Annotated in this window: 96 protein-coding genes (2 of these 96 cut by a window edge); 42 read left to right on the forward strand and 54 right to left on the reverse strand. The window is 72.2% G+C overall.

The genetic code is table 11. The annotated features are described in order from the left end of the window. The 4 genes from ACIB24_RS21135 to ACIB24_RS21150 all read right to left on the reverse strand — a co-directional run. A protein-coding gene (locus ACIB24_RS21135; protein WP_398284183.1) for a DUF4124 domain-containing protein crosses the window boundary here: on the reverse strand, window positions 1–192 show its 5' portion. 873 nt of this gene lie to the left of the window's left edge; the window shows 192 of its 1065 coding nt (coding positions 1–192); its start codon is at window positions 190–192; its stop codon lies off the left edge, out of view. 40 nt (window positions 193–232) lie between these two features. Continuing rightward, window positions 233–817, reverse strand: coding sequence for a hypothetical protein (locus ACIB24_RS21140; protein ID WP_398284184.1), 585 nt, complete (start codon window positions 815–817; stop codon window positions 233–235). A gap of 145 nt (window positions 818–962) precedes the next feature. After that, window positions 963–1862 (reverse strand): NADase-type glycan-binding domain-containing protein, encoded by a 900-nt coding sequence (locus ACIB24_RS21145; RefSeq protein WP_398284185.1) that lies wholly within the window; start codon window positions 1860–1862, stop codon window positions 963–965. 206 nt (window positions 1863–2068) lie between these two features. After that, window positions 2069–2338: a hypothetical protein gene (locus ACIB24_RS21150; RefSeq protein WP_398284186.1), complete on the reverse strand. Its 270-nt coding sequence runs from the start codon at window positions 2336–2338 to the stop codon at window positions 2069–2071. Between the two features lie 111 nt (window positions 2339–2449). On the opposite strand from ACIB24_RS21150, the gene ACIB24_RS21155 reads away from it, so the two are divergent. After that, window positions 2450–2869 carry a protein-tyrosine phosphatase family protein gene (locus ACIB24_RS21155; RefSeq protein WP_398284187.1) on the forward strand — a complete coding sequence of 140 codons (420 nt, stop codon included), beginning with the start codon at window positions 2450–2452 and terminating at the stop codon, window positions 2867–2869. Between the two features lie 5 nt (window positions 2870–2874). Here the strand turns inward: ACIB24_RS21155 and ACIB24_RS21160 are convergent, their stop codons facing one another. Both ACIB24_RS21160 and ACIB24_RS21165 read right to left on the reverse strand, forming a co-directional pair. After that, window positions 2875–4554, reverse strand: a complete 1680-nt coding sequence (locus tag ACIB24_RS21160) for an alpha-amylase family protein (RefSeq protein ID WP_398284188.1) — start codon at window positions 4552–4554, stop codon at window positions 2875–2877. A 50-nt stretch (window positions 4555–4604) separates the two neighbouring features. Next, complete coding sequence (locus ACIB24_RS21165; RefSeq protein WP_398284189.1) at window positions 4605–5024, reverse strand: nitroreductase/quinone reductase family protein; 420 nt, start codon at window positions 5022–5024, stop codon at window positions 4605–4607. Window positions 5025–5120: 96 nt separating this feature from the next. On the opposite strand from ACIB24_RS21165, the gene ACIB24_RS21170 reads away from it, so the two are divergent. The 7 genes from ACIB24_RS21170 to ACIB24_RS21200 all read left to right on the forward strand — a co-directional run bounded on the left by ACIB24_RS21170 (window position 5121) and on the right by ACIB24_RS21200 (window position 14267). Further along, a complete protein-coding gene (locus ACIB24_RS21170; RefSeq protein ID WP_398284190.1) occupies window positions 5121–5363 on the forward strand; it encodes a hypothetical protein in 243 nt (80 codons plus the stop codon). 85 nt (window positions 5364–5448) lie between these two features. Then, window positions 5449–6303 (forward strand): WecB/TagA/CpsF family glycosyltransferase, encoded by an 855-nt coding sequence (locus tag ACIB24_RS21175; protein ID WP_398284191.1) that lies wholly within the window; start codon window positions 5449–5451, stop codon window positions 6301–6303. Next, entirely contained in the window at window positions 6300–7586 is a 1287-nt protein-coding gene (locus ACIB24_RS21180) for an O-antigen ligase family protein (RefSeq protein ID WP_398284192.1), read from the forward strand. The genes ACIB24_RS21175 and ACIB24_RS21180 overlap by 4 nt, the downstream gene beginning before the upstream one ends. After that, entirely contained in the window at window positions 7583–8758 is a 1176-nt protein-coding gene (locus tag ACIB24_RS21185) for an oligosaccharide flippase family protein (protein WP_398284193.1), read from the forward strand. The genes ACIB24_RS21180 and ACIB24_RS21185 overlap by 4 nt, the downstream gene beginning before the upstream one ends. Then, complete coding sequence (locus ACIB24_RS21190; protein WP_398284194.1) at window positions 8755–10983, forward strand: acyltransferase family protein; 2229 nt, start codon at window positions 8755–8757, stop codon at window positions 10981–10983. The genes ACIB24_RS21185 and ACIB24_RS21190 overlap by 4 nt, the downstream gene beginning before the upstream one ends. Then, entirely contained in the window at window positions 10980–12770 is a 1791-nt protein-coding gene (locus tag ACIB24_RS21195; RefSeq protein WP_398284195.1) for a glycosyltransferase, read from the forward strand. The genes ACIB24_RS21190 and ACIB24_RS21195 overlap by 4 nt, the downstream gene beginning before the upstream one ends. A gap of 36 nt (window positions 12771–12806) precedes the next feature. Then, window positions 12807–14267, forward strand: coding sequence for a polysaccharide biosynthesis tyrosine autokinase (locus tag ACIB24_RS21200; RefSeq protein ID WP_398284196.1), 1461 nt, complete (start codon window positions 12807–12809; stop codon window positions 14265–14267). A 3-nt stretch (window positions 14268–14270) separates the two neighbouring features. On the opposite strand, the gene ACIB24_RS21205 is transcribed toward ACIB24_RS21200, so the two are convergent. Next, a complete protein-coding gene (locus tag ACIB24_RS21205; protein ID WP_398284197.1) occupies window positions 14271–15341 on the reverse strand; it encodes a right-handed parallel beta-helix repeat-containing protein in 1071 nt (356 codons plus the stop codon). A 249-nt stretch (window positions 15342–15590) separates the two neighbouring features. Here ACIB24_RS21205 and ACIB24_RS21210 point away from each other — a divergent pair, with 249 nt between their 5' ends. Then, the gene (locus ACIB24_RS21210) at window positions 15591–16979 is read left to right on the forward strand and encodes an HNH endonuclease signature motif containing protein (protein WP_398284198.1); all 1389 of its coding nucleotides are present in this window, start codon (window positions 15591–15593) and stop codon (window positions 16977–16979) included. 48 nt (window positions 16980–17027) lie between these two features. Continuing rightward, complete coding sequence (locus ACIB24_RS21215) at window positions 17028–19919, forward strand: hypothetical protein (RefSeq protein ID WP_398284199.1); 2892 nt, start codon at window positions 17028–17030, stop codon at window positions 19917–19919. Between the two features lie 5 nt (window positions 19920–19924). Here the strand turns inward: ACIB24_RS21215 and ACIB24_RS21220 are convergent, their stop codons facing one another. Then, window positions 19925–20539: an arsenate reductase/protein-tyrosine-phosphatase family protein gene (locus tag ACIB24_RS21220; protein ID WP_398284200.1), complete on the reverse strand. Its 615-nt coding sequence runs from the start codon at window positions 20537–20539 to the stop codon at window positions 19925–19927. A 147-nt stretch (window positions 20540–20686) separates the two neighbouring features. On the opposite strand from ACIB24_RS21220, the gene ACIB24_RS21225 reads away from it, so the two are divergent. After that, complete coding sequence (locus ACIB24_RS21225; RefSeq protein WP_398284201.1) at window positions 20687–21859, forward strand: hypothetical protein; 1173 nt, start codon at window positions 20687–20689, stop codon at window positions 21857–21859. Between the two features lie 19 nt (window positions 21860–21878). Here the strand turns inward: ACIB24_RS21225 and ACIB24_RS21230 are convergent, their stop codons facing one another. Next, a complete protein-coding gene (locus ACIB24_RS21230) occupies window positions 21879–22544 on the reverse strand; it encodes a DNA-binding response regulator (protein ID WP_398284202.1) in 666 nt (221 codons plus the stop codon). 125 nt (window positions 22545–22669) lie between these two features. On the opposite strand from ACIB24_RS21230, the gene ACIB24_RS21235 reads away from it, so the two are divergent. The 3 genes from ACIB24_RS21235 (at window position 22670) to ACIB24_RS21245 (ending at window position 29816) form a co-directional block, all read left to right on the forward strand. Further along, window positions 22670–26590: an nSTAND1 domain-containing NTPase gene (locus ACIB24_RS21235; RefSeq protein ID WP_398284203.1), complete on the forward strand. Its 3921-nt coding sequence runs from the start codon at window positions 22670–22672 to the stop codon at window positions 26588–26590. A gap of 66 nt (window positions 26591–26656) precedes the next feature. Then, the gene (glgB, locus tag ACIB24_RS21240; RefSeq protein ID WP_398284204.1) at window positions 26657–28876 is read left to right on the forward strand and encodes a 1,4-alpha-glucan branching protein GlgB; all 2220 of its coding nucleotides are present in this window, start codon (window positions 26657–26659) and stop codon (window positions 28874–28876) included. A 133-nt stretch (window positions 28877–29009) separates the two neighbouring features. Further along, window positions 29010–29816 (forward strand): ANTAR domain-containing protein, encoded by an 807-nt coding sequence (locus ACIB24_RS21245; RefSeq protein WP_398284205.1) that lies wholly within the window; start codon window positions 29010–29012, stop codon window positions 29814–29816. A gap of 8 nt (window positions 29817–29824) precedes the next feature. Here ACIB24_RS21245 and ACIB24_RS21250 read toward each other — a convergent pair whose 3' ends face one another. Genes ACIB24_RS21250 through ACIB24_RS21265 form a run of 4 tightly spaced genes read right to left on the reverse strand, consistent with a single transcriptional unit; the run spans window position 29825 to window position 33498 of the window. Next, window positions 29825–30817, reverse strand: coding sequence for a tetratricopeptide repeat protein (locus ACIB24_RS21250; protein WP_398284206.1), 993 nt, complete (start codon window positions 30815–30817; stop codon window positions 29825–29827). Between the two features lie 25 nt (window positions 30818–30842). Next, entirely contained in the window at window positions 30843–31817 is a 975-nt protein-coding gene (locus ACIB24_RS21255) for a hypothetical protein (RefSeq protein WP_398284207.1), read from the reverse strand. Further along, window positions 31814–33187 (reverse strand): hypothetical protein, encoded by a 1374-nt coding sequence (locus tag ACIB24_RS21260; RefSeq protein WP_398284208.1) that lies wholly within the window; start codon window positions 33185–33187, stop codon window positions 31814–31816. The genes ACIB24_RS21255 and ACIB24_RS21260 overlap by 4 nt, the downstream gene beginning before the upstream one ends. Beyond that, window positions 33184–33498 (reverse strand): MTH1187 family thiamine-binding protein, encoded by a 315-nt coding sequence (locus ACIB24_RS21265; protein WP_398284209.1) that lies wholly within the window; start codon window positions 33496–33498, stop codon window positions 33184–33186. Before ACIB24_RS21265 ends, ACIB24_RS21260 begins: the two co-directional genes overlap by 4 nt. Window positions 33499–33561: 63 nt before the next feature. Here ACIB24_RS21265 and ACIB24_RS21270 point away from each other — a divergent pair, with 63 nt between their 5' ends. The 3 genes from ACIB24_RS21270 (at window position 33562) to ACIB24_RS21280 (ending at window position 37122) form a co-directional block, all read left to right on the forward strand. After that, entirely contained in the window at window positions 33562–34677 is a 1116-nt protein-coding gene (locus tag ACIB24_RS21270; RefSeq protein WP_398284210.1) for a hypothetical protein, read from the forward strand. Between the two features lie 109 nt (window positions 34678–34786). Continuing rightward, a complete protein-coding gene (locus ACIB24_RS21275; RefSeq protein WP_398284211.1) occupies window positions 34787–36334 on the forward strand; it encodes a polysaccharide biosynthesis tyrosine autokinase in 1548 nt (515 codons plus the stop codon). Window positions 36335–36396: 62 nt separating this feature from the next. Beyond that, window positions 36397–37122, forward strand: coding sequence for an SGNH/GDSL hydrolase family protein (locus ACIB24_RS21280; RefSeq protein ID WP_398284212.1), 726 nt, complete (start codon window positions 36397–36399; stop codon window positions 37120–37122). A 1-nt stretch (window position 37123) separates the two neighbouring features. On the opposite strand, the gene meaB is transcribed toward ACIB24_RS21280, so the two are convergent. Further along, window positions 37124–38125, reverse strand: a complete 1002-nt coding sequence (gene meaB, locus ACIB24_RS21285) for a methylmalonyl Co-A mutase-associated GTPase MeaB (protein ID WP_398284213.1) — start codon at window positions 38123–38125, stop codon at window positions 37124–37126. Window positions 38126–38236: 111 nt separating this feature from the next. Then, entirely contained in the window at window positions 38237–39430 is a 1194-nt protein-coding gene (locus ACIB24_RS21290; protein ID WP_398284214.1) for an acetyl-CoA C-acetyltransferase, read from the reverse strand. A gap of 386 nt (window positions 39431–39816) precedes the next feature. On the opposite strand from ACIB24_RS21290, the gene ACIB24_RS21295 reads away from it, so the two are divergent. Further along, complete coding sequence (locus tag ACIB24_RS21295; RefSeq protein ID WP_398284296.1) at window positions 39817–40968, forward strand: DUF1972 domain-containing protein; 1152 nt, start codon at window positions 39817–39819, stop codon at window positions 40966–40968. 67 nt (window positions 40969–41035) lie between these two features. Here ACIB24_RS21295 and ACIB24_RS21300 read toward each other — a convergent pair whose 3' ends face one another. Then, complete coding sequence (locus ACIB24_RS21300; protein ID WP_398284215.1) at window positions 41036–43453, reverse strand: right-handed parallel beta-helix repeat-containing protein; 2418 nt, start codon at window positions 43451–43453, stop codon at window positions 41036–41038. Window positions 43454–43717: 264 nt separating this feature from the next. Between ACIB24_RS21300 and ACIB24_RS21305 the strand changes: the two genes are divergently transcribed. The 4 genes from ACIB24_RS21305 (at window position 43718) to ACIB24_RS21320 (ending at window position 48854) form a co-directional block, all read left to right on the forward strand. Further along, window positions 43718–45289, forward strand: coding sequence for an O-antigen ligase family protein (locus ACIB24_RS21305; protein WP_398284216.1), 1572 nt, complete (start codon window positions 43718–43720; stop codon window positions 45287–45289). 37 nt (window positions 45290–45326) lie between these two features. Continuing rightward, on the forward strand, window positions 45327–46844 hold the full coding sequence (locus ACIB24_RS21310) for a lipopolysaccharide biosynthesis protein (RefSeq protein WP_398284217.1): 1518 nt from the start codon (window positions 45327–45329) through the stop codon (window positions 46842–46844). Continuing rightward, window positions 46841–47764 carry a glycosyltransferase family 2 protein gene (locus tag ACIB24_RS21315; protein ID WP_398284218.1) on the forward strand — a complete coding sequence of 308 codons (924 nt, stop codon included), beginning with the start codon at window positions 46841–46843 and terminating at the stop codon, window positions 47762–47764. The genes ACIB24_RS21310 and ACIB24_RS21315 overlap by 4 nt, the downstream gene beginning before the upstream one ends. 298 nt (window positions 47765–48062) lie before the next feature. Next, on the forward strand, window positions 48063–48854 hold the full coding sequence (locus ACIB24_RS21320) for a hypothetical protein (RefSeq protein ID WP_398284219.1): 792 nt from the start codon (window positions 48063–48065) through the stop codon (window positions 48852–48854). A gap of 171 nt (window positions 48855–49025) precedes the next feature. On the opposite strand, the gene ACIB24_RS21325 is transcribed toward ACIB24_RS21320, so the two are convergent. The 3 genes from ACIB24_RS21325 to ACIB24_RS21335 form a co-directional block, all read right to left on the reverse strand. Beyond that, window positions 49026–53414: a PKD domain-containing protein gene (locus ACIB24_RS21325; RefSeq protein ID WP_398284220.1), complete on the reverse strand. Its 4389-nt coding sequence runs from the start codon at window positions 53412–53414 to the stop codon at window positions 49026–49028. 348 nt (window positions 53415–53762) lie between these two features. Further along, on the reverse strand, window positions 53763–54395 hold the full coding sequence (locus tag ACIB24_RS21330; protein ID WP_398284221.1) for a hypothetical protein: 633 nt from the start codon (window positions 54393–54395) through the stop codon (window positions 53763–53765). Window positions 54396–54453: 58 nt separating this feature from the next. Beyond that, on the reverse strand, window positions 54454–59409 hold the full coding sequence (locus tag ACIB24_RS21335) for a PKD domain-containing protein (RefSeq protein WP_398284222.1): 4956 nt from the start codon (window positions 59407–59409) through the stop codon (window positions 54454–54456). Window positions 59410–59580: 171 nt separating this feature from the next. Here ACIB24_RS21335 and ACIB24_RS21340 point away from each other — a divergent pair, with 171 nt between their 5' ends. From ACIB24_RS21340 to ACIB24_RS21350, 3 genes are read left to right on the forward strand one after another with little or no spacing between them, the layout of a single operon-like run. After that, entirely contained in the window at window positions 59581–60723 is a 1143-nt protein-coding gene (locus ACIB24_RS21340) for a glycosyltransferase family 4 protein (RefSeq protein ID WP_398284223.1), read from the forward strand. Window positions 60724–60749: 26 nt separating this feature from the next. Continuing rightward, on the forward strand, window positions 60750–61526 hold the full coding sequence (locus ACIB24_RS21345; protein WP_398284224.1) for a CDP-alcohol phosphatidyltransferase family protein: 777 nt from the start codon (window positions 60750–60752) through the stop codon (window positions 61524–61526). Next, window positions 61523–61972 (forward strand): adenylyltransferase/cytidyltransferase family protein, encoded by a 450-nt coding sequence (locus ACIB24_RS21350; RefSeq protein ID WP_398284225.1) that lies wholly within the window; start codon window positions 61523–61525, stop codon window positions 61970–61972. Before ACIB24_RS21345 ends, ACIB24_RS21350 begins: the two co-directional genes overlap by 4 nt. 101 nt (window positions 61973–62073) lie before the next feature. On the opposite strand, the gene ACIB24_RS21355 is transcribed toward ACIB24_RS21350, so the two are convergent. Beyond that, window positions 62074–63771, reverse strand: coding sequence for a hypothetical protein (locus ACIB24_RS21355; RefSeq protein WP_398284226.1), 1698 nt, complete (start codon window positions 63769–63771; stop codon window positions 62074–62076). A 171-nt stretch (window positions 63772–63942) separates the two neighbouring features. Between ACIB24_RS21355 and mce the strand changes: the two genes are divergently transcribed. The 6 genes from mce to ACIB24_RS21385 all read left to right on the forward strand — a co-directional run bounded on the left by mce (window position 63943) and on the right by ACIB24_RS21385 (window position 69197). Then, complete coding sequence (gene mce, locus ACIB24_RS21360) at window positions 63943–64416, forward strand: methylmalonyl-CoA epimerase (RefSeq protein WP_398284227.1); 474 nt, start codon at window positions 63943–63945, stop codon at window positions 64414–64416. A 202-nt stretch (window positions 64417–64618) separates the two neighbouring features. Next, window positions 64619–65956, forward strand: a complete 1338-nt coding sequence (gene ccrA, locus ACIB24_RS21365) for a crotonyl-CoA carboxylase/reductase (protein WP_398284228.1) — start codon at window positions 64619–64621, stop codon at window positions 65954–65956. A gap of 66 nt (window positions 65957–66022) precedes the next feature. Beyond that, window positions 66023–67264 (forward strand): cellulose-binding protein, encoded by a 1242-nt coding sequence (locus ACIB24_RS21370; RefSeq protein WP_398284229.1) that lies wholly within the window; start codon window positions 66023–66025, stop codon window positions 67262–67264. A 117-nt stretch (window positions 67265–67381) separates the two neighbouring features. Beyond that, entirely contained in the window at window positions 67382–68551 is a 1170-nt protein-coding gene (locus ACIB24_RS21375) for an AI-2E family transporter (protein WP_398284230.1), read from the forward strand. A gap of 9 nt (window positions 68552–68560) precedes the next feature. After that, complete coding sequence (locus ACIB24_RS21380; RefSeq protein WP_398284231.1) at window positions 68561–68779, forward strand: zinc ribbon domain-containing protein; 219 nt, start codon at window positions 68561–68563, stop codon at window positions 68777–68779. Next, the gene (locus ACIB24_RS21385; protein WP_398284232.1) at window positions 68772–69197 is read left to right on the forward strand and encodes a DUF952 domain-containing protein; all 426 of its coding nucleotides are present in this window, start codon (window positions 68772–68774) and stop codon (window positions 69195–69197) included. The genes ACIB24_RS21380 and ACIB24_RS21385 overlap by 8 nt, the downstream gene beginning before the upstream one ends. Before the next feature lie 61 nt (window positions 69198–69258). Here the strand turns inward: ACIB24_RS21385 and ACIB24_RS21390 are convergent, their stop codons facing one another. Further along, window positions 69259–70905 (reverse strand): 3-hydroxyacyl-CoA dehydrogenase family protein, encoded by a 1647-nt coding sequence (locus tag ACIB24_RS21390; protein WP_398284233.1) that lies wholly within the window; start codon window positions 70903–70905, stop codon window positions 69259–69261. 202 nt (window positions 70906–71107) lie between these two features. Between ACIB24_RS21390 and ACIB24_RS21395 the strand changes: the two genes are divergently transcribed. Both ACIB24_RS21395 and ACIB24_RS21400 read left to right on the forward strand, forming a co-directional pair. Then, entirely contained in the window at window positions 71108–72787 is a 1680-nt protein-coding gene (locus ACIB24_RS21395; protein ID WP_398284234.1) for a S8 family peptidase, read from the forward strand. Window positions 72788–72830: 43 nt separating this feature from the next. Next, on the forward strand, window positions 72831–73859 hold the full coding sequence (locus tag ACIB24_RS21400) for a methylenetetrahydrofolate reductase (RefSeq protein ID WP_398284235.1): 1029 nt from the start codon (window positions 72831–72833) through the stop codon (window positions 73857–73859). A gap of 109 nt (window positions 73860–73968) precedes the next feature. Here the strand turns inward: ACIB24_RS21400 and ACIB24_RS21405 are convergent, their stop codons facing one another. The 8 genes from ACIB24_RS21405 to ACIB24_RS21440 form a co-directional block, all read right to left on the reverse strand. Beyond that, window positions 73969–74559: a pyridoxamine 5'-phosphate oxidase family protein gene (locus tag ACIB24_RS21405; protein ID WP_398284236.1), complete on the reverse strand. Its 591-nt coding sequence runs from the start codon at window positions 74557–74559 to the stop codon at window positions 73969–73971. After that, window positions 74556–75335 (reverse strand): creatininase family protein, encoded by a 780-nt coding sequence (locus tag ACIB24_RS21410; protein WP_398284297.1) that lies wholly within the window; start codon window positions 75333–75335, stop codon window positions 74556–74558. The genes ACIB24_RS21405 and ACIB24_RS21410 overlap by 4 nt, the downstream gene beginning before the upstream one ends. Further along, complete coding sequence (locus tag ACIB24_RS21415) at window positions 75335–76660, reverse strand: FAD-binding oxidoreductase (protein ID WP_398284237.1); 1326 nt, start codon at window positions 76658–76660, stop codon at window positions 75335–75337. Before ACIB24_RS21415 ends, ACIB24_RS21410 begins: the two co-directional genes overlap by 1 nt. 27 nt (window positions 76661–76687) lie before the next feature. Beyond that, window positions 76688–77428: an SDR family NAD(P)-dependent oxidoreductase gene (locus ACIB24_RS21420; RefSeq protein ID WP_398284238.1), complete on the reverse strand. Its 741-nt coding sequence runs from the start codon at window positions 77426–77428 to the stop codon at window positions 76688–76690. Between the two features lie 5 nt (window positions 77429–77433). Next, window positions 77434–78630 (reverse strand): ABC transporter substrate-binding protein, encoded by a 1197-nt coding sequence (locus ACIB24_RS21425; protein WP_398284239.1) that lies wholly within the window; start codon window positions 78628–78630, stop codon window positions 77434–77436. A gap of 35 nt (window positions 78631–78665) precedes the next feature. Continuing rightward, window positions 78666–79454 (reverse strand): ABC transporter permease, encoded by a 789-nt coding sequence (locus ACIB24_RS21430; RefSeq protein WP_398284240.1) that lies wholly within the window; start codon window positions 79452–79454, stop codon window positions 78666–78668. After that, window positions 79454–80155 (reverse strand): ABC transporter ATP-binding protein, encoded by a 702-nt coding sequence (locus ACIB24_RS21435; RefSeq protein ID WP_398284298.1) that lies wholly within the window; start codon window positions 80153–80155, stop codon window positions 79454–79456. The genes ACIB24_RS21430 and ACIB24_RS21435 overlap by 1 nt, the downstream gene beginning before the upstream one ends. A 68-nt stretch (window positions 80156–80223) precedes the next feature. Continuing rightward, window positions 80224–81417, reverse strand: coding sequence for an amidohydrolase family protein (locus ACIB24_RS21440; protein ID WP_398284241.1), 1194 nt, complete (start codon window positions 81415–81417; stop codon window positions 80224–80226). Between the two features lie 222 nt (window positions 81418–81639). Between ACIB24_RS21440 and ACIB24_RS21445 the strand changes: the two genes are divergently transcribed. Beyond that, window positions 81640–82203 carry a helix-turn-helix domain-containing protein gene (locus ACIB24_RS21445; protein ID WP_398284242.1) on the forward strand — a complete coding sequence of 188 codons (564 nt, stop codon included), beginning with the start codon at window positions 81640–81642 and terminating at the stop codon, window positions 82201–82203. 48 nt (window positions 82204–82251) lie between these two features. Here the strand turns inward: ACIB24_RS21445 and ACIB24_RS21450 are convergent, their stop codons facing one another. Further along, entirely contained in the window at window positions 82252–83559 is a 1308-nt protein-coding gene (locus ACIB24_RS21450) for an amidohydrolase family protein (protein WP_398284243.1), read from the reverse strand. A 43-nt stretch (window positions 83560–83602) separates the two neighbouring features. Here ACIB24_RS21450 and nucS point away from each other — a divergent pair, with 43 nt between their 5' ends. Together nucS and ACIB24_RS21460 are read left to right on the forward strand one after the other, a co-directional pair. After that, window positions 83603–84298 (forward strand): endonuclease NucS, encoded by a 696-nt coding sequence (gene nucS, locus ACIB24_RS21455; RefSeq protein WP_398284244.1) that lies wholly within the window; start codon window positions 83603–83605, stop codon window positions 84296–84298. A 1-nt stretch (window position 84299) separates the two neighbouring features. Next, a complete protein-coding gene (locus tag ACIB24_RS21460; protein ID WP_398284245.1) occupies window positions 84300–85367 on the forward strand; it encodes a quinone-dependent dihydroorotate dehydrogenase in 1068 nt (355 codons plus the stop codon). On the opposite strand, the gene ACIB24_RS21465 is transcribed toward ACIB24_RS21460, so the two are convergent. Further along, a complete protein-coding gene (locus tag ACIB24_RS21465) occupies window positions 85361–86926 on the reverse strand; it encodes a methyl-accepting chemotaxis protein (protein WP_398284246.1) in 1566 nt (521 codons plus the stop codon). The two genes, ACIB24_RS21460 and ACIB24_RS21465, sit on opposite strands and share 7 nt — an antisense overlap. Before the next feature lie 164 nt (window positions 86927–87090). Between ACIB24_RS21465 and ACIB24_RS21470 the strand changes: the two genes are divergently transcribed. Continuing rightward, window positions 87091–88044: an FAD-dependent oxidoreductase gene (locus ACIB24_RS21470; protein ID WP_398284247.1), complete on the forward strand. Its 954-nt coding sequence runs from the start codon at window positions 87091–87093 to the stop codon at window positions 88042–88044. Between the two features lie 436 nt (window positions 88045–88480). Then, window positions 88481–89632, forward strand: coding sequence for a MalY/PatB family protein (locus tag ACIB24_RS21475; protein ID WP_398284248.1), 1152 nt, complete (start codon window positions 88481–88483; stop codon window positions 89630–89632). Here the strand turns inward: ACIB24_RS21475 and ACIB24_RS21480 are convergent. After that, a complete protein-coding gene (locus ACIB24_RS21480) occupies window positions 89622–89987 on the reverse strand; it encodes a hypothetical protein (protein WP_398284249.1) in 366 nt (121 codons plus the stop codon). The genes ACIB24_RS21475 and ACIB24_RS21480 overlap by 11 nt on opposite strands. A gap of 153 nt (window positions 89988–90140) precedes the next feature. Here ACIB24_RS21480 and ACIB24_RS21485 point away from each other — a divergent pair, with 153 nt between their 5' ends. After that, window positions 90141–91040, forward strand: a complete 900-nt coding sequence (locus ACIB24_RS21485) for an alpha/beta hydrolase (protein ID WP_398284250.1) — start codon at window positions 90141–90143, stop codon at window positions 91038–91040. A 5-nt stretch (window positions 91041–91045) separates the two neighbouring features. Here the strand turns inward: ACIB24_RS21485 and ACIB24_RS21490 are convergent, their stop codons facing one another. The 3 genes from ACIB24_RS21490 to ACIB24_RS21500 form a co-directional block, all read right to left on the reverse strand. After that, window positions 91046–93127 carry a protein meaA gene (locus tag ACIB24_RS21490; protein ID WP_398284251.1) on the reverse strand — a complete coding sequence of 694 codons (2082 nt, stop codon included), beginning with the start codon at window positions 93125–93127 and terminating at the stop codon, window positions 91046–91048. Window positions 93128–93196: 69 nt separating this feature from the next. Then, complete coding sequence (locus ACIB24_RS21495) at window positions 93197–93679, reverse strand: SRPBCC family protein (RefSeq protein WP_398284252.1); 483 nt, start codon at window positions 93677–93679, stop codon at window positions 93197–93199. Between the two features lie 9 nt (window positions 93680–93688). Further along, window positions 93689–95770: an MMPL family transporter gene (locus tag ACIB24_RS21500; protein WP_398284253.1), complete on the reverse strand. Its 2082-nt coding sequence runs from the start codon at window positions 95768–95770 to the stop codon at window positions 93689–93691. Window positions 95771–95843: 73 nt separating this feature from the next. Between ACIB24_RS21500 and ACIB24_RS21505 the strand changes: the two genes are divergently transcribed. Together ACIB24_RS21505 and trmB are read left to right on the forward strand one after the other, a co-directional pair. After that, entirely contained in the window at window positions 95844–96323 is a 480-nt protein-coding gene (locus tag ACIB24_RS21505) for a MarR family winged helix-turn-helix transcriptional regulator (protein WP_398284254.1), read from the forward strand. A 36-nt stretch (window positions 96324–96359) separates the two neighbouring features. After that, window positions 96360–97034 (forward strand): tRNA (guanosine(46)-N7)-methyltransferase TrmB, encoded by a 675-nt coding sequence (gene trmB / locus ACIB24_RS21510; protein ID WP_398284255.1) that lies wholly within the window; start codon window positions 96360–96362, stop codon window positions 97032–97034. Between the two features lie 133 nt (window positions 97035–97167). On the opposite strand, the gene ACIB24_RS21515 is transcribed toward trmB, so the two are convergent. The 3 genes from ACIB24_RS21515 to ACIB24_RS21525 form a co-directional block, all read right to left on the reverse strand. Beyond that, on the reverse strand, window positions 97168–99063 hold the full coding sequence (locus ACIB24_RS21515) for a Na+/H+ antiporter (RefSeq protein ID WP_398284256.1): 1896 nt from the start codon (window positions 99061–99063) through the stop codon (window positions 97168–97170). 45 nt (window positions 99064–99108) lie between these two features. Beyond that, entirely contained in the window at window positions 99109–99450 is a 342-nt protein-coding gene (locus ACIB24_RS21520; protein ID WP_398284257.1) for an STAS domain-containing protein, read from the reverse strand. 264 nt (window positions 99451–99714) lie between these two features. Further along, on the reverse strand, window positions 99715–100338 hold the full coding sequence (locus ACIB24_RS21525; RefSeq protein WP_398284258.1) for a cob(I)yrinic acid a,c-diamide adenosyltransferase: 624 nt from the start codon (window positions 100336–100338) through the stop codon (window positions 99715–99717). A gap of 37 nt (window positions 100339–100375) precedes the next feature. Here ACIB24_RS21525 and murA point away from each other — a divergent pair, with 37 nt between their 5' ends. Continuing rightward, complete coding sequence (gene murA / locus ACIB24_RS21530) at window positions 100376–101656, forward strand: UDP-N-acetylglucosamine 1-carboxyvinyltransferase (RefSeq protein ID WP_398284259.1); 1281 nt, start codon at window positions 100376–100378, stop codon at window positions 101654–101656. A 5-nt stretch (window positions 101657–101661) separates the two neighbouring features. On the opposite strand, the gene ACIB24_RS21535 is transcribed toward murA, so the two are convergent. The 16 genes from ACIB24_RS21535 to ACIB24_RS21610 form a co-directional block, all read right to left on the reverse strand. Beyond that, complete coding sequence (locus tag ACIB24_RS21535; RefSeq protein ID WP_398284260.1) at window positions 101662–103215, reverse strand: hypothetical protein; 1554 nt, start codon at window positions 103213–103215, stop codon at window positions 101662–101664. 108 nt (window positions 103216–103323) lie between these two features. After that, window positions 103324–103791, reverse strand: a complete 468-nt coding sequence (locus tag ACIB24_RS21540; RefSeq protein WP_398284261.1) for a DUF2550 domain-containing protein — start codon at window positions 103789–103791, stop codon at window positions 103324–103326. 64 nt (window positions 103792–103855) lie between these two features. Continuing rightward, window positions 103856–104113, reverse strand: a complete 258-nt coding sequence (locus ACIB24_RS21545) for a F0F1 ATP synthase subunit epsilon (RefSeq protein ID WP_398284262.1) — start codon at window positions 104111–104113, stop codon at window positions 103856–103858. Next, window positions 104113–105573 (reverse strand): F0F1 ATP synthase subunit beta, encoded by a 1461-nt coding sequence (gene atpD, locus ACIB24_RS21550; RefSeq protein ID WP_398284263.1) that lies wholly within the window; start codon window positions 105571–105573, stop codon window positions 104113–104115. Before atpD ends, ACIB24_RS21545 begins: the two co-directional genes overlap by 1 nt. Window positions 105574–105651: 78 nt before the next feature. After that, window positions 105652–106548, reverse strand: a complete 897-nt coding sequence (locus ACIB24_RS21555; RefSeq protein ID WP_398284264.1) for a F0F1 ATP synthase subunit gamma — start codon at window positions 106546–106548, stop codon at window positions 105652–105654. Between the two features lie 49 nt (window positions 106549–106597). Further along, entirely contained in the window at window positions 106598–108229 is a 1632-nt protein-coding gene (gene atpA, locus ACIB24_RS21560) for a F0F1 ATP synthase subunit alpha (RefSeq protein WP_398284265.1), read from the reverse strand. An 89-nt stretch (window positions 108230–108318) separates the two neighbouring features. Next, window positions 108319–109149, reverse strand: a complete 831-nt coding sequence (locus tag ACIB24_RS21565) for a F0F1 ATP synthase subunit delta (RefSeq protein WP_398284266.1) — start codon at window positions 109147–109149, stop codon at window positions 108319–108321. Beyond that, window positions 109149–109733, reverse strand: coding sequence for a F0F1 ATP synthase subunit B (locus ACIB24_RS21570; RefSeq protein WP_398284267.1), 585 nt, complete (start codon window positions 109731–109733; stop codon window positions 109149–109151). The genes ACIB24_RS21565 and ACIB24_RS21570 overlap by 1 nt, the downstream gene beginning before the upstream one ends. Window positions 109734–109777: 44 nt before the next feature. Beyond that, a complete protein-coding gene (atpE, locus tag ACIB24_RS21575) occupies window positions 109778–109984 on the reverse strand; it encodes an ATP synthase F0 subunit C (protein WP_398284268.1) in 207 nt (68 codons plus the stop codon). Window positions 109985–110090: 106 nt separating this feature from the next. After that, window positions 110091–110882 carry a F0F1 ATP synthase subunit A gene (gene atpB / locus ACIB24_RS21580; protein WP_398284269.1) on the reverse strand — a complete coding sequence of 264 codons (792 nt, stop codon included), beginning with the start codon at window positions 110880–110882 and terminating at the stop codon, window positions 110091–110093. 29 nt (window positions 110883–110911) lie between these two features. Then, window positions 110912–111208, reverse strand: a complete 297-nt coding sequence (locus ACIB24_RS21585; RefSeq protein ID WP_398284270.1) for a hypothetical protein — start codon at window positions 111206–111208, stop codon at window positions 110912–110914. Window positions 111209–111453: 245 nt separating this feature from the next. Further along, entirely contained in the window at window positions 111454–111897 is a 444-nt protein-coding gene (locus ACIB24_RS21590) for a hypothetical protein (RefSeq protein ID WP_398284271.1), read from the reverse strand. After that, complete coding sequence (locus ACIB24_RS21595) at window positions 111894–113177, reverse strand: MraY family glycosyltransferase (protein WP_398284272.1); 1284 nt, start codon at window positions 113175–113177, stop codon at window positions 111894–111896. The genes ACIB24_RS21590 and ACIB24_RS21595 overlap by 4 nt, the downstream gene beginning before the upstream one ends. After that, the gene (locus ACIB24_RS21600) at window positions 113174–113848 is read right to left on the reverse strand and encodes an L-threonylcarbamoyladenylate synthase (RefSeq protein ID WP_398284273.1); all 675 of its coding nucleotides are present in this window, start codon (window positions 113846–113848) and stop codon (window positions 113174–113176) included. Before ACIB24_RS21600 ends, ACIB24_RS21595 begins: the two co-directional genes overlap by 4 nt. Then, window positions 113849–114853, reverse strand: coding sequence for a tRNA (adenosine(37)-N6)-threonylcarbamoyltransferase complex transferase subunit TsaD (gene tsaD / locus ACIB24_RS21605; RefSeq protein ID WP_398284274.1), 1005 nt, complete (start codon window positions 114851–114853; stop codon window positions 113849–113851). It lies immediately after the preceding gene. Next, window positions 114846–115343 carry the 3' portion of an L-threonylcarbamoyladenylate synthase gene (locus ACIB24_RS21610; protein WP_398284275.1) on the reverse strand. 120 nt of this gene lie beyond the right edge of the window, so the window shows 498 of its 618 coding nt (coding positions 121–618); the start codon falls outside the window, past its right edge; the stop codon is at window positions 114846–114848. The genes tsaD and ACIB24_RS21610 overlap by 8 nt, the downstream gene beginning before the upstream one ends.

Raw genomic sequence — 115343 nt, forward strand, 5'->3', positions numbered from 1 at the left:
GGCGATGTTCTTCTTCCACACGCTGGCCGCCGTGAAGGGGCCGGCGCGCGGGGCGGGCACGGTGACCGGGCCGTCCGGGAGGCGGGCCGCGGAGGTGTGGCGGTCGTCGTCCGGGCCGCACCCGGCCAGCAGCACTGAACCCACGACGAGCAGTGCCAGGACCACCCGCGACGGGCGTCCTCGGGTCGTCACGGTTACCGATGGTACCCGAGTAACTACAGAACGCGAGCGCTCAACAGCCGTGCCGCAGAACGACCTTCGCAAATCCGGCGGTCTGGTACAGGTACTGCCAGGGCCACCAGTAGACCGGGTAGCTCAGTTGCGGGTCGACCATCCGCAACCGGCCCGGGTAGCAGCGCTCGACGATCACCCGCGAGCGCGTGATGTGGAACGTCGGGGCCAGGACGATCACGTCGTCCCAGCCGTTCTCCCGGGCCAGCCGGCCGATCTCCATCGCCTCGCCGCGCGTGGTGCTCGGGTCGGGCGCGAAGCAGGTGACGCCGGCGCCGTCGTTCGCCGCTTGCGGCCGGTTCGGGCGCAGCTCGCGGGCGAGTTCCCGGGCCGGGCAGACGCCGTACATCCCCGGCTCCCACTGCCCGTACGGGTCGGACACCACGAGGTGCCGGGCCAGGCCCTCCCGGAACATGCGCTGCGCGACGTAGGCCGTGCCTACGTTGCCGCCCAGCGCGACCACCGCGTCGGCCGGGTCGCTCGCCGACGCCGAGTCGGTGCGCGGGTGCACGTAGACCGGCCATCCTGCGGCGGCGAGCACCACGAGCGCCGCGAGACCCCCCACGACCAGCCTGCGAATACGCACCCGCGCTAGGCAATCACGACCCGGCCACCCGGCGCGCGACTATCAGCGAGCGCGTCGCGAACGTTGACGGAGTTCACACTGAGGAGGCCGACATCAACGATCGTTGATGTGCGTGGAGTCCGGCAGCGGGTCCGTCCGGCGCAGCTCAGCGCACCACGAGCTCCGTCATGGCCGTGAAGTCCTGGTTGGGGTCGCCCGGGTCGGTCGTGGCCTCGATGTTCAGCTCGAACCGCTTGCCCTGGACGGGCTGGTCGAGCGTGATGGTCTGCACGTCCGGGTCCTCGTTCAGGGTGTACGTGCCGACCTGTTCGCCGTCGACCTCGACGCTGATCCGGGTGATCCGGCGTTCGGCCTGGTAGCGGTCCTGCAGAGCCTCGTCCTCGACCGCATACCCGTTGGTCAGCTGGAGCTCGTGGATCCAGACCGGCTTCGACCAGCGCGCCTCGATGTCCTCCCCCGACGCGTCACCCGGGGTGCGCCACACGCTGTTCCAGTCCCCGTCCCGCAGCTTGTCGATGTCGTACCGGACGATCTTGCCCGGCAACACCTCGAACCCCGACCCCGGCGGGCCGTCGAACCTCCGGGCTGTGTTCAGCAGGTTGGTGCCGCTCGTCCCCGGGTCGGGTTCGGTCGTGGCCTTGGGTGTCTCGGACGGCGTGGCGGACGGCGTGGCGCTCGCGCTGCTGCTCGGCGTCGGGGCCGCGGTGTTCCCGTCGGGCCGGGTGAGCAGGTACGTCAGCAGGACGGCGAGGACGACGGCCAGCACCGCCGCGGCGATGTACAGCGGGGTCTGGTTGTTGCGGTTGTTCCCCGGCGGGCGCCCGCCGGGCGGTGGGTACTGGCCCTGCGGTGGGTACTGGCCGTGCGGTGGGTACTGGCCCTGCGGCGGGTACTGGCCGTACGTGTCCTGCGGCGGATACGCGGTGGGCGGGAGGGCCTGGGTCGGCTGGTAGGTGGCCGCGGGCATCCGCATCGTCGGCTGCTGCTGCCCGGCACCCTCGGGCAGGACGACGGTGGGCTCGTCGTTCCCGACCGACCCTTCCACGGGCGTTCCGCAGCTCCCGCACCGCTTAGCCCCGGGGACGACGTCCGCTCCGCACCGCTTGCACACCATCGCGGGAACATAACCGACCCACCACGCCACCGCAGCACCCGTGACCTCCTCAAGATCACCGGAAAAGCGGCATTCCATCGGCTTTGACCCAGCGAAATGCGCTTCCTGCGGTGATCTTGGTCGATTCCCGGAGGGCTTCAGCGAGCGCGTCCGATCAGGTCCCGCACGAAGGCGCGGGCCTCACGAGGGATCTGCGAGTCGTAGAGGTGCAGCAGCGTCGGCGGGCCGTCGCCGGAGATGGTGATCGTGTAGTGCGGCTGGCTGCGCAGGATCCCCTCGAGCCGGGCCGTGGTGACGGCGGCGAGCACGGCGAGCGCCGAGCGCTCGGCGGGACCCAGCTCGTCGTCGTCCAACTGCACCTCGGTCGGCGGCTCCCAGCCGCTGCGACGCACGAACCGGACCGGCATGGGACCGCCTTCACATGATGCGTTTGCGCATGATCAACGCAGGAGTGATGCGTTTGCGCATGATCAACGGCGGATTGGTGCATCGATCATGCACGAATGCATCATCGATGCATGCGGGAGGACTGGGCGGACGAGACCGGGCTGCTGACGCTGCCCAGCGGGCTGCGCGTACGGGGACGACGCCTGCGGGACGAGCGCTCGCCCGCGGACTTCGCGCTGGTGCTGGCCTCCGGGCCGGTCCCGGCGTGGCCGCACCGGCGGATCGACTGGCCCGACTTCCGGACGCCGCGCGACACCGACGACGCGCTCGACGCCCTGCGGGAGGCGATGGGGCGGGCCCGGGCCGGCGAGCGGGTCGAGGTGGCGTGCATGGGCGGGAAAGGCCGCACCGGAACGGCTCTCGCGGCGCTGGCCGTGCTCGACGGCGTGCCCGCGGGCGAGGCCGTGGCCTACGTGCGCGAGCGGTACCACCCGCGCGCGGTCGAGACCCCGTGGCAGCGACGCTGGCTGCGGCGCGTGACGCCCGGATGATGCGTTCAGATGAGCCGGCGGGAGTCGGGGGCGACGACGCGCAACCAGCGGTAGCCGTAGCCGTCCAGCGCGAGGGTGGCCGAACCGGCGCCGTCGAGCGGTGTCGACCCGTCCTCGAGCAGGTCGACCAGCCGGTGCGACGACCCGCAGCCGTCGAGCGTGACCGGCACCTGCACGCCGTCCGGGCCGAGGTTGTGCAGCGCGACGAGCGTGCCGTCGTCCCACGTGCACCGGTGGGCGAGCACGGCCGCGTGCGGCTGCTCGAGCTCGTGGAATGTCGACCAGCCCAGCTCGGGGCACTGCCGGTACCGGTGGATCAGGTGCGCGACGAAGGCCAGGAACGAGTCGGGGTCGCGGCGTTGGTCGGCCACGTTGATGAACTCCGGCCCGAACGACCCCTCGACCAGGGGCGCCGTCAACGCTGACGCCGGGGCCTCGCTGAACCCGCCGTTCTTCGTGTTCGACCACTGCATCGGCGTGCGCACCGCGGAACGCCCCGGCAGCGAGGGATTCTCGCCCATGCCGATCTCCTCGCCGTAGAACAGCACCGGCGTGCCCGGCAGGGAGAAGAGCAGCGAGTAGACCATCCGCAACCGGCGCGGGTCACCGCCGAGCATCGGCGGCAGCCGGCGCCGCAGACCGCGCCCGTAGACCTGCATCTCCGGCTCGGGGCCGAACGCCGCGAAGACCTCCTCGCGCTCGGCGTCGGACAGCTTGTCGAGCGTGAGTTCGTCGTGGTTGCGCACGAAGGTGGCCCACTGGCAGTCCTTCGGGATCTCCGGCCGCTCCCGCAACGCTTTCGCGAGCGGTCGCGCGTCCTGGCGGGCCAGCGCCAGGTAGAGGTACTGCATGCCGATGAAGTCGAACTGCATGGTCAGCTCACCACCGGCGTCGCCCCCGAAGAACTCCGCCTGCTGGGCGTGCGGCAGGTTCACCTCGCCGAGCAGAATGCCGTCGCCGGTGCGCCGGCCGAGGAACGCGCGCAGGTCGCGCAGGACGACGTGCGGGTCCGGGAGCAGGGCGGCGGCCTCCTCGGACTGCCCGAGGGTCTCGATCAGGAACGGGACGGCGTCCACCCGGAACCCGCTGAGCCCCAGCTGGAGCCAGAAGCCCATGGTCTTGGCGATCTCGTCGCGGACGGCCGGGTTGAGGACGTTGAGGTCGGGCTGCGAGCGGTAGAACCGGTGCAGGTACCACTCGCCGGACCGCTTGTCCGGTTCCCAGATGCTGCTCTCCTGGTCCGGGAAGACCACCTCGGACGACGTGTCCGGCGGCGGGTCGGAACGCCAGACGTAGAAGTCCCGGTACGGCGACCCCTTTCCGGCGCGCGCCGAACGGAACCACGGGTGCTGCGCCGACGTGTGGTTGACGACGAGGTCGGCGATCACCCGGAGGCCGCGGTCGCGGGCCACCCGGATCAGCTCGACGAAATCGCCGAAGGTGCCCAGCCGGGAGTCGACGGCCTGGAAGTCGGTGATGTCGTACCCGTCGTCCACCTCGGCCGTCGGGTAGAAGGGCATCAGCCACAGGCACGTCACGCCGAGCTCGTGCAGGTAGTCGATGCGCTGGGCGAGGCCGGCGAAGTCACCGACGCCGTCGCGGTTCCAGTCGCAGAACGTCTCGACGTCGAGGCAGTAGACGACGGCGTTCTTCCACCACAAGTCGCCCGTGTCGGTGATCTTCACCGACCACGTCTACCGCCGAACCGGGCCCGTCGCCCGTCGGGAGGCAGCCCTCAGGAGGTGGGCTCGAGGACGATCACCGGGATCCTCCGGTCGGTGGACTTCTCGTAGTCCTTGAAACCGGGCGACCAGGCGGTGAACTCGTCCCACAACCGGTCGCGCTCGGCGCCCTCGGGGGCGGTGGCGTGCGCCGTCTGGGTGACCAGCTGCCCGTCGACCCAGCGTTCCACCGTGACCTCGGGATTGGCGACGAGGTTGAAGTACCAGCTGGGGTGCTGCGGGCGGCCCCCGGCGGAGGCGGCGATCAGGAGCCGGCCGCCGTCGTCCTTGTAGGCGACGGGGCTGAGCCGCGGCTCCCCCGACCGCGCCCCCACGGTGTGCAGGAGGAGCAGGTACTCCCGGTCGAAGCGGTCGGCGATGCGCGCCTGCCCCGCCCGGAACTGCTCGATGACCATCTCGTTCCAACCAGCCATGACGGCCCGAACACACTGTGCGCAAAGGCAATTCCCCCGGCGTCCAACGGGTGTAGCTTCACCCTGTTTCGCCATGTCAGACGGGGGTTGAGCCAGATGATCGAGGCCCAGGTCGGGGGCGGCTCGCGCGGCAACGCCGTCCCGTGGCGCTCCACGCAGACGGCGGGCTTCCCGGAGTACGAGCGGCCCGTGGCCGGCCGCAGCACGGGCGCCATCGACGACCAGCTGCAGCGCGACCTCGACCGGGTCGACCGGGAGCACGAGGAGGCCCTGCGGCGGTGGGAGGCGGACCTGCGGGCCCGTGAGGAGAAGCTGAAGCGCCCTGACGACGATGGGTGATTTGGCGCACTCTGCGTGACTCCATGTGAGCGAACATCACTCCCGCGTGTACACAGAGTCATCATAGTTCCGCTCCACTGGTGGCATGTCCACCACCGCACCGGCGAACGGCACCGTCACCCTGGGTCAGATTCCGGGTCAGCTGACGGTCACCCGGCCCCCGCGTTCACGCACCGTGCTGCCGCTGCGGTCGGTGCGCGTCGGCCCGTTCGCGGTCGCCGACAGCTCCGCCGCCGACCTGGTGGAGCGGCTCGGTACCCCCCTCGACCGCCGGGTGGTGGCCTTCGCCCTGCACGTGGGCGGCCTGAACAGCCGGCGTGACCACCGGTTCGTCCGGGCCATGCGCCGGGCCGACGTGGTCTACACCGACGGCAAGAGCGTCGAGCTGCTGGCCCGGGCGGCCGGGGCCCGCTCGGTGCAGCGGGCCGCGACGACCGACATCGGGCTGCCCGTGATCCGCCGGCTCGGCGAGAACCTGGGCCGTCCGGCGCGGGTGGCCGTCGTCGGCGCCCGGCCCGGAGTGGCCGAGCGGGCCGCCGCCACGATCGTGGCCGAGACCGGGGCCGTGGTCGTGCACACCGACCACGGCTACCACGCCGAGTGGGCCGGCCCGCTGGCCGAGATCCGCCGGTCCGACCCCGACGTCGTGGTGATCGGGCTGGGCATGCCGCTGGAGGCGGTCATGGTCGACGCCCGGCGCCAGGAGCTGCCCGAGGCGCTGATCCTGACCTGCGGCGGCTGGCTGGGCTTCCTGGCCGGGCTCGAGCGCCGGGCGCCCGAACTCGCCCAGCGCTCCGGGCTGGAGTGGGCGTTCCGGATGCGGCAGCAGCCGCGCCTGGCCCGCCGCTACGCCCACGGCCTGTTCTCCGTGGCCGGGTTGTACGTGACGACCTCGGTCCGCCGCACGGCCCGCCGGACGACGGGGGTCGCCGGGCGGTGAGCGTTCTCGACGGGGCGCACCTCGGCCGGCGGCCGACAGACGTCCATGATCACGAAGTCCTCCATGATCACGGGGACCAGGGGGGACGGGCCGCCCTGTTCGTGGTCGGCACCTATCCGCTGCTGTGGGTGATCGGTCTGGGCGGCCTGTTCTGGCCGCTGCTGATGGGGGCCCTGCTGTTCCGGCGCACGAGCGCCCCGCGCACGCCGGAGTCGACCGCGCTGATCCTCGTGTCGCAGCTGCTGGTCGCGTCGGTTCCGCTGGGCCTGGTGGCGTTCGGCTTCAACGTGGGGCGCGTCGTGGCGCTGGCCGCGAACGTCACGGTCTGGGTGGCCACCGCGGCGCTGCTGCGCAGGGCCACGGCCGACGGCGCCTTCCGCGAGCACCTGCTGCGCCTGTTCCTGCTGATCGGGGCGGTGCAGGGCGCGGTGGTGGCGCTCGCCTACACCGTCTACCCGGGCAGCCTCGGGCTGCCCCTGCTGCACGGGCTGAGCGCCAAGATGCCCAGCGGCATGGCCAGTTTCGCCTCCGACCTGTTGGTGTACCCGAGCTGGCTGGACGGTTTCGCGATCCGCTCGTCCGGGATGATGGGCAACCCGACCTGGGCCGGGGCCACGGGGGCCGCGGCGCTGCTGATCGCCCTGACGTACCGCTCGACGCAGGCCGGGGACAACGCCCTGCGCCTGGCCGCGGTCGCCGGTGGGGCGGTGGCCGTGCACTTCGCGCTGAGCCGCTCGGTCGAGTTCGCGCTGATGGGTTCTCTCGCGCTGGCTCTCGGCGAGGTGGCCCGGCGCCGGCTGAAGCTCGGCTTCACCCCGATCGTCGTCGGCCTGATGGCCCTGCCGATGGCCGCGTACATCTGGGGCCCGCGGGTCGTCGAGTGGGCCACGCACGTCAACGACGAGCGCGTGGGCTCGGCCGAGTCGCGCGGGGCGATCTACACGTTGACCTGGCACTACATCCAGCAGCTGCCGTTCCCGCTGCTGGGCTACGGGATCAAGCCGCAGTCGAACGGCCTGGTGGCCAGCGTCGCCTCGCACTCGACGTACCTGGGGCTGACCTTCCGGGCGGGCGTCCTGGCCGTCGTCCTGGTACTGGCCGTCGCGGTGATGTTGGCCCGGCGAGCGGCCGCCGACGGCAACGTGATCGGCGTCGCCGTGGTCGTCTTCGTCGCCGTCTGGTGCATCTTCGAGGACTTCGACGGCGGGCACCTGCTGCCGCTGGTCCTGGTCGTGGCCACCACCCCGCAGCACCTCAGAGCACGCCGGGAGGCGGCGGCGTGAACCGTCTGATCTACCTGTCGACCGTCGCGGTGCAGGCGCTGGTCTCGCTCGTCCTGCTGCCGGTGCTGACCCACAACCTGCCCAAGGAGCAGTTCGGCACGATCACGCTGGTCGCCACGTCCCAGCAGCTCGCGACCATGGCCCTCGGCCTCGGCACCCCGCAGCTGATCAGCCGGTTCCAGGTGCTGTCGCGCAGCGTGGCCCACGGCTTCGGCACCTGCATGGCCCTGCTCACGATCGCCGGGCTCGGCCTGGTCGCGCTGCTGCACGACCCCGAGTCGGTGATCGTCCCCCTCGCCACCGGCAACGCGATCATCGCGCTGAGCCTGTCCCGGCTGCGGGCCCAGGACCGGGCCCTGCCCTGGGCGGCGCTGTCGATCGGCGCCGGCCCGGTGGCCCAGTGCACCGGGGCGGCGCTGGTCGTCCTCGGCGCCGGCCTGAGCGGCTACCTCGGCGCCTGGCTGGGCGTCGTCCTCGCCGTCACCCTGCTCAGCCTGGTCTGGGCCGACCGGGCCTGGTTCGTCCGCCCGACCGGGGCCGCCCTGCGCCACCTGGTGCGCCTGGGCGGACCGTTGAGCCTCAGCGCGGTGGCGCTGGTCGCCTTCACCTCCGGCGACCGGATCGTCGTCGCGCAGGTCATCAACCACGAGGCCGCCGGGCAGTACCAGGCCTTCTACACGCTCGGGAACCTGAGCAGCTTCGCCACCACGGCGCTGTTCAGCTACTGGATGCCGCGGCTGCTGATGGGCCGCTCCCCCGCCCGGTTCCGGCTGGAGATCGCCGTCCTGGCGCTCGGGGGCGCGATCGCCTCCGTCGTCGCGAGTTTCGTGCTGCTGCCGGGCAGCTACCACCCGGCCGAGCACTGGCCGATCGCGGTGATCGCGGCGCTGTCGGCGATCCCGTACGGGCTGACCCTGGAGTTCGAGTGCCGCTACGTGCGGGCGCTGGCCACAGCCCGGTTCGGCTCCATCACCACCGTCGGCGCGCTGCTCTCGATCGCCGCGACGGCCCTCGTCGCGCGCACGACCGGCGACCTGCAACTGGTGGCCCTGATGACCCCGGTCACCTACCTGATCCTCGCCGCGGTGCTGCACCTGGCCGCCCGCGGCCTCCCCGTGGAACCTCCCGCGGACCCCACCGAGAGCCTCGCAGAGGAGCTGATCCCGGCATGACCGCGACCACCGTCATCCTCAGCACGATCCGGTGGGACTTCGTGTGGCAGCGGCACCAGGCGCTGGCCGTGGCCGCTGCGGCGCGGGGGCCCGTCACCTTCGTGGAGAGTCAGCCGCGCTCGTGGCGGCAGGTCGCCAACGTGGTGCACGGCCGGCTGAGCGGTCGTCGCTCGGACGCCGGCAGCGACGTGCGCAACGCGCGTCCGGACGCCGTCCGCCTGGTGGCCGCGTCCCTCCTGGCCCTGCTCCTGCCGCGGGTCTGGGCGGCGCGCACGGCGCGCGGGATCCTGCGGGCCCACCCGCACTCCACTTCGAGCGGGCTCACCGTGCTGCTCTACGCGCCGACGCCCGCGTACCTGGCGCTGGCCGCGCGGCTGGAGCGGAAGGTGCCGGACTGCCGCGTGGTCTACGACGCGGTGATCGACTGGACCGAGGTGCCCGCGCACTGGTGGCCGCCGCGCGCGCCCCGCGCCGCCGAGGCGGCCATGCCCGCGCACTGGAAGGTCACGTCCGACAGCCCTTCCCTGGCCACGGTTCTCGAGACGGTGACCCGGCGCCCGGTGGACGTCGTGCTGCCCGCCGCCGACCCGGCGTTCGCGACCTTCGCCTGGCCGGCCGAACGGCCCGAGGGCACGATCGGCTGGTTCGGGGTGGTGCGGGACGAGACGGACGTCGACCTGCTGTGCCGGTGCGCGCAGGCCGGGTTGAGCGTCGAGACGATCGGCCCGGTCGAGGACCCGGCGTTGGGTGACAGGCTCAGGGCCGCCGGGGTTCTCGTGCGGCCCGCCGTCCCGCCGCAGGAGCTGCCGGCCGCGATCCAGCACTGGCGGGGCGTGCTGTGCGCCTACCGCGGGGCGCGGGCCGGCACGATCACGCCGGCCAAGATCTTCAACGCGCTCAGCGGTTTCCGGGTCTTCACCCGCGGGCTCGCCCTGCCCGGCGACCTGAGCGCCCAGGTGGTGGACCTGCCCGAGGACGACCAGGCCGCCGTGGCCCTGATCGGCGCGGAGCTCCAGGTCGGGGCGCGCACGCCTGCGTTGGTGGGGGCCGGGGGTTCCGGCGGCGCACCGGACCGTGCGGGCGTGGGCGGCGACGGGCACAGCTGGGACGACCGGCTCGACCAGCTGACGGCTGACAGGCCGGAAGTAGCTGCTCGGGAATCAGTTCCGACGCCGACGATCGGTTCGGTGGCCGCGGCGCGCGGGCGGGACAACGCCGCGAACCTGCTGCGGCTGGCGCTGGCCGTACAGGTGATCGTCTACCACGGCTTCCTGCTGGGCGGGTTCGCGGAGCGCCCGGAGCTGGCCTTCATGAGCCAGATCGGGGTCGACGGGTTCTTCGTCGTCTCGGGCTTCCTGATCGCCATGAGCTGGGAGCGGGCCGCGTCGTTGCCGCGCTACCTGTGGCACCGGGCGGTGCGCATCCTGCCCGGTTTCTGGACCTGCCTGATCCTCGTGGCCGGCCTGGCCTGCCTGGTCGCGATCCTGGAAGGCACCGCCACGCAGGCGTTCTGGACGTCACCGCACAACCCGCTGGCCTACGTGACCCACAACGCCTTCGTGCAGCTGCAGTTCCTCGACATCGCGGGCGGCCCCTCGGGCGTGCCGCACCCGGGCGAGTGGAACCTGTCGCTGTGGACCCTGGCCTGGGAGGCGAAGGCCTACCTGGCGGTCGCCGTCCTGGGGCTGCTGGCCCGGCGGGTGCCCGTGGCGTGGCGGGTCCTGCCGGTCCTCGCGCTGCTGGGCGCGATGGCCGTCGAGGCGGCCGAGGTCGTCGGCGGGGGCGAGGACCGGGCCCAGGGGGTGCGGTTCGTGGGCGTGTTCGCCGCCGGGATGGTGATGTACGTGCACCGGCACCGGATCCCGCACGACGGCCGGGTGGCCGCGCTGGCTGCGCTGGTCCTGGGGGCCGGGCTCCTGCTGCTGCAGGACGACTACCGGGCCGGAGCCCTGCCCGCACTGGCCTACCTGACGATCTGGGTGGCCTACCGCCTGCGCGAGCCCGGGTTCCTGCGTCACGACCTGTCGTACGGCGTCTACATCTACGCCTTCCCGGTCGGGCAGCTGCTGGCGATCCTCGGCGTCCAGGCGGCGGGGTACCCGGTGTACGTGGCGGCCACGGTCGCGGCCACCCTGCCGGTCGCCGCGCTGAGCTGGTTCGGGGTGGAACGTCCCGCCCTGCGCCTCAAGTCGCTCGAACTGAAGTCGATCAAGGTCGGGAGATGAACACCGTGGAACAGCCCCGGATCAGCGTCGTGATCCCGACCTACGAGCGGCGGGACGTCGTGCTGGAGTCGGTCCGGGCCCTGGGCCGGTGCGCCGCGCCGTGGCCCGTGGAGGTCGTCGTCGTGGTCGACGGCTCGACCGACGGCACCGCCGCCGCGCTGCGGGAGCTGGCCGCGGGCGGCTCCCTGCCGTTCCCCCTGCGGGTCGTCGAGCAGGAGAACGCGGGGGCGGCCGCCGCCCGTAATCACGGCGCCCGCCTCGCCCGGGGGCGCCTGCTGCTCTTCCTGGACGACGACATGGTCGCCGACCGGGACCTGCTCACCGAGCACTGGGCGGCCAGCGAGGCCGGGGCGGACGCCGTGTTCGGGCACATCCCGTTGCACGCCGACTCGCCGCGCACCCTGCTCTCGCTGGGCGTGGGCGCCTGGGCCACGGCCCGGCGCGAGCGGCTGGCCGCGGGCGGCGAGCTGACGGTGGACGACCTGCTCACCGGACAGCTCTCCGTGCGGGCCGAGATGTTCGAGGCGGTGGGCGGTTTCGACGTCGCCTTCACCCGGGACGGGCAGTTCGGGGGCGAGGACACGGACTTCGGCCACCGGCTGACCCGTCAGGGCGCGACCCTGCGCTACGCGGCGCGGGCGATCAGCCACCAGCGCTACGTGGTCACCCCGCAGCAGTACCTGCGCCAGTACCGCGGCGCCGGGCGGGCCGACGCGATGCTGGCCCTGAAGCACCCGGAACTGGCCGGGCACCTGGCCGAGCGCTGCGGTGGGCCACGCTGGGCGGCGACCGGGCGGATGGCCCGGCGCGTCGTGCCTCGGAGGCTGCGGGCCGCGATGGTGCGGGCCGTCGTCCGGCGGGTCGAGGCCGGGCGCACCGACGCTCTCACCCGGATCGCCTTCGGCCGGGTGAAGAACGCCCGCTACTGGGGCGGCTGGTTCGACACCGCCGGCCGGCCCGGCGCCGCTCCCCCGCTGCGGGTCCTGGCCTTCCACGCGGTGGTCGGCGACCGGCAGCGGAGCGACGACCCCTACGCGGTGACCGCCACCCAGCTGGAGCAGCAGCTGAAAGCTCTGTCCCACCAGGGTTTCCAATTCCTCACCCTGCGCCAGTACCTGCGCCACGTGGAGGGCGTGCCGGTCGAGGCGCCCAGCGTCCTGGTCACGTTCGACGACGGGTACACCGGGGTCCTGGAGCACGCCGCCCCGGTGCTGCGCCGGCTCGGGATCCCCGGCGTGGTCTTCGCGGTGACCGGACAGTTCGCCGGGTTCAACGCCTGGGACGCGAACACCCGGGCGGACGGCGTCCCGCTGCTGACCGTGCCGCAGCTGCTGCACCTGCACGACGAGGGCTGGGACGTGCAGTCGCACACCCGCTCCCACACCCACCTGCCCCAGCTGCGGGCCGGGGACCTCTCCCTGGAGCTCGGCCGGGCCAAGGCCGACCTGGCCGCGCACGGCCTGGGCACGCCGCGGGCGATCGCCTACCCGTACGGCGAACACACCTGGCGGGTCCGCCGGGCGGCGAAGAAGGCCGGCTACCGCGCCGCCTTCGCGCTGAGGACGACCCGGGTGACCCCGGGCAACCGGTTCGCGCTGCCGCGGGTCGAGGTGCGCCGCGAGCACACGGCCGGCCAGGTGGTGGAGATGGTGGTCAAGCCGGGCCGGGAGCCGGTCCTGCGGGCCCTGCGCCGCGAGGTGCGCGGCGCCGTCGTCCCGACCCTACGGGCCGGGCTCGCGTTGGGCCGGATGGGTAACAGATCGCTTTCCGTGACTCACGGACAGTAGTTTTGGATCTACGATGACTCTGCGTAACCGCCGAGGATGGGAACCCTTGTGACTCTCGCGCAGTACCTCCAGGCCCTGAAGAAGCACTGGCTGATCGTGCTCGTCCTGACCATGCTCGGGACCGCGGCCGCCGTCGGGGTGGTGGCCACGGCCACGCCCAAGTACGAGGCCACGGCGAAGCTGTTCGTCGCCAGCCGCACCCAGGCCACGAGCATCGACGAGCTGTCCGTCGGCTCCGACTTCACCCAGCAGCGGGTCAAGTCCTACGCCGACGCCGTCACCAGCCCGACGCTGCTCGGCCCGGTGATCGCCGAGCTGAACCTGCCGTACACCGCCCGCGAGCTGGCCAAGAACGTCACGGCCACGAGCGCGGACGGCACCGTCGTCCTCGAGGTGACGGTGTACGACACGGACGCCTCGCGGGCCACCGCCATCGCCAACGCGATCGGCGCCCGGTTCCCGACCTTCGTGGCCGGGCTCGAGGCCCCGGGGGCGTCCAGTGACACCTCCCTGGTCCGGGTCACGCTGATCCAGCCCGCCGTCGTCCCGGACAACCCGATCACGCCCAAGGTGCCGCTCGACATCGCCTTCGGCCTGCTGGCCGGCCTCGGCCTCGGCCTGACCGTCGCGGTCGCCCGCCAGCAGCTGGACAACGCCGTGCGCAGCGCCGCCGACGTCGAGGCGCTGACCGGCGCGGCCCCGCTCGGCCTGGTGCCGCTCACCCGCCGCTCGGGCCGGCAGCCGCTGGCCCAGGTCGGCGAGCACAGCCCGCGCGCCGAGGCGTTCCGGACGCTGCGCACCAACCTGCAGTTCACCAGCGTCGACACCCCGGCCAAGCTGATCGTGGTCAGTTCGGCCCTGCCCAACGAGGGCAAGTCGACGGTGTCGGCCAACCTGGCCGTCGCCCTGGCCGCGGGCGGGGCCAAGGTCGCGCTCGTGGACGGCGACCTGCGCAAGCCGACCGTCGGCCGGCTGTTCGACCTCAGTGACGGCGCCGGCCTGACCAGCGTGCTGGCCGGGCGCGACGCCCTCGACGAGGTGCTCGTGCCGATCGGCGGCGCGCTCACCGAGGGACTGCCGGGCACGGTGACCGCCCTGCCCGCCGGGCCGGTCCCGCCGAACCCGTCGGAGCTGCTGGCCAGCGGCCAGATGAAGACCACCCTGGCCACGCTGCGCGAGACGTTCGACGTCGTGGTGATCGACGCGCCGCCGCTGATGCTGGTGACGGACGCCGCGATCCTCGCCTCCGAGGTGGACGGCGTGATCCTGGTCGGCCGGCACGGCAAGACCCGGCGCGACGAGTTCACCCAGGCCCTGAACGCGGTGCGCAAGGTCGGGGCGACCGTGCTGGGGACGGTGCTCAACTTCGCCCCGAAGCCCAGCCGCAGCGGCTACTACGGCTACACCTCGAAGCAGGTCTCCGAGGCGCTGGCCATGCCCGCGCAGCGCGAGGCCGAGCCGGCCGAGGAGAAGGTCGAGACGAAGGCGAAGGCCTGAACCTCACACCCCGGCGGTGACGGTGACTCCGGAGCCGGCGTTGCGCTGCGTCGCGACGCCGGCGACGGCGTTCCCGGTCGAGGTCACCACGAGCCCGTTCGACCCGCGCTGGTACGACAGACCGGTACCGGAACCGTTGCCCCGCACCGTGTTCCCGGTCACGGCCAGGTTGCCGGTGCCGTACGTGACGCTCCTGACCGCGATGAACGTCCCACCTCCGCCGGTGTACTGGAAGACCTTGTTGCCGGAGATCGTGCTGGCCGAGTCGCCCTGCACGGTCACGCCGATCCCGTTGCCGGCCGCGCCGAAGTCCTCGACGTAGTTGTCCGCCACGGTGGTACCGAAGAGCCGGTCGACACTGATCCCGGACAGGACGATGCCGTACACGTGGTTGCCCGAAACCCGCCATCCGGCGCCGTTCTCGAGCCGGATGCCGTTCTGCCCGCTGCCGGCCACCCACGAGTCGAGCAGGTTCCAGTCGGTCACCGCGTTGCCCGGGTCCTGGACGTAGATCCCGTTCTTGCCCGAGCTCGAGACGAAGACCCCGCGAACCAGTCCGTTGACCTGGCTCCTGCCCGAGCCCAGCCCCGTGCCGTTGCGCGAGGTGGCCGTGATCGTCAGGCCGTTGCCGGCCGCGTTGTAGATCGTCAGGTCCTCGACGCGGGAGTTCCAGGACCGGACGACGACCGCGTCACCCGCGCTCGGGTTCGCCGCCCGGTTCGCGTCGATCGTGAGGTCCCGCAGGGTGATCGGCTCACCCGCGAAGGTCCAGTTGCCGGCCCAGGAGTCCGAGGCGAGCAGCGCGCCCAGGTTGCGGCCGGCCGCCTGGGTCAGCGTGGCCTGACGCCCGTCCCCCCGGTAGCTGCGCCCACCGGCCAGGACGAGGGTGGCGGTCAGGGAGCACGGACCGTCGATGACGATCTCGTCCCCGACCGACGACCCGTCGATCGCGGCCTGCAGGGTCGCCGAGTCGGTGCTGCTGTTCGTGCACAGCGCCGTCACCCGGGCGGCGCCGGCCGGACCGGCCTGGGCGGCGAGAAGCCCCACGACCAGGACGATTCCGGCGCCGAGCACGCCAGACGTACGAATGCCCCGAGAACTGATCATGCTGGCCAGTACACCGAAACAGGGCGTAATGGCCTAGTTCTCGTCACCCCGGTGGGCCTGGTCGGACGCACAGAGAGACTCTGTGCCTACGGTGCGCAAGTGGCAACGCTGGTCTCACTGTTTTGGCGCTTCGTGATCGAGAAGTTCGGACTGAGGCCATGATCTGTATCGCGTATTTCGTTGTGAGATAAGCGCTCTCGTGATAGAATCGAACACATGTCGGAATGCTTCGTGGAGACCGGGAGGGGCGACGAGCGGCCCTTCCCGGAGCCGGAGCTGACTCCCGATGAGCTGGCTCACTGGCATGAGCTGGAGCGCGAGTTCGCGCGTGCGGGTCTGGCGGACGGGCGGGGCTGGGAGTTCGATTCCGCCAGCGGGGAAACGCTTTCGCTGCGGTTGCAGGCGCTGAACGACCGGGCCGTCGTCGCCGATGCAGACGATCGGGTGCTGCTGGCCGGGCTGCGTGCGCTGCAGCGGGCCAAGGCCGCGTTGGCCGCGCAGGAGTTGGAGCTGGTCGCCGAGCTGACCCGCCGCCGGGCTCCGGTCACCGATCGGGTCCCGGAGATGGAACTGCGGGCGGTGGCGGATGAGATCGCGACCGAGACGGGCCTGTCCCGGTACGCGGCGACGAAACTGCAGGACACCTCCTGTCGGTTGATCCACCGTTTCCCCGCCACCCTGGATGCGCTGGCCGCGGGGCGGGTGGATGCGCGAAAGGCCGAGACCATCGCCGATGGGCTGACCAACGTTCGTGACGAGTCGGTCCGGCGGCGGTTGGAGGGTGCGGCGATCGAGGCTGCGTCCGGCCTGACGGTGCCGGGGCTGCGGGAGTTGTTGAAGGGCTGGGTTCTGGCCGCGGAGCCGGAGGTCGCGGAGGAACGCGCCCGAGAAGCCCGGGCGGAACGTCGGGTCGTGTTCACCCCGGTCGACGGCGACATGGTCGAACTGTGGGCGCTGCTGCCGGCCGAGGACGGACTGAAGGTTCGGGCGGTGATCGAGCAGACCGCAGGTCAGCTCAAGGACTCCCGCACGGCAGACCAGCGGCGGGCCGACGTCCTGGTCGACCTGCTCACCGGCGAACGGGCTGGTGTGCAGCCGAAGACTCGGGTCACGATCACCGTGCCGTTGGCGGTGTTGGCCGGGGACAGTGACCAGCCGGCTCACCTGGACAGGTACGGGCCGTCGACCGCCCTCCTGGCTCGACGGTTGGCTGCGGACGCGGTCGAGACCGGGTCGTTCCAGTGTGCGGTTGTGGATGGTGAACACGGGACGTTGTTGGGGTTGGGCAGGAGCACGCGCACGGCGGGATACGTGGCGGGCCAGGTGTTGAAAGAGCATGTGCAGACCCGGGATCGGTATTGCCGGTTCCCTGGCTGCCGCACCCAGGCATCGGCCTGCGACGTCGACCACCGCCACCCCTACGCGGCGGGTGGGGAGACCTGCGCCTGCAACGGCGTCTCGCTGTGCGGGCACCACCACCGGGTCAAGCACGAGACCGGCTGGAGCGTCCGAGACGACGGTCAGACGCTCGTCTGGACCACCCCGACCGGCACCGAGGTGCCGGACCGACCGGCCCGGCTCACGCCGTCCGCGCCGCCGTTCTGAGCGCGCGCCGCGCACCGTGATCGGACAATTCGGGCCTAGAGTCTGCTCATGACCTGGGGGCGGGCCGTCGCGCGACTGGCACAACGGGACAACCCGAAGTGGGAGTCGCTGTCCTGGCTGGCCCTGCGCCCGCTGATCGACTCGCTGAACGACCGGGTCAACGCGCTGACCCCGAGCCTCGTCCCCGAACTGCGGGCGGCGTGGCTGGAGCGCACGGTGGAGCAGCACGGTCCGGCCCCGACCGCGCGCGGGCCGCTGGTGATCGACCGGCGCGGCACCCGGCGGTTCGTGGTGATGGGCGACACCGGCGAGCAGGACGCCTCGCAGTACGTGGTGGGCGACGCCCTGACCGGCGTGGTGCCGGACGTGGCCGACTTCGCCGTGATCTGCAGCGACGTCATCTACCCCTCCGGCGACCTGAACGACTACGTGCACGGCTTCTACCTGCCCTACGAACCGCTGCTGCAGGACCCGGGCACCCGGCCCACCCCCGAGCCGCAACGCCTGTACGGCCTGCCCGGCAACCACGACTGGTACGACGGCCTGACCGGCTTCATGGCGACCTTCTGCGACGTCCCCGCGCTCCCGCCGTCCGCCTACCCCGCCGGCGGCACCGGCGCCCGCGAGCGGATCGGCCGCCTCCTGTGGCGCCGGCCCAGCCGGCCGCAGCCCGCCCGGCTGCACAAGGACGACGACACGCGGTACACGCCGCAGCAACTGCGGGACGCGATGATGCGCCCCGCGACGCCCGAGACCCGGCAGCCCGGGCCGTATTTCGCGATCGAGGTCGACGGTCTGCTGCTGGTCTGCATCGACGGCGGCATCGGGCTGGGCGGCGGGGTCTCGATGATCGACGCCGCGCAGGCCCGCTGGCTGCTGGAGGTCTCGGCCCTGGACCGGCCCAAGGTGCTGCTGACGGGCTACCCGCTGCTGGTCAACGGCGAGTGGAAGGAGTGCCGGTTCGAGTCGGCCTCGGACTCGGACGCCTACCGCACGGTGAACGCCGTCGTGGCCGAACCGGACTTCCGGTACGTGGCCGCGATCGGCGGCGACATCCACAACTTCCAGCACTACACGGTGACCCCGGTGCCGGGCGCGCGCCCCATCGTCTACCTGGTCTCGGGCGGTGGCGGCGCGTACATCAGCGCCACCCACCCGATCGCCTCGGCCGCCCACGTGCGCGAGGAACGCGCCCACAACTTCGCCGACATCGTCGCGTCGAACTCGGAACGCGGCGGCCCGCCGGGCCCGGCGGAGATCGAGCGGCCGCCTCGGTTCGACTCCGCGGCGATGGCCGCCCCCGCCGTCCGCCGGCTGGGCCCGCTGCCCTCGGGCCACGAGGCGTGGGGTGACCCCGACGAGCCGCTGGCCGTGCCGGTCGCCGAGGCCGACTTCCCGCACCGGATGGTCCCGGACGCGGCGGAGTCGCTGGCCCACTTCACCGAGCAGGTCCTGCCGAAGACCTGGCGCTACATGCGGTCGCTGCTGATGTTCGGCCTCGGGGGCGCCCTGGCCGCCGGGTGGCGGGCCCTCTGGGCGAGCTCGTTCACCGAGGCCTGCGTCCTGGGCGGCGGGGTGCTGCTGTTGGCCGTCCAGCTGCACCTGTCGATCGGCGCCCCCGACAGCCGCAGCCGCGAGCGCCGGGTACGGCGGCAGGTGCACGCCTACCGGGCGAGCGTCGCCGCCGGCTACGCACTGGCCGGATTCGTCGCCGTCGCAGCGGGTCTCGTGATGGCCGCCGAATCGGCGGGCCGCTACCTGCAGCTGTGGGTGCTGATCACCCTCTTCACCGGGGCCGTGTCGTACCTGCAGCGGCGCAGCGGCTGGTGGCGGGAGCCGGGCGCGAACGACTGGAGCTGGACGCCGGCCCTGATGGGGGTGCTGCTGGTGGCCGTCGGGTTCGTTGCCGCCTGGCAGATCACCGACGAGACGCACCTGGCTCTGCTGACGCACGCGGCGGGGCTGCTGGTCGTCACGGCTGTCGTCGGCGTGGCGCTTCGGCGTCGGCACTGGTGGCGTTCGGTGTCGCTGAACGTGGCGCTGGTCGGTCAGCTGGCCGCCGCGCTGTTCGTGCTGTCCGCGGCGCACACCCCGACCCCGGGCGGCGAATGGCGGCCCGTCGGGGCGGTGACCGGCGTCGTCCTCGACGCCGTCGTGCTGGTGGCGACCCTGTGGGCGGTGGCCGGACGCCTGCCGCGCCGGATCGCCCTGACCACGGTGGCGTTGGCCGTCCCGGCGACCCTCGCCGCGCTCACCTGGGCGTTCGGGCACTTCGGGGGGTCGTGGGACGCCGGGGCGCGGTCGTTCGCGATGGCCGGCCTGGTCGCGGGCTGGCTGGCCGCGGGGGTCGTGGGCGGGACGTTCGGCGTGGACGCGCTGCGCCGCCGGTGGCCCTCGGGGTACCGGCCGGCGTCCACGGCGGTCCTGGCGGTCGTCGCGGTGGCCGGGCTGTCGCTGTGGCGCTGGTGGCTGGTGCAGGGGCTGGTGATCGCGGGCGTCGTCGTGGCGCTGTCGGTGGTCACGCTGAGCGTCGGGTACCTGGTCTTCCTGGGCGGGCTGTCCCTGGCCCTCGACCACCGCGCGCACCGGGACACCCTGGACCGGGCCGACGACGAACCGCTCCTGACCGTCGAGCAGGCCGCGCTCGGCGTCCGGTGGCGGCGGACGGGGGTCGACGCGGTGGTCGAGCAGCTGCCGTCCCGGCTGCGCAACCGGGTGCGGTTCGTGTTCCCCTCCACCGACCAGCCGCAGGGCGTGATCCAGGAGAAGGTGTCGGAGTTCTTCAGTGCGGACGCGCCGCCGTTCCACCAGCACTACCTCGACCTGGAGGTGGTCGGGCCGGTCGGGCACCCGACCCGGCTGGTGATCACGCCGCACGTGGTGACCGGGGTGGGACCGCAGGCGAGCCACCCGCGCGCGCCGATCGTCGTCCCGCTGTAGCTCTTTCAGCGCGCGAGCAGGGTGTCGCAGATGACGTCGATGGTCTCGATCAGCTGCGGCAGCACCTCGGGGTGCTTACCGCCCTCGTGCGGGTCCATCAGGCTGTCGGACGGTGCGGGCGGCGGCGCCGAGCGGCTGAAGAACCCGCCCGAGCGGGCGGGAGCGACCGCGGCCGGACGCGGGGCGACGCCGCGGTAGGTGTCGAGCTCCTCGGCCAGCCACATCAGCCGATCCTGCAGGCTGACCGGCGGCGGCACCATGCCCTGGGCCGTGCGCCACTGGATGATGCGGGCGGCCTGGCGCAGCGTGTAGGTGCGCACCTGCGCCGAGGGGCGCATGCCGATCACCTTCGCCTTGTGCCGCTCCCCCGCGGTGAGGATCAGGGTGGCGGCCCGGATGTCGGCGACCTCGAGCTGCGTGGAGACGTGGTCCTGCCCCGAGCCGGCCCCCTGCATCAGGGCCCAGTTGGCGGAGACGTCGCACATCGGTGCCCCCGGGATGGCCCGCACCCCCCGGCTGAAGAAGTCGAGCGCGGGCGAGAGCCGGGCGGCGAGCAGCAGCTCCGCGGCGGGCGAGCGGCAGATGTTCGCCGTGCACACCAGCAGTACCCGCGGACTCATCGCCACCACCCTTCACCTGTCTCGTCACCGATGCGGAACCTCGGACCATTGTCCCTCATCCGCTCAGCCGAGCCGTGGCTCGGCCGTCCCGGCCCATTCCTGCGACACAACGTGGCCATCCGGACACCGCAAGTAGTCTCGACGCTCATGGAGCGCGGCGGCAACAACGGCACGCCGGGGGCGACCCCCCGGACCAATCCGGCAGGGATCCGCATCGTCGGCATGCCCGCCCGGCAGGCGGGACCACCCGCCCTCGAGCAGTGGACCATGCGGAACCTGGAGACGCACCAGGAGACCAAGACCGAGCCGGTCGCCGGGGTGACCCGGGACCGGCGGCCGGGCGTCGTCCCCGTGCCCGTCCAGGGCGGATCGCGGGTCGTGGACCTCACCGAGCCGCCGGCGGGGCTGCGCGACACCGAGGCCCCGGCCCCGCGCCGGACCGGACGCCGCCGGTTGCTCGTCGCCCTGCTCGTCTGCCTGGTGCTCGGCGGTCTGGGCGGTTCCGGCCTGGCGCTGGCCGACCGGGCCGCCGCCCGGCAGCAGCGCGCCGTCGTCCCGGTGCTGGACCTGGCGGCCGCGGCCGCCACGGGCGTCGACACCGCCTCGCGCCCGCTCGACCCGACCCGGATGGTCGAGCGGCTCGGCGCGCTCGTGCAGGCGCAGGACCGGGTGGGCCTGCAGACCGGCGGCCCGGCGTGGACGCTGGCCGCCGCCACCACCCGCCGCGACGACCTGGCGGCGACCGGCGACCGGATGCAGGGCGTCGCCTGGCTGGCCGCCGCCGCCGGCCCGCTGCGGGAATCCATGGGCCGGGTCCGCGACCCGGACGCCGGGACGCCGGACCGGCTCGACACCCTGGCCCGCGACCTGAACCGGTACGCCAGCGCCACCGAGCGGGCCCGGCAGGTCGGCGCCTACCCGGGCGCCGCGGCCTCGGCCACGCCGGCGGGGACGACGTTCGAGCAGCTCGCCACGGCGGCCGCGCTGCTGCCGGCCATGGCGGGCGACGAGGCACCGCGCACCTGGACGGTGTGCCGCAGCACCCGCTCCGGGTGCACCCGGTTCACGCTGCAGGACGGCATCGTCGGCGACGTCCGTTCGGTCGGCGCGGCGGGTCACCGGGTGAACCCCGACATCGTGGTGCTGGGCATGTCGGCGGCGGAGATGCTGACCACCGACGGTGGCCGGACCACCTGGTCGGTGCCCGCCGTGCTCGACCTGTTGGTGGCCACCGACGGCGGCGCGCACGACGGCACCCCCCGGGTGAGCAGCGTCGTGCCCGTCGAGCAGCACGGCCTCACCGTGATCGCGGGTCGGTGACGTCACTCGCCGGTGACCCTCACTCGGTGAGGTGCCCGTCCTCCAGGGCCCGGGCCCTCAACTGGGCCTTGGCCCCGGCGGGCCGGCCGATCGCGGCGTACTTGTCGCGCACGCGGTCCAGGTAGGACTTGGCGGTCTCGTAGCTGACGCCCAGCACCCGCGCGACGTTCTTCAGGGGCAGCCCGCTGGCGTACAACGAGAGCGTCCGCGCCTCCTGCGGGCTCAGCGCCGGCGCGGGCACGACGGGCTCGCCGCCCAGCCGGAGGGCGGCGGCCACCCGCGGCGACAGGTACTGCCGGCCGCGCAGCGCGGCCTGCACGGCGCCGGCGACGACGACCGCGTCGTCGGCCGTCGTGACGAAGGCGTGAGCCCCCGCGGCCAGGCAGGCCCGTAACCGGGCCACCTCGACCGAGACCGTCCGCACGACGACCCGGCTGCCCGCGGCCCGCAACGCCCCGATCGACTCCGCCGGGTGGGCTCCGTGCAGCGACGACACCGACAGGACGACGGCCGCCGGCGGGTGGTGCGGGTGGCCGGACAGCAGGCGCCAGTCGGCGACGGCCACGGGCACCGCGAGGCCGGCGGCGACCAGGCCGGCCGCCAGCCGGTCCCGGACGGACGGGTCGGCCTCCACCACGGCCACCACCGTGTCCACGCGTGCGCCCTCCGGATCCCCCGTCGCCATGAGCCGAACATCTTCGGTCACGTGCGACGCAGGTGACAGGGCTTCCGCGGCGAAAGTTGATACTCGAACAACCCCGTACAGCTAGCGTGGTCAGCGCACGATCAGTAACGGGGAGCGGCACGGGGATGAGCACACCGAACGAGCAGGGCCGGCGGGGTTCGGCCCGCACGATCGTCAGCCGCACCGAGTTCGCGGCCCGGCTGACCGACCTGCGCGAGACCGGCGGGCTGTCGGTGCGGGAGGTGGCCCGCCGCAGCGGGATCGCCACGAGCACCCTGGGCGGCTGGTTCAGCGGCCGGCACGTGCCCCCGTTGACGATGCCCGAGGCGTTCCGCGCGCTGCTCGTGGCGCTGGAGGTCACCGAACCCGCCGAGCAGGAGGAATGGGTCGAGGCGCTGCGCCGGGTGCGCCGGGCTCCGGGCCCGCGCCCGTCGTCCGCGGACCTCGTGGGCCCCTACCGCGGGCTGGCCGCGTACGAGCCCGACGACGCCGAGTGGTTCTTCGGCCGCGAGGATCTCGTGGCGCAGCTGCGCGGACGGGTCGACGCCGGGGGCGTGACCGTGGTGGTCGGCGTCTCGGGGGCCGGGAAGTCCTCGGTGCTGCGGGCCGGGCTGGTCGCACAGCTGCGCGCCGACGGCGTCCCGTTCGCCCTGCTGACGCCCGGCGAGCACCCCCTGGAGAACCTCGAGCGCGCCCTGGGACCCGGCGCCCGGGTGCTGGTGGTCGACCAGTTCGAGGAGCTGTTCACCCTCACCACCGACGAGGAGGAGCGGCAGGCGTTCCTGGCCCGGCTCGAGACCGTGGACGGCCCGGTGGTGCTCGGGTTGCGGGCCGACTTCTACGCCCGGGTCCTGGCGTATCCCTGGTTGCAGCGCGCCGCGCAGGCCGGGCAGCTCGTGGTCGGGCCGATGACCGAGGCGCAGCTGCGCCGGGCCGTGCTCGGTCCGGCCACCAAGGCCGGCGTCGAGGTCGAGCCGGCCCTGCTGGAGGTGCTCGTCCGGGACCTGCCGCCCGAGCCGGCCGCGCTGCCGCTGCTGTCGCACGCGCTGCTGGCCATGTGGTCGCGCTCGGGCCACGGCGACCAGCGGCTCGAGCACTACCGCGCGGTGGGTGGCGTCACGCACGCGATCGCGGTGACCGCCGACGAGGTGTTCGACGCCCTCGACGAGGAGCACCGCGAGATCGCCCGGCGGATGTTCCTGCGGCTCGTCACGGTCCCCGAGGAGGGGGCGGCGACCCGCCGCCGGGCCGCACTGAGCGAGCTGGACCAGCTCGGCGACGACGAGGGCCCCGCCGCCGTGCGCGAGCGGTTCGTCACGGCCCGGCTGGTCACCGCGGGCGACGGCACGCTGGAACTGGCCCACGAGGCGCTGGTCTCCGAGTGGCCGCGGCTGGCCGGCTGGATCGCCGCCGACCGCGACGGGCTGCGCCAGCAGCGGGTGCTGACCGAGGCTGCGCAGGAATGGGAGCGCGCGGGGCGCGACCCGGAACTGTTGGCCCGCGGCGGGCGCCTCGAACTCGCCGCGGCCCTGGTCGAGGAACGCACGCCGACCCGGCTCGAACGCGACTTCGTCGACGCGTCGGTGGCCCGGCGCGACTCCGAGGCCCGCGTGGCCCGGCGAGGCACGCTGCGGCTGCGCCGGCTGGCCATCGCCCTCGCCGTCACGCTCGTGGCGACGAGCGCCCTGGCCGGGTACGCCTTCCACCTGCGCGACACCACGGCCGTCGAACGCGACGCCGCGCTCTCCCGTCAGCTGGCACTGGAGGCGCGCCAGGTCGGAGGCAGCGACGGCACGCTGGCGTCGCTGCTGTCGCTGGCCGCGTACCGGATATCGCCCACCCGGCAGGCGTATTCGCAGCTGCTCGACAGCGCGGCGCAGCCGCGCAGCACCCGCCTGGTCGGTGACCAGGTGGCGATGCAGGGGCTCGCCGTGCACCGGCTGGACGACGGGGGCCTGCTGGTCGCCGGGTTCGGCGAGAAGGGCTCGGGCCGGCTGTGGCACCTGGACGACGACCGCCGGGTGCTCGGCGTGACCCCCCTGCCGTCGGGCGACCCCGAGGGCGTGCGCTACGCGGCCGCCTTCTCCCCCGACGCGCGCTGGCTGGCCGTGGCCGGCAGCGGTGGAACGGTGCAGCTGTGGGACATGGGCGACCCCGACCGGCCCCGAACCCGCGTGACCCTGCGGGTGCCGAAGCCGGACGGCGCGGCCGCCGACGCCCCGGCGCCGACCGTCTTCGCCCTGGCCTGGGACGTCAAGGGCGCCTTCCTTGCGGCGGGCGACAGCGGCGGCGGGGTGAACGTGTGGTCGTCGGCCGGGTTCGCCCGGAGGGCGACAGACGGACCGAGCGCCGGCGGCGCGACCGGCGACCTGGACGAGGGGCGGCACCGGCTCAGCGCAGCTGAAGGCGAAGTGCACGCCGTGGCGTTCTCGCCCGGCGGCTACGGCCTGTTCGCCGGGTACGCGCTGCCGGCCGACGCCTCGGGCGCGGCCTCGGGAGCCGTGTTCCGGTGGCCGGTGCAGCCCGAGAACCCCGTCACCGCAGAGCGTTTCGGCCCGCCGCGCCGGTTGTCCGGTGACTTCGACGCGGTGCTGGGCCTGGCCGTCAGCCCCGACGCCCGGCACGTGGCGGCCACCACTCGCGGGGGGAAGGTGGTGCGCTGGACGATGCATGACGCCCGAGCCGACTCGGAGGGGAAACCGCTGGACGGGCCGGCGACCTGGGTGAACGGCGCGGCCTACAGCCCGTACGACCCGAACGGTCCGCGCGGGCACGGCCCGCTCTTGGCCGCGGCCGGTTCCGACAGCAAGATCTGGCTCTGGAACACGACGTTCGAGGGTGGGGCCGCGCCGTTCGGCACCCTGACCCTGCCCAGCCCGGTCACCGCCGTGGCGTTCGCGGACGACCGGACGCTGGTCAGCGCGAGCACCGACGGCGTGGCCCGGGTCTGGGACGTGCCCACCCCCTCCCCGGCCGGGCTGTCCCAGACGGTGTTCGGCACCGCGTGGACGGCGGGCCTCCCCGACGCCGTCGGACCGGCCGGCGCGCCGCGGCTGGCCGCCGGAGGCCGCAACCAGGTGGGGATCTGGGACGTGTCCGACCCGCGCCGGCCCTGGCCGCTCGTCGCCGCGCAGTCCGACCCCGACCCGGCCCGCCGGTTCACCGGGGCGATCGCCTGGCGGCCGGACGGCCGGGTCCTGGCCAGCGGCAACGACGGCGGCGGGGTGCGGCTGTACGACACCGGCGAAGCCGCCGGGCTGCTCGACCAGCTGGTGCCCCTGCCGAGCCTGGACGGGACCAGCCTGGTCGAGTGGCTCGCGTTCCGGCCCGACGGGAAGGTGCTGGTGCAGGTCGGCGACGACGGCGTCGTCCGGCTGTGGAACCTGACGGACGTCGAGCACCCGGTGCAGTACTCGGTGGCGGGCCCCGCGGTGAACGGGGGCGCGCTGGGCGCGGCGTTCAGCCGCGACGGCCGGCTGCTGGCGGTGTGCGGGTTGAACGGTGTGGTCCGGCTGTGGGACGTGCAGGACCCGGGCCACCCGAAGCTGCTCTCCGACGCGCTGCCCGGGCCGACGACGACCGTCGTGTCCGTGCAGTTCTCGCCCGACGGGCGCACCCTGGCGGCCGCTGGGTACGACCGCGTCGTGCACCAGTGGGACGTCTCGGACCCCGCACACGTGCGCCCGCTCGGGAAGCCGCTGAGCGGCCCCACCAACATCGTCTACGCCCTGGCCTACTCCCCCGACGGGCACACCCTCGCGGCGGGCAGCAACGACGGCACGGTGTGGTGGTGGGACGTGACCCGACCCGCGCGGGCGGTGGCCCGCGCGACGCTCACGGGCGGGCCGTCGTCCGTGTTCTCGATCGGGTTCTCGCCCGACGGCGCGTACCTGTCGGCGGGCGGCCTCGACGGCCGGGTCACGACCTGGCCGACCGACGCCGACGCGGTGGCGCGCACGGTCTGCGCCTCCGCCGGCACGCCCCTGTCCAGCACCGAGTGGGCGCAGTACGCACCGGGCACCCCGTACGAGGCGCCCTGCGGGTAGCTCAAGTTGATCACGGACGCCGACGAGCACAGGTGCATGAACCGGGATGCGTGCCAAACTGCCCAGATGGCACAGTCGCAGACCCACGACAGCCTGCCCGAGACCGACGGCCCCGCCCGGTTCCCCGTCGATCCGGCGGTCCTGGCCGCCGTGGCGGGGGGCGCGCACCACGACCCGCACGGCGTGCTGGGCGCCCACCCGCACGACGGCGGGGTGACGGTCCGGACGTTCCGCCCGCTGGCGTCGTCCGTGCAGGTCCGCCTCGAGGACGGCTCGCTGCACCCGCTCACCCACGAGCAGGACGGCGTCTGGGTCGGGGTGCTCTCCCAGCCGTCGGTCGCCGACTACCGGCTCGACGTCGAGTACGCCGACGTCGGCACGTCGACGGTCGACGACCCCTACCGCTTCCTGCCCTCGCTCGGCGAGGTCGACCTGCACCTGATCGGCGAGGGCCGGCACGAGCAGCTGTGGACCGTGCTGGGCGCGCACGTGCGCACGTACCCGGGCGGCGGGCTCGGCGAGGTGCACGGGACGTCGTTCGCGGTCTGGGCCCCCAACGCGCAGGCCGTGCGCCTGGTCAGCGACGCGAACGACTGGGACGGGCGCGGGCACACGCTGCGCAGCCTGGGCGGCTCCGGCGTGTGGGAGCTGTTCGTGCCGGGCCTCGGTGCGGGCACCCGGTACAAGTTCGAGATCCTCGGCCGGGACGGGCAGTGGCGGCAGAAGGCCGACCCGATGGCCTTCGGCACGGAGATCCCGCCGTCGACCGCGTCGGTCGTGGTCACCTCGCAGTACGAGTGGCAGGACGGCGAGTGGCTGGCCGCGCGGGCCGCGAACGACCCGCACACCGGGCCGATGAGCGTCTACGAGGTGCACCTCGGGTCGTGGCGGCAGGGGTTGTCGTACCGCGAACTGGCCGACCAGCTCGTCGGGTACGTCAAGGCGCTGGGGTTCACGCACGTCGAGTTCCTGCCCGTGGCCGAGCACCCGTTCGGCGGCTCGTGGGGCTACCAGGTGACCTCGTACTACGCGCCGACCTCGCGGTTCGGGCACCCCGACGACTTCCGCTTCCTCGTCGACGCGCTGCACGCGGCCGGCATCGGCGTGATCATGGACTGGGTGCCGGCGCACTTCCCGAAGGACGCCTGGGCCCTGGCCCAGTTCGACGGGGCGCCGCTGTACGAGTCGGCCGACCCGCACCGCGGCGAGCACCCCGAGTGGGGCACGCTGATCTTCGACTTCGGCCGCTCCGAGGTCCGCAACTTCCTGGTCGCCAACGCGCTGTACTGGCTGGAGGAGTTCCACATCGACGGCCTGCGGGTCGATGCGGTGGCCTCGATGCTCTACCTGGACTACTCCCGCAAGGAGGGCGAGTGGACCCCCAACCGCTACGGCGGGCGGGAGAACCTGGAGGCCGTCGCGTTCCTGCAGGAGGTCAACGCCACCGCCTACAAGCGGGTCCCGGGGATCGTGACGATCGCCGAGGAGTCGACCGCATGGCCCGGCGTCACCCGGCCCACGCACCTGGGCGGCCTCGGGTTCGGGTTGAAGTGGAACATGGGCTGGATGCACGACTCCCTCGGCTACGTGTCGAAGGACCCGATCCACCGGCAGTACCACCACCACCAGATGACGTTCTCGCTGATGTACGCCTACACCGAGAACTTCATGCTGCCGATCAGCCACGACGAGGTCGTGCACGGCAAGGGGTCGCTGCTGCGCAAGATGCCCGGCGACCGCTGGCAGCAGCTGGCCAACGTGCGGGCGTTCCTGGCCTTCATGTGGAGCCACCCCGGCAAGCAGCTGCTCTTCATGGGCGCCGAGCTCGGCCAGGAGGCGGAGTGGTCGGAGCAGCGCTCGCTGGACTGGTGGCTGGAGGAGACTCCGTGGCACGCCGGGCTGCAGCAGCTCGTGCGCGACCTGAACCACGTCTACACGTCGCACCCGGCCCTGTGGCGGCTGGACAACGACCCGGCCGGCTTCGAGTGGATCGACGCGAACGACTCGGCGTCGAACGTCTTCTCGTTCGTGCGGCGGGACGGCGCGGGCGGGCACGTGGTCGCGGTGATCAACTTCAGCGGGGGGCCGATCGAGGGCTACCGGGTCGGGATGCCGCACGCGGGCACCTGGCGTGAGGTGCTGAACACCGACGCCCAGGCGTACGGCGGCTCGGGGGTGGGCAACCTCGGCGCCGTCGAGGCCGGTGACGAGGGCTGGCACGGCATGCCCGCCTCCGCGACCCTGCGGGTGCCGCCGTTGGGCGCGGCCTTCTTCGCGGACAGCTGAGCCTGGCCCGCGACGGAGGGTCGTGAGTCGTACGCGGCGGGTGTGGCTACTGCTGTGTACTTGAGCGTGACTTAACTACGGAAAGTCGTACTACGGGTACACAGTGCTATCACCGTGCGGCAGGATGTACGGCATGGCGGTCCCGGTGAATCCCGATCAGATGGCCCGCGTCGAGTCCCTGATGGCTTCGGTCCAGCAGCTCGTGCGCACCCTCACCACCCGGGGGGCCGAGCTCGAGCAGGAGGTGGCGCTCGCCTTCTACCAGGGCGACGACGCCGGCTCCACCGGCCGGCTGCAGGTCGAGAACGAGCGGCTGCGAAGGATTCTCGGCGACCGAGCCGTGATCGAGCAGGCTGCCGGGGTGCTGATGGCCCAACGCGGCTGCTCGGCCGAACACGCGCACGAGGTGCTGATGGCCCGGGCCCGCGTCCAGCGGCGGGGTCTGCACGAGGTGGCCCGCGAGCTCGTCGACGAGGTCGCCGGTGAGGATGAGGAGCCTCTCGACGAGGACTCGGGCCCGGTGACGGACCGCGACGAGCCTGTGGCCGTCGACGAGGCCGTCGACGGGGACGAGCCCACGCCGGCTGCTGCGCCCCGGCCGGCCCCGGCGCTGCCCGAGATCCCGCGGTTCCCCGAACCGCGCGCCACGGTGACGTTCAACGAGATCGACCGGCTGCCGGCCCGCACGTTCCCGACCCTGCAGGACCTGCTGACCCCGCCCGAGCCGGGCGCCTGGCCGCAGGACGAGGACCCGATCTGGACCGGCCCGCCGCGCGACGAGGACGGAAAGCCGTTAGGTGAGAGCGCCTTCGGTGGACTGATCGACCTCACCGCCGACCTCCCCGGCGCCGACGCGACGGTGGAGAGCGGCACGGAGGGCAAGCGGTCGCCGTCCCACTTCAAGCGGTTCACCCCGAAGCTGCGCCCTCCGGGCCGCTAGCGGACTGGTCAGAAGAGGGCGCTGGCCAGGGCCGGGCGGGCCTTGATCACCCGCGGGTCGCTCGTGCCGACGACCTCGAACAGTTCGACCAGGTGCTTGCGGACCTTCTCGCGCTCGTCGCCGAACACGACCCGCACGGTGTCGATCAGGCGGGCGAAGGCGTCCTCGACGTGGCCGCCCAGGACGTCGAGGTCGGCCACCAGGATCTGCGCGTCGGCGTCCTTCGGGTTCTGCGCGGCGGCGGCACGGGCCGCGTCCAGGTCGGCACCGGCGGTCCGCTTCATGAGCTGCACCTGAGCCAGGCCGACGCGGGCCAGCTCGTCGGCCGGGCTCTCCCGCAACGCCTGCTGGTAGGCGGCGATCGCCCCGTCCAGGTCGTCGGCCTCGATCGCGTCGTAGGCGGCCTGGTGCAGGGGCGGCAGCTCCTCCTCGACCGGCTCCGCGGCGTCGGCGGCCCCCTCGGGCGCGACGCCCGGGACCCGTCCGGTCACGCCGTTCGCCTCGGCCACCCGCAGCAGCTCGTCGAGCACCTGCCGGATCGCCGGTTCGGGCTGCGCGCCCGTGAACATGGGGATCGGCTGGCCCTTCACGACCGCGAACACGCTCGGGATGGACTGGATCTGGAACGCCTGCGACAGCTGGGGGTTGGCGTCGGAGTCGACCTTGGCCAGCAGAATGCGCCCGCCGAGCTCGGCGGCCAGCTTCTCCAGCACCGGTGACAGCTGCTTGCACGGGCCGCACCAGTCGGCCCAGAAGTCCAGCACGACCGGGACGGTCATGGACACGTCGATCACGTCGGTCGGGAACGTGGCGTCGGAGACGTCGATGACGAACGGGTTCGCGCCGTCGCCACCGGCGGCACCGCTCGCGGCACCCCCGCCGGCGGCGCCCGCCGGGCGGGCGGGCGGGGTCGCGGGGCGGGCCAGCGAACCGAGGTCCACCACGCCGCGCATGTTCAGGGCCGGTCCGGCAGGCATCCTGCCCCGGGTCGGGTTGCTCATCGTCGTTCCTTCACTGTCCGGCCTACTACTTGGCCACGGCCTTGACGTCACCCTTCTGGGCGGCGACGACCGTGACGTCACCGCTGCGCGGGACGTAGAGCACGATCACCTCCACCGACGTACGGGTGAACGTCTTGCCGAACGCTTTCTTCCCACCGGCCAGCGCCTGCAGCTGCTTGTCCGTGAGCTGCACCGCCCGGTTGTTCTTCGTCTTCAACGTGTACGTCTGCTCGAGCTCGCCGATCACCACGGCCCCGCCGTCGGTGGTCCGGATCGCGACCGGGGCGCCGCTCATCGCCCGGTGCCGCGAGGTCACGGTGGCCACCTTCGACAGCCGCTTGCGGGTCGAGACGTAACCGCCGATCACCTGGTCCGAGTACGAGCTGCGCTTGAACCCGGCGGTGCCGCCGCGCGAGTTCAGGTAGGCCGCGTACCCGGAGAGCGCCTTGGCCGGCGACATCGCCAGGCCGGACGTCGCGTCGGCGGGCAGCGCGGTGGCCCCGGTCGACGGCGACGCGACCTGCGGCAGCGTCGCGCCGGGCAGCATGCTGGCCTGGGCCCACAGGCCGTACGGGTCGCGCGCCGACGTGGACCGCAGCACCCGCAGGCTCGGGGTGGACTCGCCCGACACCTCGCCGACCGCCACGAAGTACCGCGGCCAGCCGGCCCCCAACGGCACGAGAAGCCTGACGGGGGTGAAGGTTCCGGCGCTCGGGGCCTTGCGCTTGAGCTTGGCGGCGACGCGGTTGTCGGCCAGCGCAATGTCGCGGTACGGGCCGATCACCCGGTCGTCGGCCTTCTTGACCGTGGTCACCCCGCGGTTGCGCACGAGGCCCGCGTCGACCGCGCTCAGCACCGTCGCGGCCTGGCTGAGCCCCACCACCGGGTGGGCGGCGGTCTCCAGGGGCGTCTCGTCGTCCACCACGTGCCCGTCGGCCGAGCACCCGGCCAGCGCGACCAGGGCCGCGGCCGCGGCGACCGCGACGAATCGGCGCCTCACAGCCGTGCCCCGTCCCGGCCGCCGGTGCGTCCGGCGCCGTACCCCGCGGCGCCCGGGCCGTCGGCACGGTCGAGCTGCGAGCGCGACGAGAGCATCACGAGGGTCACCCCGCCCGCGACCATGAGCAGCACACCGACCGCGATCAGCACCGGCGCGACGGTCTCCGCCTCGCGGCCGGACCAGGTGATGGTCACGTCGGCCGGGGCGGGCTTCGTGCCGTCGGACGCGGTCACCACGACCCACTGGCCCTCGGTCTGCGGCCAGGCCAGGGTGGCGGCCCCCTTCACCCGGACCTTCACCGCCCAGACGTCGGCGTCGTCGGGGTCGGTCAGCCTCGCCCGGTCGCCGTGCCGCCGGGTCAGCAGCTGGTTCTGCTCGTTGCGGCCGACCATCTCCAGCCGGCTGCCTTCGCCGAGGTAGGCCTCGACGTCGGAGGCCCGGCCGATGCCGAGGAACACGGTGTCGGTCGCGGCTGCGGCCCGCACGGTGATCCGGGCCCGCGGGCCGTCCAGGCCGAGCAGCCCGACGGCCGAGGTGATGACCGGGACCTGCGAGCTGTTGCTGAGCTTCGCGGTGACCGAGGGCGGCGGCGCCAGCGTGGTGGCCCGCAGACCGCCGAGCACGACGACGCCGAAGCCGATCAGGACCACGGCCAGGGCGGCGAGGATCGGGCCGGGACGACGCCGGGCCAGCTCAGCGCTCGGCCGGCGGTCCGGCCGGTTCCGGTTCTGCCGGGGACGGCGGGCCGCCTCCAGCGCCGCGCGCTGGGCGGCCAGCTCCTCGCCCATCCGCGCCGCCCGCTCGTCGGCCTCGCGGTCCCCGAACCGGCGGTCGAGCGCCGGCTCGGACCGGGTCGGCGGCGCGGCGCGGCGGACGATCGGCTGCTCACGGGTGACCGGGTCGGACGACCCCGGGGCGACCGCGGGCTTGACCCGGGCGGCGACCGGCGGCTGCTGCGCGGTGGGCGGGGCGAACGGGTCCACCTCGGGCCGGGCAGCGCGATCGGCACCGGCGCCGGGCACGGTGATCGGCAGGGAGAAGGGGCCGGACGCCGGACCGTACGGGTCCTGGGACCGGCTCGGCGGAGCCTGGGGCTGGGACCGGGTCACGGGCGACCGCTCGGCGGGGGCGACCGGGATGTGGCCGGTCTCGCGCAGGGCCCGGGCGTCGCGCCTGGTCATGGGCTGCGCAGGCGGCGGCATGGGGCCGGGCAGGGTGGGCTTCTCCGGCGACTTGCCCCGGCCGAGCAGGCGGCGCTTGCCGTCGGGGGTCTGGGCGTACGGGTTCACCGGGGTCACGGGCGCCGGCGCCTCGTCGGGGTCCCTCCGGTCCTGCCGCGGGTCGGGCTCGAACATCGAGGGTTCGCTCACGACGCCTGCCCCTCGGCCTGCCCCTGGATGGCCCGCTCGAGGCGTTCGACCTTGGCGTCGAGTTCGCCGGTGCGGCCGGGACGGATGTCGGCCTTCAGCACGAGCGAGACCCGGGTGGCACCCTCGCCCGCCGCCTCGCAGGCCCGGCGGACGACGTCCAGGCACTCCTCCCACTCACCCTCGAGGGTGGTGAACATGGCGTCGGTGCGGTTCGGCAGGCCGCTGTCGCGGACCACGGTCACCGCGCGAGCGACCGCCTCCGCAACCGAGTCACCGCTGCCTTGCGGGGCGACGGAGAAGGCGACGAGCACGAGGGTCACCCTAACGTGTGCGTCTTGAGTAATAGACCGACCACTCTCAGTAAGGTGGGCGGCATGAGTGACCCCGGGACGACGGCCGACACCGGTGCCGGCGCCATCCCTCGCCAGGAGACGGCCACCGGGGAGGATCGCGGTCAGCCCACGCCCGTAGACCTTCCCGATCAGCGCACCGGCGAGGCCGACGTGGTGGTCCCCGAGGCGCCCGCGCGGGCCGAGCTGAGCGAACCGGCGCAGGGGCCGGTCCTCCCGCGCCCGGCCTCCGACCTGCTTCCGGCCCACCCCGCCCGGCCGTCGCGGTTCCGGCTCCCCGCCCTGCCCCGCCTGCCCCGGCCGTTCCGCCCCGAGTCGCCCCGCGACGAGCAGTCACCGCTCCCGGTGCTCGCCGGCGTGCTGAGCATCGTCCTGGTGGTGGGGCTGCTGGTCACCGCGACCGTCCGCTCCGGCGCCGCGGCGACCCGGGCCGAGACCGCCGCGGCCGCGGCGACGGCAGCCGCCGAGTCGGTCGCCGCCCAGGCGTACCCGCTGCGCCCGGGCCCCTTCGTCGCGGCGCTCGACACCCTGATCGCCCAGGCCGACCCCCTGGCCGAGGCCACCCGCGGACCGAGCTGGACGGCGTCCCGCTGGACCACCCGGGCCAACCGGCTCGGGCTGCTGGACCACCAGGCCGACGGCCTCGGCCGGCTGGCCGACACGGCCCGGCCCCTGCGCCTGTCCGTGCTCAACGGCACCAGCGGCACCCCGACCCCCGACCGCGTGCACACCCTGGCCGCCGACCTGGCCGCCTACGCCGACGCCGCCCGGGCGTCGGACCTGACCTACGACGAGGGGGTCCGGCAGCTGGCGGCCGCGGCCGAGAGCCTGCGGCTGATGCTGGGCGGGACCGGCGCCACCGTGAGCGTCGACCACCTGTGGACGATCTGTGAGACGGCGGCCGGGCCGTGCACGCGGCTGACGGTGCGCGCCGCCCAGGTCGTCGACCGGACGACGGTCGCGGCCGACGCGGGGCCGCTCGCCACCGGCGACGCCCGGTTCACCGGGGTGGCCGCGAGCACGCTGGTCAGCGGGCGGCGGCTGCTGATCACCGGGTTGCTGGACACCCTGATGCGGGCCGCGGACCCGGCGGTGGCGGCCGGCCAGCGACCCGTCGTCCAGGTACTCAGGGCGGCCTGAGCCCGCCTCAGTCCGTGCAACCCGGCACGCGGATCACCGCACGGGCTACCATCGCCTTTCGACCTGCATCAGAGCGGTCGTGACCGTCGCGTCGCATCGAGGGGAACACGTGACCCTGACCCAGTACCTCACCTCGTTCAAGAGGCAATGGCACATCGCCGTGCTTCTGACCGCTCTGGTGATGGCGGCGGCCGCGGCCTACACGTTCACCCGCACCCCGCAGTACAGCGCCACGTCGCAGGTCTACGTCAACGTGGTCAGCACCGAGGGCAGCACGCTCAGCTCGAACAGCACGTTCGTCACCCAGCGGGTCAAGACCTACGGCGAGATGGCCACCATCAGCGACCTGCTGAAGCAGGTCAACTCCGACCTGCAGCTCGACTACACGATCGGGCAGCTGCGGTCGGAGATCACGGTCAAGACGCCGGTCGACACGAACGTCATCCTGATCACGGCGGGCGACGCCAGCCCGCAGCGGGCCAAGCAGATCGCCGACCAGGTCGCCAAGCTGCTGCCCACGTACGTCGACAAGGTCGAGAAGGTCAACGGCCAGACGTCGCCGGTCGTGGTGACGCCGTTCCAGCTGGCCGACGTGCCGACCAGCCCCGTGTCGCCGAACGTGCCGCTCAACCTGGCCGCCGGGCTGATCCTCGGGCTGGCGATCGGGCTCGGTTCCGCGTTCCTGCGCGACCAGCTGAACACGACGCTGAAGTCGGTCACCGACATCGAGGCCATCACCGGTGCGGTGCCACTGGGCATCATGCCGTTCGACAAGACCACGTCGGCCCAACCGCTGGTCGACGCCAACGACCAGAGCGGACGGGCCGAGGCCTACCGGTCGCTGCGCACGAACCTGCAGTTCACCAACGTCGACCACCCACCGCGCGTGGTCGTGGTGACGTCGTCGCTGCCCGGCGAGGGCAAGAGCACCACGTCGTGCAACCTGGCCCTGACGCTGGCCCTGAACGGGGCCACGACGGTGCTGATCGGCGGCGACCTGCGCAAGCCGACGCTGTCCAGCTACCTGGGCATCAGCAGCGCGGTCGGGCTGACCAACGTGCTGGCCGGGCAGTACGGGCTGCAGGAGGTGCTGGTCCCGTTCATGAAGGGCAAGCTCGCCGTCCTGCCGTCGGGGCCCACGCCGCCGAACCCGTCCGAGCTGCTCGACTCGGCGCAGATGCGCAAGATCGTGACGGTGCTGAGCGACAAGTTCGAGTACGTCGTCATCGACGCCCCGCCCGTGCTGCCGGTCACGGACGGCGCACTGCTGGCCGCCATGGCCGACGGCGCCCTGATCGTCACCCGGCACGGCAAGACGACCCGCGACAACCTGCAGCGCACGCTGCAGGCCCTGCACATCGTCAACGCCAAGGTGCTCGGCACCGTGATCAACTTCGCCCCGATGAAGCGCGGCAGCGGGTACGAGGGGTACGGCTACGGGTACGGCTACACCAGCCAGGAGCAGGCCAACGGCACCCGGCATGCGCACGGGGCCGGGGCCGCCGCCACCCCGCGGATGCCGCAGGGCGCCACCCGGCCCGCGACGCCGTCCAACGCCTGGCCCGCCGACCTGTCCCGTCCGATCAACGGCCCGGTGGTCCCGCCCGGGCAGAACACGCCGTCCGGCTCCGAGGCGTCGTGGAGCGAGCGCGGCTGAGTCTGTCTGTCTGACCGGGATTCCGGTCAGCGACGGACCCGGCTTGTGGCACCCTGTCCCCCATGTCGTCGGCAGCGCGGTGGACCGCCTTCTGGGTGGTGGTCGTGGGCTGCCTGGGGTTCGTGGCGTTCGTCGCCACGCACGGTGTCAAACCCCCGCCGGCCGCCGACGGCGTCCTCTACAGCGCGCCGGCCACGACCGCGGCCAGTCCCACCCCCACCGTCGACCCCACGGTGGCACTGTTCGTCGGGGACGCCTACACGGTCGGTTCCGGCACCGGGAGCAAGCCCAACTCGTTCGCGAGCCGGGCCTGCACGACGCTGAAGTGGACCTGCTACTACGACGCCCAGGCCTCCAGCGGGTACGTGACGGCGGGCGTGCAGAGCAACGGCACGCAGAGCAAGACGTACGGCGACCGGCTGAAGGCCGACAAGAAGTACACGCCCGACGTCGTGGTGGTCAGCGGCGGTCGGGCGGACTCCGGCAAGGCCGGGGTGCAGGCCGCGGCCACCGACTACCTGGAAGCCGTCACTAAGCAGTTCTCCGACGCGAAACTCGTCGTCCTGGAACCGTTCTGGAACAACGCGACGCCCACCCAGCAGATCGTCGCGGTGCGCACCGCGGTGCAGAAGGCGGCCGACGCGGCCGGGGCGACCTACGTGAGCACGACCGACTGGTTGACCGACGCGCAGATCGGCCCCGACGGCGTGCTGCCCACGACCAGCGGGCACAAGGCACTGGCCAAGAAGCTCGTCGCCGCCCTGAGGGCCGAGGGTCTCGACGCCTGAGTCAGGCTTCCAGGAGCGAGTCGACCAGCCGGTCGGCGGCCCCGTAGGGGTCGAGTCCGCCGGCCACGACCCGCCCGGCCAGGCCCTCCAGATCGTCCTCCCCCGGGCCGCGCCGGGCCTCCAGTCGCGCCTTCAACCGGTTCAACGCCAGCGCCTCGATCTCGGCCGACGCGCGCCGCTTCCGGCGCACCTCGAGCTGCCCGGTGCTGCGCAACCAACCGTCGTGTTTCGCCAGGGCCTCGACGAACTCGTCCACGCCCTTCCCCGAGTGCGCCGAGGCGAGCACGACCGGCGGGCGCCAGTCGCCGGCCTGACGGCGCTCCCCCAGCGTGATCATGTGCCGCAGGTCGCGCGCCGTGGCCTGGGCCCCGTCGCGGTCGGCCTTGTTGACGACGAAGACGTCGCCGATCTCGAGGATGCCCGCCTTCGCGGCCTGGATGCCGTCGCCCATGCCGGGGGCCAGCAGCACGGTCGTGGTGTCGGCCAGGCCGGCCACCTCGACCTCGCTCTGCCCGACCCCGACGGTCTCGATCAGGACGACGTCGAAGCCCGCCGCGTCGAGGACGCGCAACGCCTGGGGGGTGGCCGCCGAGAGGCCGCCGAGATGCCCACGGCTGGCCATCGAGCGGATGAAGACGCCCGGGTCGGTGGCGTGGTCCTCCATCCGGATCCGGTCACCGAGCAGGGCCCCGCCGGAAAACGGGGACGACGGGTCGACCGCGAGAACCCCTACCGTGCTTCCCTTCTCGCGGAAGGCGGCGATGAGGGCGGCGGTCGTGGTGGACTTGCCGACCCCGGGCGGTCCGGTGAGCCCGACAACCGTGGCCCCCTGGGCGCGGCGGGCGGTGACCGGGACGAGCGCGGCCATCACCTCGCGCAGGGCGGGGTGCTCGTCGTCCACGAGGGAGATGAGGCGACCCACCGCCCGGGCGCGCCGGCCCGGGTGGTCGCCGACGACGTCCTCGAGCAGGGCGTCGACGTCGACCTGGCGGACCGGACTCATACCCTCACCCTACGTTCGTGATCAAGGAAAGTTCTTGTGGCCACGGGCGACTCACGGTCGGCCGCCCCCGAGGTGGGCCACTAGAACTTTCCTTGATCACGAACTGGGAGGTCAGGGGACGCGCACGATCAGGGCGTCGCCCTGGCCGCCGCCGCCGCACAGGGCCGCGGCCCCGACCCCGCCGCCGCGGCGCTTCAGCTCCAGCGCCAGGTGCAGGACGACGCGGGCGCCGGACATGCCCAGCGGGTGGCCGGTGGCGATGGCGCCGCCGTTGACGTTCACGATCTCCGGGTCGATGCCCAGGGCCTTGGTGGAGGCCAGGCCGACGGCGGCGAACGCCTCGTTGATCTCGACGACCTTCAGGTCCTCGACGGCGATGCCCTCCTTGGCGACCGCGGCCTTGATGGCGTTGGCCGGTTGCAGCTGGAGGCTGGAGTCGGGGCCGGCGACCTGGCCGTGCGCACCGATCTCGGCCAGCCAGGTGAGGCCCAGCTCCTCGGCCTTGGCCTTGCTCATCACGACCACGGCGGCGGCGCCGTCGGAGATCTGCGAGGCGGTCCCGGCGGTGATGGTGCCGTCCTTGTGGAAGGCGGGCCGCAGCCGGGCCAGGGTCTCCACGGTGGTGTCGCCCCGGACGCCCTCGTCGACCGAGAACTCGATGGGGTCGCCCTTCCGCTGCGGGATGGAGACCGGGACGATCTCGTCGTCGAAGATGCCGTTCTTCTGCGCGGCGGCCGCGTTCTGGTGCGAGCGGGCGGCGAACGCGTCCTGCTCCTCGCGGGTGAACTTGCCGTCGGCGGCGTTGATGTCGTCGGTCAGCCCGCCCATGGCCTGGTCGGTGGCCTGGTCCCAGAGACCGTCGTACTCCATCGAGTCGACGAGCTTGGTGCTGCCGTACTTGGTGCCCTCGCGGGACCCCTTCAGCAGGTGCGGGGCCTGGGTCATGGACTCCATGCCGCCGGCCACGATCACGTCGTACTCGCCGGCGCGGATGAGCTGGTCGGCCAGGGCGATGGCGTTGAGGCCCGACAGGCAGACCTTGTTCAGGGTGGTCGCCGGGACGCTGGTCGGGATGCCGCCCTTGATCGCCGCGGTGCGGGCGGCGTTCTGCCCGGCGCCGGCCTGGATCACGTGACCCATGATCACGTACTGCACGGTGTCGGCGGAGATGCCGGCCTTGGCCACCGCGCCCTGGATGGCCACGCCACCGAGGTCGGCCGCGGAGAAGCCCTTCAGGGAGCCCAGCAACCGGCCCATCGGGGTACGGGCCCCGGCAACGATCACGGACGTCGGACGCTCACTCATCGGGCCATTCCTCCTACGGACACCTCGCGTCGAGCCCGGGTCGCGCCCGGGTCGCGCAGCCCCCAGGCAGGGGGCCATCCCGACCAGGGTAGGCACGCCCGGAGCCCGATTCAGCCTCGCGCGCGTGGGCCGGATCACAAGGGGCCTCAACCCGAGCGCGACGGGCACCGATAGGAGAACGGCGGCAGCTCGCGGGTCAACAGACTGCTCGTGAGACTCCTGTTACACAGAGTGGTGGCATGAAAGGTATATATCTGGCGATACGGGATACGTTCATCCCGTCGGCCATCGTTCTGTAACAATGAGCGGCTTGTGGCGCGATTGGGGGACGGGGCACTGAGCGGGCACGGAGCGCTGAGCGGAGAAGAGGATCTGTGCGCATTGCGATGATCGGCACGCGGGGCGTCCCGGCCCGGTACGGCGGGTTCGAGACCGCCGTCGAGGAGGTCGGCCTCCGCCTGGTCAAGCAGGGCCACGAGGTCGTCGTGTACTGCCGCGGCGAGGACCGCTCCCCCGAGTACCTGGGCATGCGCCGGGTCCGCAAGCCCGCCCTGGCCCACCCCGTCATGGAGACGCTCAGTCACACCGCACTGTCCGTCGCCCACCTGCTGCGTCACCGGGTCGACGCCGCGCTCGTCTTCAACGCCGCCAACGCCCCCCTGCTGCCGTTCATCCGGGCCGCCCGCATCCCGGTCGCCGTGCACGTCGACGGGCTGGAGTGGCGCCGGGCCAAGTGGGGCCCGACCGGGCAGCGCTACTACAAGGTCAACGAGCGGCTGGCCGTGCGCTGGGCCGACGAGCTGATCGCCGACGCCGTCGGCATCCAGGACTACTACCGTGAGACGTACGACGCCCCGAGCACCCTGCTCACCTACGGCGCCCCGCTGCTCCCGGACGCCGACCCGCAGCTGCTGCAGGAGCTCGACCTCACGCCCGGCGGGTACCACCTGGTGGTCGCCCGGATGGAGCCGGAGAACCACGTCGACCTGATCGTCGAGGGGTACCGGCGCAGCCGGGCCACCCTGCCGCTGGTCGTCGTCGGGTCCGTGCCCTACCCCAGCGAGCACGAGCGCGCGGTGCACGAGCTGGCCGCGACCGACCCGCGCATCCGGATGGTCGGCGGCGTCTGGGACCAGAACCTGCTGAACTCGCTCTACTCCGGGGCCGCCACCTACCTGCACGGCCACTCCGTCGGCGGGACGAACCCGTCCCTGCTGCGGGCCATGGGCGGGGGCGCCCCCACCACGGCGTGGGACGTGAACTTCAACCGTGAGGTGCTCGGCGAGGCGGGGACGTTCTTCGACTCCCCCGACCGGCTGGCCGCCGAGCTGGAGGCCGTCGAGGCCGACCCCGAGGCCGCCGTCGTGCGCGGGCAGCTCGGCCGCGAGCGCGTGGGCAAGCTGTACCGCTGGGACGAGGTCGCGGCCGGCTACGAGGCGTTGTGCCTGCGGCTGGCCGGGTTGCCGGCCCGTCGCCCCGACGACCGGACCGGCGAGGACGGCGGCACCCGCGGGGCGTCGTCCAGGAGCGTCGCGTAGCCCTTCCTGAAGTTCGTGATCATGGAAACTTCTACTCTAGAAGTTTCCATGATCACGAAACTGGTGGCTAGAAACCCAGACCCGAGGCGGACTTCCAGGCCTGCACCGAGCCGTAGGTCGAGCACTTGTTGTCCGACGGGCACCACATCATCGTCTGGTCGCCGGAGTACGAGTTGCCGCTGAGCGTCTTGAACATCTGCTTGGCCGTGACCTGCGCCGTCGCGTTGTTCTCCAGCAGCTTCGTGGTGTCCGCGCCGCCGACGATCGTGTTGTCCTTGATCACCAGGTCGGTCGTGTTCCAGCTCAAGCCGAGACCCGAGCTGTAGCTGTCGGTCGAGGAGGACCGCCGGTCGTCGTACACCGTCAGCTGCCAGTTGTTGTTGACCAGCTTGTTGCCGCTGATCGTGACGTGGTCGGACCCGGAGACCCGGATGCCCTTGTCGCTCTTCTCCACGTAGTTGCCGGTGATCGTGCCCTTCGACGACACCTCGTAGAAGATCCCGTCGTAGCTGCCGGTGATGGCGTTACCCGTGATCTTCACGTTCGTGCAGCCCAGGTCGCACCAGAAGCCGTTGGAGTTGTTGTCCACGAAGGCGTTGTCGTAGACCTCGAGGTCGTCGGTGTGGGCCGTCTTGAAGCCCGCCACCGTGCACGAGCCGCCGCACTGCCAGACCTTGAAGTCGTCGGTGTTGTTGCCCTGGAACAGGCTGTTCTTGACCACCGAACCGTCGTTGCGGTTGCCCTGCATGCCCTCGGCCGCGTTGTCCCGCACCGTGATCCGGTTGACCGTCAGGTCGCCCGCGGCGATCTTCAGACCGGCGCCGGAGCTGTGGTCGAAGGTGCTGTTCTCGATCACCGAGCGGGCCGCGCTGACGTACAGACCGCCGCTGTTGTCGAGGTGCGGCGCCGCGTAGGCGGTGAACCGCAGGCCCAGGATCTTCGACCCGGCGGCCCCGGCCTCCAGGGTCATCCCCCGGGTCCGCGTGCTGATCTCCATGGTCGCGTTGCCCGGGTCCTGCGCGACGTACACGTGCATGGACGACGGGTCGAGCCAGAACTTCGCGCCCTTCAGCTCCGACTTGTTCAGGACCTGCTTCAGCGCCTGGCCGTCGCGGAACACCTGCTCGACGCGGCCGGCGGCCGTGCCCGAGGGGGTCTCCTCGCCGCGGAACTGGGTCTGGGAGAACGACGACGTCCAGCCGGAGACCCAGTAGTCGCCCGACTTCGACCAGTCGTCCTCGACGTCGGCGCCGCTCAGCACCGGCTTCTCACCCGGGTAGGCCTGGATGCTCAGCTTCTTGTTCACGCTGCCCACGGCCTCGCGGTACGTGCCGCCGCGCAGGACGACCGTGCCGCCGCTGCTCGCCTTGGCGACGCCCGCCGCCACGGTCCGCAGCGGCGAGCCGGCGGTGCCGGCGTTGCCGTTGCTGCCCTTGGGCGACACGTAGACCGCGTCGGACGGGATCGAGTAGTTGGTCGTGCCGGCGGCGCCGGCCTTGGCCAGCACCGCGGCCATGCCGGCGCTGGCGTTGCCGCCGGAACCCGTGCCGCCGGTGTCGTTGCCGCCGCCGGTGGGGGGCTTCGGCGTGGCGGACGGCGTGGGGCCGGCGCTCGGGGACGCCGTCGGGCCGGCGGTCGGGGTGGTGGTGCCGCCGTTACCCGTGGCCGCCCCGGCCAGGCCGCCGTAGGCGAGCTGGAGCGGAGCGGTGGCGCTGCTCGACAGGTAGGCCCAGCCGCGCACGGACCCGCTGCCGGTGACCGGCGCCGGGTCGCTGACCACGAGCTGCCAGTTGGCGGGGGCCTGCTCCCCGTTGACCCACGCCCGCACGCCCACGGTGGCGGTCGTCGTCCCGTAGACCCCGCCCTGCACGTGCACGGCGGTGGCCCCCGCGGCCACCTTGGCCGGGATCCGCTGGGAGCCGAGGTAGTACTCCTGACCCGCGACGACCTTGCCGACGTCGACGCTGAGGGCGCCGTCGGGGTACACCCGGGCCTTGGCCCGGTACAGGCCGCTCTTGGTCTGCCGCAGCTCGACGCCCAGGTAGAGGCTCTGGCCGGAGGGGCGACCGGGCAGGGCGAACGTGATGCCCGCCTGGCCCTCGGAGAAGTCGGTGCCGGAGTCCTTCACGAAGGAACCGCCCGGCTGGAGGGTGACGTCGTTGCCGGCGGCCAGGGCGACCCCGCCCAGCGCGGCGCTCGGCAGGAGCACGGCGACGGCCACGGCGAGCCCGGCGCGGGAGAACCGACGGTAGCGCCGCACGCGGCCCAGGGCCCGGGCCCGGGAGGCGGCGGCCCGCAGCTCGCGGCGGCCGGCGGGACGTGCGGGGACGGCGACGGTCTCGCCGACGGTCTCGGCGACGGCCTGGGCAGGGAGCAGCGTGGCCCCGGTCTCGGGTGCGCGGCGCCGGTCACGGCCCTGGGCCCGCGATGCCTCACGGAGTTCCCGACGGGAGGTCGGTCTGGCCGGCTGGTGTTCCGGGGTCAAGCGATTTCCTTCCTGCATGGCCCCTCGTCAGGTCCTGGTTCGGGCTCGGGGCTGGCGCCGAAACATCGTGGCGCAGCGGGATGGAGCAATCGTTATGTGACTACTAAAGCACCAATAAACTCGTAAGTAGCGGCGCAAGTCACCCTCTTCCCGGACGGCTAGCCCGTTCGGCCCCGGCCCGATTACTCCGTCGGCAGCCGACCCGCGGACGCTGAAGTGGCGGACCCGGGGACCAGCCGTTCGGCCGTCCGGCAGAATGGCCGGGTGCCACCGACCCGGACCTCCCCCGACGCGGCCGCGCGGCCCCGCGGCGGGTTCAGGGGGCGGGGCGGGGTCCCGACGGCGTGGGCGGCCCGATTCGAGGCCGCCGCCGCGGCCGACGGCCTGTCGCCCGCCGTCCCGGGCCCCTCCTCACCCCCGGGCGTCGCCGCGCCGGCCGCCACGCTCGACGAGCGGTTCGGGGTCGTGGCCGTGGCCTTCCTGGTGTGGGCCTCGGTCATCCTGGTCGCGCTGGCGCAGAGCTTCACGGCGCCCAAGTACCGCCAGTTCATCACCGACGAGGTGCCGCTCAGCCGGCTCGCGAGCCTGACCAACTCCGGCGTCTCGGGCCTGCTGCTGGTCCTGCTGATCGTCCTGGCCGTGCGCCGGCTGCCGCACCTGCCCAACGACCGGTACGGGGCGCTCCTGGCGCTGCTGCTGCCCTGGTTCTGGCAGGTGGGCCGCGACCAGTTCGTCGGTACGCACCTGAAGACGGGCGGCCTGGTCTACCCGCTCCTGGTGTTCGTCTTCTGGGCGCTGCGACCGCCCGTGCGGCATCTGGCGTTCCTCGGCTACCTGGTCGCGTTCACGGCGGTCGTCAGCATCGCCATGGGCCTGCTGACCCCCAGCCGGGGAATCCTCCTGCACGTCGCGGGCGACGCGGTGACGCCCGACAAGCAGATCCTGCCCTGGGGCATCCTGATCGGCCCGCTCAGCGACGGGAACCCGCTCGGTCAGTTCCTGGCGCTCGGAGCGCCGGCCGTGCTGCTGATCCCCCGGCGCTGGGTGCGGCTGCTGGGGCTCGCGGCGGTCGCCTTCGCGGTGCTGTGGACGTCGAACCGCTCGTCGCTGATCGCGCTCTTCGTGGGCGCGGCGCTGGTGCTCGCCCTGCGCCGGTTGCCCTCACCCCCGCGCCGCTACCTGGTCGCGACGGCCGTCGGCGCCTGCCTCGTGCTGATGGCCTACCTGCCGTTCACGGTGGCCTCCGACGGCGAGTTCACCAACCGCGGCTACATCTGGCGGATGAGCCTCGAGCACTGGCGCGAGCACGTGTGGACCGGCCTCGGTTCGCAGTGGTACTCGCGCTCGGCCCAGTACGCCGACGCCATCGGCTCCACCGCGTACCACGGTCACAACCAGGTGGTGCAGGCCCTGGTGCTGGGCGGGGTGATCAACGCCGTCCTGCTCCTGTTCATGGTCGTGACGCTGACCCGGGTGGCGGCCCGCTGGGCCGCGGAGTACCGCGTCTGGACCCCCGCCGCCCTGATGATCATGGTCGTGATCTCCAGCTGCTTCGAGGTCACGATGAGCATCGTCAAGCTCAGCGCCCTGCTGCCGGTGGTGCTGCTGCCGATGATCTGGTTCACCTTCGGCTCGGCCGGGGAGGACGAGCGGACCGACGAGCGCTCGCCCGGACGGGGCCGGACGACGGGCCCGCCCGCGCCGTGGCTCGCGTCGCCCACCTGGGTGGTCGAGCAGCGCACCGGCGGTGCCGATGGTCCGGACGTGACCGACGAGGACCTCTGGGAGGACGGCGGGTGGCGGGCCAACTCCGCCCGCCGGGTGGGCGCGCGGTGATCGTTCCGTGAGTGCCGGCCCCACCGCTGGACCGCACGTGCCCGACGAGGACCTGCCCGACGCGCTGTCGGACGGCGGCTCGGCGGACGCCGGGACGGACCAGGCCCGCAACCTCGGCGACGCGGCCGCCCGCGGGGTGAGCGTCGTCCTGGCCACCCAGGCGCTGAGGGTGGCCCTGCAGTTCGGCTCCGTCGTCCTGCTGGCCCGGCTGCTGACCCCCGAGGACTTCGGCCTGGTCGCGATGGTGACCGCGGTGATCGGGATCGCGGAGATCATCCGCGACGCCGGCCTCTCCTCGGCGGCCGTGCAGGCCGCCCAGCTGAGCGAGGACGAGCGGACGAACCTGTTCTGGGCCAACCTCGGCCTCGGGACGGCGTGCGCCCTGGTGATCGTCGCGTCGGAACCGTTGATCGTGGCCGGGTACGGCGAACCGCGGATCGGGCCGATCATCTACTCGCTGGCGTTCGTGTTCATGATCAGCGGGGCGAACACCCAGTACCGCTCCGACATGATGCGGCGGCTGAAGTTCCGGCAGCTGTCGACGTCGGAGCTGAGCGCCCAGTTCCTGGCCATCGTCACCGCGGTGTCGCTGGCCCTGGCCGGGGCCGGGCTGTGGGCGATCGTGGCCCAGCAGATCGTCACGGCCGCCGCGACCTTCCTGATCAACGTCGCCAACCTGCGCTGGAACCCGGGCCTGCCGAAGCGGGGCGTCTCGCTGCGGCGGTTCTTCCGGTTCGGGTTCGGCGTGCTGGGCACCCACGGCCTGGCCTACCTGACCAAGAGCGCGGCCAACGTGGCGATCGGCGCGCACCTCGGGCCGGCGCCCCTGGGCCTGTTCAACCGGGCCTACCAGCTGCTGATGACGCCCCTGCAGCAGATCGACGCCCCGATGACCAGCGTCGCGCTGCCCGTGCTCTCGCGCGTGCAGGACGACGACGAACGGTTCTCCCGGTACCTGGCCAAGACGCAGCTGGTCGCCTGCTACGGCACGTCGGTGCTGCTGGCCGTGGCCGCCGGCGTCGCCCACCCCCTGGTGCTGGTGCTGTTCGGGCCGGACTGGATCGGCGTGGTGCCGATCTTCGTCGTGCTGGCCATCGGCGGCATCTTCCGCACCCTGTCCACCATCGCCTACTGGATCTTCCTGGCCCGCGGCCGCACCGGCGCCCAGCTGCGGATGGACCTGTTCGCGCGCCCGGTGATGATCGCCCTGATGGTCGGTGGCCTGCCCTGGGGGGTCACCGGGGTGGCCGTCGGGCACGGCATCGCGTTCTTCCTGTACTGGCTGCTGGCCTTCGTCAACGTGCAGCGGGTCACCGGGGTGGACGTACGGCCGCTGTTCGTGACGGCGGTGCGGACCGCGACCCTCGTGAGCGCGCCGTGCGGGCTGGTCGCCTGGGGGCTGGCGTCCTGGTTGCACGTGTGGCCGTTCTTCGAGGTGGTGGCCGGCGTGCTGGGCGCGGGCGTCTACCTGCTGCTGGCCGCGGCGATGCTGCCGATCGTCCGGCACGACCTGGTCGAGGCGGTCCGGATCGGGCGGAGGGCGCTGAAGCGATGAGCACGTCCGGGGCGCGGGTCGTGGTGGCCGTACTGACCTACAAGCGACCGCAGACGCTGGCGGCGTTGTTGCCGGTGCTCGGCGCGCAGTGCGCGGAGGTGCCGGATTCGGCGTCGGTGCTGGTGGTGGACAACGATCCGGCCGCCTCGGCGCGAGACCTCGTGTCGGCCAACGGTTTCGCCTACGAGCACGAGGCGACGCCGGGGATCTCGGCGGCCCGCAACCGGGCCCTCGAAGTGGCCCTCGAGCGCGGGTTCGACGTCCTGGTGTTCATCGACGACGACGAGCTGCCCGTGCCCGGGTGGCTGTCGTCGCTGCTCACGACGTGGCGCTCGACCGGTGCCGACGGGGTGGTCGGGCAGGTCGAGTCGGAGTTCGAGGGGACGCTCGACCCGTGGATCGCGGCCGGCGGCTTCTTCACCCGGCGCCGGCTGCCGACCGGGACCCCGGTGACCGTGGCGGCCACGAACAACCTGCTGCTGTGCCTGCCCGCCGTCGCCGCGCGCGGGTTGCGGTTCGACGAGCGGCTGGGCCTGATCGGCGGCGAGGACACCCTGTTCACCCGCACGCTGACCGGGACCGGCGGGACGCTGGTGTGGTGCGCCGAGGCGAGCGTCACGGACGTCGTGCCCGCGGCCCGGATGACGCGGAAGTTCGTGGTGCAGAGGGCGTTCCGCTACGGCGCGACGGCCACCCGGGTCGAGGTGGCCCTGGCCTCGGGGGTCGCCGGGCGGCTCGTGGTGCGGCTGCGTCAGACCGCGACGGCCGCGACCCGGCTGGCCGCAGGGCTCGCACGGCTGGCCCTGGGAACCGTCACGTTCTCGCCCGGGCGCCGCGCGGCGGGGGTCCGGAACCTGGCCCGCGGCTGCGGCCTGCTCTCCGGTCTGGTCGGCTACGTCCCCTCCCAGTACGCCCGCTGACCCCCACCCCCTCCCCCCGGTGATCATGCAGAAACCTCGCGCCGATCATGCAGAAACCTGGATCGGCCCGCCCGCGTCACTGGCCAGCTGTGGATAACTTGCCGAGAGGTTCTGATCTGGCCTCATCCTGAAATGCGTGACGAATCGAAAGCGCTCAGGTCTGGTCCTCCTGAAGGATCTATTCGCCGAGTCGACCCCGTACCGACCCGCCGCGGCAGAGGCAATGGGGATCTCCCCACACGTGGACCGGCTCCTTCGACGCGAGGGCCGGCTGAGCCGACCGCACCGAGGCGTACGGGTGATCGGCGAGCCACTCGATCTCCTGGCCCGAGCGAGCGCCGCGAGCATGGTGTTGCCGCCCGGCGGCGCCATCGGTCGACGGACCGCTGCCGAGCTCATGGAGGTGGACCCCAGGCTTCCCTCCGAGCGCGACCGGCAGCTGGACGTCGAATGCCTGGTCCCGACCGGCGTCACTCCGATCCGCCACCGAGGGATCCGTTGCTATGCAACAGATCTCCGCGAGTCCGAGATCGATGAGTCCTCAGGACTGCCGATGACGACTCCGGACAGGACGCTGGCCGATCTTCTTCGCTGGCTGGCTCCACATATGGGCCTTGCCATCGCTGACCGGATGGCCAGACGCCGACTCGTCGACGTGGATGCCGTCGAGGCCATCCTCGACCGCTGGGACGGGCACCGGCATGTGGCAACAGCCCGCAGGCTACTCAGCTACGTCGACGCCAAGAGCGAGTCCTACGGGGAGAGCTGGCTGCGGCTGAGGATTCTCGACGCCGGGTTTCCTCGCCCGACGTGCCAGATCCCCATCGAGGAGAATGGCCGGGAGATCTACCGCCTGGATCTCGGATGGCCCGACCTGCGCATCGCCGTCGAGTACGACGGCGAGGACTTCCACGGATCGCCGGAACAGCGCAGACACGACGCAGAACGGCGCAGCGACATGTTCGAGCGTCATGGATGGAACGTCGTCGGCGTCGGCAAGGCCTACGTGCTCGGTCCGACCATGCACCTCGAACTAGGGATCGCAGAGATGCTCGGGGTGGTGCCGCGCATCCGCCGAAGAACGTGGTGACGCGAGATTCCGCAATCACAGTCGGCGCTGGGCCCCCGACCCCGAGGTTTCTGCATGATCGGCACGAGGTTTCTGCATGATCACCGGGGAAAGCGGAGGGGCGGGCACCGCGATGCGGTGCCCGCCCCTTCGGCGGTTGGCCCTGATCTGCAGGCCTTCAGTGATTTCGGGTCAGAGCTTGCGGACCACCAGGTCGTCGTAGTGACCGGTGACCGGTGCGGTGGCCGAACCGGACAGGTAGGCAGCCAGACCCACGGTGCCGGCGTCCTGCAGGACGGCCGTGCTGTCCGTGACCGTCTGCTGCCACGCGGCGGGCTCGGCCGAACCGTCCGCCCACACCTTGATGTTCAGCGTGGTCGGGTTGACCCCGACGGCCTGCGACCGGACCTTCAGCACCGTACCCGGCGTGACGGTCAGGCCGGTGACGGTCTGCGCGGTGGTCAGCGTCGTCTCGGTGCCGCTGACGATCTTCGTCAGGTAGACCTGCACCTTGCCGGCCGGGTTGATGAAGACCTTCGCCCGGTAGTCGGCGGTGGTGTCGCGGCGCAGCAGCGTCGAGTAGTAGATGCCGCTGCCCGTCGGCATCGCGTCGATCCAGACCCGGTGGGTCTCGTCGACGTCCTGCTGGGGGACACCGTCGAGGCGCGCCATCGACGTGCCGCCGGCCGGGGTGGTCACCGACGCCGCACCGTTGCCCACCGAGAAGGTGGACGTGGACCCCGTGGTGGTCCAGGCGCCGCCGGTGTCGGCGGAGCCGAAGCCGGTGGCGACCGTGCGCTCGAAGGTGTCGGCCGCGATGACGTTCGGGTCCTGCGCGGCGGTCACCGTGACGTTCTGGCTGAGGACCCCGGTGGCGCCCTTGTCGTCGGTCACCGTGAGCTTGACGGTGTAGGTGCCAGCCGCCGCGTAGGTGTGCGACGGGGCGACGCCGGTGCCGGTGGTGTTGTCACCGAAGTCCCAGGCGTACGAGGCGACCGTGCCGTCCGCGTCGGTCGACCCGCTGCCGTCGAAGGCGACGGCCAGCGCGGTCGGCGTGGCGGTGAACGCGGCGGTCGGGGCCTGGTTGGCCGCGATCAGCGCGCCCGTGGCGGTCAGGTCGTCGAACCGCGCGCCCTGGGTCGCGCCACCGGTGCCGTTGTAGGAGTAGAGGCCGATGCCGCCGGCGACCTGGTAGCCGTCGGTGCTGTCGGTGACCTCACGGGTCCACGCGGCGGGCTCGGTGGTGCCGGCCTTCCAGACCTTCATCCGGATGGTCGTCGGGCTGGCGCCGCTGACCTGCGTGCGGACGTTCAGCTTGTCGCCCGCCGCGTAGGTCAGGCCCGCGACGGCGGCCTGCGAGCCGATCGCCGTCTCGGCGGTACCCGCCGAGACCGTGACGCCCGCCGAGACCGCGCCGTCGGTGCCGATCCGGACGCGGGCCCGGTAGTCACCGGCCGTCGTCGAGCGGCCCGAGATCGCCAGGTAGATGCCGGCGCCCGTGGGCATGCTGTCCGTCCAGACCGTGCCGGTCAGGTCGGTGGTCGTCGAGGAGACCGAACCCAGGCGGGCCGAGGCGCTCTTGGCGCCGGCCAGCGTGAACTTGGCGGCGCCGTCGGCGACGCTGGTCAGCGTGGTGCTGGAGACGCTCCAGGCGCCGCCGTTGTCGGCGTTGCCCAGGCCCGCGGCCACGGTGCGGCCGAAGGCGTCGGCCGCGATGACCGTCTGGGTGCCGCCCTGCGTGGTGGTCACCGACGCCGAGGACACCGAGGTGGCCCCGGAGTCGTCGGTCACCGTCAGGGTGACCGGGAAGGCCCCGGCCGCGCCGTAGGTGTGCGACGCGGTGACGCCCGTGCCCGTCGTCCCGTCGCCGAAGTTCCAGGCGTAGGAGGCGATCGTGCCGTCGTCATCCTTCGACGCGGAGGCGTCGAAGGCCACGCTCAGGCCGGTCACCGCGCTGGTGAACGACGCGGTCGGCGACTGGTTCAGCGGCGTGGTCGTCGTGGCCACGACCTGGGTGGACGCCGTGGCGCCGCCGTTGTCGGTGACCGTCACCTTGGCGGTGAAGGACCCGGTGGTGGCGTAGGCGTGCGTCGTCGTGGGGTCGGTGGTGGTGGCCGTGGAGCCGTCACCGAAGTCCCAGGCGTACGAGGCGATCGTGCCGTCGGGGTCCGCGGAACCCGCGGCGGTGAACGAGACCGTCCGGTACTTGGCCGTGTAGGACAACGCCGCCGTCGGAGCCTTGTTGGCGGGCGTGCCCTGGCTGCCGGCGGTGTAGTGGTCGGCGACGGCGGCCGCGGTGAGCTCGGTCGAGTACACGGCCGGCTCGTCGAGCGACGCGGCGATCGACGTGTTGGTCGGCTTCGACGGCCAGTTGCTGGTGTTGAAGATCGACCCGGTGCTCAGGCTGTCACCACCGAGGCGCCAGTAGCCCGTGTAGGACTGGCTGGTGTTCATCGCCGCACTGGAGGCCACCTGCTGGCCGTCCACGTACAGCTTGGCGCCGTTGGCCGCGCTCCAGGTGGCGGCCGCGTAGTGCCAGGCGTTGTTGTTGTACGCGGCGCTGCTGTTGATCGTCGCCTTCGTCCCGCCGGAGCTCAGCACACCGAAGTACAGCTGGCCGCTGTTGTTCATGTAGATGTGCCGGTCGCTCGTGGTGCTGGAGGTGGTCCGGCTGTTGCCGAAGCCGATCAGCTTGCCGCCCTTGGTGGTGTTGGTCTTGAACCACACCTCCTCGGAGAACGTGGTCGGCGAGGTCTGCGACGAGGTCGTGGTGCCCGGCACGGTGGCCGAACCCGACATCGTGACGGCCTTGTTGGTGTCGCCGGTGAGGGCGCCCGTGACGTTGCGGGTGGCTCCGGACAGCGTCAGCGGCTTGTTGCCCGCGGAGTCCGCGGCCGTCGTGCCGCTGGTCTCGCCGAGGCGCCAGTAGTTCGCCGGGGAGGAGGCCGACACGGCATCCGGGTAGGCGCTGGTGGCGGGGGTACCCGCGGTCACGGCGACGCTCACCGACGCGGTGGTGGCCGCGTTGCCGTAAGCATCCTTCGCGCGGACCTGGTAGGTGGCGGTCGTACCGCCCGGCGCCTTGGTGTCGGTGTAGCTCAGGCTGGGCAGCGTCCACCAGGTGGAGTCGCTCTTGACCTGGCCGACGACCGTCCCGTTGCGCAGGATCTCGTAGGTCAGGTTCTTGTTGTCGCGGTCCCACGTGGCGGTCCAGCTGAGCTTCACCGTGCCCGCCGAAGGCGACGTGGCCGTCGGGTTGGCCGTGAACGGGCGCGGGCCCTCCTTGTCGGGGGCGACCTCACGCACGGCCATTCGGACCAGGCCGTACTGCTGCGTGCCGTTGACCGACGGGAACTCGCCGCCGAGGACGACGTACTTGCTGTCCGCCGCGACGCTCCAGGCGGCCTGGACCTGGCCGGTGTAGCTGCCCGCCACCAGGGTCGGCAGCCAGTGCAGGACCTTGGGGGCCGGACGGCCCGCGTAGGTGCTGCCGCTGGCGTTGGTGCCGCCCACCGTCGTGGTGAAGGCCTGGGCGCGCTGGTACGTCCAGTCCGGGGAGGTCTGCGGGTGGTCGCCGACGGAGGAGCAGTCGTGCGAGTGGCTGACGCTGTAGAGGACGTTGTTGGCGGCGGCCAGGTTGTACGTGTCGCCCTTGCAGCCGTTGACCCAGATCAGGTTGCCGTTGAGGTCGGTCGCGCCCTCGGCCTCGAGGTTGCCGTTGCCGCCGAAGTTGTAGCCGGAGGCGTAGACCTGGGTGCCGTCGGTGACCAGCGAGGTCATGGCCGCCTTGGTGCCCCAGTCGTTGAAGATGGCCTGCGCCGGCCACGAGAGCGTGGCGCCGGTGGTGGCGTCGACGGCGCCCCAGCCGAGGGCCGAGGTGCCGTTCAGCGTGCCCAGCCGGCCCCCGACGACGACCTTGTTGACGGTCGGCAGCACGAGGAGCGCGTTCACGACGGCATCGGCGGTCGGGGCCCAGGAGAGCAGGTCGCCGGTGGTGGCGTCGAAGGCGGCGAGCCGAGTCCGGGTCTGGCCGGCCGCGGTGGTGAAGCCGCCGCCCGCGTAGACGGTGTTACCGCTGACGGCCAGCGCCTTGACGGTCGAGTTCAGGGAACCCTTGAACGCGGTGACCACGGCGCCGGTGGCGGCGTCGAGGGCCACGATGCGGTTCTTGGCGACCCCACTAACGTCGGTGAACTCACCGCCGACGTAGATGGTCTTGCCGTCGGCCGAGGCGGCGATCGCCAGCCCCTGGGCGTTCAGCGTGGGCGCCCACGAGGAGATCAGCGCGCCCGTGTCGATGTTGTACGCGAGGATGTTCGAACGCGGCGTCTCGTTCGTGCCGGCCGAGGAGCCGGCTGGGCGGGCGGAGGTGAACTCGCCCGTCACGTACACCGTGCTGCCCACGATGACCTGGGCCCAGACGACGCCGTTGACCTGGACGGTCGGCAGCGCGTCAGCACTGACGGTCACCGGCTCGGTGACGATCGGCGCGGTGTCGGCCTGCGCCGAACCGGACGTGAGGACGGGCAGCACGAGGGCTGCCAGGACCGACGTGACCACGCCCGCGGAAAGGGCACGCACACTCAGTCGACGCGACTTCGACAACCAACCGCTCCTTGGTCATGCGCCGCGACACCACCGTCACGTACGCGTTCACCCGTTCGATTCCCCCGTTGACCGAGCTTAGGGTTCACGTAACGCTATGTCTCTCTTCCGAGCCGAAGTTACGCCATCTGATAACTCAGGGTCATCACAGCTCGTGTCCCCGTCATGACTCACTCTTAAGGAGTAGAGCCAGGTGCGGACCAGCAACACGTCGGCGAACGCATCATCGTGCATGGCGGGCATTTCGTTTCAGCAAAATGAACACGAGTCCGCAACGAATTCTGGGGGCAAGCGCTCCCCGGTGCCCGCCCGTGACCGGGAGGGTCAGGAGCGTACGAAGGTGATGACGTACGGTGACGTGCCGGACGAGACCTCGACCCGCAGGCTCGACAGCTGCGCGCTCGGCACCTTGAAGAGGTACGTGCCCGTGGCGCTCTTGCCCGCCTTCAGCGAACCCCGCAGCTGCTTGGCCACCTGACTGTCGTTCGGCGGCGCCGGCGTCTTCTTCGCACCGTAGGAGGCGTTGACCACCAGTTGCCCCAGGTCGATCGGCTTGGCCGAGGCGTTGCCGACCTGGAGCTTCACGGCCGCGCCGGCCCCGGCGATCTCGCCGATGCCCTGCGCCTTGAGCGTCACCGGCGTGATCGAGACGACCTTGACCGTGACGTCCTGCTGCAGCGTCGCACTCGACCCGACCTTGACCTCGGGCGCCTTCTTCACCCCGGCGCCGGGCTTGCTCGTCTCGACCGGCGGCTGGCTCACCGCCGGACCGGTGCCCTGGGCGCCCGTCGGGCTCGCGTCGTCCCCGCCCCCGACCAGGAGGAAGACGACGACGGCCACCACGGCGACCACCAGCACCACGGCCACACCGGCGAGGGCGCGGCCGTAGGTGCCCAACGAGTCCAGAGCGTCCAGCACCCGGTTCGGGGCCTGACGGGTCGACCTGCGCGGAGTCATGGTGCCCGAACCTACCCAACCCCGCGGACGGCGTCCGGGCACCGCAGCAACACGAGCATCACGGTTTGGTGACCGCCAGGTCGTCGAACGAGATGGTCACCGGCGCGCTGGTGCTGCTGCCCGACAGGTAGGTGTTGAACCCCACCCCGCCCGCGGCCTGCAGCGCCGCCGTGGTGTCGGTGCCGGTCTTCTGCCACGTCGTGGGCTCGGTCTGGTCGGCCCGCCACACCCGGAACCGCAGCGTCGTGGTGCCGGTGCCGTCGACCTGCAGCCGCATATTCAGCTGCGTGCCGGCCGCGTACGTCAGCCCGGCGACCGTGGTCTCCGAGCCGATGGCCGTCTCTGCGCCGTTGGCGGTGCGGCTCACCTGCACCGCGACGCCACCGCTGGACAGCAGCCGGGCCCGGCCCCGGTACTCGTTCGTGCCGACCTTGCGCCCGGTCACCCAGACGTAGGCGCCGTTGCCGGACACCACCTTGTCGGAGCTGAACGTCACGAGCGTGTCGGTCGACGTCTGCGAGACACCGTTCAGGGACGCCCCGATACCGAGACCCGCCGACGCCAGCTTCTGCTGCGCCACGCCGCCGGTCACCGCGAAGTTGCCGCTGGCCCCGCTGATCGTCCAGGCGCCGCCAGCGTCGGCCGTGCCCCACCCGTTGGCGACGGTCCGGCCGAAGGCGTCGGCGGCCAGGGCGGAGGCGACCGCCGTGACGGTCACCGCCTTGGACGTCGTGCCCGTGGCGCCCTTGTCGTCGGTGACGGTCAGGGACACGGTGTACGTGCCCGGCGCCGCGTAGGTGCGGCTCGGGTTCGCCTGCGTGGACGTCGTCCCGTCACCGAAAGCCCAGGCGTACGAGGCGATCGTCCCGTCCGGGTCGCTCGACCCCGCACTGCTGAACGAGCAGGCCAGGTTCGTGCACGTCTGGGTGAAGGCCGCCGTCGGCGACTGGTTGGCCGCCGACACCGTCACCGACTGGGTCGTCGAACCGGTCGCGCCCTTGTTGTCCGTGACGGTCAGCGTGACGGTGTAGGTGCCCGCCGCCGCGTAGGTGCGGCTCGGGTTCGCCTGCGTGGACGTCGTCCCGTCGCCGAAGTTCCAGGCGTACGAGGCGATCGTCCCGTCGGGGTCCGTCGAACCCGCGCTGCTGAACGAGCAGGCCAGGTTCGTGCAGGACGGCGTGATCGCCGCCGTCGGCGACTGGTTGGCCGGGGCCGTCACCGTGACGTTCGTGGACGCCGTCCCCGTGGCGCCCTTGTTGTCGGTCACGGTCAGCGTGACGGTGTACGTGCCCGCCGCCGCGTAGGTGCGACTCGGGTTCGCCTGCGTGGACGTCGTCCCGTCGCCGAAGTTCCAGGCGTACGAGGCGATCGTCCCGTCCGGGTCGCTCGAACCCGCGCTGCTGAACGAGCAGGCCAGGTTCGTGCAGGACGGCGTGGCCACGGCGGTCGGCGACTGGTTGGCCGCCGACACCGTGACCGCCTGGGTCTGGGTGTCGGTGCCGCCGCGGTTGTCCGTCACGGTCAGCGCCACGTTGTACGTGCCGCCCGACGCGAACACGTGGGTCGGGGCCGCCTGCGTCGAGGTGCCGCCGTCGCCGAAGTCCCAGGCGTAGGAGGCGATCGTGCCGTCCGGGTCGGTGGACGCGGTGCCGTCGAAGGCGACCGACAGGTTGGTCGCCGTGGACGTGAAGGCCGCCGCCGGCTTCTGGTTCGGCGGCAGCGTCGTGACGACGTCGTGGGTGACCGAGGTCTTCGCGTTGTCGTTGTCGGTCACCGTGAGCTTCACGGAGTACGTGCCGGGCGCCGCGTAGGTGTGCGAGGCGGTCGCCCCGGCGTCCGTCGTCCCGTCGCCGAAGTCCCAGGCGTAGGACGCGATCGTGCCGTCGGGGTCGGAGGACCCGGTCGCGTCGAAGCTCGCGGTCAGGTTCGTCACCGAGGACGTGAACGCCGCGACCGGCGACTGGTTCGGGCCGGCCGGGGCGCCGAAGGCGTAGTGCTGGGCGACCGTCTGCGCGGACAGCACCGACGAGTACACCGAGGCCTCGTCGAGCGAGCCGAGGAACTGGTTGCTCGACTCACCGTCCCAGGCGTTGTCCTGGCCGAGGCGCCAGTAGCCGTCGTAGGCCTGCGGGGAAGCAGCCCCACCCGAGGCCACGAGCGCGCCGTCCACGTACAGCTGCTGCCCCGCCGGGCCCTGGGTGGCGACCACCTGGTGCCACTGGCCGTCGTTGTAGCTGTTCGGCGAGTCCACGACGCTGGTGCTGCCGATCCAGATGCCGTACCGCAGCCGGCCGTTGTCGAGCATGTAGATGTGCCGGTCGTAGTTGTTGCTGAAGCCGCTCGCGGCGTTGCCGAAGCCGATCAGGCGGCCACCGGTCGTGGTGGTGGTCTTGAACCACGTCTCCAGCGAGAACACCTGCGGGTTGCTGTACTGCGTCGTGCCGACGACGTACTGGCCGTCACCGGTCAGGGTGACCGCCCTGCCGGACGGCGCCGCCGGGGCCGGGTTCTGGCCCTGCTGCAGGCCGCCCGTGTAGGTGGCACCGGTCTCGGCGGTCATCACGTCCTTCGCGGCGCTGCCCGAGGTCTCGTCGAGACGCAGGTACAGGTCGGGCTGCGCGTCCCAGACCGCCTGGCCGTAGCCGTCGGCGGGCCGGGTCGGCACCGTCAGGGTGCGACCGGAGGCGATGTAGTGGGCGCGCACCTGGTCCAGGCTGAGCACGCTCGGGTAGATCGCGACCTCGTCGATGTCGCCCTTGAAGGCGAAGCTGCTCGGCTGCGACGGCCAGGCGTTGAGGTTGTCACCGCCGACGCGCCAGTAGCCCGAGAAGCCCTGGGCGAAGGTGACGTCGGAGCGTGAGCCGATCTTCTTGCCGTCCACGTACAACGCCATGCCCGCCGGGCTCATCGTCGCGACGACCTGGTGCCACTGGCCGTCGTTCAACCCGGCGCCGGTCTGCAGGGTGCTGACGCTGTTGTTGTAGATGCCGAACACGACCTGGCCGTTGTTGGTCAGGTAGATGTGCCGGTCGTAGGAGCCGCTGTTGCCGGTCGCGCTGTCCCCGAAGCCGAGGATCTTCCCGCCGGAGGTCGACGTGGTGCGGAACCACGCCTCCTCGGAGAAGGTCTGCGGGCCGGTGATGGGGTTCGTCGTCGACGCCGGAACGGTCGCGGTGCCCGCGAACGTGGTCGCGGTGTCGCTGCTGTTGGCCAGCGCACCGGCCGCCCCGCGGGTCGCCGAGGCGTCCATGGTCAGGTCGCTGCCCGACAGCCAGTCGTAGCCGGTGTTCCCGCTGCTCTCGCCGAGGCGCCACTGGTTCGTCGCCCCGTCGGCCGCGACCGCGTTCGAGTAGGTGCCCGCGGACGCCGTCCCCGCCGGCACGGTGCCCGTGGTGGTGGAGCTGAGGATCTGGTTGCCGAGCGGATCGGTGACCCGGATCCGGTAGGTCTGGCTGCTGCCCGGCGTGGCCGTGGTGTCGGTGAAGGCCAGGTTCGGGCGCGTCCACCAGTTGGAGTCGAAGGTGCGGGTGTTGATCACGGTGTTGCCGCGCAGCACCTCGTAGGTGAGGCGCCGGTTGTCCCGGTCCCACGTCGAGCGCCACGCGATGCGCAGCGTGCCGGGTGCCAGCCCGACGAGCGTGGGCTTGAGGTCGGTGGTCAGCTGCGGGCCCTGCTTGTTCGGTGCGATCGCCCTCGTCGCGAACCGGACCAGGCCCTGCTGGGCCGTGCCGTTCACGGTCGGGAACTCGCCGCCGAGCACGATGTAGTCGCTGTTGCCGGTCACGGACCAGGCGGCCTGGTACTGGCCGGTGAAGGTGCCTGCGTCGAGGGTGGGCAGCCAGTGCAGCAGCTGCGGGGCGGGCAGCCCGTTGAGCTCGCCGCCGTTGTTCACCGAGCCGTCGGGGTTGCGCCCGGTCGTGGTGGCCATCGCCCGCTGGTACGTCCACGGGTCGGTCTGCGGGTGCCCGCCGATCGGCGTGCAGTTGTGCGGGTGGCCGACGCTGTACAGCGCGCCGTTCAGCGAGGCCTGGTCGTAGGTGTCGCCCAGGCAGCCGTTCGCCCACACCAGCTGGCCGTCGGTCGTGGCCGCGAACGTGTTCTCGAGGTTGGCGTCGGTGTTCGGGTTGTTGTTGACCAGGTACCCGTACCCGGAGCCGTAGACCTGGTTGCCGTCGTAGGACAGCGAGTAGATCGCCGCATCCGACCCGTAGTTCTGGATCGTCTGGTTGACCGGCCACGGGCGGGCCGCGCCGGTCGTGGCGTCGAGCGCCGCCATCCCGCGCTGGGCGGTGCCCGCGATGTTCTGGAACCGGCCGCCGACCACCATCTGGCCGGGCCCGGCCGCGGTGATCGCGAAGATCTCCGCGTCGGCGTTCGGCGCCCAGCTGAGCAGGGCGCCGTTGGTGCTGGAGAAGGCGGCCAGGCGGGACCGGGCCACCCCGCCAGCGGTCGTGAACTGGCCGCCCGCGTAGACGGTCGTCCCAACCACGTCGACGGCGCGTACGCGGCCGTTGACCGAGGCGTTGAAGGCGGTGACCAGGGCGCCCGTGGTCGCGTCGAAGGCCGCGATCCGGTTGCGGGCCACGCCGTTGGCCGTGGTGAAGTCGCCACCCACGTAGATGGTCTTGCCGTCGGGCGAGGCGGCGATGCCCAACCCCTGGGCGTTCAACGTCGGCGCCCACGTCGTGTTCAGCGCGCCCGTGGTGACGTTGTAGGCGACCAGGTAGGAGCGGGCGGTCTGGTTCGTCCCCGCCGCCGACCCGGCCGGGCGGGCCTGGGTGAAGTTCCCCGTGGCGTAGACGGTGTTGCCCACCATCGTCTGGGCCCAGACCACGCCGTTGATCTGCACGGTGGGCAGGGCGTCGGCCGAGTAGGTGGTCGTCGTCTCGGGGGGCACCGGGGCCGTGTCGGCCTGCGCGGGGGCCGCCGCGAACGGGACGGCGGCCACGGCGAAGCTCGAGAGCGCGGCGGCCAGGACGCCTCGGGCGAGGCGGGACCGGATGAGACCAGACATCGGCAGACGGCTCCAGACGGGGTGGTCCCCGGGCACCTTCGAGCCGGGGGCGGCAATCACAGACGGTAGACAGTGCAGGAAGATCACGAAGGCCGAACGCGGAACTTCTCGCAGGCAAAGAGGGGCGGACTACGCCGAACGGGTCTGTCACCCTCTGTGTAGAGTCGATCGGTGCCCGCTCAAGACTCGTCGTCGACGGGTCGACAAGACCCCATCCTCTTCGTCCACCCCTCCGACGAGCTCTACGGCGCCGATCGGATGCTGCTGCAGATGCTCGACGCCCTCGAAGCTTTCGGGGGTCGAGCGTCCGCCGAGGTGTGGCTGCCGGACGACCTGCCGCACACCGACGCACCGCTCTGCCAGGTGCTCGAGGCCCGCGGGGTGAGGGTCCGGCACCTGTCACTGCCGATCATGCGCCGGGCCTACGCGAACCCCCGCGGCCTGCTCCGGCTGGCCGGACAGGTGGCGCGGCTGGCGGCCGCGTTCCGCCGGGCCCGGCCGCAGACCGTGTACGTCACCAGCAGCGCGTCGATGCTCGCCGCCCCGGCCGCCCGCCTGGCCCGGGTGCCGAAGGTCGTGGGGCACGTGCAGGAGATCTGGTCGGGTTTCGACCGGAAGGTCCTGACCGGGCCGACGACCGCCTGCCACCGCCTGGTCGCGATCTCGACCCCCTCCGCCGAGTCGATGGGCCCCCGGCTGGCCCGCCGGGCCGTGGTGGTGCCGAACGGGACGTCGGACCCGGGTGTGGGCAGCGACCTCGGCTCCCGCACGACGCCCCTGACGTTCCTGGTGGCCAGCCGCTGGAACGGCTGGAAGGGGCACCGCACCCTGCTGGCCGCCTGGGACCGGCTCGACGCCCCCGGCCGGCTCGTGGTCCTGGGGGGCCCGCCCCCGGTCGGTGAGGCGGTCGACGTCCCGCAGCTCGTGGCGGGTCTGAGGCACCCCGACTCGGTGACGGTCGTCGGGCAGGTGCCGGACGTCGTCCCGCACCTCGAGGCGGCGGACGTCGCCGTCGTACCGTCGGACGAACCCGAACCCTTCGGGCTGGTCGCCATCGAGGCCTTCGCCCGGGGCCGGCCCGTGATCGGCAGCGCCGCCGGCGGCCTGGCCGACATCATCACCCCCGGCCGGGACGGCTGGAGCTTCCCGCCCCGGGACGTCGACGCGCTGGCCGCCGTGCTGGCCGGGCTCACCCGCGCCGACGTGGCCGAGGCCGGGCGGCAGGCGCGCACGACGTACGAGGAGCGGTTCACCACGACGGCCTACGGGCAGCGTTGGCTGGCCGCCACCGGACTGATCGGCGCTGTAGCGTGACGACGAGACCCCAAGCAGATGGAGACGTGACCGCGGGCATGACGACGTCCACCCCGACCTCCACCGGACCGACCGCCAAGCCCGGCTTCACCGAGACGGTGCGCCGGCTGGCGAGCGCCCAGAAGCCGCCGGCCAAGGGCTCCCCCGCCTACTCCCGGTTCATCAACCGCAAGATCGGCCGCGTGCTGGCCGCCGGTGCGTACCAGCTGAACCTCACGCCCAATCAGGTCACGCTGATCAGCGCGTGCCTGTCGGCCGCCGGTATCGCGTTGATCCCCCTGGTCGCGCCCTCGGCGCTGACCGCGGTGCTGATCCCGTTCCTGCTGCTGCTGGGGTACGCCTTCGACTCCGCCGACGGGCAGCTGGCCCGGTTGCGCGGCGGTGGCTCCCCGGCCGGTGAGTGGCTCGACCACGTCGTGGACAGCATCAAGGTCTCGGCCCTGCACCTGGCCGTGCTGATCGGCTGGTACAAGTTCTACGACCTGCCGGACGCCGCGCTGCTGATCCCGATCGGGTTCGCGCTCGTGCAGGCGGTCTTCTTCTTCGTGCAGATCCTCACCGACCAGCTGCGCCGGGCCCACCCGAGCCAGGCCCCGCCCGCCGCGGACGGATCGCTGACCGCGACGATCCGCTCGATCATGGTGTGGCCCACCGACTACGGCGTGCTGTGCATCGTCTTCGCGCTGATCGCCTGGCAGACCGGGTTCGTCGTCGCCTACACCGTGATGGGCGCGGGGACGCTGCTGTTCCTGGTCGCCGCCCTGCCCAAGTGGTTCCGCGAGGTCTCGAGGTTCGGCCGATGAGCATCCCGTCCAGCCGTACGCCGCGCACCGGGCTCGTGGGCTACGTGCCCGGCGCCTGGGACATGTTCCACATCGGCCACCTGAACATCCTGCGCCGGGCCAAGGAGCAGTGCGACCACCTGATCGCCGGCGTGGTCACCGACGAGGTGCTGCTGGCGTCGAAGGGCAAGCTGCCCGTCGTCCCACTCGAGGAGCGCCTGGAGATCGTCGGCGCGCTGCGCTGCGTCGACGAGGTCGTCACCGACATCGCCGCCGACAAGGTCGTGATGTGGCGCGAGCTGGGCGGTTTCGACGTCCTGTTCAAGGGCGACGACTGGAAGGGCACCCCCAAGGGGGACCGCCTGGAGACCGGCATGGCGTCGGTCGGCGCGAAGGTCATGTACTTCCCCTACACGGTGCACACGTCGAGCACCCTGCTGCGGGCGTACATCTCCGGCAACGCCTGACCTCGGGAGGCGTTGCCGGGCGGGATCTGCGCCCGTTTCGGTCGCCACGACGGCCTCAGGCCGTGCTGTGACAACCAGAACGGACGCAGATCGCGTCGCGGTCAGAACATGACCGTGACCTTGCCGCCCTCCGGGCCGGTCACCGAGTTCCCGTGCGGGTCGGTGGCCTTGATCGTGTAGGTGTGCTGCCCGGTCGGGACGTTCTTGTCGGTGAAGCTGACCGACGTCGCCTTCCACGGCACGGACGCCTTCGTCACGGTGCCGACCGGCGTCTTGCCGCCGTCGCGGTAGACGCTGTACGTGAGCGTCGAGTCGTCGACGTCGGACGTCGTCTTCCAGGAGACCTGCACGTTGCGGCCGACGAACCCGACGGCGCTCGGCTTCAGTTTGTCCGACTTCGCCGGGCCGACGTCCTTCTTCGCGACCGAACCGACCACGAACCGGACCAGGCCCTGCTGCTTGACGCCGCCGACCGACGGGAACTCGCCGCCCATCACGATGTACTTGCTGGTGCTGCTGATCGTCCAGGCGGCCTGGATCTGACCCGTGTAGGAGCCCTCGGCCAGCTTCGGGAACCAGTGCAGGAGCGTGGGGATCGGCGGGTTGGCGTAATTCATCTGGAAACCCTTGCCGGTCTTGTCTTTTCCGGTGGCGTAGGTCGTCTCCGCGAGCCCGTGGTAGAAGGTGTCGGGCAGCGTGTCGGGGAACGCGCCGAGGTTGCTGCAGTCGTGCGCGTGGCCGACGCTGTAGAGGACCTTGCCGACGACCGTCAGCCCGTAGGTGGCGCCGAAGCAGTTGTCGAGCCAGATCAGGTCGCCGTTGCTCGCGCTGGCCGCCCACCGGCCGTCGAACATGTTGGTGCGGGTGTTCGGGAAGGCGCCCTGGCCGTTCGAGGCCCCGTAGACCACACCGTCGGCGACGCGCAGGTCGGTGACCCACGACGTCCACTGCTCGAGCTTGCCGTCGTTGTTGGGCAGCTTGATCGGCGGGTCGTTCGGCTCCGGCCGGCTGTTCCACGGCAGGGAGGCGCCGGTCGTGGCGTCGACCGCGCCCACGCCGCGCCACTTGGCCCCGTTGATCTGGTGGAACCGGCCGCCGAGGACGACCTTGTCACCGGTGACGACGAGCGCCTCGACGGTGTCGTCGGTGGTGGGCGCCCAGGCGGTGAGCGCACCGTTCGAGCGCTTGAACGCGGCGAGCTTGGTGCGCGGCTGACCGCTGGCCGAGGCGAAGCCGCCCCCGACGTAGACGGTGCTCGCGCTGACCGTGAGCGCCTTGCCGGGGCCGCTGATGGTGGGCGCGAACGCGGTGTCGAGCTTGCCCGTCGCCGTCTTGAAGCCGGCGATCCGGGTGCGCTTCACGCCGCCGACCGCGGTGAAGTCGCCGGACACGTAGATCTCGTCGCCGTTCGGCGAGGCCATCACCCGGCGGGCCTGCGCGTTCAGGTCCGGGTTCCAGGACAGCAGCTTGCCGGTGGTCAGGCTGAAGGCCAGCGCGTTGTTGCGGGTCACCTCGCCCTTGCCGCCCGCGGCCACCCCGGCCGGACGGGCCTTGGTGAAGCTGCCGACCGCGTAGACGGTGCCGCCCACGATCGCGGTGCTCCACACCACGCCGTTCACCTGCGCGGTGGGCAGGACGTCCGCGGTGACGGTGGCGGGCGTCCCGGACGGCGGGTCGATCTCGGCGCTCGCGGTCGGCGCGATCGCCCCGACCAGCCCGACGGCGACGGCCACGGCCACCCCGCCCGCCACGATCCCCCGCACCATCGACGGCGTCGAACGCATGATCACCCGCTCCATAGGTCACTCATCAGTCTCCTGAACCTCGCCACCCTAACCACCCACCGGTGATCGACACGGGCATTTCGACCCAGCCGAGACCGGACAGATACGGACCCGTGCTCGCAGAGTGGCGTGCACCACGATTCCGGTGCCCTGGCGGCCCCGCCGGTCCGATCTACGCTGGCGGTCATGAGCACGCAGACCTCCTCGCAGCAGTTCCCGGTCGGCATCCCCAACGCGCTGTTCACGGCCATCGACCACGTCGGTGTCGCCGTGGCGGACCTCGACCAGGCCATCGCCTACTACCGCGACGTCTTCGGCATGCGCCTCGCGCACGAGGAGGTCAACGAGGAACAGGGGGTCCGCGAGGCGATGATGGCGGTCGGCGACTCCGGCAGCTACGTGCAGCTGCTCGCGCCGCTGACCCCCGAGTCGACGATCGCGAAGTTCATCGACCGCAACGGCCCCGGCGTGCAGCAGGTCTGCTACCGGGTGGACGACGTCGAGGCCGTGGCCACGACGCTGCGGGCCCGCGGGGTGCGGCTGCTGTACGACGTCCCGAAGCGCGGTACGGCCGGCGCCAAGGTCAACTTCATCCACCCGAAGGACGCCGGCGGCGTCCTGGTCGAGCTGACCGAGCCGCCGCGCGACGGCGCGCACTAGTCCCCTTCGTGATCATGCAGAAACGCCCCCGCACCGGGGCGTGAACCACCGGTTCACGTCGCCATCCGGGGGCGTTTCTGCATGATCACGAAAAGACACGCGGCGGCGGTGATTCAGGTCACCGCCCGTCGCCTACGAAGGGCCCCGGCGCCTGGGTAGCGTCACCACGAATCCGAACCACGTACAGCTGGAGGGCACCACCGTGCAGAAGATCCTCGACGCCATCATGTCCGGTACGGCCACCGGCGAGGACTACGCCGCCATGGAGGTGCCGGAGAGCTACCGGGCCGTCACCGTGCACGCCGACGAGCAGGAGATGTTCGCCGGCGTGGCGACGCGCGACAAGGACCCGCGCAAGTCGATCCACCTGGACGAGGTGGCCACCCCCGAGCTCGGCCCGGGCGAGGCGATCGTCGCCGTCATGGCCTCCGCGGTGAACTACAACACCGTCTGGACCTCGATCTTCGAGCCGGTCAGCACCTTCGGCTTCCTGAAGCGCTACGCGAAGACCTCCGAGCTGGCCAAGCGCCACGACCTGCCGTACCACATCGTCGGCTCCGACCTGGCGGGCGTCGTCCTGCGCGTGGGCCCGGGCGTGACGGCGTGGAAGCCGGGCGACGAGGTCGTGGCCCACTGCCTCGACGTCGACCTGCAGCGCCCCCAGGGCCACAACGACACGATGATGGACCCGGAGCAGCGGATCTGGGGCTTCGAGACCAACTTCGGCGGCATGGCCGACATGGCGCTGGTCAAGGCCAACCAGCTGATGCCCAAGCCCGACCACCTGACGTGGGAGGAGGCGGCGAGCCCCGGCCTGGTGAACTCGACCGCCTACCGGCAGCTGATCTCCAAGAACGGTGGTGCGCTCAAGCTCGGCGACACCGTCCTGATCTGGGGCGCCTCGGGCGGCCTCGGCTCCTACGCCACGCAGATGGCGCTGGCCGCCGGTGCCACCCCCGTCTGCGTCGTCTCCAGCCCCGACAAGGCCGAGCTGTGCCGCAAGATGGGCGCGGAGCTGGTCATCGACCGCAACGCCGAGGGCTACAAGTTCTGGAAGGACGAGACCACCCAGGACCCGAAGGAGTGGCGCCGGTTCGGCTCCAAGATCCGGGAGCTGACGGGTGGCCGCGACGTCGACATGGTGTTCGAGCACCCGGGTCGCGAGACCTTCGGCGCGAGCGTTTACGCCGCCCGTAAGGGGGGCACGATCATCACGTGCGCCTCGACGAGCGGGTACATGCACGAATACGACAATCGTTACTTTTGGATGAACCTGAAGCGGATCATCGGGTCGCACTTCGCCAACTACGCTGAGGCGTGGGAGGCAAATGACCTGATCGCGCGGGGTTTGATCCACCCGACCCTCTCCAAGAGCTACTCGTTGGAGAACGCCGGTCAGGCTGCATTTGACGTCCATCGCAACCTCCACCAGGGCAAGGTGGGAGTACTGTGCCTCGCACCGGAAGAAGGCCTGGGTGTGCGCGACACGGCGAAGCGCGAGAAGCACCTCGAGGCGATCAACCGGTTCAGGAACGTCTAGGCCCGGCGGCGGGCCGTCAGGGAAGAAGAGAATGGCCCGGGCGGCGGGCCGTCAGGGAGGACGAGAGTGGCCGGCGAGCAGAGCCCCGAAGGTTTCCAGATCGTCATGCGCGGTTACGACCGCGACCAGGTCAAGGAACGCATTGGCAGTCTGGAGGCCTCGCTCAGCGAGGCTCGGGCGCGGGTCGAGGAGCTGGACTCCCGGGCGCTGAAGCTCTCCGGCGAGGTGGCGGAGGCGCACCGGCAGCTGCGCGAGGTCGAACGGCCCTCGTACAGCGGTCTCGGCTCGCGCATCGAGCAGCTGCTGCGCCTCGCGGAGGAGCAGGCCAGCGACGTCATCGCGCTGGCCACGAAGGACGCCGAGGAGACGGTCGCCCAGTCGCGGGTGGAGGCCGCCCAGCACCGGGCGACCGCCCAGAACGAGGCGGCCGAGCTCACGGCGATGGCTCAGCGGGAGACCGCCGAGCTGCGCCGTACGGCGGCCGGCGAGGCGGAGGAGATCACCGCCACCGCCACCCGCAAGGCCGAGGAGATGCTGGCGGTCGCCGAGCGCGAGGCGTCCAAGCTCAAGTCGGTCACCGAGCACGAGACGAGCGAGAAGCGGGCGACCGTGGACCGCGAGCTCGCCCGGCTGCGGGCCACCGCCGAGCGGGAGGTCACCGAGCTGCGGGCGGCCGCCAAGCGCGAGACCGACGAGGCGCGGGGCGCGGCCAAGAAGGAGTCCGAGGAGATGCGCAGCACCGCTGCCGCCCTCCTGGAGGAGGCCCGCAACAAGGCCGAGCAGATGAGCAGCGACCTCGAGGTCAAGCTGGCGGCCCGGCGCGAGGAGGCCGAGCGGCTGGACGCCGAGCGGCACGAGCAGGCGGTCGGCCAGGCCACCCAGCTGGTCGCCGAGGCCGAGCAGCGGGCCAGCGCGGCCGAGCAGCGGGCGCGCAAGGCCGTCGAGCAGGCCGAGGCGGTCCGTCGCGACGCCGACGAGCACGCCAAGTCGCTGGTCGGCAACGCCCGGCGCAACGCCGACCAGGTCATCGCCGAGGCCCGCTCGCACGCGGACAAGGTGCTGTCCGAGGCGAAGGGTGAGGCCGACCGCAACCGTCGGGCGGCCCAGCGCCAGGTCGACGAGCTGATCCGTCAGCGCGACAGCATCACCGGCCACCTCGACCAGCTGCGTCAGCTGCTGGGCAACACGGTGCCGGTGCCGGGCATCGACCGGGTGGCCGCCCAGGCCCAGGAGGCCCCGCAGGCCGACCAGGCCGACGACAACCGCACCATCGTGCTGCCGGACGCATCCCCGGTGCACAGCAACTGAGCTCAACCACGCCCGGCGCCGTCCCGAAGCCATTCGGGACGGCGCCGTCGCTTTGCAACCCATAGGCTGCCCGCCAAGATCGCCAGGGACGGTGGTCACCCGAGCCGAGGAGTCTGAGTGAGCACGTCCGACCCGGATGCGACCGAGCCCGACCGGGTGACCCAGGAGGCCGCTGAGGTCGCGGACGCCGAGGAGGGGGCGTCGTCCGGCCCGGAGACCTCGCCCGACTACGGCCGGGCCGGCCGCCCGGTCAACCGGACCAGCCCGTTCTACATCGGTTTCGTGGGCGCGATCGGCGCGGTCCTGGGTTACGAGCTGCTGAAGCTCGTCGGGCAGATCTCGCAGGTCCTCACCCTGGTCGGCATCGCGGCGTTCCTGGCCGTGGGGCTCGACCCGCTGGTCCGTTGGCTGCAGGGCCGCGGCCTGAGGCGGGTCTGGGCCGTGACGATCGTCTTCGTCGTGCTGATCGGTTTCGTGGCCGGCTTCCTGGCCATCGTGCTGCCGACGATCATCGAGCAGGCGACCCAACTGACGACGTCCCTGCCCGCCACCATCGACAACCTGACCCGGACCGACTTCATCCGCCAGCTCAACGCCGACTACGGGGTGGTCGACAACGCGAGCAACCAGATCCGGGCCAAGGTGTCGGACGGCGAGACGCTGCTCGACCTGTTCGGCGGCATCCTCGGCGCCGGCCGAGCCGTCCTGTCGGGCGCTTTCAGCACGTTCACGGTGCTGGTCCTGACCCTGTACTTCCTGGCCTCGCTGAACTCCATCAAGGAGGCCGGCTACAGCCTGGTGCCCGCCTCCCGCCGCGACCGGGTGCGCGCGCTGGGCGACGAGATCCTGCGCCGGATCGGCGGTTACGTGGCCGGGCAGGTCGCGGTGGCGAGCATCAACGGGTTCCTGACGTTCATCCTGCTGACCGTCCTCGGCGTGCCGTACCCGGCGGTGCTGGCCATCACCACGGCCGTGCTCGGGCTGATCCCGCTGGTCGGTGCGACCCTCGGCGCGATCATCGTGGTGCTGGTCGGCCTGTTCCAGTCGTGGCAGATCGGGGTCGGGCTGATCGTCTACTACGTGATCTACCAGCAGGTCGAGAACTACCTGATCGCCCCGCGCATCATGGCCCGCACGGTGTCGGTGCCCGGGTCCGTGGCGCTCGTCGCGGCGCTGATCGGCTCGTCGCTGCTGGGCGTGCTCGGTGCGCTGGTGGCCATCCCGCTCGCGGCAGGCATCCTGCTGCTCATCCAGGAGGTGCTGCTGCCCCGGCAGGAGCAGCATTAGATTGGGCGTATGCCGCGCTACGACCACCGCTGCCGCCAGTGCGGGGACACCTTCGAGGTGACCCGCTCGATCACCCGGCTCGACGAGCCCGCGCCGTGCCCGGCCGGGCACGAGGACACGGTCCGGCTGCTCACGACCGTGGGCGTGCTCGGCGGGACGACGTCCGCCGGCTCGAGCGCGCCGGTCGCCTCGGGCGGCGGCTGCTGCGGGGGCGGCTGCTGTGGCTGACGGCTCGGGCCGCGTCCTGCACGTCGCCGAGACCGCCCAGTGGGAGCTGGGGCGCCAGGTGGGCTCGTACGAGATCTCTTCGCGCGGAAAGACTCTCGCCGAGGAGGGCTTCATCCACTGCAGTACGGCGACGCAGGCGGGGCCGGTGCTGCGGAACTTCTACGCCGACCTGGATCCCGCCGCGCTGACCCTGCTGGTGCTCGACGTCGACCTGCTCGGCGCCCTGGGCTCGCCGGTGCGCTGGGACGACGTCCCGGGCGCGGAGGCGCCCTTCCCGCACGTCTACGGGCCGATCCTGCCGGGCGCGGTGGTCGCCACGCTGGCCGTCGGCGGGACGGCGGGGGCCCCCGAGCTACCCCCGCCGGCCGACCTGGACGCGCTCGACGTCCTGTCCGCTCCCCCGAGTCCCTCTGAGTAGTGCTCAGAATCCGACAAGAATGTGTCGGATTCTGAGCCTACTCGTTGCGGGGCGCGGAGCCTCAGTAGGCGCGGAACCCGCGCTTCGTCTTGCGACCGAGGTAGCCCGCGCCGACCAGCTGGCCGAGCAGCGGCGCCGGGGTGAAGCCCGGCTCGCGGAACGCGCCCTGCAGCACCTGCTGGATGGCCAGCGTGACGTCGGTGCCGACCACGTCGATCAGTGCGAACGGGCCCATCGGGTAGCCGAGCGCGCCGGTGATCGCGGCGTCGATGGTGTCGGCGTCGGCGAAGCCGGACTCCAGCAGCAGCGTCGCGTCGTTCAGGTACGGGAAGAGCAGGGCGTTGACGATGAACCCGGCCCGGTCACCGCACTGCACGGCGTGCTTGCCGACCTTCTTCGTCACCTCGAGGGTGGTGGCCACGACGTCGGCGGCGGTCTGCACGGTCTCGACGACCTCGACCAGCTTCATGACGGCGGCCGGGTTGAAGAAGTGGATGCCGATGACGTCGGCGGGCCGCGAGGTCACGGCGGCCATCTCGACGACCGGCAGCGACGACGTCGTGGTGGCCAGGATCGCGCCCGGCTTGCAGACCTTGTCGAGGCTCTTGAACAGCTCGAGCTTGACGGCGAGGTCCTCCACGACGGCCTCGACCACGAGGTCGACCTGGGCCAGCGCGTCGTGGGACGTGGCGCCGCTCAGGCGGGCCAGCGCCGCGTCGCGGTCGGCCTCGGCGAGCTTGCCCCTCGAGACGGCCTTCTCGAGGCTCTTCTCGATGGCGGCCCGCACCCCGGCGACCTTCTCGTCGCTGCGCGCGATGTAGACGACGTCGTAGCCGGCCTTCGCGAAGACCTCCATGATGCCGGTGGCCATCGTGCCGGAGCCGACCACGCCGACCGACTGCACCGGGCGGGTGGCGAGGTGCTCGCCCGAGGCGTCGCTGTCGTCGTCCGCCACGGCCTTGGCCGAGCCCGGTGCCTCGTAGGTGTAGAAGCCGGCACCCGCGGCCACGCCGGTGCGGCCGGCGGCGATCAGCTGGCGCAGCACCGGGGCCGGGGCGTGCCGGGCGTCGCCGGTGCGCGCGTGCAGCGCGTCGAGCAGGTCGTAGGCGACGTCGACGCCGATCGTGTCGAGCAGCTGCAGGGGGCCGGCCGGCAGGCCGCAGCCCAGGCGCATGGCGGCGTCGATGTCGTCGCGGCTGGCGTAGCGGGCCTCGAACATCCCGGCGGCCTGGTTCAGGTACGGCAGCAGCAGGCCGGCCACGATCTGGCCGGGGCGGTCACCGATCACGGTCGGCGTCTTGCCCGCCTTCTCCAGCAGGGCGCGCACGGCCTCGACGGCCTCGGCGTCGGTGGCGATGGTGGTGACCAGCTCGGCGCCCGGCAGGTCGGCGCGCAGCGGCAGGCGCAGGCCGACGACCCGGGTCGGGTTCGCGGTGGCGAAGGCCAGCTCGCCGAGCCCGAAGCCGGCGCTCGCGACGGCCACGACGGCCTCGGCGGGCGCGGCGGCGTCGACGGCGGCGAGCAGCTCGCGCTGGGCGGCCAGGGTCTCGCGCCCGGCGACGATGACCAGGTCGGCCTCCGCGACGCCGGCCACGTCGGCCTCGGTGAGCGTGACGAGCCGGGCCCCGGAGGACTCGAGGTTCGCGACCGGCAGGGCGGTGACGGCGGGGGCGCCGACCACGGCGACGGTCTGGATCTCGCGGGACATCGGGGTTCCTCTCGCAGGGTGAGCCTGGTTCATGAGCCTGGTCCGCAGGAGTCTCCCAAGGCCGGGCGCCCGCTCGGAGGGGCTCACGTGTCGCCCACGCCACATCCGACTGGCAGGCCCGGCAAAACGGACATACCTTGCCCTTTGCTGTGAACCAGCATGCCAATCGGCTAGCGACGTGCGGACCGCCTGGAGGCGACGTATGAGAGCTCTACTTGCGATTCTGGCCACCACCACCCTCGCGGCGGCCGGACTGGCGACAACCGGGGCGGCGGACGCCGCCCCCTCGGCCACCACGGCCCCGACCGACTACGTCGTCCTGGCCTCGTCCGCGGACGGCGCGGCCACCGCGGCGAAAGCCGTCACGGACGCCGGCGGCACGGTGACCTCGACCAACGACTCCCTCGGCTACGTGACCGCACGCAGCACGAGCGGTTCGTTCACCACGGACGTCGCCCGGGCGAAGGGCGTCGTGGGCGCGGCCCGCAACCGGGTGATCGGCGAGGCCCCCGACGCCCGGGCCAAGGCCGACGCGGTCGAGAAGGCCGTCGGCCGCTCCGGCGCCGCGAAGGCCAAGCCGGTCAAGAACGCCGAGCCGCTGGCGGGCCTGCAGTGGGACATGAAGCAGATCGACGCCACCGTCAACGGCTCGTACGCGAAGCAGCCGGGCAAGAAGGGCGTGCTGGTCGGCATCATCGACACGGGCGTCGACGGCACCCACCCCGACATCGCCCCGAACTTCGACGCGAAGCTGTCGCGCAACTTCACCACCGACATCCCCGACATCGATGACATCGACGGGGCCTGCGAGCACCCGGAGTCGGGCTGCAAGGACCCGGCGAACGAGGACGACGACGGGCACGGCACGCACGTCGCCTCCACGATCGGCTCGCCGATCAACGGCCTCGGGATCGCCGGGGTGGCGCCGAAGGTGACGCTGGTGAACATCCGGGCCGGTCAGGACTCGGGCTACTTCTTCCTGCAGCCGACGCTCGACGCCCTCACCTACGCCGGGAAGATCGGCGTCGACGTCGTGAACATGAGCTACTACACCGACCCGTGGCTCTACAACTGCACCGCCAACCCGGCCGACAGCCCCGCGGAGCAGGCCGAGCAGAAGGTGATCATCCAGGCCACCCAGCGGGCGCTGAACTTCGCCCGCAACAGGGGCGTGCTGCCGGTCGCGGCCGAAGGCAACGAGGCCACCGACCTGGGCAACCCGACCTTCGACGACACCAGCCCCGACTACCCGGTCGACGCCCCCAAGGAGCGCACGGTCGACAACTCGTGCCTCAACGTCCCGGCCGAGAGCAAGGGCGTCGTCACCGTGAGCGCCACGGGGCCGAGCACCCGCAAGTCGTACTACTCCAACTACGGCACCGAGCAGACCGACGTGGCGGCGCCGGGCGGCGACACGTACGACAACCCCGAGAAGACCCGCCAGCTGGCCGGAGCGGTGCTCGCGGCGATGCCCGCCAACGTCGCCGAGGCCGAGGGCGTGCTGAACCCGGACGGGACGCCGAACACGCCCGCCGTCGTCCAGAGCTGCAAGGGCTCGGGCGCCAAGCAGGTCTGCGGGTACTACCAGTACCTGCAGGGGACGTCGATGGCCTCGCCGCACGCGGTCGGGGTCGCCGCGCTGATCGTCAGCCAGTACGGCCACGGCGGCGGTAAGAACATCGGGCTGTCGCCGTCGGTGACCGAGTCGATCCTGCTCGGGACGGCGACCGAGCACGCCTGCCCGACGCCGCGCACGTACCACTACGTGCGCAACCTGCCCGACGGCACGGTGTCCACGGCCGACGCGACCTGTGAGGGTCCGAAGTCGGATAACGGCTTCTACGGGCAGGGCATCGTGAACGCGCTGCGCGCCGTGAGCTAGTCGCCGTCAGTCAGGTGTAACGCGCGGACGCTACGGTCCGGGTGTGAACCTCGAAAGCTGCCCGAAGCACATGGAGTTCGGCCCCTGCGGGGGTGTCACTCTCGGCGGCGAATGCGAGGTCGCGCCCGGGCCGTGCGTCTTTCTGGACGCCGATACGGTCCGGTGGCGGGGCACCCCGGGCGAGGGGACGACGTCCGCCTCCTCCGGTGCGCAGCGGATGCGGGCGCTGCTCGCCTCCCGCCCGGTCGTGGTCGCGGACTTCCCGGCGCGGGCGCTGGACGCCGCGTCGATCACCGAGTGCGCCTCGGCGCTGCGCGGGCACGTGGACGCCGTCCTGGCCGGCGACGCGGGTAACGCGCGGGTGCAGTTCCCGCCCAGCTACCGGGCCCACCTGGTCCAGGCCGCCGGGGTGCCCGTCTGGACGGGCTTCAACAACCGCGACCGCAACCGGGTGGCCCTGGAGGGAGAGCTGGCCGCGCTCGCCCACGTCGGCGTGGCCGGCGTGCACTGCGTGACCGGCGACCACACGCTCACCGGGCACCGGCCCGACGCGCAGCCGGTGTTCGACCTCGACTCGACCCGGACGGCGGCCCTCGCCCGGGCGGCCGGACACCTGGTCTCGGTGGGCGAGGCGCCCGCCACTCCCCCGGTCGACCGTCGACCGGACCGGCTGCTGGAGAAGCAGCGGGCCGGCGCCGAGCTCTGTTTCGTGAACCACGCGGGCGGCGCGGGGCCGGTGGGCTCGTTCATCCGCCGCGCGCAGGATCTCGGCGTGACGGTGGGGTTCATCCCCTGCATCCCGATCGTGCTCGACCATGAGAGCGCTCAGCTGCTGCGGTCTTTCACGTCGCTGGTGCTGCCGGACGGCTACCTGGACGGCATCCTGTCCGCGTCCGACCCGCGGGCCGCGGGGATCGACGCGGCGGCCGCACTGGCGGCCGACTTCCTCGCGCTGGACGGGGTCGTGGGCGTGAACCTCTCGGGCGGGACGTCGCCGGGCCGGGAACGCTGGTTCGCCGAGGGTCTGGCCGCGGTCGCCGACACGATCGGCGTCCACCAACCCCCTCCGTGATCATGCGCAAACGCACCTCTTTTGCGCTGATCATGCGCAAACGCATGATGCGTTTGCGCATGATCAACGGAGGGATGCTGCGTTTACGCATGATCAGCGCGGGAGAGGGTCAGCCGGGGAGGTAGGTGAGCTGCCAGCCGTCGGAGGTCGGCCGGAACTCCGTGCGGCGGCTGGCCGTGTCGGGGTTGCCCTGCCAGAACGTCAGCCGGGTCGGTCGAACCAGGTAGCCGACCCAGGTGGGAGGCGGGGTGAACCCTCTCGCGTGCTCGGCCCCGAACGCGGCCCAGCGGGCCAGGCGTTCGTCGAGGGACAGCTGGGCGAACTCGGGCGTGTTCTGCCAGGCCAGTTGCTGCAGGTACGGCGAGCGGGCGGCGTAGGCGCGGCGCTCCTCCGCGGCGGGGGCCGGTTCCGCCACACCCTGGACCACGAGTTGGCGGCCGACCGGATTGCCGCCCGGGTCGTCCAGCAGGAGGGACAGGGCGACCCCGGGATTCGCCTTCAGCTGCGCCACTTTTCGGGACCGGGCGTCGGTGTGGAAATAGAACCCGTCGGGGTCGAACTCGGACAACAGCAGGGTGCGGGCGTCGGGCCGGCCCTCGGCGGTAACGGTGGATACCGTCATCCGGGGACGGTTCTCGTGGGCGTTGGCCGGGAGCCACTCGACGAGCAGGGCCCAGAGGTCGCCGTCCAAACGGGTCATGCCTGATGCCGGAAGGCGGCGATCTCGGTGAGGGCGGCCACGCTGTCGGCCACGCAGCCTTCGAAGAACCGCTTCCCGGCCTCGGCGGTGGCGCCGGTCGGGTCGCCGATGACGCCCGAGGGGCCGAAGTCGTCGCTGGTCCAGCCGAAGCTGACGGGCATCCCGTTGAAGCCGATGTGCTGGAGCCGGGCGATGTGCTCGGGCACGTTGCGCTCCCCCAGCGTGATGTCGACCAGTTCGGGGCGCAGGTGCATCACCAGCGACGTCTCGGCGTACCCCGCGTGGATGCCCTGCCCCAGCTCGTCGGGTTCGCCGTCCTGCCCGGTCCCGGCCCGGATGCGGCCCGCGCCCATGGTGAACGTGGCCAGCCCGAACCGGCGGCGCAGTTCGCGGTTGGCGACGTTGAGCAGGGCGGTGTTGCCGCCGTGCCCGTTGAGGAACACCAGCCGGCGCGCGGGGGTGGCGGCGACCGCGCGACCGAGGTCGACGAGCGTGCTCCAGAGCGTCTCGGCGCTGACCCACATCGTGCCGGCGAACCGCGCGTGCTCGTCGGACTTCGTGTAGGTCAGGGTGGGCAGCAGCCACAGGTCGAGGCCCTGTTCGCGACCCGCGAGAACCGCCGCGTCGGCGACACTCTCGGCGATCAGCGCATCGGTTACGAGGGGCAGGTGCGGGCCGTGCTGCTCGATCGCGCCGGTGGGCAGGACGACGACCGACTCCGCCGTGAGTCGAGCCGCGACGGCGGGGGCGGACAGTTCGACGAGCCGGTGCGTGATCACTTCTGCACGTCCTGGTGACCGGTCTGCACGTCGACCCTCTCCTGCAGCTTGCCCGGGTTGAGCAGGCCCTGCGGATCCGTGGTGGCGGCCAGGGCCGCCGTCCGGGCCGGTTCGTAGTCGACGTACCACTGGTGGCAGTTGTGAAACCCCACGCCGAGCGCCGTGAGCCGGTCGAACCCGGCGAAAACCTCGGCGGCGCTGCGGTACTCGCCGGCCAGCATACCGATCGGCCGGCCCTTCTGCGCCTCGATGTGGAGCATCCCGCCCGGGTAGACCGCCTGCACCTCGTCGATCCGGTCGACGAGCGCGTCGCCGGAGACCTCGACGTGGAAGTACGTGTCGGGGTAGGCGTGCTGCAGGTACTCGATCGGGTGGTTGTACGAGGTGCGGCTGACCTGCAGCGAGGCCCGGGCCCCCTCGCGCACCACCTCGACGCGGCCACCGGCTCCCTCGACGAGTGCGGTGGCGGCCGGGATCGAGGCGACGTCGAGGATGGCCCGCAGACTGGAGCGCCCGGCGGGGATGCCCTCGTCCTCGGGCAGCGCCCCGGCCAGCACCGGGCCGTCGGCCGAGACCAGCCGCGGGGTGGGCTCGATGTCGGCGAACGGCCGGATCACGGACAGCGCCTGCTCGAACTGCTCGAAGCTGGCGTAGAACGCGCGCCACTCCTGCAGCGGCTCCAAGGCGACCTTGGCCCGGGCGATGATGCCCGCCGTCCCGTAGTTGTGGATGTACGGCTCCGCGGCCGCGCCCTCGACGTGCACCAGCGCGGCCTCGCCTCCTGCGTGCACGACGTCCAGCTCGAGCGCGAAGCCGTGGTGCAGCATGCCGTGCTTGATGGACCCGGTGCCGCCGGAGCCGCCGGACAGGAAGCCGCCGATCGAGGAGGCCGTCGTCGACGGGTACATCAGCACCTGCTGGCCCGCGGCGTTGGCGGCCTTCTCGATGGCCGCCATCGGGACGCCGGCCTCGACGAGCGCGTAGCCGTCACCGATCTCGACGATCGCGCGGGCCCGGCTGGTGTCGAGCACCAGGCCGCCGCGCATGGGGATGGCCTGCCCGTAGTTGCCGGTCCCCTTGCCGCGCGGGGTGACCGGGACGCCCCGGCGGACCGCGGCCGCGACGACGTCCGCGATCTGCTGCGCGCTGCCCGGCCAGGCGACCAGCTCGGCGCGGCCGAGGGGCAACTGCTCGGCCAGCACCGGGGACAGGCGGGCGCCGTCCACCGAGGCCCGCTCGAGGACGGCGGGCTCCCGGCTGACCCCGCCGTCGCCGAGCAGGGCCCGCAGCTCGGCCTCGAGGCCGTCGATGTCGTAAGTCACTGTCGCTCCTAGGTTTTCAGCGGGCCGTCAGTGCATGACCATGCCGCCGGTGATGTTGATCGCCTGGCCGGTGAGGTACGCCCCGTCCGGCGAGGCGAGGAAGGCCGCCACGCCGGCGACGTCCTCCGGGGTGCCGGTCCGCCCGAGCGGCGACCAGCTGCTCCAGCGCCGGACGTCCTCCTCCGTCCGGGTGGCCGCCCCCATCTCGGTCAGGATGTAGCCGGGACACAGGGCGTTGACCCGGACGCCGTGCTCACCCCATTCCAGCGCGGCGGCCCGGGTGAGGGCCACGACGGCCGCCTTCGACGCGGCGTAGTGCCCCTCGCGGGCGCCGCCCTTCTTGGCCGCCATGCTCGCGATCGTGATGATGCTGCCGCCGGCGCCCGCCGCGATCATGCTGCGGGCCGCGACCTGCATGCTGACCAGCACCGCGCGGGCGTTGACGGCCAGCATCTCGTCCCACGCCTCGGGCGTGATGTCGAGAAGGGGTACGAGCCGGAAGATCCCGGCGCTGGCGACCAGGACGTCGACCCCGCCCAGGCCCTCGATCGCGGCCTCGGTCGCTTCCCGGGCCGCGACCGGATCGGCGAGGTCGACGGCGTGGAACCTCCCGCCGAGGCCGCTCGCGCACTGCGAGCCGGCCTCGGCGAGACGGTCCAGGACCGCGACCTGAGCGCCTTCGGCGGCGAACCGGGCGGCGATGCAGGCGCCGATACCTCGGGCACCGCCTGTCACCACGACCCGGCTGCCGTCGAAACGCCTCTCCATCCGGGCTACTTCAGGCCGATGGAGGTGTCGAGGAACTCGTTGGTGCTGATGTCCAACGGCTTCAGACCGGCCTTCGGCGCCGAGTTGCTCTTCGTGTAGATGGGCGTGTCGATGTCGATGATCTTCTGCACCCGGGCCTCGTCCATGTCACCGATGGTGCTGTTGGCGCCGTTGCTGACCAGGCCGATGGACTTCATGGTGGCCACCGAGTAGTCGGCGACCCCCTGGCTGTAGACCCAGCCGTTGTTGAACTTGGTGACCAGCTCGAGGATGAGCTTGTTGGTGGCCGCCGGGTTCGCGAAGTAGTCGACCTCGGCCTGCTGCAGGACGGGGACGAGCTTCTTCAGGCAGGGCGTGAGCTCGGCCAGTTCGCCGCTGCGCACCGACACCGCCGAGGCGTAGATCGGGTAGCCCATGTCGTGGGTGAGCTGGTACTTGACCGGCTTGCCCCAGGCCGCGACCTCCTTCTCGTAGATGTACGGCTCGGCGCTGGCGAAGCCCTGCTGAGCGTCCTTGCCCTTGGCGGCGACGAACTTGGCGGGTGTGCCGTCGTAGGTGCCGTCGATGACGCTGGCCGGCAGGATGCCGGAGCCCTTCAGGTACTCCATGTACGCGGCGCCGCCGAAGTAGCGCACGACCCCCTTGTTGGCCACGAGGGCCTGGCCCAGCGACTTGATGTCGGTGACGTTCGGGTAGGTCGCCGGGTCCCACATGATCATCTGCGGGCCCTTCTCCAGCGGTGCGAAGACGGCCTTGGTCGGGTTCTTCGCCGACAGCTGGACGGCCTCGTCGGTGGACACGTAGCCCAGGGTGATCTTCTTGTCCTGGTACATCTGGCTGGTGACCGTGGCGAAGCCGATCGCCGGCCCGCCGGAACGGATCTCGACGTTCACGCCGGTCGGTGCGCCCTTGTACATGAGGGGGCCCGACACCGACTTCTTGTCGGCGTCGACCGTGTAGTCGGTGCCGAGCATCTGGTACAGGTGGCCGTGCTCGCCCTCGGGGTTCCAGTCGGTCTGGATGGTCACGGTCGCGGGGCAGCCGGCCGCCTTCAGGTCGACCGCCGGGGCGGCGGCCGAGGTGCTGGCGGTGCCCCCGCCCGACGACCCTCCCCCACAGGCGGACAGGGCCAGCCCGGCCACCACGGTCAGGGCGACGGCCAGGCGGGAACGCTTGACGGGTAGCGAGATTCGGGCGGACATTCGGTACTCCTTTGCGGACGGATGGAGCAGGGAACTCAGGTGAAGTCGGACCAGCGGCCGACCAGCAGGCGGCCGAGCAGGCCGAAGAGCAGGAAGACGACGACGCCCAGCAGCGAGGCCGTGATGATCGCAGCGAAGGTGCCCGGGCCGTTGAGCCGCGCGTTGGAGACCTGGATCAGCACGCCGAGGCCCGGCGTCCCGCGCTGGAAGAACTGGTCGCCGACGATGGCGCCGATGACCGCGAGCCCGGCCGCCGTGCGCAGGCCGACGAACATGGCCGGAAGCGCCGCCGGGAGGCGGAGTTTGACCAGCGTGGTGAGCCGACCGGCGCCCTGGAGCTTGAACAGTTCGTGCTGCGCCCGGTCGGCGGACTGCAGCCCGAACAGGGTGTTCGAGACCAGCGGGAAGAGCGCGATCATCACGGTGACGACGACCCGGGAGGTGAGCTCGTACCCCGCGATCGTGCCGATCAGCGGGACGATCGCCAGGATCGGGATGGTCTGCAGGATGACCGCGTACGGGTAGAGCGACTGCTCGATCCACTTGGCCTGCGACATCAGCACGGCCCAGGTCATGCCGATCAGCACCGCGATGGCCAGGCCGATGAACGTCACCTTGGTCGTCTCCCACAGCTCGTGCACCAGCTGCGAGCGGAAGACCGGGTCGGCGAACGCGGTGTGCGCCACCTGCTGCGGGTAGGGGACGACGAAGCTGAGTTCCTTGACCTTGTCGTAGTAGAGCGCGGCCAGGTACCAGAACCCGATCACGAGGCCGAACACGATCGTGGGCTGCCACCAGGGCCGGCCGAAGAGCTTGCGCACCATCAGCTGTGCCCCTCCCTCAGGGCGTGCGAGATCTCGCCGGCCAGCTCGGCGAACTCGGGGGTGAACCGGATGTCCGGGTCGCGGGGCATCGCGAACGGCACGTCGAAGGTGCCGACGATCCTCCCGGGCCGACCCGACATCACGAGGACCTTGGTGGACAGGTAGACCGCCTCCAGCACCGAGTGGGTGATGAACAGCCCCGCGAACGACGTCGAGACGAACAGCCGCAGCAGCTCGTCGTTCAGCCGCTCCCGGGTGATCTCGTCGAGAGCGCCGAACGGCTCGTCGAAGAGGAACAGCTGCGGGTCGAGCGTGAGGGAGCGGGCCAGCGACGCCCGCATGCGCATCCCGCCGGACAGCTGGCGCGGCAGGTGCTTCTCGAACCCGGTCAGGCCGACGAGTTCGATGGCCTCGGCGACCTTGGCGGACCGTTCGGCCTTGGGCACCTTGTGCAGCTCGGCGAGCAGTTCGACGTTGCGCTGCACGCTGCGCCAGGGCAGCAGCGTGGCGTCCTGGAAGACGTAGCCGATCCGGTCGGCGTTGACCACCGTCGTCCCGGCCGTGGCCTTCTCCAGACCGGAGGCGATCCGCAGCAGGGTCGACTTGCCGCAGCCGGACGGGCCGACCACGGAGACGAACTCGCCGCGCGAGACGGTCAGGTCGACGCCGGTCAGCGCCTCGGTGCCGTCGGGGAACCGCATCCCGACGGCACCGAAGTCCAGGAGTCTGGTCGGGGTCTCGAGGGCGGTCTCGACTGCGGTCTCGGCGGTCACGCCGAACTCCTTCCAGGGGTTCCGGCCCCGGTGGGGACGGCCACCTCGTGGGTCGCCGTGCTGCGGGCGACCAGGCGGCCGCGATGGACGACGAACCGGTTCGCGGGCGCGTTGGCCACGACGTCGCCGAGGTCGGCGCCCGCCACGACCAGGAAGTCGGCCCGCGCCCCGACCACGGCCCCGGCCGCGGGCAGGCCGAGCACGGAACGCCCGGTGGCCGACACCGCCTCGTAGGCCTCGTCGAGGGTGAGGTGCCCGGCCGTGACCAGCAGGGACGCGGTCTCCAGGGCGTCGCTGCGACCCACCGGGTTGAACGGGTCGCGCACGTTGTCGGCGCCCGCCGCGACCCGCACCCCGGCGTCCAGGAAGGCCCGCAGGGCGGTCAGCCCGCGTGGCGTCGAGGCCGGGTCCGCCCAGCCCTGCAGGTAGAGGTTGGTGATCGGCAGCGAGATGATGCCGACGTCGGCCGCCCGCACCGCCTCGACCGTCTCGGCCAGGGCCGGGCCGGTGAGCGTGCCCTGCCGGACGCAGTGCCCGGCGGAGCGGATGCGCCCGGCGGGCCAGCCGACGACGGAACGCGCGTAGTGCCCGAGAGTCGGCTCGCAGGTGAGGCTCTCGTCGGTGTGCAGGTCGGTGCCGACGCCGCGGGCCTCGGCGATGCGCAGCAGCCGGTCGACCTCGGCCAGCGGTTCCGGGGCCAGGTGGGCGGCCCCGCCGACCAGGTCGACGCCCAGGTCGAGTGCCTCGTGCACGACCGCGTCGGGGGTGTCGGGGGCGGCCAGGGCGACGAGCTGGAGGTCCATCAGCCCGGCCAGCTCCTCGCGCAGGGCGACCAGGGCCCGGACGCCGCGCATGGGCTCGGGCCCGGACAGCATGTCGACGTGGCTGCGCACGGCCGTGGTGCCGTTGCGCAGCAGGAGCAGGGCCGCCCGGCGGGCCCGCTCGAGGATGCTCTCGGTGGTCATCACGCCGCTGTACTCGCGCCAGGCGTGGATGGCCGACTCCAGGTCCCCCATCGGCGGCCGGATCAGATCCCACGACAGGGCCTTGTCGAGGTGGGCGTGCGGTTCGGCGGGGGCGGTGAGCAGGACGTGCCCGGTCAGGTCGAGCTCGTCGGGCTCGCCGGTGGCCGGGTAGGTGCCGGCGGTCTCGACCGCGGCCACCTGGTCACCCGACAGGGCGACGTCCACGCACCGGCCATCAGCCAGCGTCGCCCGCAGGAGACGCGAAAGCTGTTGCGGCAGAGGGGACATCGAACTCCTCGGGGTTACCCGGTGATCAGGGCTCCGCTATGCTCGGCCGCGAAATGTTCCATGGGTGAACATCAGGGAATGTAAGCAGCATGTGTTTCAGCGGTGTCACGACGACGTGCTGCGCTGTTGCATCACACGCCCGCCGGCACGGGAGGCCCGATGAGCGACGAGCTGGTGCGCAGCCTGGGCGCCCGCGTACGCGCCCTGCGCCGGGCCCGCGGTCTGACCCTGACCACGCTGGCCGCGGAAGCCGGTCTGTCCCATCCGTTCCTGAGCAAGCTGGAACGCGGGCTGGCCGCCCCGAGCATGGCCTCGCTGGGTCAGATCGCGCAGGCCCTGGGCACCAGCCAGGTCGAGCTGCTGGCCGGCACGGAGGGCGAGCGGGAGCATCCGGCGACCGAACTGGTCCGCGCGGACGAGGGGCCGAGGGGCCCGTACGGCTTCGGCGAGGCCCGCCTGCTGGCCGGGCGCGGGCGCCGGTTCCAACCCATGGAGTACCGCGGCGCCAACCGCGACCCGGGGGACTTCTACACCCACGCGGAGGACGAGTTCCTGCTCTGCACCGCGGGTTCCGCGCTCGTCGACCTGGGTGACCACGGCCGGCACCGCCTCGGCCCGGGCGACTCGCTCTACCTGAGCGGCGGCGTCCCGCACCGCTGGTGCACCGCCCGCCCCGACCGCCCGTACCGGTTGATGATCGTCAAGGAGCAGCGCACCCCCTGACTCGCCATGAGCACGGTGTCACACAGCAACCACCAGGCGGGCACGGTGTCACACCGTGCTCGTGAGACGGGCGTTCAGGGCCGCGACCAATTCGGCCTCCTCGGCGGTCACGAGCCGGTAGTCCCGGACGACGACCCGGCCACCGACCACGACGTGGCGGGGACGCCGTCCGGGCGAAGCCCACAGCAGCCCGGCGACCGGGTCCGCCACGCCGGCGTCGAAGACCCCCGACACGTCCCACACGCACAGGTCACCGGCGGCCCCCGGGCGCAGGTGACCCAACTCGGGACGCCCCAGCCCGGCCGCCGAACCCGACGTCGCCATCGCCAGCACGTCCCGCGCGTCCAGCTGGGGGCCGACCAGCGCCGAGACCTGCAGGGCCAGGCGAGCATCCGCCAACAGGTGCCCGGCGTCGTTGCTGCCGCCCCCGCTCGTGCCGAGCCCGACCGTCACGCCCGCCGCGCGCAGCGCCGCCACCGGGGCCACGCCCCAACCCATGGGGACGTCGCACCCCGGCGCATGCGTGGCCGTCACCCCCGCTGCGGCCAGGTCCGCGATCTCGCTCGGCGTCACGTCGCACAGGTGGGCGAGGGTGACGTCGGGCGCCAGCCAGCCCCATTCGGCGAGCAGCTCCAGCGGGCGACGGCCGTACTCCCGCGCGGCCACCTCGACGTCGACCTGCTCGTTGGCCTGGGTCCGGCGGCGCAGCCCGTAGCGGGCGGCCAGTTCGGCCAGCGCGTCGAAGGTCTCGCGGGCGTCGCTGTGCACGCCGGCCGGCCCGACCGCGACCTGCAGCAGACCGTCGTCCGACACGCCGCCGACGATCCCGGGCAGCAACGCCGAGACCACGGCGGAGGCGCAGGTGGCGACCTCGGCCGCCGGGTTGCGCGCCGAGCCGTGCACGAAGACCAGTCGGGCCCCGAGGGCGCGCGCGGCGCCGGCGGTGGCGACCGCCATCCCGGCCGCCAGCTCGGCGGAGCAACCGGCGGGCCAGGTCAGGTGGTGGTCGGCGACCGTCGTCACCCCGCTCAGCAACGCCTCGGCGAGACCGACCCCCGCCGCGGCCCCCGTCAGCGACGGGTCGAGGTCGGCGGCGGTGTAGGCGGCCGCCATGGTCGGCAGCCACTGGGCCATCGGCACGCCCCGGGTGCCGGGCAACGTGCGGAAGGCCGACTGCAGGAGGTGGTGGTGGGCGTTGACCAGGCCCGGCGTGACGACGCACCCCGACGCGTCGAGCGACTCACCCCCGGGGGCGACGGCGTCGACGACCCGGCCGGCGTCGTCCACCAGCACGTCGCCCGTCCGCTGCGTGGACCGGTCGACGAGGACCCGGGTGGCCCCGGTGACGGTGAGCATGGCGGCTGTGTACCAGACGGGCCGACGCGTAAGGTTGCGGATCGTGCGTCTCGTCATTGCTCGCTGCTCCGTGGACTACGCGGGCCGGCTCACCGCCCACCTGCCCCTCGCGACCCGGCTGCTGCTGGTCAAGGCCGACGGGAGCGTGCTGGTGCACTCCGACGGCGGCTCGTACAAGCCGCTGAACTGGATGAGCCCGCCCGCGAAGCTGACCGTGGGACAGCCCGACGACGCCGCGGCGGAGCAGGGCGTGATCGAGGTCTGGACCGTCCAGTCGGCCAAGACCGACGACCGGTTGATCATCAACCTGCGGGAGGTGCTGCACGACAGCAGCCACGACCTCGGCGTCGACCCCGGGCTGGTCAAGGACGGCGTCGAGGCGCACCTGCAGAAGCTGCTGGCCGAGCAGGTCGAACGCCTCGGCGACGGCTGGTCGCTCGTGCGGCGCGAGTACATGACGGCGATCGGCCCGGTCGACCTGCTGGTCAAGGACGCGACCGGCGGTTCGGTCGCGGTGGAGATCAAGCGACGCGGTGAGATCGACGGGGTCGAGCAGCTGACCCGCTACCTCGAGCTGATGAACCGCGACCCGCTGCTGGCCCCGGTGGCGGGCATCTTCGCGGCCCAGGAGATCAAGCCGCAGGCCCGGGTACTCGCCGAGGACCGCGGGATCCGTTGTGTGACGCTCGATTACGACGACATGCGCGGGATCGACGACTCCGAGCACCGGCTGTTCTGACGTGTTCTACGCCTTCCTCTACCGATACCTCTTCGCCCGCCTCGACGCCGAACTCGCGCATCGCATCGGGTTCGGGCTGATCCGGCTGGCAGGGGTGCTGCCGGGCGTGACCTGGCTCCTGGCGCGGCTTCTCGCACCCCGGGACGACGTGCTCAAGGTGCGCGCGCTCGGCCTCGAGTTCCCGGGGCCGCTCGGCCTGGCGGCCGGGTTCGACAAGGACGCCGCCGCGCCCGACGCGCTGGCCGCGCTCGGTTTCGGGTCGGTCGAGGTGGGCACGCTGACCGCCCTCCCCCAGCCCGGCAACCCCCGCCCGCGGCTGTTCCGGCTGACCGCCGACCGGGCGCTGATCAACCGGATGGGGTTCAACAACCACGGGTCGGCGGCGGCCGCCCAGCGCCTGCGCAGCCGGGTGCGCAGGCCGGGCGGGCCGGTGGTCGGGGTGAACATCGGGAAGTCGAAGGTGGTCGAGGAGGCCGACGCCGCGGGCGATTACGCGACGTCGGCCCGCCGGCTGGCCGCGAGCGCCGACTACCTCGTGGTGAACGTCAGCTCACCGAACACGCCCGGGCTGCGCAACCTGCAGGCGGTCGACTCGCTGCGGCCGCTGCTGGTCGCGGTGCGCGCGGCGCTCGACGAGGCCGAGCCGGGCCGGCGGGTGCCGCTCCTGGTGAAGATCGCCCCGGACCTGGCCGACGACGACGTCGACGCCGTCGCCGACCTCGCCCTCGAGCTGGGGCTGGACGGGATCATCGCGACCAACACGACGATCGGGCGGGCCGGCCTGCGGACCCCGGCGGACGTCGTGGCGGCCCTCGGAGCCGGCGGCCTGTCCGGCGCGCCGCTGCGGGCCCGCTCGCTCGAGGTCCTGCGCCGGTTGAAGGCGCGGGTCGGCGACCGGCTGGTCCTGGTCGCCGCGGGCGGCGTGGAGAGCGCGGACGACGTGTGGGAGCGACTCGAGGCCGGGGCGACGCTGGTGCAGGCGTACACCGCGTTCATCTACCGCGGCCCGTTCTGGGCCGCCCGCGTGCACCGCGACCTGGCGAAACGCCTACGCGCGGAACGTCAGTAGCGGAACTGGCCGATCAGCTCGGTCACCTTCGTCGTCACGCCGTTGAGGTCACCGACGGCCCGGCTGGTCGCGCCGGCCCCGTCCGCGGTGGACGTAGTGGCCGAGGCGATCCCGTCGATGCTGTCGGCGATCTTCGTGGCGTTCTCCGACAGGTGGTTGATCATCCGGCTGATCTCGGCCGTGGTGGCCGCCTGCTGCTCGACCGCTGCCGCGATGGTGGCCTGGTTCTCGTTGATCCGGCCGATCACGGTGCCGATCCCGGAGATCGTCTCCGACGCCTCGCCGGTGATCTCCTGGATGGCGGCGATCTTGCCGGTGACGTCCTCGGTCGCCCGGGCCGTCTCCAGGGCCAGGTCCTTCACCTCGCTGGCCACGACCGCGAAGCCCTTGCCGGCCTCCCCGGCCCGGGCCGCCTCGATGGTGGCGTTGAGCGCGAGCAGGTTGGTCTGCTGGGCGATCCCGCTGATCGCGGAGACGATCTCGCCGATCTCCTCGCTGGCCGCAAGCAGCCGCTGCACGGCCACGGCGCTCACCTCGGCCGTGCGGATGGCCTCGGCGACGATGTCGGCGGCCTCCGACGCCCGGGCCGCGATCTCGCGGATCGAGCTGTCCATCTGCTCGGTCGCCGCGGACATCGCCGTCGCCGAACCGGACACCTCGCGGGCCGCGCCGGAGACCGACTCGGCCTGCTCGGCGGAGGCCTCCGCGGTGCGGCCGAGGGCGCCCGACACCGACGACATCTCGCCGGTCGCGCCGGCCAGCGAGGTGAGGCCCTCGCCTGTGGCCCGGATCGTGGTGCGGATCGCGACCAGGGCCTGGTCGAGGGCCTTGGCCATGTCGCCGAACTCGTCGTCGCGCAGCGCCGGCACCTCGACGCCGAGGTCCTTGCCGGCCACCCGGGCCAGGACGGCGGACAGCCGCCGCAGCGGGTTACGCACGGCCAGCACGACCAGCACCGCCAGGACCAGGAAGAGCAGGGTGACGACGATGCCGATGACCAGGGACAGCCGGCCCGACTCGCGGGAGGCGGACTGGGTCGCCGCGCCCTGGTCGGCGACCGCCTTCAGCATCGCGTCGTCGATCGCGCCGAGCTTCTCCTCCAGCTCCCCGAACACCGTCAGGAACGCCGGCAACCGGCGTTGCGCGGCAGCGTGGTCAGTGGCGGCCAGGGCGACGAGCGCCGTGGCCAGCTCGCCGTACTCGGCGACCTCGGGCCGCACGGAGGCGTAGTCGTCCTTCAGGGAGAGGGGGGCGGCGGCCGCCGCGTCGTCGAGCGCGGCCAGCATCTCCTGCGCGTGCTCGGAGGTCCCGTCGACCTCGTAGGCCTTGCGTTGCGCGGGCGTGGTCGCGTAGAGCGCGGACATCACGTCGGCGCGGATGCCGTCGTGCAGCATGTCGGCGTTCCACTGCCGGCTCAGGCCGTCACTCAGCGCCCGCATGTCGCTGACGGAGTCGGAGGCCCGGCCGGCCGCGACGACGCCGACCCCGATGACGGCGCCGAGGCCCAGGAGACCGACGACGGCGAGGGCCGTGATCCGGCCCGTGATGGTGACGCGCATGCTGCCCTGCCTCTGCGTGAAGCACCCCCGTGGCTGGAGGTCGAGGACGTCGTATCGGCGCGACCGGAGCCGATCTTGACCTCGGCCGCGCATTCCGGCTGGTCAACGGGTGGTAGAGGCCACGAACACTGGTCCTGGGCCGCCCGGCTTGGGACGATCGGGACATGACGAGGGTGACCGTGGTCGGCGCGGGCGTGATCGGGCTGACGAGCGCGATCCGGCTGGCCGAGGCCGGCTACGAGGTCGACGTGCTGGCCCGCGAACTGCCCCTGGAGACCGTCTCGGCCGTGGCGGGCGGGCTCTGGATGCCGTACCTGGCCGAACCGGTCGAATCCGTCGCCCGCTGGGCGCGGGCCACGCTGGACGTGTACCTGGAGCAGGCCGAGACGTGCGGGGACGACTGCGGGGTGACGCTGCGGACGGGGCACATCCTGGTGCGCGACCAGCCGGCGTGGTCGCTGGGCCTCGGGCTGGAGGACCGGCTCGGCCTGGTGGCGACCAGTTTCCCGACCGCCCAGCACGAGCACGGCTGGCAGCTGCGGGCCCCCCTGGTCGACATGAGCCGCTACCTGCCGTACCTGGTCTCCCGCCTGGCCGCGGCCGACGGCACGCTGACCCGGATGGCGCTGCCGGCGCTGCCCACCCGCGGCCTGGTCGTGAACTGCACCGGGATGGCGGCCCGGGCCCTGGCCTCGGACCCGACCATGCGGCCCGTGCGCGGTCAGGTGCTGAAGCTGACCAACCCCGGCCTGGACAGCTGGTGGACCGACGAGACCGGGGACGAACCGACGTACGTCTTCGCGCATCCGGGGCATGTCGTGGTCGGCGGCAGCGCGCAGCCGGACGACTGGTCCCCCGACGTCGACCACGCGCTGGCCGAGCGGATCCTGGCCCGCGCCGTCCACCTGGTCCCGCAGCTGGCCTCGGCCACGGTGATCGCCCACCGGGTCGGGCTGCGACCGGTCCGCCCCACCGTGCGGGTCGAGGCGGTGCCCGGGCCGGAGGGGCTGGTGGTGCACAACTACGGCCACGGCGGCAGCGGCGTGACGCTGGCCTGGGGGTGCGCGGACGACGTCCTCGAGCTGGTCTCGCAGGCCACCGCCGCCCGGGGGGCCTGAGCGCGCGTAAGGGTCCGGCAAGTGACCGTTATGCCTTTGTAACGGCATTGCCGCACACAGTGATCACGGCCTACCGTCACTGGTGGTCGCACGGTGAGCGCCAGTCGCCAGCACAGCTCGGGGGTGCTCTCGCCGGGGCGCACCGGTGTCACGGGGAGAGCGGACACTCCCCCAGGGCTCCGGGCCCGGCGGATCCTCCCGAGCCACTCGATCATTGACGACGGGCGCACGCGATGCGTGACCGGTGAGGACCTGCCCGCCTCCGCAGGCACCGCCCGGCCACGTCCCGGTTCCAGGCCGGAGTCGCGGCCGGGTGACGCGGCGGGAAAGTGCGAGCCCGCCGCGTCACCCACCCCGGCAAGATCACTCCAGCGGCCGGATTTCACCGAGTTCGGCTCGACCGAACCCGGCAGCGTCCGTGATCTAGCCTGACGTCGTGAGCCGTCCGGACTTCGACCTGACCGACGACGAGCTGCGGGCCGCCGGATCGATCAAGTGGGCGCGGCCCGCGCCCGGCGTGCTGCCGGCGTGGGTGGCCGAGATGGACGTCGCCCCGTGCCCGGCGGTGCAGGCCGCGGTGCGCTCGGCCGTCGACGCCGGGCGGTTCGGCTACCCGGTGACCGACGCCGAGTCGCCGCTGCCGGACGCGACGGCCGCGTTCCTGGGCGAACGGTTCGGTTGGGACGTCGACCCGGTCTCCGTGGTGACCACGGGCGACGTGATGGCCGGCGTCACGCTGGTCCTGGAGCGCCTGTGCGAACCGGCGCCGGTCGTCGTCCCGCTGCCCGCCTACCCGCCGTTCCTGGCCGCCGTGCCCTTGGCCGGGCGTACGGTGGCCCCGGTGCCGATGCTCGTCCAGGACGGCCGGTGGGAGCTCGACCTGGCCGGGATCGACGCGGCCCTCGCCGACGGCGCCCGCACAGTGCTGCTGGCCAACCCGCACAACCCGACCGGGCGGGCGTTCACGCCCGCGGAGCTCGAGGGGCTGCGCGACGTCGTCCACCGGCACGGCGCGCGCGTCATCAGCGACGAGATCCACGCCCCCCTGGTGCTGCCCGGCGCCCGGCACACGCCGTACGCGAGCCTGCCCGGGGCGGCCGCGCATACTGTCACCGCGACAGCGGCGTCGAAGGCGTTCAACTTCCCGGGCCTGAAGTGCGCGCAGCTCGTCGTCGGCTCGGGGCACGACCTGGCCACGCTGCGCTCGCTGCACCACGTCTCCAACCACGGGGTCTCGTCGCTGGGGATCACCGCGACCGTGGCCGCGTACTCCGTCGGCGGGCCGTGGCTCGACGGCCTGCTGTCCGAGATCGCCGACCGTCGAACGCTCTTCACCGAACGCCTGGCCGACCGCCTGCCGCGGCTGCGGTACTCCCCCGGCGAGGCGACGTACCTGGCGTGGGTCGACGCGCGCGGCACCGGGCTCGACTCCCCGGCCGCGGCAGCCCTGGAGCGGGCGGCCGTGATGCTCAATCCCGGACGCGATTTCGGCGCCGGCTACGAAGGTTTCGTACGGGTCAACCTGGCCACGTCGCGCGAACGGCTCGAGCGCGTCGTCGAGCGGATGGCCCTCGCCTTCAGCGAGTGAGGGCGACGACCGAGGCGGCCACCACCGCGCCGGCCGCGAGCACGTAGAGCGCGGTCACGAGCCGGACCGCCTGCGCGCGGCGGGCTTCCGGCCACCCGGACCGTCCCGTCCACCAGGCCACGGCGGGCAGCACGAGGATGCCGTGCATGGTCGCAAAGTGTGCCCACTTCAAGGGAGTGGCCGCGGTGTAGGCGGCCTGCTGCGACTGGGTCCGCGCAGCCACCGTGCCGATCGCGATCATGGCCGCCCCGATCGCCAGAGTGCCCAGGAAGGTGAGGATTCCGGCCCGGACGGCGAACAGCTCGCTCGGCGCGACGGCCGGGTTCGGGCGCAGTGCCGAGGCGGCCAGGAGCATTGACGTGACGATGATCAGCGCTCCGCCGAACGCCGCCGTGTAGGCGAAGGCGGCGTCGAGCGGGGTGCTCGTGCGAGCTGCTGCAGAAGGTGGCCGACGAGCAGGGCCTGACTCCCGGCGTCCACCCCGGGTTCCGACACTAGGGTGTCCGGCATGTCCGAACCCCGGCGACGCAGCGAGGTCACGTTCACCTCGGACGGCGAGCGGATCGCGGCCTACCTCTACCGCCCGGACGGCGACGCGCCTGGCCCGCGGCCGTGTGTCGTGATGGCGCACGGGTTCTCGGGCACCCGGGACGACGCCCTGCCGCCGTTCGCGGAACGCTTCGCCGCCGCCGGGCTCGTCGTGCTGCTCTTCGACTACCGGCACTTCGGGGCCAGCGGCGGGCGGCCGCGGCAGCTGATCGAGGTCGGCAGGCAGCAGGCCGACTACCGGGCCGCGATCGCCTACGCCCGCGGGCTCGAGGGCGTGGACCCGGAGCGGATCGCCCTGTGGGGCACCTCGTTCAGCGGCGGGCACGTGATGGCCGTGGCCGCGAAGGACCCGCGGATCGCGGCCGTCGTGTCGCAGGTGCCGTTCGTCGACGGTCTGGCCGCGGCCCGGGCGGTGCCGATCGGCAACGTCGTGAAGCTCGGGCTGGCCGGGGCGCGTGACCAGGTGGGCGCGCTGTTCGGGCGCAAGCCGCATTCCGTCGCGGTGGTCGGGCAACCCGGTCAGGTCGCCGCCATGACCGCCCGGGAGGCCGTGCCGGGGATGGTCAAGATGGTCACGCCGTCCACCCGGTGGCGCAACGACCTGCCCGCCCGGTTGATGCTGACGCTGCCGTTGTACCGGCCCGTGCGGCTGGCCCGGAAGCTGCGCATGCCGTGGCTGGTGATCGTCGCCGACCACGACCAGACCACGCCGCCCGGCCCGGCGGTGCGGGCCGCGCAGCGGGCCCCGCGGGGTGAGCTGATCCGCCTGCCCATCGGCCATTTCGAGGCGTACGTGGGCGAGGACTTCGAGCGGGTCGTCACCGCCGAGACGGAGTTCTACACCCGCACGCTGGGCTAGAAGCCCTACTCGACGGGCAGGCCGTGGGCCTTGCGCACCTCGTCGACGATCTCGCCCATCATCTCGGTCAGGCCGTAGTCCTTGGGCGTGAAGACCGCGGCGACGCCCAGCTCCTTCAGCTTGCGCGCGTCCGAGTCGGGGATGATGCCGCCCACGATCACCGGGACGTCGGTCACGCCCGCCTCGCGCAGCCCGTCGAGCACCTCGGGGACGAGCTCCATGTGCGAGCCGGACAGCACCGAAAGCCCCACCACGTGAACGTCTTCCGCGACGGCGGCGGCCACGATCTGGGACGGCGTGAGCCGGATGCCCTGGTAGATCACCTCGAAGCCGGCGTCGCGGGCGCGCACGGCGACCTGCTCGGCGCCGTTGGAGTGCCCGTCGAGGCCCGGCTTGCCGACGAGCAGCCGCAGCCGGACGCCGAGCTCCTCGCCCGTCGCCTTGACCTTCTCGCGCACCGCGGTCAGCAGCGGGCCCGCCTCGGACGCGCCGACGTTCGCGCTGACCCCCGTGGGGGCGCGGTACTCACCGAACACCTCTCGCAGTGTGCCCGCCCACTCGCCCGTCGTCACCCCGGCGCGCGCGGCCTCGATGCTGGCCGGCATCAGGTTGACGCCGCTCTTGGCATCGTCGCGCAGGCGCTGCAGCGCGGCCTGGACGGCGGCCGCGGAGTCCGGGTCGGCGTCCCGCTCGGCCCGCCACTTCTGCACAGCTGCGGCGGCGGCCGACTCGACCGCCGGGTCGACGACCATGATCGCCTCGTCGAGGTTGGCGGTCAGCGGGCTCGGCTCGGTGGTGGTGAACTTGTTGACGCCGACGACGACGTCCTCGCCGCTCTCGATCCGGGCGCGGCGCGCGGCGTGCGAGGCGACCAGCGCGCTCTTCATGTAGCCGGACTCGACGGCCGCGACCGCGCCGCCCATCTCCTGCACGCGGTCGATCTCGGCGCGAGCCCCGGTCAGGATCTCGTTCACCTTGGCCTCGATGACGGGGCTGCCGTCGAACAGGTCGCCGTACTCCAGCAGGTCCGACTCGTAGGCCAGCACCTGCTGCAGGCGCAGCGCCCACTGCTGGTCCCACGGGCGGGGCAGGCCGAGCGCCTCGTTCCAGGCGGGCAGCTGGACGGCGCGGGCCCGGGCGCCCTTCGACAGCGTCACCGCGAGCATCTCGAGGACGATGCGCTGGACGTTGTTCTCGGGCTGGGCCTCGGTCAGGCCCAGGCTGTTGACCTGGACGCCGTAGCGGAACCGGCGCTGCTTCGGGTCCTGCACGCCGTAGCGCTCGAGCGTGATCTCGTCCCACAGCTGGACGAAGGCCCGCATCTTGCAGATCTCCTCGACGAACCGCACGCCGGCGTTGACGAAGAACGAGATGCGGGCGACGACCTTGCCGAACTCCTCGGCGGGCACCTGGCCGGAGTCGCGCACGGCGTCGAGCACGGCGATGGCCGTGCACATCGCGAACGCGACCTCCTGCACGGGCGTCGCGCCGGCCTCCTGCAGGTGGTAGCTGCAGATGTTGGTCGGGTTCCACTTCGGGATGTGGTTGACCGTGTAGGCGATCGTGTCGGTGATCAGCCGCAGGCTCGGGGCCGGCGGGAACACGTAGGTGCCGCGGCTCAGGTACTCCTTGATGATGTCGTTCTGGGTGGTGCCGGCCAGCTTGCCGAGCACCTCCTCCGCGCCCTCGTCGCCGGGGTTCAGGCCCTCCTGCTCGAGGGCGGTCTGGGCGTACATCGCGATGAACCACATGGCCGGTGCGTTGATCGTCATCGACGTGTTCATCTGCGTCAGCGGGATGCTGTCGAACAGCGCGCGCATGTCGCCGATGTGCTGGATCGGCACGCCGACCTTGCCGACCTCGCCGCGGGACAGCTCGTGGTCCGCGTCGTAGCCGGTCTGAGTGGGCAGGTCGAAGGCGACCGACAGGCCGGTCTGGCCCTTGGCCAGGTTCCGCCGGTACAGGGCGTTGGACTCGGCCGGGCTGGAGTGCCCCGCGTACGTACGCATCACCCAGGGCCGGTCCCGCTCGGGGCGGGACGCCGCCGCGGCCGGGCTCACCTCAACAGCCTTGTCGTCGCCAGACATGCCTTCGACAGTAGCGAGGACGGCCCGCGCTCAGCAGTACGTGCGGTGTGGGCGGGATCACCGCGGACCTCAGGCGGACAGCAGCTTCCCGATGTCGTCGAAGCCCTGACGGGCGAAGCCCGTCCAGAACCACCGCAGAAGGGGCATTCCACGCTCGGCCACCCGGCTCGCCGGGGTGACCTCCCAGCTCCAGGTGACCCGCGTGCCGACGTGGTCACGGACGGCTTCCGGGGTGAACGACCAGCGGCCGTCCACGCCGCCGATCAGCAGTTTCAAGGGCCCGGTGAAGGAGTCGAGGTGGTAGCCGAACCAGTGCGGGACCTCGAGGCCGGTCAGGGTCTCGCGCGCCGTCCCGCCGTCGGTGAACCGGATGCGGCGCTGCTGCCCGACGCCCGCGGAACCCCACTCCCCGGTCTGCTCGGTCGAGCGGACGCCCGCGACCACGAGGAACCGCCGACCGAGCACGTCCTGCAGCGGGACCGGCAGGACCCGCGCGTACGCGACGTCGACCGGCACGGGGTACGTGCGCGAGTACTTCAGGTGGGTGACCACGGGATGAGCCTACGTACCGGGTGACGTCCGGGTGGAGACTCCGACCGCCCGGCCCGGCCACCAGAACCGCTCCCCCAGGATCTCCACCAGCGCCGGGACGACCACGGTCCGCACCAGCAGGGTGTCGAGCAGCACGCCGAGGCCCACGATCACCCCCAGTTCCGTCAGCACGGTCACCGGCAGCACCCCCAGGACGGTGAAGACCGCGGCCAGCAGGATGCCCGCACTGGTGATCACGCCGCCCGTGACGGCGAGGGCGTCGACGACGCCGCGGCGGGTGCCGACCCGCGCGGCCTCCTCCCGGGCCCGGGTGCTGAGGAAGATGTTGTAGTCGACCCCGAGAGCGACCAGGAACAGGAAGGACAGCAGGGGCACCTGGAAGTCGAGGCCCGGGTAGTCGAGCACCTGACTGAACAGCAGGCTGGCCCCGCCGAGGGCGGCGAAGTAGCTGAGCACCACGGTCACGATCAGCACCAACGGCGCGACCAGGGAGCGCAGCAGCACCAGCAGGACGAGGAAGACCACCAGCAGGACGAGCGGGGCGATGAGCTTCAGGTCGCGCACCGCGGCATCGCGGGCGTCGAGGTTGGTGGCCACCCCACCACCCACCTTCGCGTCGGCGCCGGGCACGGCGGCCAGGGCCGTCCGCAGGTCGCGCACGGCCTGGTAGCTGGCGGGGGTGTCCGGGGCGGCCGACAGCACGACGTCGACCTGGGCGAGGCTCGCCGAGCGGTCACCGGGACGCACCTGGGCCACCCCTTCGACCTGCCGGGCGGCCGTCACCACGTCGTCGACGCGGTCCGGGCGGGTGATCACGGCCAGGGGTTCCACCGAACCGGCGGGGAAGGCCTTGGCCAGGGTGCGCAGGCCGTCGACCGACTCGGCCGCGGTGCGGAAGCCGTCGGCCTGGCTGAGGCCGTAGGAGGTGCTGAGCACCCCGGTGGCCAGCGCGCCCAGCACGACGATCGAGGTGAGGGCCACCGGCCACGGCCGGCGCGCCGTCCAGGTGCCGATCCGGCGCCAGCCGCGGCCCTCCCGCTCGTTGGCCCGGCGTCCGGACTCGTCGGCGCGCGGCACCAGCGGCCAGAACACCCCGCGCGGGCAGACGACGAGCGCGGCGGGCAGCACCAGCAGGCCGTACACCAGCGCCACCGCGATGCCGATCGCACCGGCGGCGCCGATCGCGACGTCGAACTTCAGGGCGGCCAGCAGCAACGTGAGCAGGGCCAGGACGACGGTCACCCCCGAGGCCAGGACGGCGGGCCCGGCCGAGCCCACGGCGGCGCGCATCGCCTCTCGCCGGTCGGGCCGGCGGCGCAGCTCCTCGCGGTAGCGGGCGATCAGCAGCAGGGCGTAGTCGGTGCCCGCCCCGAAGACCAGTACCGCGACGATTCCGGTGATCGACTGGTCGATGCGCAGGTCGCTGTGCCGGGACAGGATCTTCAGCAGCGCGCCGGCCACCTGGTCGGCGACGCCGACGACGATCAGCGGGACCAGCCACAGGAACGGGCTGCGGTAGGTGACCAGCAGGAGCAGAGCGACGACGGCGGCGGTGGCGCCCAACAGCCGCAGGTCGGCCCCGTCGAAGGCGGAGGCGATATCGGCCTGGAACCCGGCCGCGCCGCTGACCTGCGCCGTAAGCCCGGCCGGCAGACCGGCCCGGACCGTCTCGCGCAGCTGGCGCACCGACGCGGCGGTGTCCTCGACGTCGGCCGCGGCCGGCAGCGGGACGGCGACCAGGGCGACGGTGCGGTCGGGGGCGACCTGCGGCGGGGAGACCTGACCGCCCTCGGCCAGGCGGGCCAGGGCGGATCGCTGTTCGGTCACGGCCGCCAGGTCCGCCTCGTCCAGGCCGGCCCCGGGGCGGCTGTAGACGACGAGCGCCGGGTTCTGCCGGGCCCCGGGCAGCTGCGCCTGCAGGCGAGCGACGTCGGCGGACTGGCTGGACGTCGGGACGCCGGCGGCGGGGTCGTCGTCCACCTGCAGCTGGCCACCGAGCCCGATGACGGCGGCCGAAGCCGCCACCGCGAGAATGAGTACGAGCCATGCCGAGCGGCGGCCGGTCAGCAGGTGCAGGATGCGGTCGACCATCGTTCAGCCCTGTCTCTCAATCAGTGAGATACTCAATGAGTGAGAGTTAATCGCGCGAGGAGGTGGGACGCAAATGCAGACCGGCCGGGAGGGCCCCCTGGGCGAGATCCTCGAGGCGCTGCGCCGCTACGGCACCGACTCCACCCGACTCGCACACGCCTTCTCCGCCCGTAACGGTCTGCAGGCCGCCGACCTGCAGGCCCTCGTGGCGGTGATGGGCGCGGAACGCTCGGGCGAGCCGCTCACCCCCGGGGCCCTGCGCCAGCACCTGGGGCTGTCCTCGGCCGGCACGAGCTACGTGATCGACCGGCTCGAACGGGCCGGGCACGTGCGCCGGGTCCGCGAGCACCCGACCGACAGTCGCGTCGTCCACCTGCGCTACACCGAGGAGGGGATGGCCACCGGCGTGGCCTTCTTCGGCCCGCTCGGCGACCGCACGCAGGACGTGCTGTCCGGGTTCAGCCCGCAGGAGGTGGAGGTGGTGGCCCGGTTCCTGACCGCCATCGCCGACACCGTGCACGAGCACGTCCAGGAGCTGACCGGGGACGGCTGAGCCGGCCGGCCGAACCGCTGCAGGAGGATGGGGCGCGTGAGTGACTGCGTCGAGCCCCGCGCGGGCGCCGTGCGGACGTACAAGCTGCGCCGCAGCCGCATCGGGCAGACCCGGCGGGCGGCGCTGGACACGCTGCTGCACCGGTACGCGCTGCCGGAGGGCGAGCTGTCGCTCGCCGGACTGTTCGGGGACGGCGTCCCGGTGGTCCTCGAGATCGGCTTCGGCGTCGGCACCAGCACGCTGGCCATGGCGGACGCCGAGCCCGAGCTCGGGGTGATCGCGGCCGAGGTGCACACGCCGGGAGTGGCCACCCTGGTGCAGGGACTGGACGAAGGCGGCCTGACGAACGTCCGGGTGCTGGTGGGCGACGGTCGCGAGCTGCTGGAGGAGCGGATCCCGTCCGGGTCACTGGCCGGCGTCCGGGTCTTCTTCCCCGACCCGTGGCCCAAGGCCCGCCACCACAAGCGGCGCCTCGTCGAGCCGGCGTTCGTCGCGCTGGTCGCCGACCGGCTCGCGCCCGGCGGCCTGCTGCACTGCGCCACCGACTGGGCCGACTACGCGCAGCAGATGGTCGAGGCGCTGGACGCCGAACCGCGCCTGACGCTCTCGGCCGAGCGTGGGCGCCCGGCCTGGCGTCCGGTCACGCGGTTCGAGGCCCGCGCGCACCAGCTGGGCCGCCCCGTCGTCGACCTCCTCGCCGCCCGCTCCTGACCCCTCCCCCTCCTGCGTTGATCATGCGCAAACGCATGACTTCCGCGCTGATCATGCGCAAACGCATCATGCGTTTGCGCATGATCGACGCGCCAAGTCTGCGTTCGTGCATGATCAACGGGGGAAGAGGGGGTCAGCCGAGCTCGGAGTCGACCCAGCACCAGCGCCAGTCCTCGCCCAGCTCGATGCTGCGCATGACCGGGTGGGCGGTCTTCTCGAAGTGCACGTGGGAGTGCCGGTTCGGGGAGGAGTCGCAGCAGCCGACGTGCCCGCACTCCACACACATCCGCATGTGCACCCAGTTGTGGTCGCCGATCGCCAGACAGTCGGGGCAGGCGTCGGGTGAGGCGTCGGGCGACACCGACACGGGCGCCGACGCGAGGTGCTCGCACGCCGCCGGGGTGGTCAGGGCCGTGGAGCGACCCGCCATCTCGGCCCCCGCGCGATGGGCGAACCGGCCGAGCATGGCCTCCTCCTCGTCGATCCGCTCCAGCACCTGCTCGACGAGATCCGAGGGCAGGGAGCCGCTGCGGCGCAGCTCCACGGCCACCTCGCGTTCGGCGGTCAGCATCTCGGTGCGCAACCGCTGGAACGTCGCGGCCGGCGTCTCCCGGCTCTCGCCGCTGCCCGAACCGTTGCCGCCCAACCGTTCCCACGCGGCGTTCGCGACCCGCTCCCCCCAGTTCCGCAGCGGGCCCACGACCTCCTCCGGGTCGTCGTCCGTGACCTTCTCGTCGAGGCGGGCCAGCCCGGCCCGCACCGCCCGCTGCTGCACCAGCGCGACCTGCAGCGCGTCGGCCACCGGATCCGGACCGCGGACCTTGAGGGCGCGCACGAGCCAGGGCAACGTCGTCCCCTGCAGCAGCAGCGTGCCCGCCACCACCGTGAACGCGGCGACCACCAGCGCCGGGTACCCCTCCTCCTCGGCCGGGATCGTCAGCACGGCGGCCAGGGTGACGACGCCGCGCATCCCGGCCCAACCGACCAGCGTGACGGCCCGCCACGACGGGGGCTCGGGTTCGGCGCGGCGCACCGCCGGGATCAGACGCGGCAGGTAGGTGGCCGGGTAGATCCACAGCATCCGGACGGCGACCACCGTGCCCAGCACCGCGGCGCACAGCACGGCGACGTCCGTGTTGGCGATGTCGTCCTCGATCGCCTTGTCCACGAAACCCTTGATCTGGAGGCCGATCAGAAGGAACACGGCGCTCTCGAGCAGGAACTGGACCGTCCGCCAGATCACCCGCTCGGTCACCCGCGAGGCGGCGGACTGGATCTCCGGCGAGCGGTGGCCCAGCATCAGCCCGGCCACGACGACCGCGATCACGCCCGAACCGTGCAGTTCCTCGGCGGCCAGGTAGGCGGCGTACGGCAGGACCAGCGAGAGCGTGGTGTCGAGCACCGGGTCCTCGACGCGGCGTCGGACCTGCGCGGCGACCTGGGCGAGCACCCACCCGACCCCACCGCCGACCGCGACGGCCAGCGCGAAGTCGCCGCCCGCGCCGAGCAGGCTGACCGATCCGGCCACGGCGGCCAGCGCGGTGCGCAGCGTGACCAGCGCGGTCGCGTCGTTGAGCAGGCTCTCGCCCTCGAGGAGGCTGACCACGCCGCGCGGCATGCTCACCCGGCGGGCGACCGCGGAAGCGGCGACGGCGTCCGGCGGGGCCACCACGGCCCCCAGCGCCAGCGCGAGCGCGAAGTCGACCTGGGGCAGCACGGCGTGCACGACCAGCGCCACGGCGAACGACGAGAACAGCACGAGACCGACGGACAGCAGGGCGATCTTGCGCCGGTTGCGGCGGATGTCGACCCAGGGCGTGCGGATCGCCGTCGCGTACAGGAGCGGCGGCAGGATGCCGAGCAGGACGACGTCCGGCTCCAGTTCGATCACCGGGACGCCGGGCACGAACGAGAGCACGAGCCCGAGGGCGGTCAGCACGAGCGGGGCCGACAGGCCGAGACGGGTCGCGAAACCCGCGGTGGCCGCGGCGAGGGCGAGCAGGGCTACGAGGTCGACCGCCAGATGCACCCGGTCAGTCTCGCAGCTTCACCCGGGCCGGCTCCGAGCGGCGGCTCAGGCGAGGAGTCGGGCCTCGTCGGCCTCGGGGACCGACGCGGTCATCCGCGCCATCCGGCCGACGCCGGCCACCCGCAACAGGCGCGCCTCGCGCGGCCCGGGGTTCAGCAGGACCAGGGTGCGACCGCGGCCGGCGGCCCGGCGGGCGAGCCCGACGACGACGCCGAGCCCGGCTCTGTCCCAGATCTCCAGACCACCGAGCTCCACCAGGAGTTCGCCGCGCCCGCTGTCCACCACGTCGTGCAACGCCGCCCGTGCGGCGGCCGCGGTGCGCGCGTCGAGACGGCCCACGAGGGACACACTGTCCCCGCGCGCCAGATCGATCTGCAGATCACCCATCGCCTTGCCTCCCACCCCACGCCCCCGAGCGCAACCGTGCCGACGCTCGACGTTTCGCTGCCGCGGCTACCAGGTACGTTTACCCAGCGCCAACCCAAAGCAACCGAACGTGGTCGATCTCTGGGTCAGACAGTAGTCGGCAGCCGCACGGGAAACCTGAGCCGCGGCGACGGCTGTGGCGCATCGTGAGCCAATCGTGACTCGATCACTCGACATTGTTGTGACAGGTGTGGGACGGGTGTGAAGAGGGCGGCCCGGAGTGCTCTACGAGTCGCTCGAGGAGTCGCCGGGGGCCTGGCCCCCCGGCTGCCACAGCACGTCACCGCCGGGGTTCGCCCGGCGGCAGAGGATGAACAGCAGGTCGCTGAGCCGGTTCAGGTACTGGGCCGCCAACGGGTTGACGCCACCGTCGGACTCGACTCCGTGCGCCTCGATCGCCGCCCACACCGCCCGCTCGGCACGGCGGGTCACGGTGCGGGCGACGTGGAGGTAGGCGGCCGCCGGCGTCCCGCCCGGGAGGATGAACGAGCGCAGCGCCGGGAGGTCGGCGTTGTACGTGTCGCAGGCGGCCTCGAGCCGGTCGACGTACGGCTGCGTGACCCGCAAGGGCGCGGGACTACGCGGGCCGGGGGGTGTGCTCGACAGCGGGACGCACAGGTCGGCCCCGACGTCGAAGAGGTCGTTCTGGACCTGACGCAACACCCCGACGACCGCCTCGTCGAGCCCCTCGCCCGCCGCGGCCAGGACGACGCCGATCGCGCTGTTCGCCTCGTCCACGTCGGCGTAGGCGACCAGCCGTGGGTCGTTCTTCGAGGTCCGGCTGAAGTCCCCCAGCGCGGTGGTGCCGTCGTCACCGGTGCGGGTGTAGATCTTGGTCAGGTTCACCATGCGCCACAGACTAGTTCGCCCCCTACGATCGCTTCTCGTGGAAGCGTTCCGGATCGTCGGTGGCACCCGCCTGCAGGGCGACGTGCGCGTCCCCGGGGCGAAGAACAGCGTCCTGAAACTGATGGCCGCGGCGCTGCTGGCCGAGGGCACCTGCACCCTGGTCGACGTCCCGGACATCCTCGACGTGCGGATCATGGCCGAACTGCTGAACCGGCTCGGCTGCGAGGTGGCCTACGAGATCGGGCGCGGCACGCTGAGCGTGACCGTGCCGAGCGGCCCGGGGCACCGCGCCGACTACGACCTCGTCCGGGCCATGCGCGCCTCGATCTCCGTACTCGGGCCGCTGCTGGCCCGCCAGCACGCCGCCGAGGTCGCGCTGCCCGGTGGGGACGCGATCGGCTCCCGGGGCCTCGACATGCACGTGCAGGGTCTGCAGGCGCTCGGCGCGGAGGTCGAGCTGCGGCACGGCTACCTGGTCGCCGAGGCGCCCCGCGGGCTGATCGGCGCGGAGGTCCGGCTCGAGTTCCCCAGCGTCGGCGCGACCGAGAACCTCGTGATGGCGGCGGTTCTCGCGAAGGGCCGGACCGTGCTCGACAACGTGGCCCGCGAACCCGAGGTCGTCGACCTGTGCCGGATGCTGCGCCGGATGGGCGCCCGGATCGAGGGCGTCGCGGGCAGCACCCTCGAGATCGAGGGCGTCGAGGGGCTGCACCCGGTCGAGCACCGGGTGGTGCCCGACCGGATCGCCGCCGGCACCTGGGCCTTCGCAGCCGCCATGACCGGCGGGGACGTCGTGGTGCGCGGTGGTGAGTCGGGTCACCTCGAGCTGGTGCTCGACAAGCTGACGGACGCCGGGGCGCAGGTGTCCGACGCCATGGACGGTTTCCGGGTGGTCGGGCCGCAGCGGCCCCGCTCGGTCGACGTCGCCACGCTGCCCTACCCCGGCTTCCCCACGGACCTGCAGCCGTTCATGGTGGCGCTGATGGCGGTCGCCGACGGCGCGTCGATGATCACCGAGAACCTGTTCGAGGCCCGGTTCCGCTTCGTCCAGGAGATCGCCCGGCTCGGCGCGCAGGTGCGGGTCGACGGGCACCACGCCTACGTACGCGGGGTCCCCGGCCTGTCGGGGGCGCCGGTCGAGGCCAGCGACATCCGAGCCGGGGCCGCACTGGTGCTGGCCGGGCTGGTCGCCGACGGCGAGACGACCGTGCACGAGGTCGCGCACATCGACCGCGGGTACGACGGCCTGGAGGTCGCGCTGCGCGGCCTCGGTGCGGACGTGCAGCGGATCGGCGTCCCGGCGGTCGAGCCGATCTAGCCGCCCTAGCCGATCGCCGCGCCGAACCGGGAGCCGCCGCTCACGGTCCAGGCCGTCCCGGCCTTGGTGCTGAGGCCGAACAGCGTGTCCCACGTCAGGTCGAACACGGCCCCGGCCGGGTAGCCCTTGTCGTCGGGAACCCCGAGCCGGAGCGTCCCCCGGTCGGCCAGTACCGATCCGAACCGTTCGCCGGCCTCCGCCTTGCCGGGTACGCCCGTCGAGTCCTGGGTGACGAAGACGTCGTCCGAGCCGCGCGCCCCCGACGTGGTGAACACGATGCCCGCCACGCCCCCGACGTCCTTCAGGTCGCCGACGTCCTCCCCCGGCACCCCGGCCGCCAGGCTGAGCTCGATGAAGTCGTGCTGGACCGAACCGATCGCGACGCTCGCCCCGAACCGGTCACCGGCCTCCGCGGTCCCCGAGATCCCCTTCGAGTCCTGCCCCACGACCGTGTTCAGGATGTCCTTGTCACCGAAGCGCAGCAGCTGGACCGATCCGGCGTCCTTGGCCTTCCCGACGTCCTCCCCCGGGATGCCGACCGCGACCCAGGGGACCAGCGTCGCCGGCTCGCGGCCCACCGCGAGCGCGGCGCCGAACTCGTCACCCGCCTCAGCGGCACCGGCCACCCCGGGCGTGGCCTGGCTGAGCGTGTCCCCCTCCACCTGCGCCGCGGTGAGCGGACTCACCAGGAGCTCGACCGCACCTGCGCCCTCGTTCTCGCCCGGCACACCCACCATCAGGTCCTGGCAGGGTCGGATCGCGTTGGTGCACGCCCCCGACAGACCCGAGCCGAAGACCAGGCTGCTGCCGAACGCGTCGCCAGCCTCGGCGACCCCGGTGACGCCCGCCGTGTCCTGGCTGACGAACAGCGACTTGTCGGTGGTCGCCGTGTCGTCGAACGACAACAGCACCACGCCCCCGGCCCGGGCCCGGCCACCGACCGGCAGGCCGGGTACCCCGATCGCGAGCTGGGCGTATCGCTCCCGACCCGTCTCGCCCGCCCCGTTGCGATCGATGTCGCTGGCGAGCGCGAGCGCGGCGCCGTAGCGCGAACCACTGCTGCGCGGCCCGGCGAAACCGTTACCGGAGATGGTCTTCGGTGCACGGCCGGAGCCCAGACCGTCGGGGCCGCCGAAGAGGATTTCGACCTGGCCGACGTCCGTGAACTCACCGAGGTTCTCGCCCGGCGTCCCGACCACGACGTCCGCACACTTGTCGCCGTCGACGAAGCCGACGGCCAGGGTCTGGCCGAACCCGTCGTTGGTCTCGGCCGTACCGCCGGCCTGGGCCGAACCCTGGGCGATGGTGGTCGACGACCCGAACCCGCCGCCGGCCTTGCCGTACCGCACGTCGATCCGCCCGGCCTTGGCCCTGCCGGAGACGGTCGCCCCCGGGTCGCCGGCCACCTGGTCGGCTACACCGTCGCCGTTGAAGTCGCCGGTGCCACCGGTGTCGACGCACGCGACGGCCGCGTGGGCCGGGCCGCTCGCGGCGACCAGGGAGCCCAGCCCCAGGACGGCGATCGAGCAGGCGGCGAGAACACGGGTGGCGGGGCTCACGGGCACCTCCGGACGAGCTGCCATGACCCCCGTGGCCAGTGCAGTGGGGCGAAATCCTGATGAACCCCGCCCCACCGCGTCAAGTCCGACCCGTCCCGAACGGGCGTATCAGCGGGTGTACGAGGCGAACCCGGGGGGCGCGGACTCCAGCCAGGTCGCGAACCCGTTGTAGGCCTGCTCGCTCATCGCGAACTCGATGATCTCGCGATCCGCATCGGAGCCGTAGCGACAGCGTACGACCACCGAGTCCGGCAGGATCGAGTCCAGTTCGGTGTCGGTGGGTTCACGCCGCTCGACGACCTCGAGCCGGCCGCGCTCCAGGACCCGCCGCGGACGCAGCGTCAGCGTGAAGACCCGGAACCACTCGAGGTTCTCGCCGCTGTAGCGGGCCACCCCCAGGATCCACCCGCCCGGCTTCCCGGTCGGGTGCTTGCGCAGGGCGCAGTCGAAGCTGACCAGGTCGCGCCCGAGCGCGTAGCGGCGTCCGACGACCGCTCCCAGGGCCAGGCCGAGCAGGAGCAGCAGCGTCAGGACAACGATGACAGGGGCGGCGACGTACTCCGAGAACCCGCCCATAGCGCCTCGACCCGCTTACCGATGCTCGACCTGTTGCCCGACCCGACGCCTACGCTGACCGTTCTCAGCCCAGCGTGGCGTCCTGGGAGACGATCGTGACGCGGTCGTGCTCGACGGACAAGAAGCCGTCCTGCACGGTAGCCGCGACCGTCTCCCCCGAGCCGGTCAGGATCTGGACCTGGCCCGCGGCCAGGATCGCCAGCGTCGGGGCGTGCCCGGTCAGGATGCCGATGTCACCCTCGACCGTGCGGGCGATGACCCGCGTGGCCTCGCCCTGCCACAGGCGCTCCTCGGCGCTGACGACGTCGACCTGGAGAGCCATCAGGCACCCGTCTCCTTCTGGATCTGGTCCCACTTGCGCTCGACGTCGTCGAGGCCACCGCACATGAAGAAGGCCTGCTCGGCGACGTGGTCGTACTCGCCGTCACAGATCTTCGTGAAGGCCTCGACGGTCTCGTTCACCGGGACGGTCGAACCCTCGATGCCGGTGAACTGCTTGGCGACGTAGGTGTTCTGCGACAGGAACCGCTGCAGGCGGCGCGCCCGGGAGACGACGATCTTGTCCTCCTCGGACAGCTCGTCGACACCCAGCAGCGCGATGATGTCCTGCAGTTCCTTGTTGCGCTGGAGGATCTGCTTGACCCGGATCGCCGTGTCGTAGTGCGCCTGGCCGATGTAGCGCGGGTCCAGGATGCGCGAGGTCGAGGTCAGCGGGTCCACGGCCGGGTAGATGCCCAGCGACGCGATCTCGCGGGACAGCTCGGTGGTCGCGTCGAGGTGCGCGAAGGTGGTCGCCGGGGCCGGGTCGGTGTAGTCGTCGGCCGGCACGTAGATCGCCTGCAGCGAGGTGATCGAGTGACCGCGGGTCGAGGTGATCCGCTCCTGGAGCGTGCCCATCTCGTCCGCCAGGTTCGGCTGGTAACCCACGGCCGACGGCATCCGGCCGAGCAGCGTGGAGACCTCGGAACCGGCCTGCGTGAACCGGAAGATGTTGTCGATGAAGAGCAGCACGTCCTGCTTCTGCACGTCGCGGAAGTACTCCGCCATCGTCAGCGCGGACAGCGCGACCCGCAGCCGGGTGCCCGGCGGCTCGTCCATCTGACCGAAGACCAGGGCGGTCTGGCCGAGGACGCCGGCCTCGTCCATCTCCTTGATCAGGTCGTTGCCCTCACGGGTGCGCTCGCCGACGCCGGCGAACACGGACACACCGCCGTGGTCGCGCGCCACGCGGGCGATCATCTCCTGGATCAGCACCGTCTTGCCGACACCGGCGCCGCCGAACAGGCCGATCTTGCCGCCCTGCACGTACGGGGTGAGCAGGTCGATGACCTTGATGCCGGTCTGGAACATCTCGGTCTTGGACTCGAGCTGGTCGAAGGCCGGGGGCTTGCGGTGGATCGGCCAGCGCTCGGTGACCTGCAGGTCCGAGGTCGGGACGTCGAGCGAGTCGCCCATGGTGTTGAAGACGTGCCCGAGGGTCACGTCGCCGACCGGCACGGAGATCGACTCGCCGCTGTCGGTCACGGTCATGCCGCGGACCAGGCCGTCGGTCGGCTTCAGCGCGATGGCGCGCACGACGTTGTCGCCGATGTGCTGGGCGACCTCGAGCCAGAGCTTGATCGGCTCGCCGCTCAGCTCGTAGTCGATGTAGAGCGCGTTGTAGATCTCGGGGATCGCGTCGGCGGGGAACTCGATGTCGACGACGGGCCCGATGACCCGCGCGACGCGGCCGGCGCCGGCCTCGGTCGAGGAGGCCTCGTTCTCGGTGACGGTGGCGGTCATTGCGTCTTCTCCCTGCTGTACCGACTGCGTTGGTCGACGGTCGAAAGGTCTGGTGGCCTGCTCGGCCGGGTCAGGTGGTCAGGAGCCGGCGAGGGCGTCGGCCCCGCCGACGATCTCGCTGATCTCCTGGGTGATCTCGGCCTGGCGGGCCTGGTTGGCCAACCGGGTGTACGTGCGGATGAGTTCCTTGGCGTTGTCGGACGCCGACTTCATGGCCCGCTGGCGGGCCGCCAGCTCCGAGGCCGAGGCCTGCAGCAGCGCGTTGAAGATGCGGGCGTCCACGTACTTCGGCAGCAGCGCGTCCAGCACCTCGGCCGCGTTCGGCTCGAACTCGTAGAGCGGCAGGACGTCCTCGGGTGCCGGGGGCTCGTCACCCTCGACGACCTCCAGGGGCAGCAATCGGATGACCTCGGGCTGCTGGGTGACCATGCTGACGAACCGGGTGAAGACGATGTGGATCTCGTCGATCCCGCCGTCCTCGTAGTCGGCCAGGAAGTCCGCCACCAGGCGCTCACCGATCTCGCGGGCGTGCTCGAACCGCGGAGAGTCGGAGAAGCCGGTCCACTCGGCCCGGATGTCCCGGCGACGGAACCTCAGGAAGGCCACCGCCTTGCGCCCGGAGGCGTAGGTGACGACGTCCTTGCCCTCGTCGCGCAGGCGCTTGGTCAGCTCCTCCGCCGCCTTGAGAGCGTTCGAGGAGTACGCCCCGGCCATGCCCCGGTCGCTCGTGACGACCAGGACGCCGGCCCGGCGGACCTGCTCCTTCTCCGTGGTGAGCAGGTGCTCCACGTTGGAGAAGGTGGCCACCGCCGAGACGGCGCGGGTGATCGCCCGGGCGTACGGCGTCGAGGACGACACCGCCTGGCGCGCCTTGCTGATCCGCGAGGTGGCGATCAGCTCCATCGCGCGGAAGATGCGCTCCAGCGAAGCCGTGGAACGGATCTTCGCGCGGTACTCCCGCTGCTGCGCTCCCATGTCTTCCTGCTCTCCCTAGACCGTCTGTCGAAGCGGAACCGGTTACGGCTCAGTGCTTCTGCTTGACGATCTGCTCCTGCTCGATGTCCTCGTCGGCGGTCGCCTCGTGCTCCTCGTGACCGGCGTGGACGCCGCCGTCGCCACCGGTGAACCCGGCGGTGAAGGCCTCGACCTCGGTCTCCAGCGCGGCGGCGGTGTCGTCGCTCCACTGGTTCGTCTCGGCGATGGTCTTCAGGATGCTGGTCGAGCGACGCAGGTGGTCGAGGAACTCGCGCTCGAACCGGCTCACGTCGCTCGCCTCGATGACGTCGAGCTTGCCCGAGGTCCCCAGCCAGACCGAGACGACCTGCTCCTCGGTCGGGTACGGCGAGTACTGCGGCTGCTTGAACAGCTCCATCAGGCGCTGGCCGCGGGCCAGCTGCTGACGCGAGGCGGCGTCCAGGTCGGAGGCGAACATCGCGAACGCCTCGAGCGCGCGGAACTGCGCCAGGTCGACCTTCAGCGAGCCGGTGACCTTCTTCATCGCCTTGGTCATGGCGTCACCGCCGACCCGCGAGACCGAGATGCCGACGTCCACCGCGGGGCGCTGGTTGGCGTTGAACAGGTCGGACTGGAGGAAGATCTGGCCGTCGGTGATCGAGATGACGTTGGTCGGGATGTACGCCGACACGTCGTTGGCCTTGGTCTCGATGATCGGCAGCCCGGTCATCGACCCGGCCCCCAGGTCGTCCGAGAGCTTCGCGCAGCGCTCGAGCAGCCGGCTGTGCAGGTAGAAGACGTCGCCGGGGTAGGCCTCGCGGCCCGGCGGGCGGCGCAGCAGCAGCGACACCGCGCGGTAGGCCTCGGCCTGCTTGCTCAGGTCGTCGAAGATGATCAGGACGTGCTTGCCGGCGTACATCCAGTGCTGGCCGATGGCCGAACCGGTGTACGGCGCCAGGTACTTGAAGCCCGCCGGGTCGGACGCCGGGGACGCGACGATCGTCGTGTACTCCAGGGCGCCGGCCTCCTCGAGCGCACCGCGCACGGAGGAGATCGTCGAGCCCTTCTGGCCGATCGCGACGTAGATGCAGCGGACCTGCTTGCTCGGGTCGCCGCTGTCCCAGTTGGCCTTCTGGTTGATGATCGTGTCGATCGCGATCGCCGTCTTGCCGGTCTGGCGGTCGCCGATGATCAGCTGGCGCTGGCCGCGCCCGATCGGGGTCATCGAGTCGATGGCCTTGATGCCGGTCTGCAGCGGCTCGTGCACCGACTTGCGCTGGACGACGGAGGGCGCCTGGAGCTCCAGGGCGCGGCGGCTCTCGGCCTCGATCTCGCCGAGACCGTCGATCGGGGTGCCCAGCGGGTCGACGACCCGGCCGAGGAACTTGTCGCCGACGGGCACGGAGAGGACCTCGCCGGTCCGCTTGACCTCCTGGCCCTCCTCGATGCCGCTGAACTCACCGAGGACGACGACGCCGATCTCGCGCACGTCGAGGGTCTGGGCCAGGCCCAGGGTGCCGTCCTCGAACTCCAGCAGCTCGTTGGCCATCACGCTCGGCAGGCCCTCGACGATGGCGATGCCGTCGCGCGCCTCGGCGACCCGGCCCACCTCCTCGCGGGCGGCCGACTCGGCGTCGTAGGACTGGACGAAGGCGTCCAGGGCGTCCCGGATCTCCTCGGGACGGATGGTGAGCTCCGCCATCTGGAATCCCCTGCTCTCTGTTCGTCTTGGCCCGTCGGGCCGAGCTGCTTTCGGTCTGAGTTCTAGGTCTGTGCTGTAGCTGTTTGCGGTCAGCCGGCGAGGGCCCGCTTGGCCCGGCCGAGCTTGGCGAGCACCGTGCTGTCCAGTAGCTCTCCGGCGACGAGGATGCGCAACCCGCCGATGACCTCGGGGTCCACCGTCACGTTGAGCCGGATCTCGCGGTCGTAGATGCGCTGCAGGGACGCCGCCAGCCGGGTTCGCTGCGCGGGCTTCAGGTCGACGGCCGCGACGACCTCGGCGACCAGCTGGCTGCGCCGCTTCGCGGCGGCCGCCAGGTAGGACTCCAGGGCCTGGTCGGTCCGCACCCCGCGGGGGGCCGTGGCCGCCTGGACGGCGAGCCGCGTCGTCTGCGGGGTGGCCTTGCCCTTGAGCAGGGTGGTCACCAGCGCGGCCTTGCGGTCCGCCCCCGAGCTGCGGGCCGAGAACGCGTCCCGCAGGCCGGTGTCGGCCGCGACGGTGCGGGAGAACCGGAACAGCTCGTCCTCGACGTCGTCGAGCGTGCCCGCGTTCTGCGCGCCGGCGAGGACGGCGCTGACGCCGAGCTCGTCGGTGGCGTCGACCAGGTCGCCCGGGTCGGCCCAGCGGCTGCCCACGAGCGAATTCAGGAGGGTCCGCGTCGGGGCGCTGAGCGACCCGAACAGGCGCTCGGCCAGCGCCGACTTGGCCTCGGCGGGCCGCGTCGGGTCGGTGAGCGCCCGGCGCAGGCCGGGGTTGCCGGCCAGCACGCCCGTGACGGCGAACAGCTCGTCGCCGACGACCGCCGGGTCGGCCTTCGGGGCCCCGCCGCGCGGGCCCGCCGCGACCAGCGACTCGAGCTGTTCGTGGGCCTGGGCCAGCGACTGGCGGCTCGCTCCCTGCATCAGCGTGCTCCGTCGGCGACGGCGGACTCCGACGCCTCGAGCTCGTCGAGGAAGCGGTCGATCACCCGGCTCTGCCGGGCCTCGTCCGCCAGGGCCTCGCCGACGATCCGCGACGCGAGCTCGGTGGCCAGCGTGCCGACGTCCGCGCGCAACTGCACGATGGCCTGCTGCCGCTCGGCCGCGATCTGCTGCTCACCGGCCGCGACGATGCGGGCCGACTCGGCTTGCGCCCGCTCGCGCAGCTCCGCCAGGATCTGCGCACCCTCGGCGCGCGCCTCCTCGCGGATGCGACCGGCCTCGGCCCGGGCCTCGACCAGCTGGTTCTGGTACTCCTCCAGCGCGGCGTTGGCCTCGGCCTGCGCGGCCTCGGCCTTCTGGATGCCGCCCTCGATGGCGGCGGTCCGCTCCGCGTAGAGCTCCTCGAGCTGCGGCACGACCCACTTCGCCACCACGAACAGGATGATCGCGAAGAAGATGAAGCCCGCGATCAGCTCGGCCGGGTGCGGGATGATCGGGTAGGCGTTCGCCCAGCCGCCCTCTTCCTCGCCCTCGGTGGCGGCCAGTACGGCCGACAGTGCACTCATGGCTGCCTCGTCTCAGTTCGGCGGGGTGTTCGGTCGTCCGCCGATCAGCGGAAGACGAAGGCCAGGGCGAGACCGAAGATGGCCAGCGCCTCGGTGAGGGCGAAGCCCAGGAACGCGAGGGGCTGCAGCATGCCGCGCGCCTCGGGCTGGCGGGCCACGCCGCTGATGTAGGCGGCGAAGATCAGGCCGACGCCGATGCCGGGGCCGATGGCGGAGAGGCCGTAGCCCAGGATCGCGATGTTGCCTTCCATTGTCCGTCTCTTCCTCTCGGAGCTCGGCGCGCGGTGCGCCGTCGGTTTGGTGGTGCTGTGCCCCGGCCCGAAGACCGGGGAACGTCTGGTGTGGTGGTGCCGCCGATCAGTGTTCGTCGGCGAGGGCGTCCGCGATGTACAGCGCGGCGAGCAACGTGAAGATGTAGGCCTGCAGGAACTGGACCAGCAGTTCGAAGCAGGTCATCACGAAGGCCATCAGCCAGGTGACCAGGCCGGCGCCCGCCAGGCCGATGCTGCCCGACTCGAAGACCAGGTACTCGCCGCCGAGGATGAACAGCAGCAGGAGGATGTGGCCCGCGAACATGTTGCCGAAGAGTCGCAGGGCCAGCGTGACCGGCCGGACGATGAAGTAGGTGTTCAGCTCCAGCAGGATCAGCAGCGGGAGCACGAACCCCGGCACGTCCGGCGGGATCGAGATGCGCTTGATCCAGCCGCCGACCCCGTGCTTGCGGGCGCCGAGGAAGTGGTAGACGACGTACACGACGAGAGCCAGAGCGATCGGGAAGCCGATGCGGCTCATCGTCGGGTACTGGACGACCGGGATGATCCCGAACAGGTTGTTCACCAGGATGACGGTGAACAGGCTGAACAGCAGCGGGATGAACTTGATGAAGTCCTTGGCGCCGATGATGTCGCGCCCGATCGAGTTGCGGACCAGGCTGTAGCTGGCCTCCAGCAGCGCCTGCCCCTTGCCCGGGACGACGCTCAGGTTCCTCGTTGCGCGCACGAGCACGATGCACAGCAGGATGGCCGAGATGCCGAAGACGAAGATGGGCCGGGTGATGGCGAAGGCACCGTCGCCGATCAACGGCTGCCAGAAGTCGGCGACGCCGGGAGCCTCGTAGCCCCCTTCGGCTGCGGCGGCGAGCGCGATCAACCTGCCATCCTCCTTGATTACTCAGAGTGCTATGGTGCTTGCTCGTCTGACGCGGGTGGAACTTCCGGCTCCCCGTCGCCCGCTGTCGGGTCGGACGGTGGGGGACTGACGTAGCGCTTCACGATGACGTACAGCGCGAGCGCCATGCCGCCCACCAGACCGACCGGCGTGAACACCTGGGTGCCCAGCCACCGGTCCAGCAGCCACCCGAGCCCGCCGTAGAGCATCGGACCCGAGATGAGGTACGACAGCACCGTCCACCCGGCCCGGACTTCGGCGTGGGAAGCCTCCGCGGTCGAGCCGTTACGGGACGTGTCGTCGTCCATCTGGGCAGACTGTAGCAGCGCCTGTGAAGCACCTTGACCGGTGCCCCTCCGTAATCGGTCACCCGGGCCTCGATCGGGCATGAACAACGGGTGCTACGGGCGCAAACGGGGCTCGAACGCCCTGCTCAGCGGCTACCCAGGGCGATTCGGAGTCGCCCCTGAGGCGACTATGTGAATGTGTTCACAATCACGTAGTCGGTTTTCGGGAACCCATCGTGACCACCGGCAAGGCCTCCGGCGGAGCGTCAGCGAGGCAGTTCGGTGTCGCTGAACACGGGCGTGCGCAACCGTCGCGTGCGCACCGCCTGGCCCACGACCCAGGCCCCCGCGGCGGCCAGCACCCCCACCGCCGCGGCGGTGTCGTCGAACTCCTCGACCGCCCCCAGCAGCACCCACACGACGCCCAGCACGACGACGACCGCGAAGTACGAACCGACAGCCACCGCCTGTAACCCGCTCGGGGTCAACCGCCCCGCGGCCCGCATCACCAGTGGGCCCACGGCCAGGGCCAGGACGGCGAGCACTCCCCCGACCGCGGCACTCACCGCCGCGGCCCCGCCGTCCAGCACCAGCATCACCAGGGCGGCGACCAGCAGCGCGGCCAGCCCCGGCCCCGCGCCGCCGCGCAGCAGCGCACCGGCCGGGTCCCGGGTCGGACCACCGGGATCATGTGCGGGCCCGTGACTCACGACGCCTTCCCGGGGGCGGGTGCCCCGGGGACCTCCGGCCCCTCGGCCACCCGCAGTGCGGGGTCGACGTCCGGGTCGTGGGTGGCCACCGCCGTCCCCTGCGCCTCGGCGTCCTCCGCCTCCTGCGCGGCGGCCGCGATCCGGTTCGCCTCCGCGATCGAACGCCCGGCCTCGAGGGCGGCGAGCCGGGCGGCGGCCAGCCGGCCCCGCAAGGGCCCGAGGGTCAACGCGAGCGCCAGCAGCACGCTGAGCGCGGCGATCAGCGATGCCCAGTGCGCCGGCAGCACGGCGAACAGCGCGACGCCGAACCCGACGGTCGCCGTCCAGAAGTAGAGGATCAGCACGGCCCGCATGTGGCTGTGCCCGATGGCCAGCATCCGGTGATGCAGGTGCAGCTTGTCGGGCTGCCAGAACTTCTGCCCGGCGCGCGTGCGCCGGAAGACGGCCAGGAACAGGTCGATCAGCGGCAGCGCGATCACGGCCAGCGGCAGGACGACGGGCAGGAACGCGGGCAGGATGCGCCCGGCGTACACCGCGTCCGGGTCGATCTTCCCGGTGATCTCCACCGTCGAGGCGGCCAGCAGCAGACCGATCAGCATCGAACCCGAGTCGCCCATGAAGATCCGGGCCGGGTTGAAGTTGTGCGGCAGGAAACCGACGCAGGCCCCGACCAGCGAGGCCGTGATCAGGGCGGCCAGCGACGAGTAGTCCTGCTTGTTCAGGTCCTTGGTGAGCAGGTAGGCGTAGACGAAGAAGGCCGACCCGGCGATCGCCACGATGCCGGCGGCCAGCCCGTCCAGGCCGTCCACGAAGTTCACCGCGTTGATGCAGATGACGACGGCCAGCACGGTCAGCACGATCAGCACGCCCGGCGACGGGATCCACACGCCGCCCAGCGGCAGCAGCACCAGCTGCAGTCCCTGCCAGGCCATCACCCCGGCGACCAGCGCCTGACCCGCGAACTTGGTGACGGCGTCCAGCGTCCACAGGTCGTCCGCGACGCCGAGCAGGCAGATCGCCCCGGCGCACAGCAGCACGATCCACGGCTCGCGCGAGTCGAAGATGCCCTCGAAGAACGGCACCCGGCTGGCGATCAGCAGCGACACCGCGATGCCCAGGTAGATCGCCGTCCCGCCCAGCCGCGGGATCGGCACGGTGTGCACGTCGCGTTCGCGGACCTCGGTGATCGCCCCGAACCGGCGCGCGATCCGGCGGGCGGCGGGCGTCGTCAGGTACGTGACCGCCGCGGCGACCACGAGGACGAAGAGGTAACCCCTCACGGCGCGGGCACCTCATCGGGCATCTGACCGGGCACGAGCAGGTCGGGGACGACGGCGCGCAGCCCCTCGGCGTCGATCGCGCCCGCGCGCAGCAGCCGGACCGTCGGGCCGGTGGTGTCGACGACGGACGACGGGACGCCGCCGGTGCTCGGGCCGCCGTCGAGGTACACCTCGACCGCATCCGCCAGCTGGAGCTGCGCCTCCCCGCACGTGGTGGCCGCCGGGGCGCCGGTCAGGTTGGCGCCGCTGACCGCCAGCGGCCCGGTCCGCTCCAGCAGCTGGAGGGCGACGGGATGCAGCGGCATCCGGACGGCGACGGTGCCGTCGGCGGCCCCGAGCTCCCAGTTCAGGGTCGGCTGGGCCCGGCAGATGATGGTCAGCGCCCCGGGCCAGAACGCCTCGGCCAGCGCCCGCGCGTCCGGGCCGACGGCCGTGGCCAGGCCGTCGAGCGTGCGCACATGCGGCACCAGGACCTGGGGGTTGACCAGCCGGCTCAGCCCCTTCGCCGCCTGCAGACCCTGCAGGCCCTGGGGTGAGAAGGCGTCGCAGGCGATCGCGTACACCGTGTCCGTCGGGACCACGACGCACGAGCCCGCGCCCACGTGGTCCGCGGCCACGCTGATGCCCTGGGCCCGTTCACCGAGGTCCGTGACGTCGAAGTACCTGCTCATCTAGAAGAGGTCCAGCGACAGCGAGGAGGTCGGCCGCAGGCCCACGTCGACCCCTCGGGCGAGGTAGTCCCACGCCGCCAGCCCGATCATGGCGCCGTTGTCGGTCGACCAGCGCAGGGGCGGCAGGCAGAGCTTGACCCCCAGGTCGGTGCACATCGCCTCGGCCCGCTGGCGGACCTGCGGGCTGGCGGCGACACCCCCGACGATCACCAGCGACTCCGCCTCGACCTGGCGCAACGCGCGACGGCACTTGACCTCGAGGACCTCCAGACAGGCCGCCACGAATGACGCCGCCACGTCCGCGGGGGGCGCGTCGGGGTGTTCGGCGAGGAAGTTGCGCACCGCCGTCTTCAAACCGGAGAACGAGAAGTTCAGCCCGTCGGCCAGCATCGGCCGGGGGAAGGGGATGCTCGCCGTGCCGTCCTTCGCGAGCCGGTCGACGACCGGGCCGCCCGGGTAGCCCAGGCCCAGCATGCGCGCCACCTTGTCGTAGGCCTCCCCCAGGGAGTCGTCGACGGTCGAGCCGAGCAGCCGGATGTCGGCGGACGACGTCATGTGGGCCAGCAGGGTGTGGCCACCGGAGACCAGCAGGATGAGCGCGGGGAACGTGACCCGCTTCTCCTCCAGGTCGGCGCTGCGCAGGTGACCGCGCAGGTGGTTGACGCCGAGGACCGGCTTGTCCCAGCCGTAGCCCAGCGCCTGCGCCGTGTCGACGCCGACCTTCAGCGAACCGATCAGGCCCGGCCCGCGGGTCACGCCGATGGCGGTGAGCCGGGCCGGGTCCACGCCGGCCTCCGTGAGCGCGGTGTCGACGGCGACGAGCACCTTGTCGATGTGGGCGCGGCTGGCCAGCTCGGGCACGATCCCGCCCCACTGGTTGTGCAGCTCGATCTGCGAGACGGTCGCCGCGCCGAGGACGCGGCCGTCGGGCGCGACGACGGCGCACGAGGTGTCGTCGCACGAGGTCTCGAGGCCGAGGATCAACTCGTCAGACTCGTCAGACATGGACCCCGAGCACCTCCTCGATCTCGCTCGTCGGCACGACGCCCACCCGTTCGACGGCGGGCTGGGCGAGATTACAGTTCACCAGCGTCGACGCGACACGCCCCAGCGGGCCGGAGTCGATCACGAGGTCGGGCGGCGCGAGCAGGTCGGCCAGGATCTTGGGCACCTCGTCCTGCGTCGCGTGCGCGTGCGCGTTGGCGCTGGTGACCAGCAGTGGACCGACCCGGCCGAGCAGGGCGAGCATCCCGTCGTGGGCCGGGATGCGGACCGCGATCTCGTCCCGCCCCGCCAGCCAGGGCGGCAGCTTCTCGGGGTGTACGCCCAGCGCCACGGTCAGCGACCCCGGCACGAGGTGAGAACTCAGCAGCCGCGCGGCGTGCCGGTCGACCACGGCCCCGAGCCCCTCGATCGCGGCGATCGAGTCGACCATGATCGGCAGGTTGACGTTGCGCGGCCGGCCCTTCATCGCGAACAGCTTGTCGATGGCGTC

Origin of the sequence: Spongisporangium articulatum (assembly GCF_044465595.1) — a bacterium.
Taxonomy (GTDB): Bacteria; Actinomycetota; Actinomycetes; order Actinomycetales; family Kineosporiaceae; genus Spongisporangium; species Spongisporangium articulatum.

Coding starts and splice junctions, on each gene's coding strand:
- ACIB24_RS21150 (WP_398284186.1), bottom strand. CDS start 2,338: ATGCCGGTCCGGTTCGTGCGTCGCAGCGGCTGGGAGCCGCCGACCGAG.
- ACIB24_RS21155 (WP_398284187.1), top strand. CDS start 2,450: ATGCGGGAGGACTGGGCGGACGAGACCGGGCTGCTGACGCTGCCCAGC.
- ACIB24_RS21165 (WP_398284189.1), bottom strand. CDS start 5,024: ATGGCTGGTTGGAACGAGATGGTCATCGAGCAGTTCCGGGCGGGGCAG.
- ACIB24_RS21170 (WP_398284190.1), top strand. CDS start 5,121: ATGATCGAGGCCCAGGTCGGGGGCGGCTCGCGCGGCAACGCCGTCCCG.
- ACIB24_RS21175 (WP_398284191.1), top strand. CDS start 5,449: ATGTCCACCACCGCACCGGCGAACGGCACCGTCACCCTGGGTCAGATT.
- ACIB24_RS21190 (WP_398284194.1), top strand. CDS start 8,755: ATGACCGCGACCACCGTCATCCTCAGCACGATCCGGTGGGACTTCGTG.
- ACIB24_RS21195 (WP_398284195.1), top strand. CDS start 10,980: ATGAACACCGTGGAACAGCCCCGGATCAGCGTCGTGATCCCGACCTAC.
- ACIB24_RS21200 (WP_398284196.1), top strand. CDS start 12,807: ATGGGAACCCTTGTGACTCTCGCGCAGTACCTCCAGGCCCTGAAGAAG.
- ACIB24_RS21210 (WP_398284198.1), top strand. CDS start 15,591: ATGTCGGAATGCTTCGTGGAGACCGGGAGGGGCGACGAGCGGCCCTTC.
- ACIB24_RS21215 (WP_398284199.1), top strand. CDS start 17,028: ATGACCTGGGGGCGGGCCGTCGCGCGACTGGCACAACGGGACAACCCG.
- ACIB24_RS21220 (WP_398284200.1), bottom strand. CDS start 20,539: ATGAGTCCGCGGGTACTGCTGGTGTGCACGGCGAACATCTGCCGCTCG.
- ACIB24_RS21225 (WP_398284201.1), top strand. CDS start 20,687: ATGGAGCGCGGCGGCAACAACGGCACGCCGGGGGCGACCCCCCGGACC.
- ACIB24_RS21230 (WP_398284202.1), bottom strand. CDS start 22,544: ATGGCGACGGGGGATCCGGAGGGCGCACGCGTGGACACGGTGGTGGCC.
- ACIB24_RS21235 (WP_398284203.1), top strand. CDS start 22,670: ATGAGCACACCGAACGAGCAGGGCCGGCGGGGTTCGGCCCGCACGATC.
- glgB (WP_398284204.1), top strand. CDS start 26,657: ATGGCACAGTCGCAGACCCACGACAGCCTGCCCGAGACCGACGGCCCC.
- ACIB24_RS21245 (WP_398284205.1), top strand. CDS start 29,010: ATGGCGGTCCCGGTGAATCCCGATCAGATGGCCCGCGTCGAGTCCCTG.
- ACIB24_RS21250 (WP_398284206.1), bottom strand. CDS start 30,817: ATGAGCAACCCGACCCGGGGCAGGATGCCTGCCGGACCGGCCCTGAAC.
- ACIB24_RS21270 (WP_398284210.1), top strand. CDS start 33,562: ATGAGTGACCCCGGGACGACGGCCGACACCGGTGCCGGCGCCATCCCT.
- ACIB24_RS21280 (WP_398284212.1), top strand. CDS start 36,397: ATGTCGTCGGCAGCGCGGTGGACCGCCTTCTGGGTGGTGGTCGTGGGC.
- meaB (WP_398284213.1), bottom strand. CDS start 38,125: ATGAGTCCGGTCCGCCAGGTCGACGTCGACGCCCTGCTCGAGGACGTC.
- ACIB24_RS21290 (WP_398284214.1), bottom strand. CDS start 39,430: ATGAGTGAGCGTCCGACGTCCGTGATCGTTGCCGGGGCCCGTACCCCG.
- ACIB24_RS21295 (WP_398284296.1), top strand. CDS start 39,817: ATGATCGGCACGCGGGGCGTCCCGGCCCGGTACGGCGGGTTCGAGACC.
- ACIB24_RS21315 (WP_398284218.1), top strand. CDS start 46,841: ATGAGCACGTCCGGGGCGCGGGTCGTGGTGGCCGTACTGACCTACAAG.
- ACIB24_RS21330 (WP_398284221.1), bottom strand. CDS start 54,395: ATGACTCCGCGCAGGTCGACCCGTCAGGCCCCGAACCGGGTGCTGGAC.
- ACIB24_RS21335 (WP_398284222.1), bottom strand. CDS start 59,409: ATGTCTGGTCTCATCCGGTCCCGCCTCGCCCGAGGCGTCCTGGCCGCC.
- ACIB24_RS21350 (WP_398284225.1), top strand. CDS start 61,523: ATGAGCATCCCGTCCAGCCGTACGCCGCGCACCGGGCTCGTGGGCTAC.
- ACIB24_RS21355 (WP_398284226.1), bottom strand. CDS start 63,771: ATGGAGCGGGTGATCATGCGTTCGACGCCGTCGATGGTGCGGGGGATC.
- mce (WP_398284227.1), top strand. CDS start 63,943: ATGAGCACGCAGACCTCCTCGCAGCAGTTCCCGGTCGGCATCCCCAAC.
- ACIB24_RS21380 (WP_398284231.1), top strand. CDS start 68,561: ATGCCGCGCTACGACCACCGCTGCCGCCAGTGCGGGGACACCTTCGAG.
- ACIB24_RS21390 (WP_398284233.1), bottom strand. CDS start 70,905: ATGTCCCGCGAGATCCAGACCGTCGCCGTGGTCGGCGCCCCCGCCGTC.
- ACIB24_RS21395 (WP_398284234.1), top strand. CDS start 71,108: ATGAGAGCTCTACTTGCGATTCTGGCCACCACCACCCTCGCGGCGGCC.
- ACIB24_RS21405 (WP_398284236.1), bottom strand. CDS start 74,559: ATGACCCGTTTGGACGGCGACCTCTGGGCCCTGCTCGTCGAGTGGCTC.
- ACIB24_RS21420 (WP_398284238.1), bottom strand. CDS start 77,428: ATGGAGAGGCGTTTCGACGGCAGCCGGGTCGTGGTGACAGGCGGTGCC.
- ACIB24_RS21425 (WP_398284239.1), bottom strand. CDS start 78,630: ATGTCCGCCCGAATCTCGCTACCCGTCAAGCGTTCCCGCCTGGCCGTC.
- ACIB24_RS21430 (WP_398284240.1), bottom strand. CDS start 79,454: ATGGTGCGCAAGCTCTTCGGCCGGCCCTGGTGGCAGCCCACGATCGTG.
- ACIB24_RS21435 (WP_398284298.1), bottom strand. CDS start 80,155: ATGCGGTTCCCCGACGGCACCGAGGCGCTGACCGGCGTCGACCTGACC.
- ACIB24_RS21445 (WP_398284242.1), top strand. CDS start 81,640: ATGAGCGACGAGCTGGTGCGCAGCCTGGGCGCCCGCGTACGCGCCCTG.
- ACIB24_RS21450 (WP_398284243.1), bottom strand. CDS start 83,559: ATGCTCACCGTCACCGGGGCCACCCGGGTCCTCGTCGACCGGTCCACG.
- ACIB24_RS21465 (WP_398284246.1), bottom strand. CDS start 86,926: ATGCGCGTCACCATCACGGGCCGGATCACGGCCCTCGCCGTCGTCGGT.
- ACIB24_RS21470 (WP_398284247.1), top strand. CDS start 87,091: ATGACGAGGGTGACCGTGGTCGGCGCGGGCGTGATCGGGCTGACGAGC.
- ACIB24_RS21480 (WP_398284249.1), bottom strand. CDS start 89,987: ATGCTCCTGGCCGCCTCGGCACTGCGCCCGAACCCGGCCGTCGCGCCG.
- ACIB24_RS21485 (WP_398284250.1), top strand. CDS start 90,141: ATGTCCGAACCCCGGCGACGCAGCGAGGTCACGTTCACCTCGGACGGC.
- ACIB24_RS21490 (WP_398284251.1), bottom strand. CDS start 93,127: ATGTCTGGCGACGACAAGGCTGTTGAGGTGAGCCCGGCCGCGGCGGCG.
- ACIB24_RS21500 (WP_398284253.1), bottom strand. CDS start 95,770: ATGGTCGACCGCATCCTGCACCTGCTGACCGGCCGCCGCTCGGCATGG.
- ACIB24_RS21505 (WP_398284254.1), top strand. CDS start 95,844: ATGCAGACCGGCCGGGAGGGCCCCCTGGGCGAGATCCTCGAGGCGCTG.
- ACIB24_RS21520 (WP_398284257.1), bottom strand. CDS start 99,450: ATGGGTGATCTGCAGATCGATCTGGCGCGCGGGGACAGTGTGTCCCTC.
- ACIB24_RS21525 (WP_398284258.1), bottom strand. CDS start 100,338: ATGGTGAACCTGACCAAGATCTACACCCGCACCGGTGACGACGGCACC.
- ACIB24_RS21540 (WP_398284261.1), bottom strand. CDS start 103,791: ATGGGCGGGTTCTCGGAGTACGTCGCCGCCCCTGTCATCGTTGTCCTG.
- ACIB24_RS21545 (WP_398284262.1), bottom strand. CDS start 104,113: ATGGCTCTCCAGGTCGACGTCGTCAGCGCCGAGGAGCGCCTGTGGCAG.
- atpD (WP_398284263.1), bottom strand. CDS start 105,573: ATGACCGCCACCGTCACCGAGAACGAGGCCTCCTCGACCGAGGCCGGC.
- ACIB24_RS21555 (WP_398284264.1), bottom strand. CDS start 106,548: ATGGGAGCGCAGCAGCGGGAGTACCGCGCGAAGATCCGTTCCACGGCT.
- atpA (WP_398284265.1), bottom strand. CDS start 108,229: ATGGCGGAGCTCACCATCCGTCCCGAGGAGATCCGGGACGCCCTGGAC.
- ACIB24_RS21565 (WP_398284266.1), bottom strand. CDS start 109,149: ATGCAGGGAGCGAGCCGCCAGTCGCTGGCCCAGGCCCACGAACAGCTC.
- ACIB24_RS21570 (WP_398284267.1), bottom strand. CDS start 109,733: ATGAGTGCACTGTCGGCCGTACTGGCCGCCACCGAGGGCGAGGAAGAG.
- atpE (WP_398284268.1), bottom strand. CDS start 109,984: ATGGAAGGCAACATCGCGATCCTGGGCTACGGCCTCTCCGCCATCGGC.
- ACIB24_RS21585 (WP_398284270.1), bottom strand. CDS start 111,208: ATGGACGACGACACGTCCCGTAACGGCTCGACCGCGGAGGCTTCCCAC.
- ACIB24_RS21600 (WP_398284273.1), bottom strand. CDS start 113,848: ATGAGCAGGTACTTCGACGTCACGGACCTCGGTGAACGGGCCCAGGGC.
- tsaD (WP_398284274.1), bottom strand. CDS start 114,853: ATGTCTGACGAGTCTGACGAGTTGATCCTCGGCCTCGAGACCTCGTGC.